Below are 111267 nucleotides of genomic sequence, written 5' to 3'. Positions count from 1 at the left end.
AGAACAACGCGGTCCGCACCGCCGTGGAGAACACGCTGCGCGCCGTGGAGCAGGGCAAGTCGGCCGGCGAGCAGTGGCAGGCGGCCCTGAAGAACGGTGCGGCCGCCGGTAAGTGACCGGTTGAGCCGCCCGCGGGTGGCGTCGGCAGCCCATGCTGCCGGCGCCACCCGCGGTGCCCGCAGAGTCCGGCGTCGCCCGTGTGGCGGGTGACGCCGGCCGAGGAGAAGGACTCCCCATGAGCCTCGACCTGCACGCCGCGGCGCCGCCCGAGCCCGGCGCGCCGCGCTCCGCACGTCACACACGCCGCCGCGCCGCCTCGATGACCCGGCTGGACCTGAAGTACTCGCCCTACCTGTACGTCCTGCCGTTCTTCGTGATCTTCGCCGTGTTCGGCGTGTACCCGATCGCGTACACGGTCTGGATCGCGCTGACCGACCGGTCGCCGCTGAACCCGACGATCTCCTTCGTCGGGATGGACAACTTCGTCGAACTGATCACCGAGGATCCGCAGTTCTGGAACGCGGTGGTCAACACGTTCGGCATGTTCGCGCTCTCCACAGTGCCCCAGTTGCTGCTGGCGCTGATGCTCGCCAACGCGCTGAACCGGAAGCTGCGCGCGCAGACGTTCTTCCGGATGGCCATCGCGATGCCGATCATCACCTCGACCGCCGTGGTCGCGCTGATCTTCTCGATGCTCTACGCCAAGGACTTCGGCCTGGTCAACTGGCTGCTCGACAGCATCGGCCTGGACCCGATCGACTGGCGGGCGAACCGCTTCGCCTCATGGTTCGCCATCTCCACCATGGTCGACTGGCGGTGGGTCGGCTACAACGCGCTGATCTACCTCGCCGCCATGCAGTCGATCAGCAAGGACATGTACGAGGCCGCGGCGTTGGACGGCGCCTCCCGGCGGCGGCAGTTCTGGTCGATCACGGTCCCGCAGCTGCGCCCCACGATCATCTTCACGCTGATCATCTCCACCATCGGCGGCCTTCAGCTGTTCACCGAGCCCCTGCTGTTCACCAGCGGCTCGGGCGGTCTCTCCGGTGGTTCGGAGGGGCAGTTCCAGACCATCACGATGTACCTGCTCGACGTGATGAACCAGCGCTTCCGGTGGGGGTACGCCGGAGCGGTCGCGCTCGTGCTCTTCGTGCTCATCGCGTTGATGTCGGCGATCAACTACCTGCTCGCCCGCCGCATCAGCTCCGACAAGTGAGGTGACGAGATGACGACCACCGCGGTCCGCCCGCCCACCCGGCACAGCGCGCCGGTGAAGACCACCCACCGGGCCGAGCGGCTCTGGAAGGCCAGCCCGCTCACCATGATCGGCCTGATCTTCGGCGTGCTGCTCTCCCTGTTCCCGTTCTACTGGATGATCGTGATCGCCAGCCGGACGAACGACGCGGCCAACTCCTGGCCGCCGCCGTTCCTGCCCGGCGGCAAGCTCGGCGAGAACATCGAGCGGGTGCTCGCCAACAGCGACGCCAACATCCTCAAGGGCCTGATGAACTCGTTCCTGGTCGCCGGGACGATCACCGTCGCGACGGTGTTCTTCGGCTCGCTGGCCGGCTTCGCGTTCGCCAAGCTGCGCTTCCGGGGCAAGAACGCGCTGCTGCTGATCATCCTCACCTCGATGATGGTGCCGATCCAGCTCGGCGTGCTGCCGCTGTACATCCTGATGGCCAAGCTCGACTGGCTGAACACCATGCCGTCGGTGACCGTTCCGTTCCTGATCGGCGGCTTCGGCATCTTCATGATGCGCCAGTACGCCGAGCAGGCGGTACCGAACGAGTTGATCGAGGCGGCCCGGGTGGACGGCTGTTCCACCTGGCGGGTGTACTGGCACGTGGTGGCGCCCGCGCTGCGTCCGGCCGCCGCGGTGCTGGGTCTGCTGACCTTCATGGAGCAGTGGAACCAGTTCTTCTGGCCGTTCGTGGTGCTGGCGGACCCGTCCAACCCGACCGTCCAGATCTCGCTGCGCAGCCTCAACACCGCCTACTTCGCCGACAACTCGCAGATCTTCGCCGGTACGTTGATCGCGACCCTGCCCCTGTTCGTCGTGTTCGTTCTGTTCGGCCGCCAGATCATCGGCGGCATCATGGAAGGCGCCGTCAAGTCGTGAGCAATCCAGCAAGCCCGCCCGCCGTCGGTCTCCTCGACGCCGGTCCGGCCCTGACCTTCCCGCCGGACTTCCTCTGGGGCGCGGCCACCGCCGCGTACCAGATCGAGGGCGCGGCGGCGGAGGGTGGCCGTGCGCCGTCGATCTGGGACACCTTCAGCCACACCGAGGGGCGGACGGTGGCCGGGCACACCGGCGACGTGGCGTGCGACCACTACCACCGGATGCCGGACGACGTGCGGTTGATGGCCGACCTGGGGCTGCGGTCGTACCGCTTCTCGGTGAGCTGGCCGCGGGTGCAGCCGGGCGGCACGGGCGGCGTCAACCAGGAGGGCATGGACTTCTACCGCCGCCTGATCGACGAGCTGCTCGGCCACGGCATCGAGCCCTGGCTGACGCTCTACCACTGGGACCTGCCGCAGCCGCTGGAGGACGCGGGCGGCTGGCCGGCCCGGGACACCGCCGGCCGGTTCGCCGAGTACGCGCATCTGGTCGCCGACGCGCTCGGCGACCGCGTCAAGTACTTCACCACGCTGAACGAGCCGTGGTGCTCGGCGTTCCTCGGCTACGGCTCCGGCGTGCACGCGCCGGGCCGCCGCGACGGCGCGGACGCGCTGCGGGCCGGGCACCACCTGATGCTCGGTCACGGCCTGGCCGTGCAGGCGGTCCGCGCGGTCCGCCCGGACGCGCAGCTCGGGATCACCGTCAACCTGTACCCGGTCACCCCGGCGACCGACTCGGCGGCGGACGCCGACGCGGCTCGCCGGATCGACGCGCTGGCGAACCGGTTCTTCCTCGACCCGGTGCTGCGCGGGGCGTACCCGGCGGACCTGGTCGCCGACGTGCGCCAGATCACCGACATGGGGCACGTGCGCGACGGTGACCTGGCGACCATCGCCACGCCGCTGGACATGGTCGGGATCAACTACTACAGCCGGCACGTGGTCGCCGCGCCGGTCGAGGGCGCGGAGCCGGAGCCCTACTGGCGGGCGCCGTCCTGCTGGCCGGGCAGCGAGGACGTCCGGTTCGTCACCCGGGGTGTCCCGGTGACGGACATGGACTGGGAGATCGACGCCCCGGGCCTGGTGGAGACGCTGGAGCGGGTCCACCGGGAGTACACCGACCTGCCGCTCTACGTCACCGAGAACGGCTCGGCGTTCGTCGACGAGCTGGTCGACGGCCGGGTGGACGACCCGGACCGGCTGGCCTACTTCGCCGCGCACCTGCGGGCGGCGCACGCCGCGATCGAGGCCGGCGTGCCGCTCAAGGGCTACTTCGCCTGGTCGCTGATGGACAACTTCGAGTGGGCCTGGGGCTACACGAAGCGGTTCGGCATGGTCTATGTCGACTACGACAGCCAGGCCCGGATCGCGAAGTCCAGCGCCAGGTGGTACGCCGACGTGATCCGACGCAACGGACTGCCCGCACAATAAGCTGGGCCAGCCAGTAACGGGCGGCCCGGCGCCGACGCCTCAATCGGTGCCGGGCCCGCCCGACCGTCGGAGGAGCAACAGACGATGACAACGCAGCGCACCCGCTCGCTCGGGCGTCCGACCCTCGACGCGGTCGCGGCCCGCGCCGGCGTCGGGCGCGGCACTGTCTCCCGCGTGGTCAACGGCTCGCCGCAGGTCAGCCCGGAGGCCCGGGCCGCCGTCCAGCAGGCCATCGCCGAGCTGGGGTACGTGCCGAACCGCGCCGCCCGTGCGCTGGTCACCCAGCGGACCGACTCGGTGGCCCTGGTCGTCTCCGAGTCGGGGGAGCGGGTCTTCACCGAGCCGTTCTTCGCGGCCATCGTGCGGGGCGTCAGCTCCGGGCTGGTCGAGACGCCGATGCAGCTCTGGCTGGCCATGGTGCAGTCGCCGATCGAGCGGGAACGGGTCGAGCACCACCTGACCAACCAGCACGTCGACGGCGTGCTCCTGCTCTCGCTGCACGACGCCGACCCGCTGCCCACGCTGCTGGAGGAGCGTGGCCTGCCGACTGTGCTCGGCGGCCGCCCGGCGCGGATGCTGCACCCGAACGCCCAGCCGGCGTGGTTCGTCGACATGGACAACGTCGGCGGCGCGCGGCAGGCGGTGGAGCACCTGTTCCGCCAGGGCCGCCGGCGGGTCGCCACCATCGCCGGCCCGCAGGACATGGGCGCCGGTCTGGCCCGGCTCTCCGGCTACCAGGAGGCCGTCCGGGCGTCCGGCGGCCGGATCGACCCGGGCCTGATCGCGTACGGGGACTTCAGCGAGGGCAGCGGCACCGCCGCGATGCGCCGGCTGCTGGACGTCTGCCCGGAACTGGACGCCGTGTTCGTCGCCTCCGACCTGATGGCGTTCGGCGCGTTGCGCGCGCTGCGCGAGGCGGGCCGCCGGGTGCCGGAGGACGTCGCGGTGATCGGCTTCGACGACGCCCCGATCGCGCGTCAGGCCGAGCCGCCGCTGACCACCGTGTTCCAGCCGGTGGAGGAGATGGGCCGGCAGATGGCCCGGCTGCTGGTCTCCCGCATCCGCGGCGAGGAGGTTCCCTCGCCGCACGTGCTGCTGGACACCGAGCTGATCCACCGCGCCTCCGCCTGACCACGCCCGGCGGGAGCCGGTCAGGAATAGCGGCGCAGCTCCCGGCGGGCCAGCGAGGCGCGGTGCACCTCGTCGGGGCCGTCGGCCAGGCGCAGCGTGCGGGCCGCCGCCCACAGCTCGGCCAGTGGGGTGTCCTGGCTGACCCCGGCTCCGCCGTGCGCCTGGATCGCCTTGTCGATCACCCACTCGGCCATCAGCGGCGTGGCGATCTTGATGGCCTGGATCTCGGTGTGCGCGCCCTTGTTGCCGACGGTGTCCATCAGCCACGCGGTCTTGAGCACCAGCAGGCGGGCCTGCTCGATCCGGACCCGCGACTCGGCGATCCACTCGCGTACCACGCCCTGTTCGGCGAGCGGGCGGCCGAACGCGACCCGGTCGAGCACGCGCCGGCAGAGCAGCTCCAGGGCCCGCTCGGCCATGCCGATCAGGCGCATGCAGTGGTGGATCCGGCCGGGGCCGAGCCGGGCCTGGGCGATGGCGAACCCGGTGCCCTCCTCGCCGACCAGGTTCTCGACCGGCACCCGTACGTCGGAGAAGTCGATCTCGGCGTGCCCGCCGTGCGGGGCGTCGCTGTAGCCGAAGACGCGCATGCCGCGGCGTACCGTCACGCCGGGGGTGTCCCGGGGCACCAGGATCATGCTCTGCTGGCGGTGCCGGTCGGCGTCCGGGTCGGTCTTGCCCATCACGATGAAGATCTCGCAGCGCGGGTCCATCGCCCCGGACGACCACCACTTGCGGCCGTTGATCACGTAGTGGTCGCCGTCGCGGGTGATCCGGGTGCCGATGTTCGTCGCGTCGGAGGAGGCCACCTCCGGCTCGGTCATGCAGAACGCGGACCGGATCTCCCCGGCGAGCAGCGGCATGAGCCACTGCTTGCGCTGCTCCTCGGAGCCGAACTCGGCGAGCAGCTCCATGTTGCCGGTGTCCGGCGCGGCGCAGTTGAGCGCCTCCGGGGCCAGGTGCGGGCTGCGGCCGGTCAGCTCGGCCAGGGGCGCGTACTGCAGGTTGGTCAGGCCGGCGCCGTAGCGGGCGTCGGGCAGGAACAGGTTCCACAGCCCGCGCTCGCGCGCCTGCGCCTTCAGCTCCGCCATCACCGGCGGGCGGGCCCACGGGTCGCCGGCCGCGAGCACCTGCTCGTGGTGCACCGGCTCGGCCGGGTACACGCACTCGGTGAGGAACGCCTCCAGCCGTTGCCGCAGCTCGACCGTCCGGTCGTCGTACGCGAACTCCATCTAGCTCTCCCTCACCGCGTGCAGCCCGTGTGCCACGAGCGGCGCCACCATGTCGCCGATCCGGTCGAAGCCTTCGCCCAGGGTCTGGCCGAGCGTGTGCCGGTAGTGGATGCCCTCGCAGATCACCGCGAGCTTGAAACAGCCGAGCGCCACGTGCCAGTGCAGCGGGCCGACGTCGACGTCGCTGCGCCCGGCGTACCGCTCGATCAGCTCGGCCCCGGTGGGGAACCCGGCGCGCGGCCCGATGCCGTCGGCCACCGGGTTGCCCTCGCCGTGGTCGCTGTCGCCGAGCACGTCCCAGTACGTCAGCAGCAGCCCGAGGTCGGCCAGCGGGTCGCCGAGCGTGGCCATCTCCCAGTCGAGCACCGCCCGCACCGCCGGCGGGTCGACGGTGGCGAGCAGATTGTCCAGCCGGTAGTCGCCGTGCACGATCCGGCCCGCGTTCGCGCCCTCGGGCAAGCTGGCGGCCAGCGCGTCGCGCAGCTCGTCGATGCCGGGCAGCGGCCGGCTGCGGGACCGGTCGAGCTGGCCGGCCCAGCGGCGTACCTGCCGGGCCAGGTAGCCCTCCGGACGGCCGAAGTCGGCCAGCCCGACCTCGGCCGGCTCGACCCGGTGCAGCGTGGCGAGCGTGTCCATCATCGCCATGGCGAGGTCGCGCCGCTGGGCGGCGGTGAGCGCGTCGGTCTGCTCGCGCCGCCGGTAGACCTCGCCGTCGACCTTCGCCATCAGGTAGAACGGCGCGCCGATGACGCTCTCGTCGGCGCAGAGCGCCAGCGCCTCCGGCACCGGTACGCCGGTCGGCGCGAGCGCCGAGATCACCCGGTGCTCCCGGGCCATGTCGTGCGCGGTGGCCAGCACGTGCCCCAGCGGTGGCCGACGCAGCACCACCTCGCGGTCACCGGCGCGCAGCAGGTAGGTGAGGTTGGACTTGCCGCCGGCGATCAGCCGCGCCGACAGGGGGCCGGTCAGGTCCGGCCGGTGCGCGGCCAGGTAGGTGGCGAGCCGGTCGAGGTCGAGCCCGCGGGGTGCCGAGCCGGCCGAGAGCCGGGCAGCGGCGGCCGGATCGGTCATCCGATTAGTTGATGGCAGCTCAGCTTTGTTGTCAAGGTCGGGGTTTTCCCGGCGGGACATGCCGCTGCAACAGGGGCGAAATGGTCAACCGGCAGGCTGGGCCCCAGCCTGCCGGCCGCTCGGCCGGCCCGCCGAGCGGAGGGGATCAGACATGCTGCTGAGAGTTCGGGTGACCCTGCCGGACCGTCCGGGCACGCTCGGCCAGGTGGCCCGGACACTCGGCGTCTCCGGCGCCGACATCGTGCAGGTGGTGGTCCTGGAACGGCTCGGCGGCCGGGCGGTGGACGACTTCACTGTGGTGTGGCCGGGCGCGGCGCGGGTGGAGCGGATGCTCGCCGGGCTGGCCGCGATCCCCGGCGTGCGGGTGGACGGCGTGTGGCGGGCGATCGGCGCGCCCACCACCACCGGGCAGGACGCGGAACTGCTCGCCCAGGTGGCCGCCAACCCGGCCGACGGGGTGGCCACGCTCGTCGACGCGGCACCCGGGCTGCTCGCCGCCGACTGGGCGGTGGCCGCCGTCGTACCCCTGGACTGGGCCTCGCGCAGCGGCGAGGCGGGCGTCGCCGCGATCGGGCACGCGAGCTGGCGGGCCCCGGCGCCGCCCCGGCTGCCGGAGGTGACCCCGCTGCGGGCGCGGGCCATGACCAGCCCGGAGGGGCACCACTACGCGGTCGCGCCGTTCGGCCGGGCCGGCCTGGTGCTGGTGGTCGCCCGCGACCACAGCGAGCCACTGGCCGCGGCCGGGTTCCACTCCACCGAGGTGGACCGGCTCGCCCAGATCGTCCGCGCCGGCGCGGTGATCCTCGGCGACCGGCTGGACCTGGTCGGCACGCCACCCGTGACCACCGTCACCTGACCGGACGGGCCGCGTCACCCCGGGGCAACGGGCCCGCAACAGGGGCACGGCATGGTCGGTGCCGAGGAAGGGAGACAACCATGGCGCTGTGGCGGATCCGAGCCACCGTGGACGACCGGCCGGGTTACCTGTCGGTGCTCACGGCGAGCCTCGCGTTGCGCGGGGTCAACATCCTCAGCGTGCAGGTGCACACCACCGAGGCCGGCGCGGTCGACGACTTCCTGGTCGACGCGCCCGAGCAGGTCACCGAGGCGGAGCTGCGGGCCGCCGTGGAGCGCGGCCGGGGCCGGGACTGCTGGGTCGCGCGCAGCGAGGCGCGCGGGCTGGCCGACGAGCCGACCCGGGTGCTCGGGCTCGCCGGACGGCTGGCCCGTGACCCGGAGGCGACCGGCGCGGCGCTGCGCACGCTGCTCGGCGCCGACACCGTGACCTGGCGCCCGACGCCGGCCACCGCGCCGGGCGGGGTGGGCGGCACGACCATGGCGCTCGCGGACCCGGCCGGCGGGGCGTACGAGCTGTGCCGCCGGGAGCCGAGCTTCACCCCGGCCGAGTACGCCCGGGCGCAGGCAGTGGTCGAGCTGGCGGCGATGCTGGCCCGCCGGGACACCGAACGGGTCACGCTGGTGCTGCCCGACGGCGGGGAGGTGTCGGTGCGCGCGGCGACGGCCGAGGACGTGCCCGGCGTACGCGAGCTGCACGCGGCCTGCTCGCCGCGCAGCCGGCAGCGGCGTTACCTGAGCGGGGCGGCCGACCCGGCGCCGGCGCGGCTGCGCCGGCTGCTGGAGCCGGTCCGGGGCGTGACCCTGCTCGCGACGGCGGGCTCCGGCGGGGCGGCGGAGCCGGTCGTGGCGATGGCGAACCTGCTCGGTGAGGGCGACGAGGCCGAGGCGGCGCTGCTGGTGCGCGACGACTGGCAGCGCCGGGGCCTGGGCTCGGCGCTGCTGCGCCGCCTGCTCGGCCACGCCGACCGGGCCGGGTACGCCGCGGTGCTGCTGCACGTGCAGGCCGAGAACACCCCGATGCTGCGGACGCTGCGCCGCCTGGACCGGCCGGTGGCGTTGGAACGCGACGGCGCGGTGCTGACCGCGACGCTTCCGCTGGTTCCCGCGCCGTCGACGGGCGAGCCGGCGTCCGGCGGTGACGCGGTGACCGGCGCACCAGCGGTGACCGGCGCACCGGCGGTGGCCGGTAGCGGCGCGCGTGCCGGCGCGGTCGTGCCGGCGCAGCGGCCGGGATGAGCTGACGGCCGTCCGGCCGGACCACGGAGGTGAGCCGCAACGGCGCGGCACGCCCGAGGGGTCCGGCCGGAGGGCCGCAACCGGCGCGTTCGCGCGCCACCCGGACCGACCTCCGATGCGGGGGACGGTGACACGGCGGGGCCCCCGATGCGGGGGCCCCGTCCGTGTTCGCGGGGATCAGGTGGCGGGGTAGCTGCTGTAGTCGGGGAAGTTGCCGTAGAGCCGGCCGTCTCCGCCCACCGTCACCGCCTGCACCAGCAGGTCGCCGCCGACGAACGCGCCCTTCCAGGAGGCGCCCCGGCCGCCGAACGGCTCGTCCCGGTCGCCCCGGGAGCGGGGCTTGTTGATGCCCACCTTGAACGCCTGCAGGTCCACCGCCAGCTTGCCGGCCAGCTCCTCGTCGTCGCAGGCCAGCGACGCCACGAGCGCGCCGTTGGAGGCGTTCATCGCGGCCAGCAGCTCGTCGGTGGTGTCCACCACCACGATGGTGTCCACCGGGCCGAACGGCTCGGCGTGCATCAGCCGGGACCGGCCGGGCGGGGCCAGCAGCACGGCGGGCGCGACGTACGCGGACGTGTCCTGCCCGTCGAGGAACGGTGCGCCGTCGAGCTTGCCCCGGTGCAGCGGTACGGCGCCGCCGCGTACCGCCTCCTCGACCTTGCGGCGCAGCTCCTCGGCCTTGGCGGCGCTGATCAGCGGACCGAAGTCCAGCTCCGGCAGCGGGTCGCCGGCCCGCCACGTCTCGTCGACCGCGAGCGGGTGGCCGAAGCGGATTGAGCGGACCACGGGCAGGTACGTGTCGAGGAACTCGTCGACGAGGTCGCGCTGGACCACGAACCGGGGGTACGCGGTGCAGCGCTGCTTGCCGTACTCGAAGCCCTTGCGCAGGTGCGCGGCGAGCGAGTCCCACTGGGAGAAGTTCCAGATGCCCCAGGCGTTGAGGCCCTCCTGCTCGATGAAGTGCCGCTTGTCGCAGTCGAGCAGCGCGGCGGCGACCTTGCCGCCGTTGGAGCGCCCGCCGACGAACGCCACCGCGCCGATCTCCGGCGCGCGGACGAGCACCTCGGACAGTTCCTCGCCGCTGCCGGACAGCAGGGTGGCGGGCAGTCCGGCACGGCGCATCAGCGCGTGGGCGACGGTGAGGCAGACCGCGCCGCCCTGGGACGGCGTCTTGGCGATCACCGCGTTGCCGGCCAGCAACTGCACCAGCTCGGCGTGCACCAGCACGCTCATCGGGTAGTTCCAGGAGGCGATGTTGCTGACCGGGCCGGGCAGCGGCTCCCGGCCGTCGGCGAGCATCCGCTCGATCTCGTCCACGTACCAGCGCACGCCGTCCAGCGCCCGGTCCACGTCGGCGCAGGCCAGCCGCCACGGCTTGCCGATCTCCCAGACCAGCAGCAGGGCGAGCAGGTCGCGGTGCCCGGTGAGCGCGTCCAGCGCGTCGGTGACGCGGGCGACGCGCTCGGCCAGCGGGGTCTGCGCCCACTCCCGGTGCGCCGCCGCGGCGTGGGCGACCGCGCCGCGCGCGGCCTCGGCGTCGAGCCGGGCCAGGTGGATGAGGACGGTGTTGTCGACAGGGGTACGGACCGGCGCCGGTGTGCCGAGCGCGCGCCACTGCCCCTGGACGAGATTGTGGAGCGTGGGCACGCCGTCGGAGGTGGTGTCGAAGGCCTCGGGGGTGGCGGCCACCGCCCGGGCGAGCGTGTCGGACCAGGAGGTGCCCTCGGCGAGTCGTAGAGCCATCGCGATCTCCTCAGTGTCGTCCGGGGAGCGGCGGCGTCGATGGCACCGCAGGTGAGGCGTACTGTCGCGCGGTGCCGAGCGGGCGGGCAACCGTACGCTCGTATGCCAGGACGGCGGCGGCCTGGACGGGGTCGTCCGCGGCGCGTTCGTCGTCACCGCGATGCCGCTGAGCTGGGAACGAGTCGGCTCGATATCGAGCTGCATCGATGGTGTGATCCAGCTCCCGTTTGTTACCCGTCGGTACGCCGAGCGGGCCCCGCCGACGGCGGCCTTCCCAACATGTTGCCCGCGCATTACATTGTCGCTTATCCATGGGAGCGCTCCCGAGGCTCCTGCGGTCACCCCACCACCACTGCCTCGCGGCAGCCGGAGCCCCGAGTGCCGTCCCCGCTCCGGCTGCCGCGCGGCGCCAGCCACAGGAGCTCGCCATGCCCCGTCCGATACCGCCGCCCGGAGGCCGGTCGCGGCTGCGCCGGTTGCTCGCCGCCGGCGCCGCGCTGGCCGTCGGCCTGGCCACGGCCGTCGCCGCCGCGCCGCCCGCGTCGGCCGTCGAGGTGCCCGCCGCGCAGGCCGCGGCCACGTTCAACTACGCCGAGGCGTTGCAGAAGTCGCTGTTCTTCTACGAGGCGCAGCAGTCCGGCCCCAAGCCCTCGTGGAACCGCGTCTCCTGGCGCGGCGACTCGGCGCTCACCGACGGCGCCGACGTCGGCGTCGACCTCACCGGCGGCTGGTACGACGCCGGTGACCACGTGAAGTTCGGCTTCCCGATGGCGTTCAGCGCCACCATGCTGGCCTGGGGCGCGGTCGAGTACCGCGACGGCTACGTCGCCTCCGGGCAGCTCACCCACCTGCTGAACAACCTGCGCTTCGTCAACGACTACTTCGTCAAGGCGCACCCCGCGCCGAACGTCCTCTACGGACAGGTCGGCAAGGGCGACGACGACCACAAGTGGTGGGGCCCGGCCGAGGTGATGCCGATGGCGCGGCCCGCGTACAAGATCGACGCGAGCTGCGGCGGCGCGGACCTGGCGGGGGAGACGGCGGCCGCGATGGCCGCCTCGTCCATGGTGTTCCGCCCCACCGACGCGGCCTACGCGGACAAGCTGCTCGGCCACGCCAAGCAGCTCTACACGTTCGCCGACACGGTGCGGAAGAGCTACCACGAGTGCATCACCGACGCGACGAGCTTCTACAAGTCGTGGAGCGGTTACCAGGACGAGCTGGTCTGGGGCGCGATCTGGCTGTACCGGGCCACCGGCGACGCCACCTACCTGGCCAAGGCCGAGAGCGAGTACGACAAGCTCGGCACCGAGCCGCAGTCCACCACCCGCTCCTACAAGTGGACCATCGCCTGGGACAACAAGCAGTTCGGCGCGTACGTGCTGCTGGCCAACCTGACCGGCAAGCAGAAGTACGCCGACGACGCCAACCGGTGGCTGGACTACTGGACGGTGGGCGTCAACGGGCAGCGGGTGCCGTACTCGCCCGGCGGGATGGCGGTGCTCGACTCCTGGGGCGCGCTGCGGTACGCCTCGAACACCGCGTTCGCCGCGCTGGTCTACAGCGACAAGACCACCGACACCACGCGCAAGGCGCGCTACCACGACTTCGCGGTCCGGCAGATCAACTACGCGCTCGGCGACAACCCGCGCAACTCCAGCTACCAGATCGGCTTCGGCACGAACTCGCCGCGCAACCCGCACCACCGCACCGCGCACGGCTCCTGGTGGGACAGCCAGACCGTGCCCACCGAGACCCGGCACGTGCTCTACGGCGCGCTGGTCGGCGGCCCGTCATCGGCAAACGACGCGTACACCGACAGCCGGTCGGACTACGTGATGAACGAGGTGGCCACCGACTACAACGCCGGCTTCACCTCCGCGCTGGCCCGGCTCGCCAACGAGTACGGCGGCAGCCCGCGCGCCGGGTTCCCGTCCGCCGAGACGCCCGACATGGACGAGATGACCGTGGAGACCACAGTCATGCAGGCCGAGCCGCGCGCCACCGGACTGAAGGCGATCATCTACAACAAGTCGGCGTTCCCGGCCCGGGCGCTGACCACCGGTAAGTTCCGGTACTTCTTCCGGCCCGACGGCACCGGACCGGTCACCGTCACCCCCGGCTACACCCAGGGCTGCCCGTCGCCGTCGACGGCGAAGCAGTTCTCCGGCGACATCTGGTACGTCGAAGTCGACTGCACCGGCTACACCATCGCGCCCGCCGGGCAGTCCCAGCACCGGATGGAGGTGCAGTTCAAGATCGGCGTGCCGGAGGGCGGCACCTGGGACCCGACCAACGACCCGTCGTACCAGGCCACCGCCGGGCCCAACCGCAAGGTGCCGCTCTACTCCGGCGGCGTACGGGTCTGGGGCGAGGAGCCCGGGCCGGTCACCCCGGACACCACCGCGCCCTCGGTGCCCGGCACCCCGGTCGCGTCCGCCGTCACGTCGAGCGGGCTCACGCTGACCTGGGCCGCGTCCACCGACACCGGTGGCAGCGGGCTGGCCGGCTACGAGGTGACCCGTACCTCGGCCGGCGCCGACCCGGTCGTCACCGCCTCGACCGGCACCACCCTCACCGTGACCGGGTTGGCACCCGAGCGGACGTACCAGTTCACCGTGCGGGCGCTCGACGGCGCCGGCAACCGATCCGCGTCGTCGGCTGCGGTCAGCGTCACCACGCCGGCCGGCCCGGCGCCCGACACCACCCCGCCGACCGCGCCGGGCACCCCCACCGCCTCCGCGATCGGCCCGACCGGACTGACGCTGACCTGGGGTCCGTCCACCGACGCGGTGGGCGTCACCGGGTACCGCGTCTACCGGGGCGGGAACGTCCTGGTCGGCACCGCCACCGGCACCACGCTGGCGGTGACCGGGCTGACCGCCTCCACCACGTACACCTTCACGGTGGTGGCGGTGGACGCGGCCGGAAACGTCTCACCCGCCTCGCCCGGTGTCACGGTGACCACCACCGCGCCGCCGGCCGGCGGCACCTGCGCGGTGACCTGGACGGCGAACTCCTGGGACACCGGGTTCACCGCGAACATCACCGTCGCCAACACCGGCACCACGGCGATCAACGGCTGGACGCTGGCGTTCACGTTCGGCAACACCGGGCAGAAGGTCGGGCAGGCCTGGTCGGCGAACGTGACCCAGACGGGCGCGGCGGTGACCGCGACGAACCTGTCCTACAACGGGACGCTGGCACCCGGGGCGTCGACGAGCTTCGGCTTCAACGGCACCCACACCGGCTCGAACCCGAGGCCGGCGACCTTCACGCTCAACGGGACCGCCTGCACGGTCGCCTGACCGTCGACGTGGCGTGGCCGGTACCGCACCCCGTGTGACCGGCCACGCCGCACCCGGCCCCGCGCGGCCAAAAACGTTCCGAAACTTTTCCGAAACACCATTGTCCCCACCGATGCGTGGTGGAAGCATCGACAAAGCTAGATACCCCAACCGAAACGTCCAGTCGTCCCGCCCCGACGGCCTGGGTGTTGGCCAGTAAGGAGGCCAAGATGGCAATGAGCCCATCCGCTCATCGCGGCGGGAGTCGGCGACGGCGATCACCAGCCGTCCGAGCGCTGCTCGCCGGCGCGGTCAGCGCCGTGACGGTGGCCGCCGTCGCGGTGATGATGCCGGCGGCGAACGCCGCCGCGAGCACGCTGGGCGCGGCCGCCGCGCAGTCGGGCCGCTACTTCGGCACCGCCATCGCGGCGGGCCGGCTCGGCGACTCGACGTACAGCACGATCGCGGCGCGTGAGTTCAACATGATCACCGCCGAGAACGAGATGAAGCCGGACGCGACGCAGCCCCAGCGCGGCCAGTTCAACTTCAACTCGGGCGACCAGATCTACAACTGGGCCACCCAGCGGGGCCTGAAGGTCCGGGGGCACACCCTCGCGTGGCACGCGCAGCAGCCGGGCTGGATGCAGAGCCTGAACGGCAGCAACCTGCGTCAGGCGATGATCGACCACATCAACGGCGTGATGGCCCACTACCGGGGCAAGCTGGCCGCGTGGGACGTGGTGAACGAGGCGTTCAACGAGGACGGCAGCCGTCGGCAGTCGAACCTGCAGGGCACCGGTAACGACTGGATCGAGGTGGCGTTCCGCACCGCTCGCGCGGCCGACCCGTCGACGAAGCTGTGCTACAACGACTACAACATCGAGAACTGGTCGTACGGCAAGACGCAGGGCGTCTACAACATGATCCGGGACTTCAAGTCCCGGGGTGTGCCGATCGACTGCGTGGGTCTGCAGACCCACTTCACCGGTGGCAGCTCGCTGCCGGGCAACTTCCAGACCACGCTGCAGAACTTCGCCGCGCTGGGTGTGGACGTGGCGCTGACCGAGGTCGACGTCACGAACTCCTCGACCAGCCAGTACGCCGGTCTGACGCAGGCGTGCATCAACGTGCCGCGCTGCATCGGCATCACGGTGTGGGGTGTGCGTGACAGCGACTCGTGGCGCTCGAACGAGAGCCCGCTGCTGTTCGACGGCGGAGGCAACAAGAAGGCCGCGTACAACTCGGTCCTCAACGCGCTCAACGCGGCCGCCCCGACCTCCGGGCCGACCACGACCCCGACCACGACCCCGACCACGGCACCGCCGCCGAGCGGCGGCGCCGGCCGGATCGTCGGCGTGCAGTCGGGCCGGTGCATCGACGTGCCGAACGCCACCCAGACGAACGGCACCCGGGTCCAGCTCTACGACTGCAACGGTCAGTCGAACCAGCAGTGGACGTACACCTCCAGCAAGCAGCTGATGGTCTACGGCACCAAGTGCCTCGACGCGAACGGCGCGGCCACCGCCAACGGCACCGGAATCATCATCTGGGACTGCAACGGCCAGTCCAACCAGCAGTGGAACATCAACTCCAACGGCACCATCAGCGGCGTGCAGTCCGGTCGCTGCCTGGACGTCTGGGGCACCGGCAACGGCCAGCAGGTCCAGTTGTACGACTGCCACGGACAGACCAACCAGCAGTGGCGGACCGACTTCGGTGGCGGCACCTCGCCGTCCCCGACCACGCCGCCGCCGGCCACCACGACGCCCCCGCCGGGCGGCTGCTCGCTCCCGTCGACCTACCGGTGGTCGTCGACCGGCGCGCTGGCCAACCCGCAGAACGGCTGGGTCTCGCTCAAGGACTTCACGAACGTCGTCCACAACGGCAAGCACCTGGTCTACGGGTCGTACGTCAACAGCAGCGGCCAGTACAGCTCGATGAACTTCACCCCGTTCACCAACTGGTCCGACATGGCGTCGACCGGCCAGAACGGGATGAGCCAGGGCACCGTGGCGCCCACGCTGCTGTACTTCGCCCCGAAGAACATCTGGGTGCTGGCGTACCAGTGGGGACCGACCTCGTTCAGCTACAAGACGTCGAGCGACCCGACCAACGCCAACGGCTGGTCCTCGGCGCAGACGCTGTCCACCGCCACCCTGCCGGACGCCCCGTACGGCGTCATCGACCAGACCCTGATCGGTGACGACCAGAACATGTACCTGTTCTTCGCCGGGGACAACGGCAAGATCTACCGGTCGAGCATGCCGCTCGGGAACTTCCCGGGCAGCTTCGGCTCGAGCTACACGACGATCATGTCGGACTCGACGAACAACCTGTTCGAGGGCGTCGAGGTCTACAAGGTGGCGGGCCAGAACCAGTACCTGATGATCGTCGAGGCGATCGGAAGCCAGGGACGCTACTTCCGGTCGTTCACGTCCAACAGCCTGAGCGGCTCGTGGACCCCGCAGGCCGCCACCGAGAGCAACCCGTTCGCCGGCAAGGCCAACAGCGGCGCGACCTGGACCAACGACATCAGCCACGGTGACCTGGTCCGCAACAACCCCGACCAGACCAAGACCATCGACCCCTGCAACCTGCAGTTCCTGTACCAGGGCAAGAACCCCAGTGCGGGCGGCGACTACAACCTGCTGCCGTGGCGGCCGGGTGTGCTGACCCTCCAGCGCTGACACCGTCACACAGTTACCGGAGAGCGTGCCCGGCACCCGCGTGGTGCCGGGCACGCCCGTCCGTCAGCTCAGCCGGCCAGGTCCTCGGCCAGCAGATCCATCAGCAGCGCGTCGTGCCAGCGCCCGTCCGCCCCGCGCTCGTAGCGGCGCATGATGCCCACCGGACGGAACCCCACCTTCGCGTACGCGCGGATCGCCGCCGTGTTCGCCGCCGCCGGGTCGATGGTGAACCGGTGGTGGCCGTACTCGTCGATCAGGTGCCGGACCAGCGTGCGGATCGCGTCGCCGCCCAGCCCGGAGCCGCGTACCGCCGGGTCGAGGAAGACATCCAGGCTGGCGTGGCGGTAGTCCGGGTCGGTCTCGGCGTACCACTGGATCGCCCCGACCAGCCGGCCGTCGTGCTCGACCGCGTAGATCGTCACCGCGTCGTCGGCCAGGTCGGCCCGGACCGACTCGGCCAGATCGTCCCCGCCGCGCCACCAGCGGCGCACCTCAGGGGTGGCCCGGATCGCGGCCAGCGCGGGCACGTCGGCGTCGGTCACCGGCCGCAGCGTCACCGCCCGCCCCCGCAGCACGCCTCAGCCCCGCCGCTCGCCGTGCTCGACGCAGACCGCCGACCAGCCGGCCGGTACGACCTGCACCTTCATCCGCCGCCGGCAGGACGCGCACCAGCGCGGCGGCTCCCACGCCCGCGCCGCCTCGCACGCCGGATGCGGCCCGGCCGCCACCGACTCGCCGCACCTGTCGCACCACAGCGCCACGGGCACGGCCGGGGCGGGGGAAAGATCGGTCACCGCTGCCTCACAGGGTCGCCGAGAGCGCCTTCACCGGCATCTTCAGGTCTTCCAGCAGCTTCAGGTCGGCGTTGGCCGGGCGACCCAGCGTGGTCAGGTAGTTGCCGACGATCACCGCGTTGATGCCGCCCAGCAGACCGTCGCGGGTGCCCAGGTCACCGAGGGTCAGCTCGCGGCCGCCCGCGTACCGCAGGATGGTGCGCGGCATGGCCAGCCGGAACGCGGCGATGGCGCGCAGCGCGTCCTTGCCCTCCACCACCGGACGGTCACCGAGCGGCGTGCCCGGCCGCGGGTTGAGGAAGTTCAGCGGTACCTCGTGCGGGTCCAGCTCGGCGAGCTGCGCGGCGAACTCGGCCCGCTGCTCGACCGTCTCGCCGAGGCCGAGGATGCCGCCGCAGCAGACCTCCATGCCCGACTCCCGGACCATCCGCAGCGTCTCCCAGCGCTCCTCCCACGAGTGCGTGGTGACCACGTTCGGGAAGTAGGAGCGGCAGGTCTCCAGGTTGTGGTTGTAGCGGTGCACGCCCATCTCGACCAGCTCGTCGACCTGCTCCTGGGTGAGCATGCCGAGCGACGCGGCGACCTGGATGTCGACAGCGGCGCGGATGGCCGCGACGCCCTCACGCATCTGCTTCATCAGCCGGGCGTCCGGACCGCGCACGGCGGCCACGATGCAGAACTCGGTCGCCCCGGTCGCGGCGGTCTGCTTCGCGGCCTCGACCAGCGCCGGGATGTCCAGCCAGACCGACCGGACCGGCGAGGTGAACAGGCCGGACTGCGAGCAGAAGTGGCAGTCCTCCGGGCAGCCGCCGGTCTTCAGCGAGACGATGCCCTCGACCTCGACCTCCGGACCGCACCAGCGCATCCGGACCTCGTGCGCGAGCTGGAGGGCGGCGGGCAGGTGTTCGTCGGGAAGGTTCAGCACCGCGAGGACACCGGCCTCGTCGAGGCCGACACCGTTGCCCAGCACCCGCTCCCGGGCCTGGTCGAGGATCTCTGGCATGGCTCGTAACCTAACAGGCCACCGAGGGGCCGGGAAACCGCCGCCAGCAGCCCCGGCGAGCCGGGACCGCGCCACGCCGGAGCCCTCGGGACGGGTGGTAACTTCGCCCCGCGGAAGCGCCCGGCGGGGCGGTGGTCGGCGGGAGGGGACGGCACGGTGGCGGACTGGCTGGCGGCCCTGGACCGCCGCGCCGAGCTGCGGGCCCGGGCGGGACTGACCCGCACGCTGCGTCCCCGGGCCGCCGACGACGCGGTGGTCGACCTGGCCGGCAACGACTACCTCGGCCTGGCCGCCCACCCGCAGGTCACCGCCGCCGCCGCGGAGGCCCTGTCCGCGTACGGGCTGGGCGCCACCGGGTCACGCCTGGTGCGCGGCTCCACCGACGCCCACCACGCGCTGGAGGACGACCTGGCCGACTGGCTCGGCGTCGACCGGGCGCTGGTGTTCTCCTCCGGCTACCTGGCCAACCTCGCCGCCGTCCGGGGACTGACGCAGCCGCGTACGCTGCTCGTCTCCGACGCCCACAACCACGCCTCGCTGATCGACGGCTGCCGGATCTCCGGCGCCGAGACGCTGGTGACGCCGCACGCGGACGTCGCAGCGGTGGCCGCGGCGCTGGCCGCCGCGCCGGGCCGCCCGGCCGTGGTGGTGACCGAGTCGGTCTTCTCCGTCGACGGCGACCTGGCCCCGCTCGCGGAGCTGCACGAGGTGGCCCGCCGCCACGGCGCGCTGCTGCTCGTCGACGACGCGCACGCGCTCGGCGTCACCGGCCCGGCCGGGGCCGGCGGGGTGGCCGCCGCCGGGCTGGCCGGCGCGCCCGACGTGGTGGTCACCGCGACGCTGTCCAAGGCACTCGGCGGGGCCGGCGGCGTGGTCGCCGGGCCGGCCGAGTTCGTCCGCCACCTGGTGGAGACCGGCCGCACGTTCATCTTCGACACCGCGCCGCCGCCCGCCGTGGTGGCCGGGGTACGCGCCGCGGTGCGCCTGGCCCGCGACGGCGACGCGCTGCGCGCCGAGCTGGCCGACCGGGTCGCGACGGCGGTGCGCCGGCTCGGCGAGGCCGGACTGTCCGTGTCCGCCCCCGACGGCGCCGTGATCTCGGTGACCGCGCCCGGACCGGAGGCGGCGACCGCCTGGGCCGCCGCCTGCCGGGAACGCGGCGTGGCGGTCGGCTGCTTCCGTCCGCCGTCCACACCGGACAGCCGCTCCCGGCTGCGCCTCACCGTCAGCGCCGGGGTGGACCGGGCCGACTTCGACCGGGCCCTGGACGTGATCGTGGAGTGTGCGCCATGAGCCTCGGCGACGCCTGGACCGGGCCGGTGCTGGTGACCGGCACCGACACCGAGATCGGCAAGACGGTGGTGACCGCCGCCGTCGCCGCCGCCGCGCAGGCCGCCGGGCTGCGGGTAGCGGTGGTCAAGCCCGGCCAGACCGGTACGGCCACCGGCGAGCCCGGCGACGTCGACTCGGTGACCCGGCTGGCCGCCCCGCTCACCGGCCGGACGCTCGCCAGCTATCCCGACCCGCTCGCGCCGCTGGCCGCGGCCCGGGTCGCCGACCTGCCGCCGCTGGAGCTGTACAACGCCGTCGACGCGATCCGCGAGGAGGCGGACAAGCACGACCTGGTGCTGATCGAGGGCGCGGGCGGGCTGCTCGTACCGATGGGGTTGCGCCCGTCCGGCGAGCCGTGGACGGTGGCCGACCTCGCGGTGTCGCTCGGCGCGCCCGCGGTGGTGGTGGCGCGGGCCGGACTCGGCACGCTCAACCACACCGCGCTGACGCTGGAGGCGCTGGAGCGGCGGGCCGTCCCGGCCGGTGTGGTGATCGGCGCCTGGCCGACCGAACCGGAACTGGTGCACTGGCTCAACCTGTCCGAGCTGCTGCCGAACCTGCTCGGCGCGGTACCGGCCGGCGCGGGCGGGATGGACCCCGGTGTGTTCCGCCGGTCCGCTCCCGGGTGGCTCACCCCCGCCCTGTACGGCGTGCTCGACGACTGGCGCGCCTGGGCCGAGGAGACCTGACTTTCGTCGGTGCCCGGCCCGGCCGGGCGTGGGTAGCGTGACCGCCGTGGAACCCCGCGAACGACAGTGCCGGGCCGGTGACCTGCTGCTCTGGGCAGTGCTGGCGGCGCCGGTGGCGTACGGCCGGCTCACCCCGCCGCAGATCGGCGAGCTTCCGCCGCTGGCCGCCGCGCTGGCGCTGCTCGGCACGGCGGTGTGGATCGGGCGCCGGTGGCCGCTGGTCGCGGTGCTCGCAGTGGTGGCGGGCTCGCTCGTCGACGGCAACGTCGTGTTCGCCATCCCGGTCTTCGGCTACCTCGCCGGGCGGCGCAGCGACCGGGCCGCGCCGGCCGCCGCCGTCTTCGCCGCCATCGCGGTCACCGGCTCGGTGCTCAACCTGGGGCTGCTCGGCACCGAGCCGTCCACCTGGTTCCTGCTCGCCTCGGTGCTGCTGTTCGCCGGGGTGTTCCCCTGGCTGCTGGGCCGGCTGCGGCGGCAGCACCGCGCGCTCGCCGACGCCGGACTGCGGCACGCGCAGGCGCAGCGCCGGGCCGAGATCGAGCGGGTACGCCTGCGCGAGCGGGCCCGCATCGCGCAGGACATGCACGACTCGCTCGGCCACGACCTGAGCCTCATCGCGCTGCGGGCGGGTGCGCTGGAACTGGCGCCGGACCTGTCCGCGGCGCACCGGGCGGCGGCCGGTGAGCTGCGGGCCAGCGTCGCCGCCGCCACCGAACGCCTGCACGACGTGATCGGCGTGCTGCGCGAGGAGCGCACGCTGCGGCCGCCGGGGGAGACGGTCGCCGACGTGGTCGACGGCGCGCGCGACGCCGGGATGACAGTCGACCTGCGCGCCGACGAGGCGGACCTGCCGCCGCTGCCCGCGCACGCGGTGCACCGGGTGGTCCGGGAGGCGCTCACCAACGCCGCCCGCTACGCCCCCGGCGCTCCGGTCACCGTCGTTGTGGCACGCGACGACGACGCGGTGACTGTCGCGGTGGTGAACGCGCCACCGCCGGCCGGTCCGCTGCCCGGGCCGCCGTCGCACGGCTCCGGGTTGCTGGCGCTGCGCGAGCGGGTACGCCTCGCCGGCGGCGCCCTGGACGCCGGCCCGTGCGACGGCGGCTGGGCGGTCACCGCACACATCCCGCTCGCTGATGCGGCCCGTCCCGGCACGCCGCCGCCCGGCCGCGCGGGCGCCGGTTCACCGGTCGCCGACCCGATCCGAGCCTCCGGGACGCCGGCCCTCGCCGACGCCGGTCCGCCGGTCACCGGCCCGGCTGACGGTTCCGGGGCGACCGCCCCGCGATCCGGCGACGACGACCTCGCGGAGATCGACCCGCTCGACGCCGGACGCGTCGGCGTACCCGGCCGGGACGGACACGGGGACGCGGCCCGGCGGCTGCGGGAGGCCCGGCGGCGGGCGCGACGCAGCCTGCTCGTGGCGATCGGCGCGCCCGCCGGGCTGGCGCTGGTGCTGGCGCTCGTCTACTACCCGCTCGCCACTGCGGGCGCGGTGCTGGACCGGTCCGGCTACGAACGGCTGCGGCTGGGTGAGCCGCGCGACGCGCTCGGTCTGCCCCGCCGGCAGGCCGATCCGCCCGCGACCGGCGCCGCGCCGGGCTGCGAGTTCTACACCGACGGCAACTTCCCGTTCGCCCAGGCGACCTGGCGGCTCTGCTTCGCCGACGGGCGGCTGGTCAGCAAGGAGCAGATCGCACCATGAGCGACGACCACGACCGCCCGCTGCGGGTGGTGCTCGCCGACGACGAGGCGCTGGTCCGGGCTGGGGTACGGGCGATCCTGGCCGCCGACCCTGGCATCGAGGTGGTCGGCGAGGCGGGCGACGGCCTCGCCGCGGTCGAGCTGGTCCGCGCGCACCGCCCCCGGGTGGCGCTGCTGGACATCCGGATGCCCCGCGGCGACGGGCTCAGCGCCGCCGCGCAGATCCGCCGGCTGGTGCCGGAGACGGCGGCGGTCATGCTCACCACGTTCGGCGACGACGACCTGATCGCCCGCGCGCTCGGCCACGGCGCCGCCGGGTTCCTGCTCAAGTCCGGTGACCCGCGCGAACTGTTGGCCGGGGTGCGGGCGGTGGCCGAGGGCGGGGCGTACCTGTCGCCACGGGTGGCCCGCCGGGTGATCGAGCTGAGCGGGGGACGGCTGGCCCGCGGCCCGTACGCGCGGGACCGGCTGGCCGGGCTCACCGACCGGGAACGCGACGTGCTGGCGCTGGTCGGCGCGGGACTGTCCAACGCCGAGATCGCCCGCCGGCTGCACCTCGTCGAGGGCACCGTGAAGAGCTACCTGACCAGCATCTTCACCCGGCTGGACGTGCGCAACCGGGTGCAGGCGGCGATCCTCGCGTACGAGGCAGGGCTGGTCCCGCCCACCGGCTGACCAGCCCCGCCCCGTTCAGGCGTCGCGCCGTGCCAGCGCCCACCGGCCCAGCGCCAGCGCGGCGGCGGCCCAGCCGGCGAGTAGCAGCAGCCCGACCACCGCCGGGTACGGCTCGGTGTCCCCGGCCAGGAAGTGGTTGCCCGCCACCCCGGGGAACGCGTCGGCGATCCGGGTGAGCACCGTGATGTCCGGCTCCTGCAACGACAGCGGCACGATCATCAGCAGCGCGAGCAGGACGGTCAGGGCCAGCACCGCGCCGCGCAGCGCCGCCGCCAGGCCGAGTGCCAGCACGCCGATCAGCGCCAGGTACGCCGCGGCGGCCACCACGTCGGCCACCGTCGCGCCCAGCGGGGCGCGGCCCCACTCGCCCAGCACCGGCCGGGCCGTCACCGCGCCAACGGTGCCGAGCAGCAGCCCGACGCCGAACGTCACCGCGCCCACCACCACTGCCTTGGCCGCCAGCACCCGCCCCCGCGACGGGGTGCACCGCAGCGTGGTGCGGATCGTGCCGGTGGTGAACTCGCTGGTGATCGCGAACAGGCCGAGCGCCAGCACCACGTACTGGGTCAGCTCCAGCGACCCGGCCACGATCTCGCCGACGTCCACCACGCCCGGGTTGTTGGCCGGGTCGTCGTCGGTGTTGGCGTTCTGCGCGTAGATGGCGAGCTGGGCGCTGGTGGCTGCCATGGTCAGCACCGCCGCGAGCAGCGTCCACCAGGTGGAGCGGACCGACCAGAGCTTCGTCCACTCGGCGGCCACCGCCCCGGCGAGCGGATTCCCGGTGGGCGCGGGCCGGGCGGACTGACGGGCCGGGTCGAGCGTGGACTGTGCGGTCATCGGGTGCCACCTCCGGTCGAGCCGGCGGCGTACTCCACGCTGTCGGCGGTCAGTTCCAGGAACGCCTCCTCCAGGGAGGGGGCGACAGGGGTCAGCTCGTGCAGGCGTACCCCCATCTCGTGCGCCAGGTCGCCGACCCGGCCGGCGGTGCTGCCCGCGACGGACATCCCGCCCTCGTCGGCGGTGACTGTGGCGCCCTCGGCGGCCAGCCGGTCGCCGAGCGCGGCGAGCGCGGCCGGCTCGGGGCCGCGTACCCGGACCGACGCGGCGGGCCGGGCGGCGATCAGCTCGGCCAGCGGCGCATCCGCGACCAGCCGGCCGCGCCCCAGCACCACCACCCGGTCGGCGGTCTGCTGCATCTCGCTCATCAGGTGACTGGACACGAGGACGGTGCGTCCCTCGTCGGCGAGACGGCGGGTGAACCCGCGGATCCACCGCACCCCGTCCGGGTCGAGCCCGTTCACCGGTTCGTCGAGCAGCAGCACCGGCGGGTCGCCGAGCAGCGCGCCCGCGATGCCGAGCCGCTGACCCATGCCCAGCGACAGCGCCCGGCCCGGCTTGCCGGCGGCGCGGGCGTCCAGGCCGACCAGGTCGAGCACCTGCGTCACCCGCCGAGCCGGTACGCCGTTGCTGCGCGCCATCGCCCGCAGGTGCGCCACACCGGAGCGGGCCGGGTGCACACCGGTGGCGTCGAGCAGCGCGCCCACCTCGTACAGCGGGTGCCGCAGCGTGCGGTAGTCCCGCCCGTTGACAAGCGCCTGCCCGGCGGTGGGCCGGTCCAGGCCGAGCACCATCCGCATGGTGGTGGACTTGCCCGCGCCGTTCGGGCCGAGGAACCCGGTGACCTGGCCGGGGCGGATCTCGACGGTCAGGTCGTCGACGGCTGTCACGTCGCCGAACCGTTTCGTCAACGCACGAAGTGTGATCATGCGATGACGCTATTCAGCCGGGATGTCCCCGCACCGCCGTCGAACGGCAGCCCCCCACCCTCACTTTCGTAAGGAAGGGCCCCCTGTTAACACCCGCAGGGCTCAGGCGCGGCGGACCACGAACGCGTCGGGCATCCGGAACGTGAGGTTGTCCGGGCACCAGGGTGGACGGACCACAGTCACGTCGTCCAGCAGCGCGGTGGCCTCCGCGACCACCACCGCCGCCTCCATCCGGGCCAGCTGCGCGCCGACGCAGCGGTGGGGCCCGGCGCCGAACGCCAGGTGCCGCCGCGAGCCGGGCTGCCCGGGACGGAACTCACCCGGCGCGCCGACCACCGACGGGTCGCGCCCGGCGCGGGCCAGCCAGGCCACCACGCTGGTGCCCGCCGCCACCGGCAGCTCGCCGAGCGTGGTGTCGACCGCCGCCACCCGCCGCCACGTGACGATCGGCGGCTCCAGCCGCAGCCCCTCCTCGACCACGTCGTCCACGGCGACCGTGCCCGCGCGCAGGCCGGCCCGTACCGCCGGTTCGCCGGAGAGCCGGTGCAGCAGCAGAGTGAGGAACTGCGAGGTGGTCTCCTGGCCGGCGACCAGCAGGAAGAACAGCGCCCCGACGACCACGTCGGGGGAGTGCCCCGCCGCGCGCAGCCGCGCGGCGAGCCCGCCCCCGGTCGCGGCGAACTCCCGCAGCACGGTGTGGAACCGGCCCACCTCGGCGGCCAGCGCGAGCTGCCGGGCGGAGTCCAGCGGCGCCCAGAACAGCTCCAGCGCCGCCCGGGCGAAGTCCTTCACCGCGCCGACCGGCGCGTCCGGCAGCTCGACCAGGCGGGCCAGCACCAGCAGCGGCAGGTCGGCGGCGAGACCCGCGTACAGGTCGACCGGGCGGCCCGCGTCCAGCGCCGCCGCCAGCCCCGCCACCCGCTCCCGGACCAGCCCGGTCAGCCACCGGCGCTGGGCGTCCACCCGGTGCGGGTGCAGCGCGTCGGCGACGATGCCGCGGATCTCCGGGTGGCTGGCGCCGCCGTTGTTCGCCAGCGTCGGCGGCAGCCGGAACCGGTGCCCGGCGAGCACCCGCAGCGCGGCCACCGGGATCGGCGTGACCGCGTCGAGCGCGTTGTCCGGCCGGAACGTCACCGGATCGGTGAGCACCTGGCGGACGAGCGCGTGCCGGGTCACCACCAGGTGTGGCACGCCGACGTGGTCGACAACGGTGGCCATGTCCGGCCACTGCCCGTCGACGGACTCCCCCCAGCCCCGGAACAGCACGCGGTAACGCTAGCGGCGGGCGCCCGGCGGGTTCGGGTCCAGCTCCCACACGGTGGTGTGCTTCACCCGTACGCTCTCCAGCGCCTCGGACACCGGCACGTCGTACGCGGCCAGCCCGTGGAAACGCTCGCGGGGCAGGAACGCCCGGCCCGGGTCGCCCACCAGCACCCGGGCGCCGGCGCGGGCGGCCCGGAGCAGGAAGCGCAGCATCCGGCGGGCCATCGCCTCGCTGTAGAAGACGTCCCCGGCCAGCACCACCTCGGCGTCGCCCGCGTCGGCGTCGAGGATGTCGCCGAGTTCGGCGTCGACGCGTACCCCGTTGGCCTCGGCATTGAGCGCGACGGCCGCGACGGCCCGCTCGTCCACCTCGACCGCCCGGACGGCGGCCGCGCCGGCGCGGGCGGCGGCGATGGCGACCAGGCCGGAGCCGGAGGCCAGGTCGAGCACCCGGCGGCCGGCGACCACCTCGGGGTGGTCGGTGACGTAGCGGGCCAGGCCCTGCCCGCCGGCCCAGGCGAACGCCCAGAACGGCGGCGGCTGGGCGCTGCGGAACTCGCCCTCGGTCAGCTCCCACAGGCCGATCGGCTCGTCGGCCTGGTGCAGGCGCACCTCGGGTACGAACGCCACGGGGGCGAGGCGGGCGTGCAGCCGGACGAACGCGGCGGACAGCTCGGACACCGGAGAATTGTGTCCCACCCGCCGGCCGGGCCCGATCCCGGGCGTGTCGCGGCGGGGCCGTGACCGGTTCACCACGTTCGGTGAAATGGCCCCCGTGTTGTGGCGTTGGATGCGAACACGCCCGTCTACCGGCGTGCCCGGCGCGCTCCTAGCGTTGCCTGTGGACACGACCGAGGGTGAGGAGGCGTGGTGAGCGGGTGGCGGCACGCGCTACGGATCGGACTGGTGCTGACCTTCGTGGCCGGGACCGGGTACGGGGGAGCCCTGCCCGCGCGGGCGGCGGCGGCCTTCTCCACCGAGTTGAGCGGTCTGCCGGACGAGTTCACCGCCGGGAACCGGGTGGAGACGCTGTCCGCCGTGGTGTCCCGCTCCGACGGGGGCGGCTGTGTCAAGGTGCGCTGGTCGATGTTGGTGCGGGTGCAGGGCCTGCGGCTGGACCAGCTCAAGGTGGACCGGGTGGAGGACAGCGGGTCGTTCCCGCTGGAGATCCGCACCGAGGGAGACACCGCCCGGCTCACCGACCGGCAACTCGACCCGGGTGTGCTCTGCCCGGGCCGGACCGTGACCGCCCGCTACCGGGTGGCGTTCGCCGAGGACGTCGCGCGCGGCCGGGTGAGTTTCGCCGCCGAGGCGTACGACCCGCAGTTGCGGCTGCTGGCCCGGCGGACCGCCTCGCGTGAGGTGGTGGGGGAGGAGGCTTCGCCGACGCCGGCGCCCACCAGCGCGGAGCCCTCGGAGACGCCGAGCGAGGAGCCACCCACCGACGACCCGGTGACCGACGAGCCGACCGACGCGGCAGTGGTGGAGCCGCCGCCGCCCGGTGGTGTGGCCGGACGCCCGGTCGCGGACAGCGGCGGCTTCGGCCTCGTGCAGGCGGCGTTCCTGCTCGGCGGGCTGCTGCTGTTCCTCGGCGCCGGGTTGCTGCTGCGGATGCGCCGCCTGCTGCGCCCGGCCGCCGTCACCGAACCGGAAACCCTGCCACCGCCCTTCGAGCGCCCCCGCCCGACCTGGCCCTGACCGGCGGACCCGCCTGCGCGGGCCGGGGGCGGGGCCCGGTCAGTCGAGCTGACTGGGTTCGAGGCCCAGTTCGCGGGCGGCGACGAGGCGGATCCACTCGGCGATCTGGCGGCGCGTGATCACCCGCTCGTGCACCGCGAGTTGGACCGCGAGGCCGTCCATCACCGCGCTGATCCGCCAGGCCGCGCCGGCCGGGTCGGGGCAGTCGAACGTGCCCTCGGCGACCCCGTCCGTGATCAGCGCGGCCAGGTCCTGCCGCCACCGCAGGTCCAGCCGCCGGGAGAGCTTCTCCAGTTCCGGGGTACGCAGCGACTCCGCCCAGCCGTCGATGCGCATCGACCAGGAGGTGGCCCGGCCGGCCGGCGCGTACAGGCGCAGCATGCGGCGCAGCTTCGCCAGCGGCGGCGCGGAGGAGCGGAGCACCGCGTCGAGCTTGGCCAGGTCCTGCTCGACGGCGTACGCGAACGCCTGCGCGAGCAGTCGGTCCTTGGTGGCGAAGTGGTAGAACACGAGGGCCTGGCTCACCCCGGCGGCCTCCGCCACGTCGGCGGTGCGGGTGTTGGCGAGCCCTCGCTCCGCGATCACCTCACAGGCCGTACGCAGCAGCGCGTCCAGGCGGATCTCGGCGGCTCGTCTCGTCACGGCGTTACGGTAACCCATCCGCATGACCACGGGGAGTTACCGAAGCGGCTGGTCGGCGGGCGGGCAGTCGGATGCCGGACACTCGACGCGCCGGTCTGCTTCCGCAGGTGGGAGCGCTCGCCGGTGCTCTCGGACGGAAGCCACCCAGGCTCCTAGGAAGCCGAGGGGGAGCGGGGTCCGCCACCACCGGACGCGCCGGAAACGGAACCCGATTTGGCAACCGTTCCCGGGCTCGGCTAAAGTTCTCATCCGTCACCGGATAACACCGGGGGCGTGCGGACGTAGCGCAGCTGGTAGCGCATCACCTTGCCAAGGTGAGGGTCGCGGGTTCGAATCCCGTCGTCCGCTCGGAGATGCCGCCACGCAGTTCGGGGGCAACCTCGGTGGAGTGGCCGAGAGGCGAGGCAACGGCCTGCAAAGCCGTGTACACGGGTTCAAATCCCGTCTCCACCTCGCAGTAGACGAGGGCGATTGGCGCAGTGGGAGCGCGCTTCCTTGACACGGAAGAGGTCACTGGTTCAAACCCAGTATCGCCCACCAGCGGAAAGGCCGTGTCGATCATTCGACACGGCCTTTCTCGTCGCCATCGATCAGTCCAGTGCCGCGCCGCTGGCCATTGCCGCACCCGCGTGCCCCACCCAGACTGGCCCGGTGGACGATCAACAGACCCGAGCCCAGCGGTTCCGCGCCCTGCACCGGCCCGGTGACCCACTGATCCTGGCCAACGCCTGGGACGCGGTCAGCGCCCGGCTCGTCGCCGCGGCCGGCGCCCACGCGATCGCGACCACCAGCGCCGGCGTCGCCTGGAGTCGCGGCGCCCCCGACGGCGACCTGCTCGCCCGCGACACCGCCGTCGACGTCATCTGCCGCGTCGCCGACGCGGTCCGCCTTCCGGTCACCGCCGACATCGAATCCGGGTACGGCGACAACCCCGACCAGGTGGCCGAGACCGTCGCCGCCGTGCTCGCCGCCGGAGCCGTCGGCGTCAACGTCGAGGATGCCCGGCACGACGGCGGCGGTCCGCTGCGCCCGATCCACGAGCAGGTCGCCCGGCTCGCCGCGGTCCGGGCCGCCGCCGACCGCGCCGGCATCCCGCTGTACGTCAACGCCCGCGTCGACACGTACCTGCGGGGCGCCGGGGGCGTACCGGAGACGGTCGAGCGCGCCGAGGCGTACCTGGCCGCCGGCGCGGACGGGATCTTCGTACCCGGAACCGTGGAGCCGGAGACGGTGGCCGCGCTGACGGCGGCGATCCCGGCCCCGCTGAACGTGCTGGCCGGGCCGGGCGCGCCGCCGGTGGCCGAGCTGGCGCGACTCGGGGTGGCCCGGGTGAGCCTCGGCCCGGCGCTGGCCGAGACGGCGTACGCGGTGGTCCGGCGCGCGGCGGCGGAGGTGTTCGGCGCCGGGACGTACGAGGCGCTCGCCGGCGGGCTCGACTTCGGCGAGCTGAACGAGCTGATGCGCGACTGACCGGCCACGGGATCGACCTCGGGCGGGGGACCGGGTTGAATGTGCTGGTGGCCGTTGTCCCGCGTCCGAGCCGGCGGACGGCGATCGGCTGTCCCCGGCGCCCGTCCCGACGGGATCACCACGGATGACGGCGGTCGTCCGCCCGGTGCCCGCGCTGCGGAGCCTGCCCGTCCTCACCGCCGCCACGGCGACCCTCGGCGTCGCGGCGCTCGCCGTCCTGGGCGCGGCCGGGCACGGCGGTTTCGCGAGCGACCCGGTCGGCGCCGTGGCCCTCGCGACGGCAGCCGTGGTCACCGCGCTCGCCGCGCTCCGGCTCAGCCGGTCGGGTCACCGTGCCGCCGGCCGGCTGGCGGCCGGGCTCGCCGCGTCGCTGCTGGCGTATCTGGCGCTCGCCGTCGTCGCGGTGGCCGCCGTCGCGGCCGGACACCCGTGGGCCGGGCCGGCCGTCGCGGCGTGGAACTCGGCGTGGATCCCGCCGCTGGCACTCCTTCAGCTGACCGCCTCGGCCGCCGTCCGCACCGGCGACGCCGTCCCGTGGACGCACCGGCTCGTGGGCCTCACCCTGGGCGTGGCCACGCTCGTCAACGCGCTGCTGACCACGGCGACCCAGCCGTTCGCGGGGGTTCCGACGATCGCCGCGGAGTCCTGGCGTACCGCGCTCGCGCCGGTCGGCGCCGCCGTCACCCTGCTGGCAGCGGCGGCGCTGTTCCTGCTCCCGGTGACGCTCTGGCGGGCCGCTCTCGGGTCGCACCACGCCGTCCGGGCGCGTCTCGGCGTGGCCGCGGCGGCCACCACCGCCGCGCCGCTGACAGTCGTCTTCTGCCTGCTGCTCGCCGTCGCCCGCACGCCCGGCGACGTCGAACCGTCGCTGGGCTCGGTCGCCTTCCTGGTGGCGCTGGCCGGGGCCGCCGTGTTCGCCGCCGCGTGCGCGGTCACCGCCGCCCGCGGCGCCACCGAGCCGCGCCGGGTCGGCGCCGTGGTGCGCGGCGCCGGCCTGGCCGCCGCGGCCCTGCTGGTGGTCGGCGTCGGCACGCTCGTGGCCGCTCCCGGGACGTCCCTCGGCCCGACCTCGGTCGCCCTGGTCGTGTCGGCGCTGACCGTCGCCGTCGTCGGCGGGGCGTGGGCCGGCACCGGCCGGCTGGCGGCGCTGCTCACCGCCGCGCCGACAGCGCCGGTGACGCCGCGAGGCGGCGCAGAGGGTACGACGGGAGGCGGTGCGGCGGAGACGACGAACGTCATCGAGCCGGCGGCCCCGGCCACGGCGGTTGTGGATGCCGCGGGCCCGGTGTCGGTCGGCGGGCTGACGGCGCGTGAACGCGAGGTGCTCGCCGCGCTCGCCGACGGCGCCAGCAACGCGGGGATCGCCGCGCAGCTGGTGGTCTCCGAGCGGACCGTCGACGCCCATCTGCGCGCGATCTTCGTCAAGCTCGACCTGACGCCCGGCGGCGCCACGAACCGTCGGGTGCGGGCCGCGCGGATCTGGCTGGAGCACGCCCGACAGTCGCATTGAGCAGGGATTTTCCGAAGATAGGTGCTGAGGCCGATGCCCGCGCGGGCGGTACCTCGGCACGGTGGGGCGACACCTGAATCGACGGAGGCTCTCACCGTGCCCGTACCGAAGTTGCGCCGTGCCGCGCTCGTCGCCCTTTTCGTCCTGCTCCTGGCGTCCCTGGCCGGACGGACCGTCTTCATGTTGTGGGAGCCGCCGTTCGACGGAGCGATCCACTACGACGACGTACGTGAGCTGGGGTCCGCGTACTGGCCGATGAACCTCTACCTGGGCGGGCCCGCGTACGCGGTGTCCTGGATCGCCGCGGCGGTGTTCATCGTCGGGCTGGCCCGGGGCCGCGCGGGCGTGCTGAACCTGGTGGGTGCCTTCCTGGCCGGCCTCGGCGGCGTGGTGTTCGCGCTGGCGATCACCGCGGAGGTGCTGCCGTTCGCCTACGCCGCCGACCCGGCGGTCGTGCCGGAGGCGCAGGGGCGGGCGCTGTTCGACGTGTTCAACGACCAACTGGACGGGCTGCTCCCGGCCGTCCTCGGCAGCCAGGTGGCGATCGTCCTCGGCATGGTCCTGGCGCTCGTCGGGATCCTGATCGGCCGGACCATGCCGCGTCCGCTGGTCGTCGCCGCGCTCGTCTACGTGGTGGCGTTCGTGCTGGTGCCGCAGGACGCCGCTCGTGCGGTGGTCGTCGCGAGCTACCTGGCGCAGGTGGCGCTGGTGGCCGCGATCGGCTGGTACGGGCTGCGCGCCGCCACCGATGACGGTGCCGCCCCCGACGGCGAGCGGGCATAGCAGACCCGACCGGCCGGATGTTCGATCCGGCCGGTCCGGTCCCGGGACCGATCAGCTCCGTCGGCCCCGTTCACGATCACATGGGCGGTGCGACGTCCCGGCGCTCCTCGACCCGGCGGTACTCCACCGGCTCGTCGGCGGTCGTGGCGACCACCTGACGGCGCCGGCCCCAGACCAGCGTGGTCATGATCAGGCCGAGGACGCCGGCCGCCATGAGGATCCAGCCGACGACGTCGAGGTCGACCCCGCCGACGCTGGCGTTGAGCGCGAACGTGAGGATCGCGCCGACCGCGATCAGGAAAATGCTCGTACCGATACCCACGACAGCCTCCTTCGGGGGGATGGTTGTGCTGTCACCGGCCTCAGTACCCCGGCGGTGAGCGGCGCAACCACACGGCCACCCGGCGCGGCGGGGGTCTGCCGCACGGCGATCTTGGCATCGGGTAGAGTTCACCCCGTCGCCGGCGCGAACCGGCGGCACGCGGACGTAGCGCAGCTGGTAGCGCATCACCTTGCCAAGGTGAGGGTCGCGGGTTCGAATCCCGTCGTCCGCTCGCGATTGCCCGGGCGATTGGCGCAGTGGGAGCGCGCTTCCTTGACACGGAAGAGGTCACTGGTTCAAACCCAGTATCGCCCACCGAGAGTCACCACGCCGCCGGTCGACAGGCGGTCGTCTCCCACCGGACAGCCGGCACCGGCTACATCGGTCTCCCGGGTCCACCGTGCGGATTATTCTGCCGCTGCCATCGCGCGTGTCACTGTGAGGCCCGATGCGCAGGGAGGCGGTCACATGGCAACGATCGAGCGGGGACGGTGGCGGCGGACGGCCGCACGATTAGGGGTGGCGACTGTCGTCGCGGCGGCCGGGGTGACGGTATCGGCCGCGCCCGCGCAGGCCACCGCGACGCGGACGGTGGCGTTCTACAGCATGGACGAGCCGGCGTCGTCGTCGACGGTGCTGACCGACTACAGCGGCAACGGCCGCCACGGCACGATCGGCGGTGAGGTGGTCACCGGCGCGCTCTACGCCGGGGCGACCGGCCACCGCTTCGCCACGCACCTGCCCACCGACAAGGAGTACGTCCCGGGCCACGTCGACCTGGTGCCGCACACCACCGACTTCAACCCGGACGCCGGGGACTTCTCGGTGACCATCCGTTACCGGACCACGTACTCCTTCGGCAACATCCTCCAGAAGGGACAGGGCAACACGGCCGGCGGCTACTGGAAGTTCGAGGCCCCGAACGGCAAGCCGAAGTGCCTGTTCCGGGGCGCGGACGGCGCCTCCCGTACCGGCTACACCGACGTGCCGATCTCCGACGGCCAGTGGCACACGATCACCTGCAACCGCACCTCCGCGTACGTGGAGATGTACGTCGACGGCGTGCGGACCAGCCGCCTCAACGGGCCGACCGGCACCATCGCCAACACCTGGCCGCTGTCCGTCGGCGGCAAGAGCCAGTGCGACGGTACGAAGGTCACCTGCGACTACTTCGCCGGCGACATCGACTACGTGAAGATCCTGAAGGGATCGGGCGGCCCCGCGAACCAGGCGCCGGTGGCCGCGTTGACGCCCACCTGCTCCGGGCTGGTGTGCACGTTCACCGGCGCGGGTTCCACCGACGCCGACGGCGCGATCCAGGACCACAGCTGGAACTTCGGCGACGGCGACACCACCGGCACCGCCTCCGTACCGACCACGTCCCACACGTACGCGGCGGCCGGCACCTACCCGGTCACGCTCACCGTCACCGACGACCGGGGCGCCACCGGCACCGCAACCGTCGAGGTGACTGTCGCGCCCGTACCGGAGCGGATCTCGTTCGTCGGCCAGGCCACCGCGAACGCCAACTGGACCAGCCACACCGTGACCGTCCCGGCGGGCGTGCAGGCCGGTGACATGCTGCTGCTCCTGCTCAGCCAGAACACGCACACCGGCACCGGCGAGCCGGCCGGCGTGACCGGCTGGAGCCGGCTCGACCGCCTCGACGGCGGCTTCGCGACCACCACCGCCTGGTGGAAGACCGCGAGCGCCGGTGACGCGGGCACTGCGGTCCGGGTGACACTGGACGGTCAGGCGAAGGGCAACCTGGTGCTGGCCGCGTACCGGGGGGTGGCGCCCGGGGCGCCGGTCTTCACCCGGGCCACCGATCCGGCGAGCACCGCCACCCGCATCACCCCGTACGCGCCGGTGACCGCGGCGCAGAGCTGGGCCGTGTCGTACTGGCTGCACGGCGACAGCACCTCCACCGCGCTCACCCCGCCGGCCGGCGTGGCGGTGCGCAGCAACACCTCGCAGACCGGCGGCGGCCGGGTGGCCGGCCTGCTCGCCGACTCGGCGAGCAGCGTGCCGACCGGCAGCTACGGCGGGCTCACCGCCACCGGCGCCGCGGCCAGCACGACCACCACCACGTGGACGTTCGTCCTGCCCCCGGCCTGACCCATCGGGTACGCGAAAAGGCCGGCACCCCGTTGGTTCGGGGTGCCGGCCTTCGTATCTCTTACTTGTTCCAGTGCTCGGCGACCAGGTCGGCGGCCTGCTGTTCCCACTGGGCGTAGTGGTCCGGGTAGGCGGAGACCTGGACGGTCTGGGCGGCCTTGGTCAGCGGCATGTCCTGCCAGCCGTCGACCTGCTTCAGACCCTTCAGGAACGCGGTGGTGGAGTATTCGGGGTCGGTGATCTGCTCGACCGTGCCCCAACCGGAGGAGGGGCGCTGCTGGAACAGGCCCTGCGAGTCGTGGTCGTTACGGTCACCGAGGTGGCCGAGGTTTTCCAGCTTCGACTCCTGCAACGCGGTAGCGATCGACACGACCGCGGCACGCTCGTCCATGCCGGCCTTCTTCGTGGCGGCGATGATGGCCTTGACGTTGGCGGTCTGCTCGTCATTGAGGTCGATGCGGGACTGGTCGCCCTGCACGCCGTGCGGGATCAGCTTGTCGGACTGCACCGTGGCGGTGACCGGCTTGACGGCGTGGGTGGTGTCGGCCGCGTGGGCGGCGACCGGGCCGGCGAACACGCCACCGGTGAAAGCCAGACCAGCAATACCCAGAACGCTCTTACGCAGAATCGTGTTCATGATGGGGGCTCCATTCGGGGGTCGACGCACCCGTGGGGGACGGGATACGTGGGCACCGTCAGGCGCTCAAAAGTCTCAGGGGTCTCGGGCTGCTCGCGGAGGGCGGGGGGCCTTCACGCGGCGCCGGAAGGATGTCCAACGACCTGCGACCCGGCATCATTCCCGGGCACCTCACACCACCCGGGCGCGGGTCCACGTCGTCGGAACCAGGCTCAACGACCCGCAGGCCGTGTTCCCTCAGCCGACCGCTCGGGGGCGGTCCTGCTCGGTCGTTCACCCGGTTACAACGCCCCGCACCCGCCCACGATTCCGCCACCAGAGTGCCGCCCACCACCCCCGAACCCGACACCCCGCCCACCACCGACCAGACACACCCACCCCACCCGGCACCTCGCTCTGCACAGGTGATCAAGGAGTTTGCGGCTCTTTCCGGCACCCACGAGCACACAAACTCCTTGATCACCGCGATCTTGGAGTTGTGGCGCCTCACGAACGATGTCAAGCCGGGCATCCTGGGCACCACAACTCCAAGATCGAACAAGCCCTCCCCAGGCACCCCGCCATCGGTTGACCATGAGGTTGGCGGCGACAAACCGGACACCAAGTGCCGTCAACTTCATGATCGACGCCCTTGGGGCGGCTCGCGCGGGGCGGGGCGGGGCCGGATCGGACCGAAAGGCGGCGTAGTACCGCGTCGATCTTGCAGGTGCAGCCCTTCGGGTGTCCCCGTTTGCGCGTTATGCGGGGTACCGAAGTGCAAGATCGCGGAGGACTGGGGCGAAGGCTGTTTGAGAGGGCTGGGGCAAAGACATGCGCCGCCGCCCCGTCCGGGCCGAGCTGCCCTCGGACCGGGTTCTGCCGCTGGCAGATCCGCTCACCGTGAACAAGGGGCGCCATGGCCGGCGGGCGGCGGCAGGCTAAGACGCATGCGACTGCTGATGCTGGGTGGTACGGGCTTTGTCGGTGGTGCCGTGGTGGCCGAGGCGGTACGCCGCGACTGGCAGGTGACAGTGTTCAACCGGGGCGTACACGGGCAGGCGCCGCCCGGCGTACACCGGTTGCGGGGTGACCGGACGGCGCCGGACGGGCTGGCCGCGCTGGCCGGCGGCGAGTGGGATCTGGTGGTGGACACCTGGGACGGCGCGCCCCGGGCGGTCCGGGACGCGGCGTCGGCGCTCGTCGGCGCGGTGCCGCACTACGTCTACGTGTCCAGCGGCTCGGTGTACGCGCCACCCGTCGAGCTCGGCACCGGCGAGGAGGCGCCGACGGTGGCGGCGGACCCGGACGCCGACGACGGCGACTACCCGGAGAACAAGGCGGGCGGGGAACTCGCCGCCACGCGGGTGTTCGGTGACCGGGCGCTGCTCGTGCGCGCCGGGCTGATCCTCGGGCCGGGGGAGGACATCGGGCGGCTGCCGTGGTGGCTGAACCGGATCGCCCGGGGCGGGGACGTGCTGGCGCCCGGGCCGCGTGACCTGCCGATCCAGTACGTGGACGTCCGCGACCTGGCGACCTGGCTGCTGGACCGGGGTGCCGAGGGCGTCGGCGGGGCGTACAACGTGATCGGTCGCACCGGGCACGCGACGATGGGTGAGCTGCTCGACGCGGCGGTGGCGGCGACCGGGTCGGGCGCGACGCTGCGGTGGACGCCGCCGGAGCCGATCCTGGCGGCCGGGGTGGTGCCGTGGAACGACCTGCCGGTCTGGGTGCCGCGGGGGCACGAGTACCGGTGGTTGCAGGAGCGGAACGTCGAGCGGGCGTACGCGGCGGGGCTGGTGTGCCGGCCGGTGACCGAGACGGTCGCCGACACCTGGCGGTGGCTGCGCGAGGTGGGGCAGGTGCCGGCCCGGGCGGGGCGGCCCACACGCGCGCCGGTCGGCCTGGCGCCGGAGCGGGAGGCCACCCTGCTGGCCTCGCTTCCGGCCTGAGCCAGCGCCGGAGCCCGGAGCCGGCACAAGGGCCGTGCGGCCGGCCTGACCCGCGGAGGGGTTCGGGTCAGGCCGGCACGACCGGCAGGTCGAGCACTTCCTCGACCGGGCGACGCGGGGTGGCGCGGCCCGGCTGGCCGTACCCGATCCGCATCACCATCTGCGGGGTGCCGAACCGGCCCAGCGACATCCGCAGCGCCTCCCGGGCGGCCGGCACCTCGATCGGCTGGGACAGCATCGACGCGCTGAGCCCGGCGTCGGTGGCGGTGAGCAGCACCCGCTGCAACGCCTGCCCGGCGAGGATCTGGTCGGCGGAGGTGTTGCCGGCCGAGCCGAGCACCGCGACGAGCGGCTCCGGCTCGAAGTCGCGGCCGGGGGCGCGGTTGCGGCCGCCGAAGCCGCGCTGGGGAAGCAGGTCCTGCGGCTCGCTCTGCGGTCCGCCGGCGCCGGAGGGCACGCCGTCCGGGGCCGGCTCGGAGCGGATCCACTCGGCCCGCTCGGCCACGTACGCGGGGTCGCGTTCCAGCACCCGGTGGGCGCTGCGGGCGACCTCGGCGACCGCGTTCACCGCGCTGGTGCCGATCACCAGCTCCAGCCAGCACTGCTCGGCCCGGGCCGCCTCGCCGAGCCGCCAGCGGGCCTCGGCCGGCACCGGGTCCGGCCAGAACGGCGCGCGGTTGCTGAACCGGCGGCTGATCGCCCCGTACAGGCTCTGCTCGGTCGGGGTGGGGCGGCGCGGCACGTCCGGCACGAGCCGGGCCACGACGTCCGGGTCGGAGGGGTACGGGCGCAGCCGCACCGTGGCCGGGGTGCCCGCCACGGCGAGCGCGAGCCGCAGGTTGAACAGCGCCGCGCCGGCCGCCATGCGCGCGCCCCAGCCGGTCGGGTCGGTGGCGGGCAGGCCGCGCAGCGGGTCGACGGACACCTCGATGCCGCCGTCGACCACCCGGAACCGCCACGGCTGGGTGTTGTGCAGCGACGGCGCCCGGACCGCGTCGGCGACCGCGGCCCGCAGGTCCGCGGTGGTGTATTCGGTCGTCATGGTGGTGCTTCCTCTCGTGCGGCGCCGGCTCCCCCGTCCGGTACACCACTACGGTGCGTCAGCGGGCGGCGCGGTGAGCAGGGCCGGAGGTCCCCACCTGAGCCCGGCCGTCGGTCCCGGCCGGCGCGTGCAGGACGGGACTTTCGACCCGTGCTACTGACGCGGGAAAGCGGGTAGAAAGGACTGATGATCCGGGTGTTCCTGCTCGACGACCACGAGGTCGTCCGTCGTGGCCTTGCCGACCTGCTGCAGAGCAGCGGCGACATCGAGGTGGTCGGCGAGTCCGGCCTGGCCCAGGAGGCGGCGCGCCGCATCCCCGCGCTGCGCCCCGACGTGGCGATCCTCGACGCCCGGCTGCCCGACGGCAACGGCATCGACGTGTGCCGGGACGTCCGCGCCGTGGACTCCTCGATCAAGGGGTTGATCCTCACCTCGTACGAGGACGACGAGGCGCTGTTCGCGGCGATCATGGCGGGCGCCGCCGGGTACGTGCTCAAGCAGATCCGTGGCACCGACCTGGTGGACGCGGTCCGCCGGGTGGCGGCCGGGCAGTCCCTGCTCGACCCGGCGATCACTACCCGCGTGCTGGAGCGCATCCGCAGCGGCGTGGAGCAGCCCCGGGAGCTGAAGTCGCTCACCGAGCAGGAGCGGCGGATCCTGGAGTACGTGGCGGAGGGGCTCACCAACCGGGAGATCGCCGGGAAGATGTTCCTGGCCGAGAAGACGGTGAAGAACTACGTCTCCAGCGTGCTGGCGAAGCTCGGTCTGGAGCGGCGCACCCAGGCGGCGGTGCTGGCGACCCGGTTGCTCGGCAAGAACACCTGACGCCGCCTCAGCCGAGCGGGACGCTCCAGCGCACCTCGGTGCCGCGCGGCTCGGCCCGGCGCAGCGAGAACTCGCCGCCCAGCCGCTCGGCCCGCTCCCGCAGGTTGACCAGACCGCTGCGGGCCGCCTCCGGGTCGCAGCCGATCCCGTCGTCGGTGACGGTGATCTCGACCTGGCCGGAGTCGACGCGTACGCGCACCGACACCCGGTCGGCCTGCGCGTGGCGTACCGCGTTGGACAGCGCCTCGCGCAGCACGGCGGTGAGTTCGCCGCGCAGCTCGTCCGGGACGGCGCTGTCGATCGGGCCGACCAGCTCCAGGTCGGGCCGGTAGCCGAGCGACTCGGCGGCCACTTCGATGGCCTCGCGGATCTCGGTGCGCAGCGCCGCGCTCATCGGGGTGCGCAGCTCGAAGATGGTGCGGCGGATGTCGCGGATGGTGGCGTCCAGGTCGTCGACCGCCTGGTTGATCCGCTTGGCGGCCTCGGGGCGGGCGTTCATCGCGCCGCTCTGCAGTTGCAGGCCGGTGGCGAACAGCCGCTGGATCACCACGTCGTGCAGGTCGCGGGCGATGCGTTCGCGGTCCTCCAGGACCACCAGCAGTTCCCGCTCCTCCTGCCCGCGGGCCCGTTCCATGGCCAGCGCGGCCTGCCCGGCGAAGCTGGCCAGCAGCGCGAGGTCGTCGTCGGCGGCGGGGCCGTGGTCGGGCCGGTAGCCGATCACCAGGACGCCGTGCAGCGTGTCGGCGGCGGCGAGGGGGGAGACCACTGCCGGGCCGGCGACCACGGGCCGGGGCCAGGGCGCCGCGGCGGCGAGGTTCTCCACCTGGTCGTGCCGGCCCGACGTGGCGGACGCGGCGAAACTGGTCTCGGCGGCCGGCAGCACCGCGCCGACCAGTTCCCGGGTGACCGGGTCGGCGCCGTCGACCACCTCGACGGTGAACTGCGCCTCGTCCTCGTCGTAGAGCAGCACCAGGGCCAGCTCGGCCTCGGCGACCTCGCGGGCGCGGCGGGCCACCAGGGTCAGCGCGTCGGTACGGCGTACCTCGCCGAGCAGCACCGAGGTGATCTCGGCGGCGGCGGCGAGCCAGCGTTCGCGCCGGTGCGCCAGCGCGTAGAGGCGGGCGTTCTCGATCGCCACGCCGGCCGCGGCGGCCAGCGCCACCACGATCTCCTCGTCGTCCTCGGTGAACTCGGCGGCGCCCTGCTTCTCGGCCAGGTAGAGATTGCCCCAGACGTGGTCACGGATGCGCACCGGCACGCCGAGGAAGCTGTGCATCGGCGGGTGGTGCGGCGGGAAGCCGTACGAGTTGGGGTGCTTGGTGATGTCCGGCATGCGTACCGGCTTCGGCTCGTCGATGAGCAGGCCCAGCACGCCGCGGCCGTGCGGCAGCTCGCCGATCTTCGCGTGCAGCTCGGGGCTGATGCCGTGGACGATGAAGTCGTGCAGCATCCGGTCGGGGCCGATCACGCCCAGCGCGCCGTAGCGGGCGCCGGCCAGCTCGCACGCCGACTGCACGATCCGCTGCAGCGTGCTGCGCAGGTCGAGGTCGGAACCGATGCCGACGACGGCGTCCAGCAGCGCCCGGAGCCGCTCCCGGCTGGTCACCACCTCGCCGACGCGGTCGAGCATCTCCTGGAGCAGTTCGTCCAGGCGGACGCGGGACAGCGGGGTCAGCCCGAGCGACGGCGCGACGTGCTCGTGCTGGGGCTGGGGTGCGGCGGCCACCGGGCGATGGTATCGCCCGGCGGCCGCCCTGATCGAGACCGGTCAGGTGAGCCGGTCGCGGACCGCCGAGGTGTCGACGGTCTGGGTGACGTCCAGCCGGGGGGTGTGCGGCGGGCCGGCGTGGTTCGGGTCGGCCACACCCAGCCGCATGCTGATGTACGGGAACCCCAGGCCGGCGAGCATCTGGCGTAGCACCTCGCGGGTGCCCTCGACCTCCACCACGCCGGACAGCGGCACCAGCGACACCCCGTGCCGGGTGGCGGTGAGCCAGGCGGCGGAAAGCGCCTCACCGGCGCGCAGCCAGCTCATCAGCTCGTCGTCGGCGCCCCAGAGGATCCCGTACACGGCGGTCTTGTCGTGGCCGGGGCCGATCGGCAGCGATCCGGCGCGGCCGAAGTCGCGGGCCGGAACGGTCGTCTGGGGGGCCTGCTCGGGCAGCACCTCCGGCGGCAGCCCGGTGCCGGTGCCGGCCCGGCTGGTCCAGTACGCCAGTTCCTCGCGCAGTTCCGGGCTGTCCGCCTCGACGGCGGCGGCCTGCTGGGCGGCGGCGGCGAGCTGGATCTTCTGGGTGTCGTCGAGCAGTTGCAGGTTCACGCCTTCGCGGGTGGCGGCCCGGTCGATGTCACCGAGCGCGGCGGTCGGGATCGGCTCGTCGCTGACCGGCCGCCGGTCGGTGTGCCGGACCTGCATGCACTGCACGACGCGCATGGCGTCGGGGTCGGCGCCGGTGTGCTTCAGGCTGGTGATCCGGGCCAGCAGGTCGGGTTCGGCCGGGTCGGGCAGCCGCTCCACCACCGGGGTCCAGCCCTCGGCGGCCAGCGCCACCCGGGCGTGGTGCAGCGCGGCGCCGCAGCTCACCACCAGCAGGTGACCCTCCGGGTCCATGGCGCTGAGGTGCCGTTCGCGTACCACCCGCAGCTCCAGCGCGTCGGGCAGGACAGTCCAGTGCCACGGCTGCGTGTTGTGCACCGAGGGAGCGTGGCCGGCCATTCCGGCGGCCTCCGCGAGCGCGGTGGTCAACGGGCGATCGCCGGCCGGCGTCTCGTGGCTCATCGTCACGACCTTTCCTGTTTTCCCCATCGTGCCCCACGCCCGGGTGGGGACGCCGTTCCATCCCCCGGATTACCCGTGTCGGCCCGCCCGCCCCACGTCCGGCTGAGACGATCCACACGTGGGAAGCGAACCACGCGAGTGCGTACCCGAGCAGCCGGCCCGTGCCCGGCGGTGGGCGTGGGCCGAGTGGGCGCCGCTGGTGCTGCTCACCGCGGCCGTGCTGGCCGGGGCGGCGCTGTGGTTCGCGGGCGCGCACGACGCCGCCCGGCTGGTCTGGGCGGCGGTCACGGTGGTCGCGCTCGTCCCGGCCGCCTGGACCACGCTGCGCCAGCTCTGGCTGCGGCAGTTCGGCGTGGACGTCATCGCGGTGCTGGCGCTGCTCGGCGCGCTGCTGGTGCGGGAGTTCCTGGCCGGCGCCGTGATCGCGGTGATGGTCGCGACCGGGCGGGCGCTGGAGGAGTACGCCCAGCGCCGCGCCACCCGTGACCTGCGGGCGCTGCTGGAACGCGCGCCCCGGCAGGCGCGGCGGCGGACCCCGGACGGCGGGATCGAGGTGGTGCCGCTGGACCGCGTCGAGGTGGGGGACCGCCTCGTGGTCGGGCCGGGCGACGTGGTGCCTGTCGACGGCGTGGTCGAGGAGGCGGCCATGCTCGACGAGTCGGTGGTCACCGGCGAGTCGCAGCTGGTCACCCGCGCGGCGGGCGACGAGGTCGCCAGCGGGGTGGTCAACGCGGGCGCCGGGTTCGGGCTGCGGGCCCGCCGCAACGCGGCGGAGAGCACCTACGCCGGCATCGTCCGCCTGGCCGGCGAGGCCACCGCCCGCAAGGCGCCGATGGTACGGCTCGCCGACCGGTACGCCGCCGCGTTCGTGCCGTTCACGCTGGTGCTGGCGGGGCTGGCATGGCTGCTGTCCGGCGAGTTCACCAGGGCGGTGGCGGTGCTCGTGGTGGCCACCCCGTGCCCGCTGCTGCTGGCGACCCCGATCGCCGTGGTGTCCGGCCTGTCCCGGGTGGCCCGGCGCGGCGTGCTGGTGCGTGACGGTGGCTCGCTGGAGCAGCTCGGCCGCGCTCGTACGCTGCTGCTGGACAAGACCGGGACGCTCACCGCCGGGCGGCCCCGCGCGGCCGAGGTGGTGGTGGCGCCGGGCGGCGACCGGGACGAGGTGCTGCGGCTGGCCGCCTCGGTCGAGCAGCTCTCCCCGCACGTGCTGGCCGCCGCGCTGGTCCGGCAGGCCCGCGAGCGCGGGCTGCCGCTGGCCGAGCCGACCGATGTCACCGAGGAGCCGGGGCACGGCGTGAGCGGGCGCGTCGACGGGCGGATGGTGCACGTCGGGCAGTTCGCAGGTGAGCCGCCGGAGTGGGCGGGCCGGCTCGGTGAGCGCGCCGAACGGGCCGGGCGTTCCGCGGTCTGGGTCAGCGACGACCACGGGCCGCTGGGCGCGATCCTGCTGGAGGACCCGGTGCGCCCGGACGCCCGGCGGACCGTGCGGCGGCTGCGCGAGGCGGGCCTGACCCGGCTGGTGATGGTGACCGGCGACCGTCCGGGCACGGCCCGCCAGGTGGCGCAGATCGTGGGCGTGGACGACGTGATCGCGCGCTGCTCGCCGCAGGAGAAGGCCGAGCGGGTACGCGAGGAGTCGGCGCACGCGGTGACAGTGATGGTCGGCGACGGCGTGAACGACGCACCCGCGCTGGCCGAGGCGCACGTCGGGGTGGCGATGGGCGCGACCGGGGCGACCGCCTCGGCCGACGTGGCGGACGCGGTGCTCACCGTGGACCGCCTGGACCGGCTCGCGGACGCGGTCGAGATCGCCCGGTACGCCCGCCGCATCGCGGTGCAGAGCGCCACCGTCGGGATGGGCCTGGCGGTGCTGGCGATGCTGGTGGCGGCCGCGGGCCGGCTGCCCCCGGTGGCCGGCGCGTTCCTGCAGGAGGGCATCGACGTCCTGGTGATCCTCAATGCGCTGCGCGCGCTCGGCGGTGGCCTGCGGCGGCGGGACCTGCCCCCGCACACGGCGGAGCTGATCGACAGGTACGCGGGCGAGCACGGTGGCATCCGGGACGTGCTGGCCCGGCTGCGGGACACCGCCGACATGGTGGCGACCCGACCGGACGACCCGGCGTGCCTGCCGGCGCTGCGGGAGGTGCACCGGCGTCTGGTCGACGAGGTGCTGCCGCACGAGGCGGCCGAGGACCGGCAGCTGTACCCGGCGCTGGCCGGGCCGCTCGGCAGCGACGAGGCGACCTCCACGATGAGCCGGGCGCACGTGGAGATCGTGCGGCTGGTGGAGCGGATCGGCGGGCATCTCACGGCGCAGCCGGACGGGCGGCTGCGCCGTGACGAGGTGCCGGATCTGCTCGCCGCGCTCTACGGCCTGGACGCGGTGCTGCGCCTGCACCTGGCGCAGGAGGAGGAGGACTACTTCTCGCTCAACCCGGAGGAGGGCTCCACCGCGTCCGGCCGCTGAGGGTGGTCAGCGCTCGCGTACCACGGCGACCGGGCAGTGCGAGTGCTGGATGAGCTGCTGGCTGACCGAGCCGAGCAGCATGCCGCGCAACCCGCCCCGGCCCCGGCTGCCGACCACCACGAGCTGCGCCGACCGGCTCGCCTCCACCAGCAGCGCCGACGGGCTGCCGGGAACGGCCTCGACCTCCACCGGCACGTCGGGGAAGCTCTCCCGCCAGGTGGCCAGCTCCGCCTCGGCAGCGGCCCGCTCGGCGGCGGCGGTCTCCTCCGGGTCGAAGCCCGGCGGCACCCACCTGTCGCCGGGCGGCTCCCAGGCCCGCAGCACCCGCAGCGGCACGTCCCGCTGGGCGGCCCGCTCGACCGCGAAGCCGAGCGCCCGCAGCGCCGTCTCCGAGCCGTCCGAGCCGACCACCACCGGCCCGGACGTGGCGGCCTGACCGTCGCGGACCACCACCACCGGGCAGTGGGCGTGCGCTGTCACCGAGACCGCGGTGGAGCCGGCGAGCAGCCCGCCGAAGCCGCCGTGGCCGCGGCTGCCGAGCACCAGCATCCCGGCCTCGGCGGACCGTTCCTGCAGCACCAGCGCGGGCGGGCCGTCGAACACCTCGCCGTGCACGGTCAGGCCGGGCCGGTCGGCGGCGGCGTCCGCCGCCGCCTTGCGGACCAGTTCCTCGACCTGCCGGCGGGCGGCCTCGTCCGGCCACACCCCCGGGGCCACCCCGGGACCGATCCAGCCGGTCACCGTCAACCACTCGAAGACGTACGCCAGCCGCACCGGCCGGCCCGAGCGGCCCGCCTCGTCCAGCGCCCAGTTCAGGGCGACAACCGCGTCAGGGGAGCCGTCGTACCCGACGAGGATCTCCTCGTTCATTCGCCACTCCTTACCGCCGGATCGTTCTCGCGGACCCAGCGCCACTCGGCGACGCGGGGGTCGTCCTCGCCGTAGCGCCGGGTGTAGTCGCGGCAGGACTGGCGGGCGTCCACCATGTCCTGACGCAGGTGCGCGGCCCGCGACCGCAGCCCCGGTACCCGGTCGATCACGTCGATGACCAGGTGGAAGCGGTCCAGGTCGTTGAGCATCACCATGTCGAACGGCGTCGTGGTGGTGCCCTCCTCCTTGTAGCCGCGTACGTGCAGGTTCTCGTGGTTGGTCCGGCGGTAGGTGAGCCGGTGGATCAGCCACGGGTAGCCGTGGTAGGCGAAGATCACCGGCCTGTCGCGGGTGAAGATGGTGTCGAACTCGTTGTCCGGCAGACCGTGCGGGTGCTCCGACGGCGGTTGCAGGCGCATCAGGTCGACCACGTTGACCACCCGCACCTTCAGGTCCGGCAGGTGCCGGCGCAGCAGGTCGACAGCGGCGAGCGTCTCCAGCGTCGGCACGTCGCCGGCGCAGGCGAGCACCACGTCCGGCTCGACGCCGTCGTCGGTGCTGGCCCAGTCCCAGATGCCCAGGCCGCGGCGGCAGTGCTGGATCGCCTCGTCCATGGTCAGCCAGTTCGGCGCGGGCTGCTTGCCGGCCACCACCACGTTGATGTACTGCCGGCTGCGCAGACAGTGGTCCATGGTGGACAGCAGCGTGTTGCCGTCCGGCGGCAGGTAGACGCGGACCACCTCGGCCTTCTTGTTCATCACGTGGTCGATGAAGCCCGGGTCCTGGTGCGAGAAGCCGTTGTGGTCCTGCCGCCACACGTGGCTGGACAGCAGGTAGTTCAGCGAGGCCACCGGCTCCCGCCACGGGATGTTCCGGGTCACCTTCAGCCACTTGGCGTGCTGGTTGACCATCGAGTCGACGATGTGGATGAACGCCTCGTAGCTGGTGAAGATGCCGTGCCGGCCGGTCAGCAGGTAGCCCTCCAGCCAGCCCTGGCACAGGTGCTCGGAGAGCACCTCCATCACCCGGCCGTCGGGGGAGAGATGGTCGTCACCGGGCACCTCCGCGCCGATGAACGCGCGGCCGGTCACCTCGAAGGCCGCGCCGAGCCGGTTCGAGGCGACCTCGTCCGGGCCGAACAGGCGGAACGTCTCCGGGTTACGCGCGATCACGTCGCGGACCCAGGGGCCGAGCACACCGGTCGCGCCGGCCATCGGCTCGCCCGGCGTCGGCACGTCGACCGCGTAGTCGCGGAAGTCGGGCAGCTCCAGGTCGCGCAGCAGCCGGCCGCCATTGGCCACCGGGTTCGCGCTCATCCGGCGGTCACCGTTCGGCGGCAGGTCGGCCACCTCGGCGACCGGGCCGCCGGTGGCGTCGAACAGCTCCTCCGGACGGTAGCTGCGCAGCCAGCGCTCCAGCTCGGCCAGGTGCTCCGGGTTGTCCCGGACGCCGGAGATCGGCACCTGGTGGGCGCGGAACGTGCCCTCGACCTGCTTGCCGTCGACCCGAGACGGCCCGGTCCAGCCCTTCGGCGTACGCAGGACGATCATCGGCCAGCGTGGGCGTTCCACGCGCTCACCGGAGCGGGCGCGGCGCTGGATCTCGCCGATCTCGTCGACCGCCCGGTCCAGCGTGGCGGCGAGCGACTGGTGCACTGCCGCCGGGTCGTCGCCCTCCACCACGTACGGCTGGTAGCCGAAGCCGCGCATCATGTCGCGCAGATCCGCACGGGGGATCCGGTCCAGCACGGTCGGGTTGGCGATCTTGTAGCCGTTGAGGTGCAGGATCGGCAGCACCGCGCCGTCGCGGGCCGGGTTGAGGAACAAGTTCGACAGCCAGCTCCCGGCCAGCGGGCCGGTCTCCGCCTCGCCGTCGCCGATCACGCAGGCCACCAGCAGGTCCGGGTTGTCGAACGCGGCGCCGTACGCGTGGCTCAGCGCGTACCCCAGCTCGCCGCCCTCGTGGATCGAACCCGGCACCTCCGGCGCCACGTGGCTCGGGATCCCGCCCGGGAAGGAGAACTGGCGGAACAGCCGCTGCATGCCGGTCTCGTCGCGGGGGATGTGGTGGTACAGCTCGCTGTAGGTGCCCTCCAGCCAGGTGTTCGCGACCAGCGCCGGGCCGCCGTGGCCGGGACCGGTGACGAAGATGGCGGACAGGTCCCGGTCGACGATGACCCGGTTGAGGTGCGTGTAGAGCAGGTTGAGCCCGGGGCTGGTGCCCCAGTGGCCCAGCAGGCGCGGCTTGACGTGCTCGGGTCTGAGCGGTTCGCGCAGCAGCGGATTGTCGAGCAGGTAGATCTGGCCGACGGTCAGGTAGTTCGCCGCCCGCCAGTAGGCGTCCAGCCGGCGCAACTCGTCCTCGGTCAGGGGGCTGTGCAGGTTCACCGCGGTGTCCATGCTGCCTTAGCCTCTCGTGGCTCGGGATCTGCTGCCACTCGGGGACCACGTCTTCTTCCCCGGCGGGTTCAGCTTCGCCCCGGTCCGGGGCCGCCGGTCAGGGCCGTAGGTCCCGCCTCGGGTGGGCGTCACGATCCGTCCCCGGCGCCCGTGTCGAGTCCCCGTACGACGATCAGCGGGGCCGGCGAATGGTAGAGCAGGGACTGGCTGACCGCGCCCAGAGTCGACCGTACCGGCCCGTCGCCCCGGGCGGCGACGACTGCGAGCTGCGCCGCGCGGGACCGGTCGAGCAGGACGGATGTCGGCTCACCGTGGACGGTGAGGCAGTCGGTGGTGACCCGGGGGTGCCGGACGGCGTGCCGGTTCACCGCCTCCTCCAGCAGCCCGTCGTCGCCGTCGCCGCACCCGGGCTCGATCACCCGGACGGCGAGCAGGCGGGCGCCGCGGCTCTCCGCGCAGTCGAAGGCGTACCCGAGTGCGGCGCGGGAGCTGGCCGACCCGTCGAAGCCGACGACCAACGGTCCGGGTGGGGCCGGCTCGGCGCGGCCGACCAGCACCGGGCAGCCCGCCCGGGCGGCCACCTCCACGGCCGGCGTGTCGGTGGGTACCGAGTGCGGGCGGGTCGACATGCCGCCGTCACCGAGCGCGATCAGGAACGCGGTGTCGGCGGCCCGCAACAACGCCTCGACCGGTGAGCCCTCGACGATCTCGCCGCTGAGCGGCACCTCCGGCGCGCACTCGGCGGCTGCCTGCCCGGCGGCCTCCAGCAGGTTCTCCGCGTCCGTGCGGCTGCCGCCCGCCGGGGCGGGCCCGGGCGTCGCGGCCCAGTTGAACGCGTGCAGCAGATGCAGCGGCCGGTGGTGGGCGGCGGCCTCGGCGGCAGCGGTGCGGACCACCGCCAGATCCTCCGCCGACCGGCCCACGCCGACGACCACCGAACCGTGGCTGGGTGCGGCCACCCCGGCTCACCTCCCGACCCCGCTTTTCACTCACCGTAGTCGCGGGACCGGGTGCGCCGGACCGGGTCGGCGGAAACCGGCGGTCAGCGCGGGGCGGGCAGGGCGGGGTGGACGCGCAGCACGACGGCTGTGGCGTTGTCCTCGCCGCCCTCGTTGAGGCTGGCGGCGAGCAGGGCCTCGGCGGTGCGCGCCGGGTCGCGCCGGGCGGCGAGCAGGTCGCGCAGCCGGTGGTAGCCGAGCTGGTCGCTGACCCCGTCGGTGCACAGCAGCCAGGTGTCGCCCCGGCGCAGCGGCACGGCGAGCAGGTCCGGCTCGGGCCGGTCGGGGTGGCCGACGTAGCGCAGCAACTGGTAGCGGGCCCGGGCCGCCTCCGGCGAGTCCGGCGGCCACCAGCCGTGCAGCAGACCCAGCCAGGCCATGGTGTGGTCGACCGTCACCAGCTCCAGCAGCCCGTCGCGCAGCCGGTACGCCCGCGAGTCGCCGAGCTGGACCAGCCAGCCCTGGTCGCCGTCGGGCTGGACGACGAGCGCGGTGAGCGTGCATCCGGTCAGGCCGGGCTGCGCCGCTCCGGCCTGGCGTACCCGCCGTTGGGTTTCGGCGACGGCGGCGCGCAGCCCGGCGGGGCCGACGGCGGGCCAGTCGGCGCGGACCCGCGCCACGAACGTCTCGGCCGCGGTCGTGCCGGCGATCCGGCTGCCCTCGCCGTCGCCCATGCCGTCGCAGACCACCGCCAGCGGCAGCTCCGGGTCGACGTGCAGCACGTCGTAGTTCTCCGGGTAGCGGTGCCCGACCACGCTGCCCCCGGCGATCTCCAGGGTGAGGCGGCCGGCGGTGAGCCGGCGCGCGGGCTCGACCGGCCGGTCCAGCGGACGGCGGCGGAACACCAGCGGACCGTAGCACCGCCGCGGGCCGCGGGTGGCAGGCCACGACGGGTGTCAACCAGGGTTGACACCCGTCGTGCTGTCAACCTACATTGACAGCATGAGTCAGGCGACGGAACTCGCGGCGGCGGCCGGCAGCACCGACCCCAAGGTCGGCCTGCGTGCCGTGCTCGCCCTGCGCCGGCTGCTGGAGCGGCTGGAGGTGATCCAGGTGGACAACGCCCGGCGACAGGGCTGGTCCTGGCAGGAGATCGCCGACGCCCTCGAGGTCAGCCGGCAGGCGGTCCACAAGAAGCACGCCGGGCGACCGGCGGTACGCGACAGCTGGGAGGCGTGATGTTCGAACGATTCACCGACCGGGCCCGTGCCGTGGTGCACCACGCGCTCGACGAGGCCCGCACCGAGGGACGGCGGCCGGTCGGCACCGAGCACCTGCTGCTGGGCGTGCTCGCCGACCGCGACAACCTGGCGGTACGGCTGCTCGCGGCCGGTGGCGTCGAGGCCGACGCCCTGCGCGCCGCGGTGGCCCGCCACACCGCGCAGGGCGTGGACGGGCTCGGCGCGGCGGACGCCGCGGCACTGCGCGAGATCGGCATCGACCTCGCCGCGATAGTGGCCCGGATCGAGGAGTCCTTCGGCCCGGACGCGCTGCGTGAGGCGACCCCGCGCCCGCGCCGGTGGTGGCGTCGCGGGACGCACCACGGCACGTTCTCGCCCCGCGCCAAGAAGGTGCTGGAGCTGTCGCTGCGCGAGGCGCTGCGGCTGCGCCACCGGCACATCGGCACCGAACACATCCTGCTCGGCCTGCTGCGCGAGGGCGACGGCCTGGCCGCCGCGGTGCTCACCGAGGCCGGGGTGGACATCGACGACCTGCGACGCCGCATCGACACGGCGCTGCGCGAGGCCGCCTGACACGTACCCGGTTTTCAAACCTGTTTGCGGTCATCGCAACGTCCCGCTGCGCCGGGTCGCCGTCACGCCCCGTGTCCTGCACACTGACGCCGTGGACGGTGCAGACGACAAGCGCCCGGTGAACGCGGAGAACCGCACCCCGCGCTCGGCAGTGGTGGTCAACCCGGTGAAGGTGGCCGACCTGGACGAGTTCCGCCGGACCGTGGAGGGCGCGCTCGCCGCCGCCGGCTGGCCGGCCCCGACCTGGTACGAGACGACAGTCGAGGACCCGGGCCGCGGGCAGACGGAACAGGCGGTGAAGGCGGGCGCGGAGGTCGTCTTCGCCTGCGGCGGCGACGGCACGGTGATGGCGTGCGTGACCGCGCTGGCCGGCACCGACGTGGCGCTGGCGGTGCTGCCCCAGGGCACCGGAAACCTCCTCGCCGCCAACCTCGGCCTCTCGAACGACCTGGCCGCGGGGCTCCAGGTCGCCGTCGAACGCGGGATGCGCCGCCTCGACGTCGGCGTGGTCGGCGACCAGTGCTTCGCGGTGATGGCCGGGATGGGCTTCGACGCCCAGATGCTCGACTCCACCTCCGAGACCACCAAGAAGCGGATCGGCTGGCCGGCGTACCTGATGGGCGCCGCCCGCCACCTGCGCGACCGGCCGATGCGGGTCTCGGTGCGCATCGACGGCCGCCCGCCGCTGCGCCGCCGGGCCCGGTCGGTCCTGGTCGCCAACGTCGGGCGCCTGCAGGGCGGGGTACGCCTGCTCACCGACGCCGAGCCGGACGACGGCTGGCTCGACGTGGCGGTGCTGACACCGCGCGCGCTGCGTCACTGGCTCGCCATGGGCTGGGCGGTGCTGCGCCGCCGCGACAGCGTGCCCCGGATGGAGGTGTTCCGGGCCCGCTCGGTCGAGATCACCAGCACCCGGGCGCAGCCCCGGCAGCTCGACGGCGACCTGATCGAGCCGGGCCGCTCGCTGAAGGTCACCATCCGCCCCGAGTCGCTCTGGCTCTGCGTACCGCGCCCCGAGGAGCACCCCGACCTGGCGGTGGACGCCGACGCGGTCGGCGAGCGCGGCGAGCACCTGGTCGAGGAGGCCCGCCGTGAGTAGCACCAAGCTGGTCCCCGAGACCCGGTTGATGACCGAGAACGAGCTGTCCGCCGACGACGCCTGGCACACGCTGCGCCGGCACGGCGGCTGGTGCCTGCTGCGGGACGCGTTCGTCCGGTTCCGCTACGGCGACGGATTCAGCCACTCCCGGGCGCTGGGGTTGCAGCTCTGCCTGGCGGTGGTGCCGTTCCTGATCGCGCTCACCGGCCTGATCACCGACCTGGGGGTGGACGAGGGCGGCAAGGTCGTCGCGGACACCGTACTGGCCATCACGCCCGGCCAGAGCGAGGCGATGGTGCAGGACCTGCTGACCGACAGCGAGCGCAGCGAGGACGCCGGCGAGCTGGCGCTGACCCTCGGCCTGCTCACCGGGCTGGTCGCGCTGACCACCACGATGGCGCAGATCGAGCGGGGCGCGAACCGGATCTACGGCGTCGAGCGGGACCGCCCGGCGCTGGCCAAGTACCTGCGCGCCACGGTCCTCGCGGTGGTCGCCGGCGTACCCGCGCTGGCCGGCTTCCTCATCCTGGTCGGCGGCCGGGCGATGGGCGAGTCGGTACGGCGGCACTACGAGTGGGGCGACGCCGCGATGGCCGGATGGGACGTGATCCGCTGGCCGCTGAGCCTCGGCCTGACGGTGATCGCCGTCGCGGTGCTGTTCCGGCACGCGCCGCGACGCCGGCAGCCCGGCCTGTCCTGGCTCGTCTTCGGCGCGGCCATCGCCATCGCGATCTGGTGGCTGGCCAGCCTGCTGCTGGCCGCCTACGTGAAGTACAGCGGCGGATTCGGCCAGACCTACGGCGCGTTGACCGGCATGATGGCGCTGTTGCTCTGGGCCAACCTCACCGGCATGGCGCTCTTCGGCGGGCTGGCCTTCGCCGCCCAGCTGGAGGCGATGCGCATCGGCGTGGAGGAGCCGGCCCAGCCGGATCTGTGGCAGCCGGAGGCGCACCGCGAGGACCTGTTCGACACCGGTGAGATGACCTCGCTCTGACGCCGCGCCGGTCCGGCGTGTACGGGACACGCCGATCGGGTACAGCGCGCCTCGCAGAGGAACGAGGGAGGTGCGGTGTGACCGCGGTCAAGGAAGCCGGGCGCCGGCCGCTGGGCCATTTCGCCGAGCGGAGTCTGGCGGGCCTGCTCGCCGTGGCCGGTGCGGGAGTCGGGTTCGGGCTGCTCCTGATGCTCGTCCGGTTCCGCTGGAGCCCGCTGCGCGACGCCGATCATGCGGCGGCCGAGTGGTTCAACGGCCTGGTGGCGCCGCACGGCCCGCTGGTCACGGTGCTCCAGGCGATCACCGACCTGGGCGGCCGGCCGGTGCTGATCTGGCTGGTCACCATCGCGGTGGTGGGTCTGCTGATCCGCCGCCAGTCCCGGCTGGCGGTCTACCTGATCGTCACCGGCGTGGGCGGGCTGATCCTCGACCCGTCGCTCAAGGCGCTCGTCGGCCGGCTGCGCCCGGTGGTGGACGTGCCGATCGCCGACGCCCCCGGCAACAGCTTCCCCAGCGGGCACGCGCTCGGCTCGTTCGTCGCGTACGGGGCGCTGCTGCTGGTGTTCCTGCCGGCCATGTCGCCGCGCTGGCGCAAGCCCGCCATCGCCGTCGCCGCCGTGCTGGTCTTCCTGGTCGGGCTGACCCGGATCGCGCTGGGCGTGCACTTCGTCTCCGACGTGATCGGCGGCTGGCTGCTCGGCGCGGCCTGGCTGGGCGTCACCGCGTACGCCTTCCGGTTGTGGCGGCGCGAGCGCGGCCGGCCGGTGCCGCCGCTGCGCGAGGGCCTGGAACCGGAGGCGGGCGAGGAGCTGGCGCTCGCGCCGGACGAGGAGAAGGTGCTGGAGCACCCCCGCTCCGCGGTGGCCGAGCTGCTGGTCGGCTGGGTGCTCGTCTTCGGCGCGCTCTACGCGTTCGGCATGTTCGTCAGCTACCACGCCAAGGGCACGTTCTTCGACACGCTCGACACGAAGGTGCCGCGCTGGTTCGCCGAGCGGCACACCGACGCGCTCACCGACCTGAGCTGGTGGTGGAGCAAGTTCGGCGACACGCACGCCATCCTGCTGGTGTCGCTGGTGTTCTGCCCGATCGTGCTGGCCGTGTGGCGGCGCTGGCGGCCGGTGCTGTACGTGGTGCTGGCGATGTTCGGCGAGCTGAGCCTGTTCCTGGCCAGCGCCCGGGTGGTGGACCGGCCCCGGCCGCCGGTGGAGAACCTGGACGGGCAGATGCCCACCTCGTCGTTCCCCTCGGGGCACATCGCGGCCACCATCTGCCTCTGGGCGGCCATGGCGGTCATCGTGTTCCCGCGTACCGACAGGTGGTGGCGGTGGCTGTTCGTGGGCATGGCCGTGCTGATGCCGGTCGGCGTGGCCACCTCCCGGATGTACCGGGGCATGCACCACCCGACCGACTTCATGGGCGCGATCCTGCTCGGCGCGCTCTGGCTGTCGCTGCTGTACTGGGTGATCAAGCCGAACGCCGACGTGGACGAGGGCAACCAGCCGGCGATCGAGTCCGAACAGGTGGACGAGCTGGACGACGAGCTGGCCAAGGCCGCGCGGCCGGACTGAGCCGATGCTGCGGGTGATGACCTGGAACATCCGGACCGGCGGGCGGGACGCGGGCGGCGCCGACCGCCGGGACCGGATCGTCTCGGTCGTCACCGCGCAGCGCCCCGACGTGCTGGCGTTGCAGGAGCTGCGCGGCATGGACGCCACGCTGGGCGGGCTGGCCGAGCGGCTCGGGATGGCGGCGTACCTGGCCCGGTCCTGTCTCGGCCAGCCGGTGGCGGTGCTGGTCCGCCCGCCGCTGCGGGTGCTGCGCGCCGGCCGGGTCCGCCGCCCGTTCCACCACGCCGCCGCCCGGGTGCAGGTCGCCACCGGCGCGGGACCGCTGACCGTGCTGAGCACGCACCTGTACCCCTACTCGGGTGGGCGGCGGCGGATGGAGGCGGACTGGCTCGCCGCCGCGCTGCGGCGGACCGGGGGAGAGCTGGCGCTGCTGGCCGGGGACCTGAACACGCTGGAGCCCACCGTCGACCACACCGCCCGGCTGGCCGGGCTGGCCACTCCGTACCGGCGGCGGCACCTGCGCCGCGACGGCCGTACCGTGGACACCCGCGCGGTGGCCCGGCTGCTCGACGCCGGGCTGGTGGACCTGTGGCCGCGTTCCGGCGGCGACGAGCCCGGCGGCCGGACCGTGCCGACCCGGCACGGCGGCGCCGAGTTCGCCGGGATGCGGCTGGACTATCTGCTCGCCACCCCGGCGCTGGCCGACCGGGTACGCGCGGTGCGGGTGGTCCGCGACGGTGACGCCGACTCGGCGTCGGACCACTATCCGGTGCTGGCCGAGGTGGACCTCACGGCCGGCTGAACGACGCGCCAGCCCAGACCGAAGGCGTACGTGGGCCGGGGGCGCAGCCACCCCGTTCTGGTGCCGCCGCCGAGCGCGCCGGGCCGGGTGCTACAGGACCAGGTTGAGCAGCACGGTGAGCACCACCGAGGCGACGATCGAGAAGAGGATCATCAGCAGGCAGCCGAGCCCGCCCCCGGCGGGCCGGATCTCGGTGTTCCCGATACGCATGGCGTCAACTCCTCAGCGGTCACAGCTCCCGCAGCCGGGGCAGCAGCTCCTCCTGGGCCCAGTCGAGGAACATCGGCTGGGTGTCGCCGCCCACCTGGACCAGCGCGACGTGGGTGAAGCCCGCCTCGACGAACTTCTTGAACGCCTCGACGTGCCGGTCGGTGTCCGGGCCGCAGGAGATGCCCTCGGCCACGTCCTCCTCCCGGACGAACCGGGTGGCCGCCTCGAACGACTCCGGGCCGGGCAGGTCGGCGTTGACCTTCCAGCCCAGGCCGAACCAGCGGAACTGGTCGTGCACGATCTTGCGGCACTCGTCCTCGTCCGGGCCGTAGCAGATGGCCACCTGCCCGTAGCGGGGGCGGCCCGCGCCACCGGCCTCCTCGTACATGTCGATCAGGTGCGACAGCGGGTCGGTGGCGATCATCGCGTCGGCGTACTCGGCGGCGAGCGTGGCCGACTGTCGCCCGGACGCGGCCACCGCCATCGGCACCGGCCGGTCCGGGCGGTCCCAGACGTACGCGTCGGGCACGTCGAAGTGGTTGCCGGAGAACGTCAGCGTCTCGCCGTTGAGCAGCGGCCGGATGATCTGCAACGCCTCCTCGAACATCTCGTGCCGCTGCTGCACGTGCGGCCATCCGCCCACCACGTGCTCGTTGAGGTTCTCCCCGGCGCCGAGGCCCAGCGTGAAGCGGCCGTCCGAGAGCACCCCGATGGTGCTGGCCTTCTGCGCCACCACGGCCGGGTGGTACCGCCGGATCGGGCAGGTCACGAACGACATCAGCTCCGCCCGGCTGGTGGCGTGCGCGACCGCGCCGAGCACCGACCAGGCGTACGGGGAGTGGCCCTGGGACTCCAGCCAGGGGTAGTAGTGGTCGGACATGACCAGGTGGTCGAAGCCGGCGGCCTCGGCGCGTACGGCGTGGTCGACGAGTTCCTTCGGGCCGGCCTGCTCGCACATGAGGGTGTAACCGACGTTGACCATGGCACGTCTCCTTCCCGGGCGGATCGTCCCCGGATACCCCGCCCGGCGCGGGTCAACCCTGCTGTCCGCTTTCGCATTCGTCTCTTAACCGGTTCAGTTCATGCGGCGCGCCAAGCGGTGTCGCCTCCCGGCCGATCCTGCTTAACCGGTTGCCTCACGCCTTCCATCGTCCTACGCTGATGCCTGCGTCCGTTCGGGAACCGGGCGGCGGCTACCGGGCTCAGTCGCCACCACCCTCTCACCGTCACCGCACCCCCGCTCGGGCACGGGGGATCCTTCCCCTGAGGACAGCCATGAAGAAACTGCTCTCCGTCGCGGGCGCCGCCCTGCTGACGGCCCTCGCCGCCGTCTTCGCCCTCGGGCAGCCGGCCCAGGCGGCCACCGGCTTCTCCGTCTCCAACGGGCGTCTCTACGACGCCAACGGTGTCGAGTTCGTCATGCGTGGCGTCAACCACGCGCACACCTGGTACCCGCAGCAGACCAGCTCGTTCGCCAACATCAAGGCGCTCGGCGCGAACACCGTCCGGGTGGTGCTGTCCAGCGGCGACCGCTGGACGAAGAACAGCGCCGCCGACGTGGCCAACGTGATCTCCCTGTGCAAGGGCAACCGGATGATCTGCGTGCTGGAGGTGCACGACACCACCGGGTACGGCGAGGACGGCGCCGCCACCACGCTGGCCAAGGCCACCGACTACTGGCTGAGCATCGCCGACGTGCTCAAGGGCCAGGAGAGGTACGTCATCGTCAACATCGGCAACGAGCCGTTCGGCAACCAGGGCTACAGCGCCTGGATTACCGACACGTCGAACGCGATCAAGCGGCTGCGCGCCGCCGGCCTGACCCACACGATCATGGTGGACGCGCCGAACTGGGGCCAGGACTGGTCGTTCACCATGCGCGACAACGCCGGCACCGTGTTCGCCGCCGATCCGCAGCGCAACACCGTCTTCTCCATCCACATGTACGGCGTGTTCGACACCGCCGCCGAGATCAGCGACTACCTGGGCCGCTTCCGTACCGCCGGGCTGCCCATCGTGGTCGGCGAGTTCGGGTTCAACCACTCCGACGGCAACCCGGACGAGGACGCCATCATGGCGTACGCCCAGGCCAACGGCATCGGCTACCTCGGCTGGTCGTGGAGCGGCAACGGCGGCGGCGTGGAGTACCTGGACATGACCACGTCGTTCAACCCGGCCCAGCTCACCAGCTGGGGGCAGCGCATCTTCAACGGCGCCAACGGCATCGCCGCCACCTCCCGTGAGGCGTCGGTGTACGCGAGCACCACCCCGACCGCCAGCCCGACGGTCAGCCCCACCGCGAGCCCGACGACCAGCCCGACCGTCAGCCCGACCCCGCCGCCGCCCACCACGCCCCCGCCGTCCAGTGGCTGCACCGCCACCTACACCGTCGCGAACTCGTGGCAGGGCGGCTTCCAGGGCGAGGTCAAGGTGACCGCCGGAGCGGCCGCGATCACCGGCTGGACGGTGCGCTGGACGTACGCCAACGGCCAGTCCGTCACCCAGGCGTGGAACGCGAGCGTCAGCAACAGCGGGTCGGCGTACACCGCCCGCAACGTCGACTACAACGGCCGCCTCGGCGCGGGCGCGAGCACCACCTTCGGCTTCATTGGCAGCTGGCAGGGCACGAATTCCACCCCCGCGGTGACCTGCACCCCCGCCTGACCCTCTCGTGCGTGATCAAGGAGTTTGTGTCCCGTTCGGACGCCTGCGGTGACACAAACTCCTTGATCACCGGGGTGGGGCGCGGGGTCAGGCCGCGACCACCTCCAGCAGGAGGGCCTGTTCGGGGTGCAGAGCCGGCAGTTGCAGGCCGACCGAGGTCAGCACCGAACCGGTCACCGTGATGCCGTCGCCCGGCCAGGCCAGCCAGCCTGGCGGGGACAGCTCCAGCATCGCCGGCTCGGGCGCCTCGGCGGGCGGACGGACCCGGTAGCGCCGGGCCGGGTCCAGCCCGGGCAGCCGCACCGCGCCCGGCACCTGCGCCGCCGAGGTGGCGACCCGGCTGACCGCGTACACCGCGTGGTCGCGGTCGTGGGCGACCACGCCGTGGGCCTGCACGGCCGGGTCCGGGTGGTCGACTCGGACCACCCGGCCGCCGTGCAGCAGCGGGCGCAGCCGCTTGTGCAGCGCCACCCAGGCGGCGAGCTCGGCCCGCTCGGTCGCGTCGATCGCGGTGATGTCCCACTCGATGCCGTGGTGGCCGAACAGCGCGGTGACCGCCCGGAAACCCAGGTCGTGCACGCGGTGCGTGGTGTGCGAGCGCTGCGGCCCGATGTGGGTGCCGATCAGCTCCGGCGGCAGCAGCAGGCCGGTCCAGCGCTGGATGGACAGCCGTTCCAGCGCGTCGTTGCAGTCGCTGGCCCACACCCGGTCGGTGCGGCGCAGGATCTCCAGGTCGACCCGGGCGCCGCCGGACGAGCAGCTCTCGATCTCGACGCCCGGGTGCCGGGCGCGCAGCTCGTCCAGCAGCCGGTAGACCGCCCGGGTCTGCGCGTGCACGCCGGGCCGCCCGGCGTGCCCGGCCTCGGTGAGGTCGCGGTTGTGGTCCCACTTCAGGTACGCGATCCCGTCGTGCTCGCTCAGCACCGCGTCGAGCCGTTCGAGCAGGTACGCGTACGCGTCCGGGTTGGCCAGGTCGAGCACCTGCTGGTGCCGCCACGGTGGCGGCAGTCGGTCCGGCGCCTGGAGCACCCAGTCCGGGTGGGCGCGGAACAGGTCGGAGTCGGGGTTGACCATCTCCGGCTCCACCCAGAGCCCGAACTGCATGCCGTGCCCGCGTACGTGGTCGATCAGCGGCTGCAACCCGTCCGGCCAGACCTCGCCGTCGACCCACCAGTCCCCGAGCCCGGCCTGGTCGTGCCGCCGGCCCCGGAACCAGCCGTCGTCGAGTACGAAGCGTTCCACGCCGACCTCGGCGGCCGCGTCGGCGAGCGCCCGCAGCCGGTCCAGGTCGTGGTCGAAGTAGACCGCCTCCCACACGTTCAGCGTCACCGGCCGCGGTGTGCGCGGGTGCGACGGGCGGGCCCGCAGGTGCGTGTGCAGCGCCTCGCTGAGCCCGTCCAGCCCGTCGGTGGAGTGGGCCGAGTAGAGCAGGGGAGTGGCGTACTCCTCGCCCGGCCCGAGCACCACCTCGCCGGGCGCCAGCAGCTCACCGCCGCCGAGCGTGGACTCACCTGTCGGGCGGCGCTCGGCGGCGGTGACGTGGTCGCCGCTCCACGCGGTGTGCACCGCCCACACCTCGCCGTGCCGGAAGCCGAACCCGGCGGTGCCCGCGACCAGCAGCAGCGTGGCGTCGTGGCCGGTGCGGCCGTGCCGCCCCTCGCGCACCCACGCGCCCATCGGCCACGGGTGCCGCTGCGGCGCGCGTTCCCGGCACCACCGTCCGGTCAGGTCGAGCAGTTCGGTGGCGACCGCCGGCACCGGCAGCACCGGCGTCAGTTCCCGCAGCTCGTACCGGCCGTCGCCGTCGTTGCGCAGCCGGTGCCGCAGCGTGAGCACGCCCGCCGGGTCCAACGTGATCTCGACGGTCAGGCTCAGCCCGGCATCCGGGTCCGCCGCCCGCACCACCACCCGCCCGGAGGAAAGGAAGGGCCCCTTGTTAACGCCTGGTGCATGTAAAGGGGCCCCTCCTAACCGCGCGGGCCCGCCGGCGGCGGCACCATCGGGCGGCGCTGCGGGCTCGTCGTGCACGTCGAGGCCGGTGAGGCGGAACGCCGTCGACCAGTCCCGGCCGTCGCGGTGACCGGCGAGACCGGGCCGCCCGCTCCACCCGGCGCTCGCCTCGGGCAGCAGCGACAGCACAGTGGGCGCGTCGAAGCTGCTCGGCACCACCGGCGGCACCGTCGCGTCGGCGAGCGCGGGCAGGTCCTCGTCGGGCAGCGGGCCGAGGTCGGCGCCCCAGTGCACGACCCGGGGCAGCCCCGGGCCGCGTGCGTCGAGCACCAGGCTGGTCCGCGCGCGGCGCAGGTGGACGATCGTCATCCCTTGGAGGCTCCCAGCGTGAGACCCCGGACGAACTGCTTCTGCAGCAGGAAGAAGATCACCAGGGTGGGGATCGCGACCAGCACCGAACCGGCCGAGACCAGGTTGTTGTCGGTGAAGAACTCGCCGCGCAGGTTGTTCAGCGAGCTGGTGACCGGGAACTTGTCGCCGGTACGCATGAGCACAGTGGCCCAGAAGAACTCGTTGTAGATCCAGGTGACCTCCAGCGTGGCGAGCGCGGCGAGCGCCGGCCGGCACAGCGGCATCGTCACCTGCCAGTACTGCCGCCACACGTTCGCCCCGTCGACCATCGCTGCCTCGTACAGCTCGTGCGGCAGCGCCTTCATGTAGTTGCTGAGCACGAACACGCAGAAGCCGCACTGGAACGCGACGTTGACCAGGATCAGCCCCCAGTAGCTGTCGTACAGCAGCTCCGAGTCGCTCATCCAGGCCGGCAGCGGGATCTCGGTGAACATCCGGAACAGCGGGATGAGCAGCGCCTGCTGCGGCAGCAGGTTCGCCGCGGTGAACAGGCCGAGCAGCGCGATGTTGAGTTTCCAGCTGAACCGGGCGATCACGAACGCCACGCACGAGGCGAGGAAGAGCGTGAGCAGCACCGCCGGGACCGTGATGTACGCCGAGTTGAGGAAGTGCTTGCCGAACTCGGCGGTGCGCCAGGCGGTGACGTAGTTGTCGACGGTCCAGCCGCCGAGCGACACGTAGCCGTTGGCGGCGGTGTACTCGTAGGAGCGGAACGAGGTGAGCACCGCCCACAGGATCGGGAACAGCCAGCCCACTGCGACCGTACCCAGGAAGAGGTGCAGGACGACCCGGGCGGGCCGCACGGGTCGGCGGCGGCCGGCGGAGACGGCGGTCATCGCTTGTCCTCCCGCATCACGGTCCAGAGGTAGATGGTGATGAAGACGAGCGAGACGGCCAGCATGATCGTCGCCAGCGCGGAGCCGAAGCCGATCCGGCTGGCCTCGCCGACCACGTTCTGGGTGACCAGCGCGGAGATCAGCTCCAGCCCGTTGCGGCCCTTGTTGATGACCCAGACCAGGTCGAACGCGCGCAGCGACTCGATCACCGTCACCACCAGCACGATGATGTTGATGGGGCGCATCACCGGGAAGACGACCCGGAAGAACGTGCTGGTCTCCGAGGAGCCGTCGACCGCGGCGGCCTCCCGCAGGGACGGGTCGACGCCCTTGAGGCCGGCCAGGTAGAGCAGCATGATGTAGCCGACGTGCCGCCAGCCGGCCGCGACCAGCACGGCCCAGATGTTGACGTTCGGGTCGCCGTACCAGTCGGTCTCGCCGCCGAACACGCCGTTGAGCAGCCCCTGGTCGCGGCTGTAGATGAGCTGCCAGACGAAGCCGATGAGCGCCAGCGACAGCACCACCGGCAGGTAGAGCGCGGTCTGGTAGAAGCGGCTGCCGCGAATCTCCTTGTCCAGCAGCACGGCGAGGAACATGCCGAACGGGGTGGCCACCACGAACAGCGCGGCCAGCCAGAGCAGGTTGTTCTGCACCGCGGGGACGAACGGCGGGTAGATGTTCACCACGTCGTCGTAGTTCTTGAGGCCGACCCACTCGATCTCGGAGACCGGGCCGATGCCGTCCCAGTTCGTGCCGGAGAGCAGCACCGTCGCCACCGCGGGCAGCCAGACCAGGCCGGCGACGAGCAGCAGGGGTACCAGCACCATGAGCGTGATGACCACGCGGTCGGTGCGGGACAGGAGCCGTAGCCGGCGACCGCGACCACCGTTGCTGGTGGTCGCGGCCGGCGGCGGCACGGCGCGATCCGCTTGGATCAGGGGCAGGTCGGACATGATGTCCTTCCCCCTTCCGCCGTCAGCTGGTGAAGATCGACTTCTTCTGGTTCTCGATGCTGGTGAGCAGCCCGCCGATGTCCTTCGGGTCCTTGATGAACTGCTGCAACGCCGGGATCATCACGGTGGAGGCGAAGTCCGGCCGGGTGTCGCGGTCGAGGAACTGGGCGATCTCGGTGGCGGAGCCGACCAGCTCGGCGGCCTTCTTCTGCAGCGCGGTGTAGGCACCGGTGTCCGCGCCGCTGTTGGCGACGAGCGTGCTCGGGTCGTTCTTCACCGTGATGTCCGCGGCTTCCTTCGAGCCCAGGTACGTCAGCAGCTTCTCCGCCGCGTCCTTGGACTTCGGCTTGCGGGCCATCATGTAGCCGTCGATCGGGGCGTCCAGGGCCTTCGCGCCGATGGTGGAGTCGATCTCGGGGAACGTGAAGAAGTCCAGGTCCTCCAGGTCGGCGCCGCTGAACTGCTGGCCGACGAACAGGCCGAGCAGGTACATGCCGCTCTTCTTCTGCTGCAGCGACTGCGCGGCCTCCTGCCAGGTGCGGCCGAGCGAGTCCGGCTGGTGCAGGGGGAGCAGCCCGGCCCAGGTGTCGAAGACCTTCTTCACCTTGTCGGAGGTCCACGCCTCCTTGCCGGCCATCAGGTCGATGTGGAACTGGTAGCCGTTGATCCGCAGGTTGAGGATGTCGAACGTGCCCATCGCCGGCCAGCCGTCCTTGTCGGCGAACGCGATCGGGTTCAGCCCGTCCTTCTTCATCTGCGCGCCGAGCGTATTCAGGTCGTCCAGCGTCTTCGGCACCTCGTAGCCGCGCTGCTGCCACACCGACTTGCGGTAGAAGACGGCCCACGGGTAGTACGACGCGGGCACGAAGTACTGCTTGCCGTCGTCGCCGGTGGACGCCTTCTTGAACGCGTCGGAGTAGCCGTCGAGCTTGCCCCACACGTCGCTGAGGTCACCGGCCAGGCCCTTTGCCGCGAAGAACCGCATCCGGTAGCCGGCGAACCAGGTGAACACGTCGTCCGGCTTGCCCTGCAGGTAGTTGTTGATGTTCTCCTGGAACGTGTTGTGGTCGACCGTGTTGATGTTGACCGTCACCCCGGAGGACGTCTTGAAGCCGTCCATCACCTTCGCGACGACGTCCTTGGGCTTCGGGTCCGACTGGTTCGAGCCGACCGAGACGCTCTTGGCGTCACCGCCGGATCCGGAGTCGGAGTCGCCGCAGCCGGCGAGCAGGCCGGTGCCGAGCAGCGCTCCCGCGCCGGCCGCGCCGGCGAGCAGCGAGCGCCGGTTCAGGCCGGCGACGGACGGGGGTACGAGCCGGGCGAGGTATTCGGCTTGCGAGCGGGGACGGGACATGGTGCCTCCTGCGTGGAAGAGGTGCGCTGCGCTCATGGACCGTGATCGTTGGCGGTGAGCGGTGTCGTGTCGGTCGCGGTAGATCCACCGAGAATCCACACGTCCGAACACAAACAGCCGGTGGCGCTTGAAGCTACCCCTTGGCGCGGCGCTGTCAAGGGGGCAAAAAGGCGACGCCGTCGGCGGTTAGGCGGGGCAAAGAGCCGGTAAACGTTGGAACTTCAGTCGATGTTGGAAAGTGTTGACTTGGGTGCTGTTCGGGGGCAACCTCTGCTGTCATGCGGAACTGGCACGGCGAGGGCATCTGGTACGGCGCCGACTACAACCCGGAGCAGTGGCCCGAGCAGACGTGGACCGAGGACGTCGAACTCATGCGACGGGCCGGCGTCAATCTGGTCTCGGTCGGCATCTTCTCCTGGGCCCTGCTGGAGCCCACCCCCGGTCGGTACGTCTTCGACTGGCTGGACCGGGCGATCGACCTGCTGCACGACGGCGGCATCAGCGTCGACCTGGCCACCGCCACCGCCAGCCCGCCACCGTGGCTGGCGCACCGGCACCCGGAGACGCTGCCCCGCCGCGCCGACGGCACGGTGCTCTGGCCCGGCGGCCGGCAGGCGTACTGCCCCAGCTCGCCGGTGTTCCGGGACCACTCGCTCGCCCTGGTCGAGGCGGTCGCCCGGCGGTACGCGCGCCACCCCGCCGTCGTGCTCTGGCACGTCTCCAACGAACTCGGCTGCCACAACGTGCACTGCTACTGCGACGTCAGCGCCGAGGCGTTCCGCGGCTGGCTGCGCGAGCGCTACGGCGACCTGGACTCGCTCAACGCCGCCTGGGGCACCGCGTTCTGGAGCCAGCGCTACCACGACTGGGCCGAGATCAACCCGCCGCGTACCGCGCCGACGTTCGCCAACCCCACCCAGCAGTTGGACTTCCTGCGGTTCTCCTCCGACGAGCAGCGCGCCCAGCTGCGCGCCGAGCGGGAACTGCTGAACCGGCTCGTCCCGCAGCCGGTCACCACGAACTTCATGATCGGCACCGGCATCAAGTACCTGGACTACCACTCCTGGGCCGCCGACGTGGACGTGGTCGCCAACGACCACTACCTCACCGCCGCCGACCCGCAGCCGCAGGTCAACCTGGCGCTCGCGGCCGACCACACCCGGGGCGTGGCGGGCGGCGCGCCCTGGCTGCTGATGGAGCACTCCACCAGCGCCGTCAACTGGCAGCCCCGCAACGTGGCCAAGACACCCGGTCAGATGCGCCGCAACAGCCTCGCCCACGTCGCGCGCGGCGCCGACGGCGTGCTGTTCTTCCAGTGGCGGGCCTCCCGGGCCGGCGCGGAGAAGTTCCACTCCGCGCTGGTGCCGCACGCCGGCCCGGACACCAAGGTGTTCCGCGAGGTCTGCCGGCTCGGCGCCGACCTGCGCGCGCTCGCCGAGGTACGCGGCAGCCGCGTCGACGCCGACGTGGCCATCCTCTTCGACTACGAGGCGTGGTGGGGCGCCGAACTCGACTCCCACCCGAGCGTCGACGTCACCTACACCGACCGGTTGTCCGCGCTTCACTCCGCGCTCTGGCGGGCCGGGATCACCGCCGACGTGGTGCACCCCTCGGCCGACCTGTCCCGCTACCGGCTCGTCGTGGTTCCCACGCTCTACCTCGTCCGCGACGCCGACGCCGACGCGCTGCGCCGGTTCGTGGAGGCCGGCGGCACCGCTGTGGTCACCTACTTCAGCGGCATCGTCGACGAGCACGACCACATCCGGCTCGGCGGCTACCCCGGCGCGTACCGCGACCTGCTCGGCGTACACGTCGAGGAGTTCTTCCCGCTGCGGGCCGGCGAGACGGTACGCCTCGACGACGGCGCCCGCGCCGACGTGTGGACCGAGTGGCTGCACGCCGACGGCGCGGAGGTGCTGGCCGAGTACGCCGACGGGCCCCTGCCCGGCGTGCCGGCGCTGACCCGCAACGCCGTCGGCGCGGGCTCGGCCTGGTACGTCGGCACCCGGCTCGACGACGAGGCCACCGACCGGCTGGTGGCCCGGTTGCTGGCCGAGGCCGGCGTCCGGCCGCGGGTGAGCGCGCCGACCGGGGTGGAGGTGGTCCGCCGCCGCGCGGCGGACCGGAGCTGGCTGTTCCTGATCAACCACACCACCGAGCCGGTACGGTTGCCGGTCACCGGCGTCGAGCTGCTCGGCGGCGCCCGCTGCGACGGCGAGCTGGAGGTGCCGGCGGGGGAGGTGGCGGTGGTCCGCGAGGAGCCCGCGCCGGCGCCCGTGAGCGCCTGACCGCAACCCTGCCGTTCGCGCCGATGGAGGTCCACATGCTCGCCCAGCAACGGCAGAGCGCCATCCTGGAGTTGATCCGCCAGAGTGGCGGCGTCCGGGTCAGTCACCTGGTCAGCCGCTTCGGGGTGTCCGACATGACGATCCGCCGCGACCTGGAGGTGCTGGCCGAACGCGGCCTGATCGACAAGGTCCACGGCGGCGCGACGCTCGCCGGTCCCGGCTCCACCGAGGAGCCCGGCTTCGCCGCCAAGTCGGTCCGGCAGCAGGCCGAGAAACGGGCCATCGTGGAGCGGGCCGCCGGCCTGGTCGAACCGGGGATGGCGGTGGCGCTGTCCGCCGGCACCACCACCGCCGCGCTGGCCGCGCGGCTGGCCGAGGTACGCGGGATCACTGTGGTCACCAACTCGATCCCGGTGGCCGACGCGCTCTACCAGAACCCCCGCGCCGATCAGACAGTCGTGCTGACCGGCGGCATCCGTACCCCGTCGGACGCGCTGACCGGCCCGGTCGCCGAGGCGGCGATAGCCGCGCTCAACGTCGACCTGCTCTTCCTCGGCGTGCACGGGATGAGCCCGCGTACCGGGTTCACCACGCCGAACCTGCTGGAGGCGGCGGTGAACCGGCGGCTGATCGGTTCCGCCCGGCGGCTGGTCGTGCTCGCCGACCACACCAAGTGGGAGACGATCGGCATCGCCACCATCGCGCCGCTGGAGGAGGCCGACATGCTGATCACCGACAGCGGCCTGTTGCCGGAGGCCCGACGCCAACTCGGCGATCAGGTCGGCGAACTGGTGGTGGTCCGGGCGGACTGACAGCCGGCCCGCCGTCGGCTACCCTCTGCCCTCGCCATGACCGACGGGGGAGACAACATGGACGGTGATCGTCAGTACGCCGAGGCGCCAGCCCAGCCGGCAGGCCCGCAGCAGGCGAGACCCGGCAGGCGGAAGATCCTGCTCGGCGTGCTCGCCGCGCTGCTCGTCTGCGGCGGTCTCTGCGGCGTCGGTCAGCTCATCACCAACGTGGTCAACCAGGACGACTGGGAGGGCCTCGGCCGCCCGGTGACGTCACCGGCGGTGCCCGAGTCGCCGAAACCGACCTGGCCCAAGCCCAACCTCCTCTACGGCCGACCCGATCCGGGCATCCGGCACACGCTGGAGCAGAACGTGCTCGACTCCGCCGGTGTGCTGAAGCCGATGACGAGCTCCTGCGACAACAAGGGATTCACCGGCGAACACGCGGCGACGTTCGACTGCACGGTCACGTACGCCGGACTCGACGTGGTCTACACGGTCGTCGCCACACCGTCGGGCTCCCAGCTCTTCAAGTGGACGGCGACCGCCGAGCGGACGGTGGTCACCCGGGACGGGCTGCTCGCCCTGTTCCACCGCCAGTACACGAGCGACAACCGCTGGAGCGACCTGCGGTGCGACGAGTTCCCGGAGGTCGCGCTGGTGCCGGTCGGCAAACCCCTGCCGCAGTTCTGCTACGCGAAACTCGACGACCGGATCAAGACCAGCCGGATCCGTATCACCCCCGACGCCGACAGCCCGCCGACGCTGGAGACCGAGCACCAGGAGGAGGGCCTGTGATCCGGTGCGCCTCACAGCCACTTCTCAGTCGCGGCATTTAGGGTGCCCTGACGAAGCGTCCGACGGTCCATGTCGGAATGCAGTTCAGCGGGAGTGACCGATGGTCTTCAAGAAGATGTTGAGCGCGTTCGGCGTGGGCGGTCCGAGCGTCGACACGGTGCTCACCAACCCGAACACCCGGCCCGGGCTGACCCTGGACGGTCACGTCAACCTGGTCGGTGGCGACAGCCCGGCGCGGATCGAGCAGATCAACCTCGGCCTGGTCACCCGCGTCGAGATCGAGAGCGGCAACCACGAGTACGCGGGCGTCATGGAGTTCCACCGGCTGCCCGTCAGCGGCGCGTTCGATCTGGCGCCGAAGCAGCAGCTGTCGATCCCGTTCCAGATGCCGGTGCCGTGGGAGACCCCGATCACCGACGTCTACGGCCAGCGGCTGCACGGCATGACCATGGGCCTGCGTACCGAGCTGGCGGTGGCCCGCGCCGTCGACAAGTCCGACCTGGACCAGGTGTCCGTGCACCCGCTGCCGGTCCACGAGCGCATCCTGGAGGCGTTCCAGGCGCTCGGTTTCCGGTTCAAGCACGCCGACCTGGAGCGGGGCCACATCTACGGCGTGCCGCAGACGCTGCCGTTCTACCAGGAGATCGAGTTCTTCGCCGCGCCGCAGTACGCGCAGACGGTCAACGAGGTCGAGCTGACGTTCGTGACCAGCCCGCAGGGCGTCGAGGTGATCCTGGAGTGCGACAAGCGGGGCGGCTTCCTCAGCCCCGGGCACGACGTGATCGGCCGCTACTCGGTCCCGCACACCGACGCCGCCCGTACCGACTGGGTGCAGGTCGTCGACGGCTGGCTGCGGGAGACCACCGGCCGCTACGGCAGCATGCGCGCCCAGGGCTTCGGCATGCCGCACCACGGCGGCCACGGCTACCCGGGTCACCACGGCTACGCCGGCCACGGGCGGCGCGGCCCGGGCATGGGCGGCGTCATCGCGGGCGCCGCGCTCGGCGTCGCCGGCGGCATGATCGCCGGCGAGATGCTCGACGACGCCTTCGACGGCGGCGGTGACGACTTCGGGGACTTCGGCGAGGAGTGAGCAGACGCGACGACGCCCCCGGGACGGATCCCGGGGGCGTCGCCGTTCGCGCGGCGTCGGATCAACGTCCGCGGCGCTCCTTGCCGGAGCGGCGCGCGCTGCCCGCCTTCGACAGGCCACGGCTGACCAGGTACGCGCCGGTCAGCGCGGTCAGGTACCACCAGGCCTGGTTCGGGTTGTTGATGTTCAGGCCGTTGGCGGTGGTGCCCTTCCAGAACGCGGCGATCACCACGAGCGCGACCGCTGCGGCGTACACCCAGAACTCGGTGGTCAGGAACGCCTGCTTCGTCTCCGTACCCGGGGACGGCATGTTCTCCCGGTGACCGTCGTGCATCGACGGCATGTGCCGGGTCGACGTGTCCTGCATGCTCGACCGGTTCTGGACGTCGGACATCGGCCGGTTCATCGGCCTGGTGGATGCAGCCTGCGTGCTCATCTGGTCCTCCTCAGGATTTGATGAGTCGTTAACCTGCACACCCTCGCCCCGCTACCGCAGGTCGGCCACGGCGCGGTTCGCGCTCTGTGGCGGGGGCACCCTGGGTCTACCCGAGGCCGGAGACAAGGTAACCGCCGGTCGCCGTCGAATGGCCACCACGCTCGGCCTTGCAGCCGGAACCGGACACGAGGGCGCACACCGGTCCTCCCGCCGCCGGTTCCGGTTTCAGCCACCCACCCTCGGGCACGCAACACCGATACCCCGAGAGCTGCGAGGTGGTTGACGTGCGTGAGGACGACATGCGGCAGGACGCCGCCCGGCGGGCCGAGCAGCGGGTCGCCGGCGGCGTGTACGGCGACGGCGCGCTGGACGAGATCACCGTGCCGCAGACCGACGTGGAACGGATGCGGCAGGAACTCGACCCGGACGACCCGGCGGACGTACCCGTCGACCCGACGGTGCTGCGCGACGGCGGACCGACCCGGGGTCAGGGCGCGGTGACCACGACCGGTGGCACGGCCGGCCCGGCCAGTGTGCGCCGGTTGGCCCGGCAGCCCGAGAAGCACCCGGGCAAGGTGGCCCCGACGACGACCGGGGACGCGGGTACGGGTGGCCTGAGCACCCCGGCCGGTGGCTCCACGAGCGACAATTCGGCCACCGGCGCGCAGGTGGGCAACTTCACCAACAATCGCCCTAATCCGGGCTGACCGAGGCAGTGCGCGAGGGCGGGGGTGGCCTCCGGCCACCCCCGCCCTCGCGCACCCGCGTCTTGACTGCGCCACTTCGCCGAAGTGGCGTGGTCAGCGCGGCCATGATGTAGCAACTTCCCCGTTCTGGTGCGAGGGTCGCCAGTTCGGCGGGGTGGTGTGGTCGGGGCGGGTGTGATGCAGCAACTTCCCCGATCTGGTGCGCGTGACCGCCACTCCGGCGAACTGGCGCGAACAGGCCACCCGGACACACGCCCCCGTCCGCCGCCCCCAAGCCCGCACTCGCCGATCTTGCACTTCCGACCCGAAAAATGTCCGTTTGATGGCGTTTTTCGGGGCCGCAACTCCATGATCGCCGAGCGGGGCGAGGGGCGAGAGTGGGCACGGCGGGACATGGGGCAGCACGTGCTCGGCCCGGCCGATCATGAAGTTGGCGGCCGACTTGGAGATCGACAAGGCTGCCAACTTCATGATCAACAGGGCGGAGGCGGAGGCAGAGGCCGGGGGAGAGGGTCAGGGGGTGCGGAGGATGCCCAGGCGCTGGGTGGCTCTTGTCAGGGCCACGTAGAGGTCACTGTGGCCCCTCGGGGACTCGGACACGATGCGGGCCGGGTCGACCACCAGCACCGAGTCGAACTCCAGGCCCTTGGCCTGCTCGGTGGTCAGCACCACCACCCGGTTCGCCAGCTCGGGCTGCTCACCCACTGTCGCCTCCGGCAGCGCCGCCACCACCGCGCCGCCCAGCTCGTCCACCCGCCCGGTCGGCACCAGCACGCCGAGCCGCCCGTCGCCGAGCGACGCGGCCTCCCGGGCGGTCGCCTCGACCAGTTCGGTCACGAGGCGGTCCGCCGGCACGGTCCGGTCCCACGGCGGTACGCCGGTGGCGCGTACCGAGCGGGGTGGCCGCAGCGCCCTGTCGATCTCGGCGAGCACGTCGGCGGCGACCGCCATGATCTCGGCCGGGGTGCGGTAGCTGACCGTGAGCTCCTCCAGCCGCCACCGGTCCGCCACGTACGGCGCCAGCGCCTCGCCCCACGACGGCGTGCCGGCGAGCGCGCCGGTCTGCGCCACGTCGCCGACGATCGTCATGGACCGGCTGGGGCAGCGGCGCATCAGCAGCCGCCACGCCATCGGCGACAGCTCCTGCGCCTCGTCCACGATGACGTGCCCGAACGCCCACGTCCGGTCGGCGGCGGCGCGCTGGGCGGTGGTGAGCCGGTCGGACTCCTCCTGCCGTTCGGAGAGCCGGTCGGCGTCGATCAGGTCGGTGACGCCGAGGATCTCGCCGCCGTCTGCCTCGTCCTCGACGTCGATGGAGCGGGAGCCGCGCCAGATCTCCAGCACGCCCTCGGCGTACTCGCGTTCCAGCGCCCGGATCCGCTCCCGCCGGGCGACGGCGGCGCGTTCGTCCTCGCCGAGCAGTTCGGCGGCCTCGTCCAGCAGCGGTACGTCGGCGGGTGTCCAGCCGCCCGGCTCGCGGTGCAGCGCGGCCCGTTCGGCGTCGGTGAGCATCGGCGCGGCGGTGGCGATCCGCTCCGGCGAGGCGTACAGGTCGGCGAGCAGGCGTTGCGGGGTGAGCACCGGCCACAGCTCGTCCAGCGCGGCCCGGATCTCCGGCTCCTCGCGCAGTTCGCGGCGGATCTCGGCGCGGTCTGCCTCGGAGAGCAGGTTCTCCCCGCCGAGCGGGTCGGCGCCGATCCGCTCGGCCACCTGGTCGGCGAGCGCGTGGACGATCTCCACGTCGAACAGGGCGCGGGCCAGGTTGTGCGGGCGGCCGGTGCGGCGTACCCGGTCGCGGGCCTGCCGCACGGTGTCCGGGTCGAGCGTCAGCACCTCCCGTTGCGGCAGTTCGATGGTGACCGGCTCGTCGGGCACCCACTGCCGGTCGCGGACGGCCGCGGCGAGCACGTCGGCCAGCACCGCGCGGCCCTTGAGCGCCGCGGTGGTGGCGGGTTCCGCGCGGCGCGCGTGCACGCCGGGGAACAGGTCTGCCTGGGTACGCAGCAGCACGCCGGTCTCGGCCAGCGTGGGCAGCACCTGGGAGATGTAGCGCAGGAACGTGGCGTTCGGGCCGACCAGCAGCACGCCTCGGGTGGAGAGCTGCTGGCGGTGGGTGTAGAGCAGGTACGCGGCGCGGTGCAGCGCCACCGCGGTCTTGCCGGTGCCGGGGCCGCCCTGCACCACCATCACGCCGGGCAGGTCGGCGCGGATGATCCGGTCCTGCTCGGCCTGGATGGTCTCGACGATGTCGCGCATCCGGCCGGTGCGCCCGGCGTTGAGCGCGGCGAGCAGTGACGCCTCGCCGGTCAGTTCCTCGTGCGCGGTGGGGGAGGCGGCGGTGATGTCCAGCACCTCGTCGTTGAGCCCGGTCACCTTGCGGTCGCGGGTACGCAGGTGCCGGCGGCGGCGTACGCCCTGCGGGTTGGCGGCGGTGGCCAGGTAGAACGGGCGGGCGGCGGGGGCGCGCCAGTCCATCAGCAGCGGGTCGTAGTCGCCGGAGGAGTCGAAGATCCCGATCCGGCCGATGTAGCGGACCGCGCCGTCGTCGCCGTCGAGGCGGCCGAAGCACAGGCCGCTCTCCACCGCGGAGAACTGCTCGACCTGGTCGGCGTACATCGCCACGGTCGAGTCGCGCTGGGAGCGGGCCTGCTGCGTGCCGCCGGTGTGACGCAACTCCTCGTCGAGCCGCCGGGCGGCCTGTTCCCGCATGCCGTCCAGCCGGTCGTACAGCATCGAGACGTATTCCTGCTCGCGGCCGATCTCGTCGTCCTGGCGCAGGTCAGCCGACACGTCGGAGTGCGTTGACAATCCGGCTCCTCATTGACTAAAATTGCCGCAGGAATGGCATTCAGAAGCCATTCCTTTTTGTGCCTGAACTGAGAAAGATAGCGCGTCGGCCGCCACCCGACCAAGCCCGGACACGACTCGGGGCCCGGTCGACGTCAGCCGACCGGGCCCCGGGCACGGCGATTCTCAGCCCTTGGCCGCCTGGTAGAGCCGCTCCGGCGTGACCAGACCGGCGATCACCCGGCCGTCGTCGGTCAGCAGCACGCTGAACAGCTTGCCGCTGAGCAGCCGGCCGCTGCCCCAGTCGCCGCTGACCTTCGGCAGGTCACCGAGCACCTGGGCGAGCATCTGGGCGTCCGGCGCGTCCGCGCCGGGCTTCGCGCCGTCGCCGGTCGCCGCATCGCCGATCTTGGCGACCACCACGGTGGTCCAGCCGGTGCCGACGGTACGCACGTCCGGCTTCTCGGCGTCCTTGCGATCGAACCGCTTGCCCGCCGGTCCGGGCCGCTCGCCCTCGGTCGCCTCGGTGACCTTCACGCCGGGCGGCGGGTTGAACCGGAACTGGTCGGCCTCGGGCGTGCGGAAGTCGACCTGGGTGAACGCCACCTGGAACGCGGGCTCGTCCTGCCCGTCGGCGAGCACCTGCAGGCGCAGCGGCACGTGCTCCTTCGCGTCCAGCGCGATCCGGACCTGGTGGACCAGGGACGCCTTGTCGCGCGGCGTGAGCACCAGCTCGTACGCGTCCCGCCCGGCCACTGTGGCGGTGCGGCCGACGGTGACCGCGGTGGTCGGGTCGATCGCCTCCAGCGCCCGGTCCGCGGCGTCGGCCGGGGTGGCCGGCACGGTGGCCCGGTCCGGCGCGTCGGCCGGCAGCAGCCGGTGCGTGGCGGTGTTCTCCCGGCTGTTCCAGGTCCACACGTCGCGGCCGTTGCGCAGGATGTCCTGCTCGCCGAGCGTGTCGACCAGCGCGAGCCGCTGCCGGTCCTCGCCGCCGTACCAGACGCGCAGCGTGTGCGTACCGGAGACCAGGCCGGCCAGGTCGTTGCCGGTGGCCCGGCCGGCGAGCGCGGCGATCGGCGGCAGGCCGAGGTCGGCGCGCTGCACCACGGTGCCGGAGAGCCCGTCCAGGCGGGACGTGCGCAGGTCTTCCAGGAGCTGGGCGGCGCTGCGCGGCGGCAGCGCGGGGTCGGCGCCGGCGGCGAACGTGCTGACGGCGGCGCCACCGCCGATCACGGCGACCCCCGCGGTCACCGGGACCAGCCAGCGCAGCACGGCGCGGTTCTTCATCACGGACATAGTGTGCACCTCCTGCGCACCATGCTGCGCGAGCGTCGCTGTGACCACGCTGAGGAGATCCCCTACGGGTGACCCCATGGTGGCACGCTGGACCGGTGCGGTTGCTGGTGGTGGAGGACGAGACGCGGCTCGCGGCGGCGCTGCGCCGGGGTCTGTCGGCGGAGGGTTTCGCGGTGGACGTGGCGGCGACCGGCCCGGCCGGGCTGGACGCGGCGCGGCACGGCGAGTACGACGCGATGATCCTCGACGTGATGCTGCCCGGCCTGTCCGGCTACGAGGTGGTGCGCCGGCTGCGCGCCGAGCAGCGCTGGCTGCCGGTGCTGATGCTGTCGGCCAAGGACGGCGAGTACGACCAGGCCGACGGCCTGGACTGCGGCGCCGACGACTACCTGACCAAGCCCTTCTCGTACGTGGTGCTGCTGGCCCGGCTGCGGGCGCTGCTGCGCCGCGGCGCGCCCCGCCGGCCGACCGTGCTCACCGTCGGCGACCTGCGCCTCGATCCGGCCCGCCGCCGGGTCACCCGGGCCGACGCCGAGGTGGTGCTGACCAGTCGCGAGTACGCGCTGCTGGACTATCTGATGCGCCGCCCCGGCGAGGTGGTCTCCAAGACCGAGCTGCTGGACCACGTCTGGGACGCCTCGGTCGACACCGCCCCGAACGCGGTGGAGGTCTACGTCGGCTACCTGCGCCGCAAGATCGGCCGGGAACGGCTGGAGACGGTACGCGGCGCGGGCTACCGGCTGGCCACGTGAGCCGCTGGGTACGCGGGCCGCTGCCGCGCCTCGGCCTGCGGGCCCGGCTGCTCGCGCTCGGTGTGCTGGGGCTGGCGGTCGGGTTCGCGTTCGGCGGGACGCTGCTGGTCGGCGCGCTGGGCTGGACGCTGCAGCGCTCGGTGGACGAGGAGGCGCTGCGTACCGCCGACGCGGTGGCGCTGCTCACCGCCGAGGACGCGCTGCCGGACCCGCTGCCGGACCCGCTGCCGGTGGCCGGCGGGCAGTTGCGGGTGCAGGTGGTCGACGTCCAGGGCCGGATCCGGGCCGCCTCGATCGACGCGGACCGCCTGGTGCCGATGCTCGGCCCGGACGAGCTGCGGCCCGGGCAGCGGCAGCGGCTGGTGGTGGACGGGCGGCGCGCCGGCATGCCCGGCCCGGTGCGGGTGGTCACGGTGCCGGCCGGCACGCCGCAGGAGCCGCGTACGGTGCTGGTCGCCAAGTCGCTCACCGACGTGCGGCACAGCCTGCGCGTGGTCCGCAACCTGCTGCTGGTGGGCTTCCCGCTGCTGGTTGCCGGGCTGGGCGTGGTGGCTTGGCGGGTGGTGGGCGCGACGCTGCGACCGGTCGAGCAGTTGCGCAGCGGCGCGGCCGAGATCACCGGGCGGGCCGGGGCGGAGCGGCTGCCCGTACCGGCCGGGCAGGACGAGATCCACCGGCTCGCGGTCACGCTCAACGACATGCTGGACCGGCTGGCCGCGTCCCGGGACCGGCAGCGGGCGTTCGTCGCCGACGCCGCGCACGAGCTGCGCAGCCCGCTGACGAACATGCGTACCGAGCTGGAGGTGGCCCGGCGTCTCGGCGACGACACCGACTGGCCGGCGGTCGCCGACGACCTGCTCGCCGACACCGAGCGGCTCAGCCGCCTGGTGGACGACCTGCTGCTGCTGGCCCGGCTGGACGAGCAGGACGCCCGGCCGGCGCCGGTGGGCCCGGTGGAGCTGGGCGAGCTGGTGCGCGCGGTGGCGGCCCGCTACCCGTCGCCGCCGCTGCGGCTGACGCTCCCGGACGGGCCGCTGTGGGTCGAGGGGGACGCGGGGGAGTTGCGCCGGGTGCTGGTGAACCTGGTGGACAACGCGCTGCGGCACGCGCGTACCGGCGTGGAGCTGGCCGTGAGCGGGCCGGACGGGGCGTACCACCTGGTCACGGTGACCGACGACGGGCCGGGCGTCCCGGCGGCGGACCGGGAGCGGGTGTTCGCCCGGTTCACCCGGCTGGACGACGCGCGGGCCCGCGACGCGGGCGGCGCGGGCCTGGGCCTGGCGATCGTGCGTGAGCTGGTGCGCCGGGCCGGCGGCGCGGTGGAGCTGGCCGACGCGACGCCCGGCGCCGCCGCGCCGGGGCTGCGGGCGACGGTACGGCTGCCCGCGCTGGCCGAGCCGGACCCGGAGTGAGCGGTCAGCGGCGGCGCTTGGTGCAGACCGGGCCGGTGCGGGCGACGGTGTCGGTGGACCAGACGAGCGCGACGGTGAAGCAGTAGTCGGTGGTGCGGTCGAGCCCGTAGGCGATGTAGTCGGCGGAGCCGGCGGGCAGCGTGGCGAACGTGCCCTGCGGCTGCCCGGCACGGCCGCCGGCGACCACCACCGGTCCTTCCGCGCCGGCCGGGTACGTCCAGCTCAGCACGATGCTGTCGCGGCGGTCGGTGAGCGTGAAGCTGCCCGGCGGGGTGCCGGGCTTGGCGGCGGCGGGAGTGGACGGCGCGGGACCGGCGGAGGTGGGCGGCGGCGCGCTGGACGCCGGTGCGCCGGTGGCCGGTGGCGGGGTGTCGCGGCGGTCGTCCACCCGGGACACTCCGGCGATCACCGCGATGGTGCCGAGCAGCAGCGCCACCACCACGCCGAGCACCACGAGCGGCAGCCAGGGCAGTGTGCGCCGCTCGGCGGCCGGTGGCCGGGGTACGTGCACCGGCAGGTAGCGCGACGGCGGCTCGGGCGGGGCCGGTGGCACCCGGCGTACGCCGTCCGGCTCGTCGCCGGTGAGCCCGACCACGGTGGGCGGCAGCGGGTCTGCGCCGGGGCGCCACAGCTGGTCGGCCGGCTCGTCGGGCGGCCACGGGTAGTCGTCGAGCGCGTCGGCGTCGGCGTCGGGCGCGGTACGCGGCGTCGGCACGTGCGCGGTCTCGGCGGCCCGGCCGGGCGGGTGGTAGAGCGGCGTCTCGACCGGCTCGTCCAGCGCGGGCGGGCTGTACGGCGGCAGGTCGTGCGGCCCTTCGTCCTGTGGGGGGACCCGCGCGGCGGGCACCACCGGCGTGGTGCGGGCGGGCGGCGGCTCGGGAGCGGGCGCGGGCGGGGGCGCGGGGCAGACGTGGTCCGGGTCGGCGGCGGCGCGGGCCAGCCCGGCCACCTGGGCGGCGAGCGGGTCGTCGGGGTCCAGGTGCTGGCGGCACAGCTCCTCGGCGAGCGTCAGGTGCTCGTGCGCCTCGGCGTACCGGCCGCAGTCGCGTTCCATCGCGCCGAGCTTCGCCAGCATCTTGATGCCGCTGGGGTGGCCGTCGCCGTAGACCTCCCGGTGCAGCTCCCAGGCGTCCTGCAACCGGTCGCGGGCCACCTCGCACTGGCCGCGCGCGTACTCCACGGTGGCCAGGTCGGCGTGCGCGGCGAGCACCCGCTGCGATTCCGGGCCGTCGCGGGCGGTCAGCTCGATGATGACGTCGGAGTAGAGCCGGGCGGCCCGGGCGTCGCTGCCGACCCGGTGCAGCACCGCGGCGAGCGTCGCGGCGGCGGTGACTGTGCGCTCGTCGGAGCGGCCGAACAGCCGGGTGGCGGCCGCGTACGCGAACGCGGCCCAGCCGCGGGCGGAGTGCGGCTCGCCGAGCGCGACGAGCACCCGGGCCTGGAGTCCGGCCGCCTCGGCCAGCTCGGGGGAGGCGTTGTCGGGGCGGGGATCGGCGTCGCTGAGCGCGTCGGCGAGCAGCCGCTCCGCGCCGGTGAGGTCGCCTTCGGACACCAGTTGGTGCGCCTGGACGGTCAGGTCAGCGAAGCCGGAGGACACGCCCCATCGTGCTCGTCCGGCGACGGTATGTACAAGACCCGGAGTGGATCAGTTTGGTCCCGAATCCGTCAAGTGGTCGGCGAGCGTCTCGCTGATCCGGCGTAGCTGGTCGACCTGGGCCGGGCTGAGCGCGTCGAACAGGTGCCGGCGTACCCCCTCGACGTGGCCGGGCGCGGCGGCGGCCAGGGTGGCGAAGCCGGTGTCGGTGAGCACGGCGATCTGCCCGCGCCGGTCGGTGGGGCAGTCCTCGCGGCGGATCCACCCGGACGCCTCCAGCCGGGCGGCGGCGTGCGAGAGCCGGCTGCGCGAGGAGCCGGTGAGCTCGGCCAGTTCGCTCATCCGCAGCCGCCGGTCCGGGGCCTCGGAGAGGCGGACCAGGATCTCGTAGTACGCGTGCGGCATGCCCGCGTCGCGTTGCAGCTCGCGGTCGAGCGCGTCCATCAGTGCCCGGGAGGCGGTCAGGAAGGCGCGCCAGGTCCGCTGCTCGTCGGGGTCCAGCCACCGGGTCATGGCGCCCATCATAGCGCCGATAGTTGAACGCTCAACAAAACCGGGGTACGGTCGGTGGCATGGGCATCCACCGACTCAACCACGCCGTCCTCTACGTCAGTGACCTGGAGCGCAGCGTCGCCTTCTACCGCGACGTGCTGGGCTTCCGGCGGGTCCCGATGACGCCCGAGGGCTTCCGCGGCGCCGCGTTCCTCCAGGCGCCCGACTCCACCAACGACCACGACCTCGGGCTGTTCGAGATCGGCGCGGCGGCCGGGGCGTCCCAGGCCGGCCGGGCCACCGTCGGCCTCTACCACCTGGCCTGGGAGCTGGACACGCTCGACGAGCTGGGCGCCACCGCCGAGCGGCTGGCCGCCGCCGGGGCGCTGGTCGGCGCGTCCGACCACGGCACCACCAAGAGCCTCTACGGCCGCGACCCGGACGGGCTGGAGTTCGAGATCGTCTGGATCGTCCCGGCCGAGCTGCTCGACGACGCAGCGCTGGCCGCGCGTACCCGCATCGGGCGGCTCGACCTGGACCGCGAGCGGCAGCGCTACGGCGGGCAGACCCGCGGCGGCGTGGGCATCTCCGTCCCGGTCTGAGCGGGGTTCACGGCCGGTCCCGCCGCGCCGTGCGGTAGAAACGGCACCATGTCGACCGACGCCGTCCTGCGCGAGCTGCTCGTCCGCCAGCTCGACCACTGGCTCCCCGCCGCGCTGCACCGGGCGCGGCGGGCCACGCTCGCGCTCGCGTACGCCGGGGGTGACGCCACCGGCGCGGAGGAGGCGTTGCGGGTGGTGGCCGAGTTCGCCGACCGGCTGCGTGGGCGGCGGCTGACCGTGCTGGTGGTGGCCGACGACGGCACCGACCTGGCGACGCGGCTCGGCGCCGCCGAGGCCGCACTGCCGGCCGACGTCGCCGTGCACCTGGTGCCCGGCGGACCGGACCGGCTGCCGGTGGCGCTCAAGGCCGCGGGCGCGGCCGGCGCGCCGCTGCTCACCGTGGCCGACGGCGCCGACCCGGACCCGGCCCTGCTCGCCGCCGCCGCGTCCGGCCGCCCGGCCGAGCTGCTGCTGGTCACCGTGCCCGGCCGGTCGCTGCGCCCGGCGCTGAGCGCCGCCGGGTTCCCGCTCGCCACCGAGGTCGAGCTGGTGCCCGACGGGGACGCCCCGGCGCGGCTGCTCGGCTATGCCACCGGCTCCGACAAGGGGCTGGAGACGGTCAAGGAGGCGCTCTGGGCGGTCGACGAGTACGCCGGGGTGCGCTACCGCGACCCGGCCGACCCGCAGGGGCGGCTGCTCGACATCTCGCTCGAACCCGAGCCCGGCCCGCTGCGCCGGGAACTGCTGGCCGAGCTGGCCCGCTCCGGTCCGCGTACGGTCACCGAGCTGCGCCGCTTCGCCACCACGGCGACCGTCTACCGGGCCGCCGACGCCAACCGGGCGCTGGCCTCGCTGCTCGCCTCCGGCGCGGTGACCCGCGATCCCGAGCACGGCCGGCTCGGCGGGGACGTGCTGATCAGCGCCGCCCCGAACGCTGGGTCATCTGCTTGACCACTATCGAGGCTCCGGTGGCGACCACACCGATGCTGAACACCATCTGCGCGCACACCGCGATCCGGGCGATCTGGCCCTGGGCGTGCACGTCGCCGTAGCCGACGGTGGTGAGGGTGGCCAGCGCGAAGTAGAGCGCGTCGACCCGGGTGCGCAGGCCGACGAACTCGCCGGGCCGGGTGTTCGCCACCACGTAGTCGCCGAGCGCGAAGACCAGCAGTCCGGCGATCAGCGCGACCGCGAGCCGGGTGAGCGCCCGGTCCTCGTCCCGGCCGGTCGGCTGGTCCTTGACGAGCTGGCGGCGGACCTGACCGGTGACCAGGAACGCGATCACGGCCACCAGGACCGCCGTGCCGATCGAGCGCAGGGCCAGCCGCAGGCCGTTCGGGTCGGCCTCGACCGGCACGAGGAAGTAGCCGACCAGCATGAGCGCGCAGGCCGCCACGGCCCGCCGTCGTATCCGCCGCAGGGACAGGTCCGTCATGCGGCGATTCTCCGGTCACGGGGACGCCGTGGCGGGCGGAACCGCGAACCCGGCCCGCAGACGACGGGCGGGGTGCCGGCACGTCGCCGGCACCCCGCTCGTCGCCTGGGAAGGTCAGGCCTTGTCCTGCTTCCAGGACAGTGGCCCCGGAAGGTCCACGCGGTGGGCGCGGGTGTTCGAGTTCCAGGACCAGCGGCCGATCTTGATGCTCCACGACGAGAAGCCGTTCTGGGTGAAGTGGAGGATCAGCGGCCCGTACTTCTTACGCTTGCGGAACTGGACGCCCATCGGGGGTGCCTCCTTCGTCTCCCTGCCTCTGCAGTCGTCTGCGTGCCTTCGCGGCATCGAACATGCCCGGATCGACGATTCGCGAAACCCTGCCCGGTCCGCTCTGGACGGTGGGACTGCCGCCCGGCAAAATCTCTATCCAACGGGTAGGTGTTAAGGAGTCGTAAATGCTGGTGGGGGTGGGTCGTAACAAAGCCAGCGATGAAAGTCTCACTGTCTGGAAGGGCATTGACCGGCGTGGAGAACGGTCGGCAGCATGAGGGCATGTCGCAGCGGAACGAGCTTCTCCTCACCGCTCGCGTGCACGTCGACCTGGTCCGGCACGCGAGCGCGCTCTGTTGAGCCGAGCGCTCGTCGTTCCCTCTCCGCCCGTCCGTTCCCGCAGCCGGCGCACCGTGGCCCGGCGCGGCACGGCGTGCTCCCCGGCCCCGCGCGGGCCCCCTCCACCGCATCGTGGACAGATCAGGAGACTCCGCCATGCCCTCGACCCGATCACCGCGGCGTGCCCTCACCGCCGCCGTCGCCCTGCTCGCCCTCACCACCGCCACCGCGTGCGGCGCCGACGCCGCCGCCGGCGCACAGACCAAGGAACTGCGCTACCAGGGTTCGGTGGGCCAGGTGACCCTCCCCGAACTCGCCGCCGACCTCGGCTACCTCGGTGACGTCACGCTCGACTGGATCGGCAACGTCACCGGCGGCCCGGCCGACATCCAGGCCACCGCCACCGGCCAGAGCGACTTCGGCGGCGCGTTCAACGGCGCGATCGTCAAGCTCCAGGCCGCCAACGCCCCGATCACCGCGGTGGTCAGCTACTACGGCTCCGACGCACAGACGTTCCAGGGCTACTACGTGCTCGACGGCAGCCCGATCCGCGGCCCGCGCGACCTGATCGGCAAGCGGGTCGGCATGAACACGCTCGGCGCGCACGCCGAGGCCGTCCTGCGCACCTGGCTGGCCCGCGGCGGCCTCACCGCCGCCGAGATCGCCACTGTCGAGCTGGTCGCGCTGCCGCCGGTGAACACCGAACAGTCGCTGCGCGCCCGGCAGATCGACATCGCCGTGCTCGGCGGCGTGATCCGCGACAAGGCGGTCGCCAACGGCGGCATCCGCACCGTCTTCACCGACTACGAACTCCTCGGCGCGTTCAGCGCCGGCAGCTACGTCTTCCGCGACGACTTCCTCACCCGTAACCCGGACACCGTCCGGACGTTCGTCACCGCGGTGGGCAAGGCGATCGAGTGGGCGCGCACCCAGCCGCGCGAGACGGTGGTGGCCCGGCTCAAGGCGATCATCGCCAAGCGCGGACGCAACGAGGACACCACGCTCGTCGAGTACTGGAAGTCCAGCGGCGTCGCCGAACCCGGCGGCCTCATCGCCGACCGGGAGTTCGCCACCTGGATCGACTGGCTGGCCGACACCGGCGAACTCAAGGGCGAGCGGCCGAAACCGTCCGACCTCTACACCAACCGGTTCAACGCCGCTGCGACCCCCGGTGGTGGCGCGTGAGCACCGACAAGATCCTCTTCGACCGGGTGCGCAAGGTCTTCCCGGGCCGGCGCGGCAGCGGCGGCGCGGTCACCGCGCTCGACGACCTCACCCTCGGGGTACGCCCCGGCGAGTTCCTCGTCGTCGTCGGCCCCAGCGGCTGCGGCAAGTCCACCCTGCTCGACCTGCTCGGCGGGCTGGCCACCCCGACCGCCGGGCAGGTGCTCGTGGACGGCCGCCCGGTCACCGGGCCGGGCCTGGACCGGGGCATCGTCTTCCAGCAGTACGCGCTGCTGCCCTGGCGCACCGCCGCCGGCAATGTCGCGTTCGGACTGGAGGCCAAGGGCCTGCCCCGCGCCGAGCGCGCCGAGCGGGTCTCGTACCACCTCGACCTGGTCGGGCTGACCGGCTTCGCCGACCGCTACCCGCACGAGCTGTCCGGCGGCATGAAGCAGCGCGTCGCCATCGCCCGCAGCCTCGCGTACGACCCGGACGTGCTGCTCATGGACGAGCCGTTCGCCGCGCTCGACGCGCAGACCCGCGACTCGCTGCAGGACGAGCTGGTGCGGATCTGGCAGGCCACCGGCAAGACGATCGTGTTCATCACGCACGGCATCGACGAGGCGGTGCACCTCGGTCAGCGGGTCGCCGTGATGACGTCCCGGCCCGGCCGGATCAAGCAGGTCATCGACATCGAGCTGGGCGACCGGGAGGCCGAGGAGGACGTCCGCTCCACCGGCGCGTTCCGCCACCACCGGCACCAGATCTGGACGCTGCTGCGCGACGAGGTACGCGCCGCGCAGTCCGCCGTACGCGAGGAGGCCCGCGTTGGTTGACGTCGCCGCACCACCGGCCCGGCCGGTGGCCGCCCCACCCGCCCCGGCCGTCGCGCCCCGCCGGCCCGGACGCCTGCTCGGCCTCGGCGGCCGGGCGCTGCACCGCAGCGCCGCGCTGCTGGCGCTGGCCGCGATCTGGGAGACGGCGCCCCGCGCCGGGCTGGTCGACCGGGTCTTCCTGCCGCCGCTGTCCGAGGTGCTCGCCGCCTGGTGGGAGCTGCTGCGCACCGGCCAGCTCGCCGACCACGTCGGCGCGAGCCTCACCCGCTCGCTGACCGGCTTGGCGCTCGCGGTGGTCACCGCCATCCCGCTCGGCCTGCTGATCGGCTGGTACCGGCCGCTCGCGGACCTGCTCAGCCCGCTGCTGGAGGTGTTCCGCAACACCGCCGCGCTGGCGCTGCTGCCGGTCTTCGTGCTCATCCTCGGGCTCGGCGAGACGTCGAAGATCGCCCTGGTGGTCTACGCCTGCTCCTGGCCGATCCTGCTCAACACCGTCGCCGGCGTGAAGGGCGTCGACCCGCTGCTGATCCGCTCGGCCCGCTCGATGGGGCTCAACCACCTGCGGCTGTTCCAGAAGGTGATCCTGCCGGCGGCCGTGCCGACCGTGTTCACCGGCGTCCGGCTCGCCGGGGCGTACTCGATCCTGGTGCTCGTCGCCGCCGAGATGGTCGGCGCCAAGGCCGGGCTCGGCTACCTCGTGAACTACGCGCAGTACAACTTCGCGATCCCCGACATGTACGCCGGGATCATCACCATCTCCGCCATCGGGCTGGTGGTCAACCAGCTCCTCGTCGCCGGGGAACGCCGCTTCTCCACCTGGCGCGTCGACGTCACCACCGCCTGAGAGGAACCGCCATGTCCCGGACCCTGCACCTCAACGCCTTCCTGATGGGTGTCGGCCACCACGAGGCGGCCTGGCGGCACCCCCGCGCCGACCCGAGCCGCCTCGCCGACGTCCGCCACTTCCAGAACCTGGCCCGCATCGCCGAGCGGGGCACGCTCGACTCGGTGTTCCTCGCCGACGGGCTCGCCGTCGGACCGGCCGTCCGGCACAACATCCAGGCCGTCTTCGAGCCGCTCACGCTGCTCGCCGCGATCGCCACCGCGACCGAGCACATCGGCCTGATCGCCACCGCCTCCACCACGTACACCGAGCCGTTCAACCTGGCCCGCGCGTTCGCGTCGCTGGACCACCTCAGCGGCGGCCGGGCCGGCTGGAACATCGTCACCTCCGCCCAGGCCCGGGAGGCCCGCAACTTCAACCTCGACGACCACCCGGCGCACGCCGACCGCTACCGGCGGGCCGCCGAGTACGTCGACGTGGCGATCAAGCTCTGGGACAGCTGGGAGGACGACGCGCTGGTCCTGGACACCGCCGCGGGCGTCTTCGCCGACACCACCCGGGTGCACGAGATCGACCACGCCGGGGAGCGGTTCCGGGTCCGCGGACCGCTGAACACGCCCCGTCCGCCGCAGGGCCGGCCGCTGCTGGTGCAGGCCGGCTCGTCCGCCGACGGGATCGCGTTCGCCGCCCGGTTCGCCGAGGCCGTGTTCACCGCGCAGCAGACGCTCGCCGACGGCCAGGCGTTCTACGCCGCGCTGAAACGGGCCACCGCCGACGCCGGCCGTGATCCCGAACTGGTCAAGGTGCTGCCCGGTATCGCGCCGGTCCTCGGGGGTACCGAGAAGGAGGCCCGCGACCTCGCCGACGAACTGGAGGCCCTGATCGTGCCCGAGCACGCGCTCGCCCAGCTCTCCGGCATGACCGGGCTCGACCTGACCGGGCTGCCGCTGGACGGCCCGCTGCCCGACCTGCCCGACGCCGGCACGGTGCAGTCGCACCAGAGCCGCTACCAGCTCGTCGTCGAGCTGGCCCGCCGGGAACGGCTCACCCTGCGGCAGCTCATCGGCCGCCTCGGCGGCGGACGCGGGCACCGCGTCGTGGTCGGCACCCCGGAACAGATCGCCGACCAGATCGAGCTCTGGTTCACCCAGGGCGCCGCCGACGGCTTCAACGTCATGCCACCGCTGCTCCCCGACGGACTGGAGGACTTCGTGGACCACGTCGTACCACTGCTGCGCCGGCGCGGGCTGTTCCGGTCCGCGTACACCGGGCGCACGCTGCGCGAGCACTACGGGCTGCCCCGGCCGGCCAGCGTCTACGCGACCCGTGAGCTGGTGGCGTCGTGACCACCGTGGACCGGCCCGGTGCCGGAACGGTCGAGCTGCGCCCGGTCGACGTCGACTCGTTCCGCGGCCTGCTGCGCCGCCAGGCGTCCACCGTCACCGTGGTCACCACCCCCGGCCTGCGAGGCAACCGGATGCGGCCGGACCTGCCGCCGGCCGGCTTCACCGCCACCTCGTTCACGTCGGTCTCGCTCGACCCGCCGCTGGTCTCGGTCTGCCTGGGCCGCGCCTCGTCGAGCTGGCCCACCGTCGAGCAGGCCGAGCACGTCGCCGTGCACCTGCTCGCCTCCGGCCAGCAGGAGATCGCGCAGATCTTCGCCACCAGCGGCATCGACCGGTTCAGCGCCCACCCTGGCTGGACCACCGGGCCGTTCGGCGTGCCGCTGATCGGCGACGCGCTCGCCGTGCTGCTGTGCCGGGTCGTGCGCCGGATCGAGGCCGGCGACCACACCATCCTGCTCGGCGAGCCGCTCGCGCTCGGCGCGGGCGAGGACGGCGACCCGCTGCTGCACCACCGTGGCAGCTACACCACCACGCTCGGCGACTGGCCCGAGGCGTGGTGACCACCGCCGCCGACGAGCTGATCGCGCTCGACCGGGCCGCCCAGGACCTGCTGTTCCGGGCGGCCCGCACGGCCAACGCGTTCACCGACGAGCCGGTCGGCGACGAGCAGGTACGCGCCATCCACGACCTGGTCCGGTACGGCCCGACCGCGATGAACGCCCAGCCGCTGCGGGTGCTGCTGCTGCGCTCGGCGGCGGCCCGGGCGCGGCTGCTGCCGTACGTCAGCGCCGGCAACCGGGACAAGACGGCGACCGCGCCGCTGACCGCCGTGCTCGCCGCCGACGTGGACTGGCACGACCGGCTGCCCGAGCTGTTCCCGCACCGACCCGGCGCCCGCGACTGGTTCACCGGCGACCCGGCCGGCCGGGAGGCCCAGGCCCGGTTCAACGCCGCGCTCCAGATCGGCTACCTGCTGGTCGGGGTACGCGCCGCCGGGCTGGCCGCCGGACCGATGGCCGGATTCGACACGGCCGCTGTGGAGCGGGAGTTCTTCCCCGGCGGGCGGCACCGGGTGCTGCTGCTGATGAACATCGGCCGCCCGGCCCCGGACGCCTGGCGGGAACGGCTGCCGCGCCTGCCCTACGAGGAGGTGGTCAGCACGCTGTGAGTCAGCGCGGCTCCCACGCGTCCGGCTGCGCGGTCAACTTGCGCACGTGCGCCGGCAGCCGGCCGCTGACCAGCTCGTCCAGGCTCACCTCGTCGACCACCCGGCGCACCGAGGCGCGTACCGCCACCCAGAGGCGGGGCAGGTTCTCCGCCGCCCCCTCGTACCGCGTCTCCTCGGGGCGCAGCCCGCGTACCCCGGCGAGCGGGCCGTCGACGGCGCGCAACACGTGCCCGATGGTGATCTCGCGCGGCGGCCGGGCCAGCGTGTAGCCGCCCTCGGCGCCGCGCTGGGCCCGGACGACCCCGGCCCGGCGCAGGTCGGCCAGGACCGCCTCGAGGAACTTGCGCGGCATGTCCTGCTCCGCCGCGATGGCCTGGGTGGACAGCAGGGTGGGGTACGCGGTGGCCAGGCTCAGGGCTGCCCGGACCGCGTAGTCGCCGCGCGCGGAGATCTGCACAGTGCCATCATGCCTGGCCGGTGGGTGCGGGGGAGTCGGCGGGCGGCCGGGGTCGCACCAGACGGACTGGCAGCGGCCGCTCCCGGTTGGCCCGGAACGTGCCCGGGCTCACCCCGACCTCCCGGGTGAAGAAGCGGCCGAAGTTCGTCGGCTCGGGAAAACCCAGGTCCCGGCCGATCCGGGCGATCGACTCGTCGGTGGCGGCCAGCAGCCGGCACGCCTGCAACGCGACCCGCTCATCGATGACCTGCTTGGCGCTGCGGCCGGTCACCGCCAGGCAGGCCCGGGTCAGCGTACGCACCGAGCAGCCCAGCTGGGCGGCGTAGTCCTCGACCCGGCGGGTGTGCCGGTAGCCGCGTTCCACCTCGCGGCACAGCCGCCGGAACGTGTCGGTCTCGGCCCGCGGCGCGGCACCGTTCTCCGGATGCGGCAGCAGGCTCAGCCGCAGCAGCAGCACCGCGAGCTGGTGACGCAAAAGCGCCGCGGCGGGCGGCACCATCGCGTGCCGTTCGGCGTCCACCGCGAGCTGACTCACCTCGCTGATCACCGCGTCCTCGTCCTCGCCGGCGAGCTGACGGTGGGCGGGCACCGCCTCCGGATCGACGTCGAGGCCGGCCAGCGCGTCCGGCCGCCAGCTCACCACTGTCGCGTCGAGCTGCGCGCCGACGCACCGCAACACCTGACCGGGGTACGCGCGCAGCAGCGTGCCGGGCCGGCAGGGCACCGGCCGGAAGTCCAGCTCGGCGGTGCCGTGACCGTGGGTGACCAGGATCAGCACGTCGCGGTCGAGCAGGACCGGCCGGGGCCAGCCGGGCTCGGCGGCGAGGTCGTCGAGCGCACCGGTGAGGATCTCGTCGGCGCCGGGGCGCGACTCCGGCGGGCCGGTGCGGGTGGCCGGGGAGGGCTGACCGGTAGTGACCATCTCCCCGACGGTAACCGGCCCGGCCGCACGTTGCATCTCGACGGTTTCGCCCGCCCGGACCGGTCTTGTCGGCACGCACGGCCGACGGTTAGGTTACCGATCGGTAAGCCCCGGGTCGGCCGACCGGCCCCCGGCCGGGCGACGGCGATGGGATGAGCATGACGGAACTGTTCTCGGTCGACGGCAAGACGGTGCTGGTCACCGGCGGTTCGCGGGGGATCGGGCTGATGATCGCGCGGGGCTTCGTACGGGCCGGCGCAAAGGTGATCATCTCCTCGCGCAAGGCCGACGTGTGCGAGTCGGTCGCCAAGGAACTCTCCGCCGAAGGGCACTGCGAGGCGATCCCGGCCGACCTCGGCAGCGACGCGGGCGCGCTGGCGCTCGCCGAAGCCGTGCGGGAACGCCACGACCGGCTGCACGTACTGGTGAACAACGCGGGCGCCACCTGGGGCGCGCCGCTGGAGGAGTACCCGGAGGGCGCCTTCGACAAGCTCTGGGCGGTCAACGTCAAGGCCGTCTTCCGGCTCACCACCGCGCTGCTGCCGCAACTGCGCGCCGCAGCCGGCGCCGACGACCCCGCCCGCGTGATCAACATCGGCTCTGTCGACGGCATCCGGGTGCCGTGGATGGAGGTGTACGCGTACTCGGCCACCAAGGCCGCCGTGCACATGCTCACCCGCAGCCTCGCCCACCAGCTCGCCGGCGAGCGGATCACCGTCAACGCGATCGCGCCCGGCCCGTTCGAGAGCAAGATGATGGCGTTCGCGCTCGACGACCCGGAGTCGCGCTCGGCGATCGAGCAGCAGGTGCCGCTGGGCCGGATCGGACGGCCCGAGGACATGGCGGGTACGGCGATCTACCTGGCGTCGCGCGCCGGCGCGTACCTGACAGGCGCGGTCATCCCGGTCGACGGCGGAATCACCACGCGCGGCTGAGGCGTACCCCGGTGAAGACGGCCCGGGGCCGCGCGGACTCGGCAGATCCGCGCGGCCCCGGGTGTTGCTGTGTCAGCGACCGGCGAGCAGCCGGTTCACCGCGGTGTCGACGTCCAGGTGCTCGGCCTCACGGCCGCGCGGGACGACGACGTAGGTCCGGCGCAGGAAGCGCACCAGCACGCTGCGCGGAACCTCGAACAGGGCGTTGCCGTCCGGGGACGACAGCGCGAGCGCGACGAAGTCGCCGCGCGGTGTGGCCCACGGCCAGACCCGCACATCACCGATGCCGGCCGGCTCGTCGAGCCCGGTGACCAGCAGTTCGCGTGCGAACGACCAGCTCACCGCCTCGCCGCCGGCGGACTCGGCGTGGAACAGGACATGGACCGCATACGGGTCAGCAGGGTCGTAACGCAGACTGGCACGCACCGGCAAGGCGGTGGCGTCAGGCGCGACGAGCCTTAGCGACGTCTCGACCTCTACGGTCGTCGGTCGGATGACACTCATGGACGTTCTCCCCCCGGCACCGCTGCGGAACGCGCGTGTCCCGCTTTTCCCATACTCAGGTGCTGCTCCTGGCTACGCTCCGCCATACGCTGACTTCACCCAGTGGTGGGAAGGGGTTCGGAAAGCCCCCGGGAACCACTCGGCCCCGCGTAGAATTTCCGGTTCCGCCCACTCCGTCGTCCCGCCCGGCAACGGGTGGTTCAGTCGTCGACTTACTCCGGTAACGTCCAGTCGTCAGCAGGGGTGACGGTCCCGCGCGACACTGGGGGTGGAAATGGTCACGGGGGGCGGGTCGGTGACGTCGCGGACCACGGCCGAATCGCCGAAAGGTGCGGCCCGAGCAGCCGAAAGTCGGGGGTACGAGGTGCCTGTGGAAGGGCGGTCGCGAGGCACTCTCACGGAGCAGCGCCGGCGCCGACGTGGCTGGCGGCTGCGCCTGCACACCACCCTCGAACTCATCCGCGCCAACCCCACCGGCCGCGTCGCCCTGAAGATCTTCATCGGCATCCTCGGCGCGATCGTGGTCACCGTCGGCATCGCGCTGATCCCGCTGCCCGGGCCCGGCTGGCTGCTGGTCATCGCCGGCCTCGGCGTCTGGGCCGTCGAGTTCCACTGGGCGCGACGGCTGCTCGCGTTCACCCGCCGGCACGTCAACTCCTGGACGCAATGGGTGAAGCGACAGTCACTGGGAGTGCGGTTCGTGTTGGGCGCGGTCGGGCTCGTGTTCGTGTCCGTCGTGGTGTGGCTGTCACTCAAGTACAGCCTCGGCATCGACGTCGTGGCGCAGGCGCTGCACTACCTCGCGACGCACTGAGGGCCGGTTTTTGGTCCGGGCGGGTGATCGGGTAGAGTCATGCGCGCTGAGGGCGATTAGCTCAGCGGGAGAGCGCTTCGTTCACACCGAAGAGGTCACTGGTTCGATCCCAGTATCGCCCACGCAGGTCAAAGGCCACTTCCCGGCTTCGGGAGGTGGCCTTTCTGCTTGCGTACAGCAGCTTTGTACAGCAGTTCTCGTCAGCGGCTCAGGGAGTCGCCGAGGCGCTTGAGTGCTTCTCTCGTCTTTGTCGATGAGACCTGCGTATAGATCTCCATCGTCACCGAGAAGCGGGCGTGCCTCAGCACCTGCATGGCGACTCTGGGGTGGACGTCGAGGTCGGCCAAGAGCGTGGCGCAGGTGCGCCTGGCGTCGTGCACGGTGATCGGCGTGACGTTCGCCTTGTCGCATCGCGTCTGCCAGGAGCGCTGGAAGTTGCGCGGCTCGATCGGGGTGCCGTAGCGGGTGGTGAAGACGAGTCCGGTTTCGTGCCATGCCTTGGCGGCGGCTGCTCTCGCCTCGTCGCGTTGTTCGCTTCGAAGTTTCAGGGCCGTGAGGCAGATGTCGGGCAGGGGGAGCGTGGCGTCGGACGCCTGGGTCTTGGTGTCGCGGTGCAGGAGCTGGCCGCGTACGCGTTGGAGCTGGCGGCCGATGGTCAGCTCTCCGGCGTCGAGGTCGACGTCCTCCCAGGTGAGTCCCAGCGCTTCGCCCTTGCGGAGTCCGGTGACGAGGACCAGGGCGTAGGCGGCGTAGAGCGGGTCGTCGTCGGCTCTCGCGGACTCCAGGAACTTCCGGGCCTCGTCGCTCGACCATGACTTGCCCCGGCGGCGGCGGACGGTGGCGAGGGTGACCGGCACGGCCGGGTTCTTGGCGATGAGGTCTTCGGCCTGGGCGTGGGTGAGGGCGGCCCGCAGCGCGGCCCGGATGTCGCTGACCGTCCGCGTCGACGGGACGGCCTGGCAGCAGCGGCCGACCGCGCAGCAGCGGCGCTTGTGCTTCGGCCGGGCGGCATCCTTGCCCTGGGCGCAGCACTGGCAGGTCCGGGCGACCCGGTTGATCCAGGTCTGCACGTCCCGCGACTGGAGCCGGTCGAGCCGCTTCGCGCCGAGGCCGGGGGAGATGTAGAGGCGGACGAACGTCTCGTAGGTGGCGTAGGTCAGAGGTGCCCGGTTCGGCTGGATGATCTCGGCTAGCCAGTAGGTCAGGAAGCTGCCCACCGTGGGGACACTGGTCGCCACCGGCCCCTGCTTTGCCTGCTGGTGCAGCTTGATCCACTTGTCGTGGACGGCGTCGCGGGTCTTGCCGTAGGCGTACTTGCGGGTGCGCTGGCCGTCGGGCTTGGTGACCCAGACGTAGGCGGCGAAGCCGTTGCGGTAGGGGAAGATGGAGCCTTCGCCGTTGGCTCGGGTGCGTGCGGGCATCAGGCGGCCTCCTGGCGTTCGACCTGGTCGCGGATGTAGTCGTCGACCCATTCGGGGAGGATGCGGCGGTACTTGCCGTCCTTGATGGAGCGCAGTTCGCCGGTGGCGATCTTCATCTTGACCTTGGAGATGCCGAAGCCGAGCAGGACGGCGACTTCTGCGGGGGAGTACCAGCGCGGGGTGAGGTCACGGCTCATGCGGCCACCCAGGTTTCGTGGGCGAGTTCTTCCCGGCCGATGCGTCTGCTCTCGCGCCGCTGGCGGGCGGCGGTGTTGGCGAGCAGGGCGTCTCCCTCGGAAAGCCAGCCGGAGCCGATGTAGGTGAGGGTGGCGACGGTGAGGGTGTCGTCGGGTTCGTTGTCTTCTTCGTGGCGGTAGGTGGTGCGGGTCTCGCGGAGCTGGCCGAAGGTGACGGAGTAGCGGCGGGCCTTGGTGAGGAAGTGGCCGCCGAAGCCGAGCATGTGCGCCCAGCGGCGCAGCCCGGCGTAGACGTTGGGTTTGGCGTCAAGGATGCCTTGACGGTCGTCGGCGGTTGCGGCGCCGCCGGTTGTGTCGGTGGGGGTGGGGCGGCCGAGGTGCCAGCAGGCATCGATGAGGCGGGCGACGTGGTCACCTCCGGGGTCGGCGTAGTCGTCAACCGTGGAGGGGGTGAGTCGGGTGGAGCTGTGGCCGGTGGCTTCGGTGGCCTTGGTGGCGTACTTGGCGAGGTAGGCGGCCACCTTGCCGTCAGTCAGCTCGCCGCCAACGGTGTTGATGCGTCGGACGTCGACCTGCTCGCCCCAGGTGACCAGCCAGCCTTGCGGCTGGTCGTGGTGCGGGGGTGTGGTGACGGTGATCTGCCGGGCGGCGGCGTGGATCGCGTCTTCCAGGTCGTCGACGGTGATGCCGTCCGGTGGCGGTACGAGGGCGTCCGGGTCGTCGGGGTCAACGCCGTCCAGGCGCAACAGGACGTGGAAGTGCACCGCTCCCCGACGCTGCATCTCGGCGACCTTGCCGTGGGACACCCGCACGGGCGGCACCCAGCGGACCTTGCCGGAGGCGGTGACGATGCCGACCTTCGGAATGCCGCGTCGACGGCAGCGCCCGGCGACGTGGCGTTCGGCGGCCTGCTTGGTACGTCGCCACAGTTCGCCGGAGAAGTGGTTCCAGACGACCTGGTGGGCGTGGTCGTAGCAGTCGAGGCACAACGGCTGGCCCAGCCGCGGATCGTCGGCGTCGTGGCGGGCGAAGCACGCTATGGGCTGTCCGTGCTTGCAGGTGCCGGCGTTGCTGCGGGCGCGGCAGGGTGCGGGTCGGCAGTCGCAGCGTTGCCGGGTGCGGCAGGTGTGGTTTGGGACGTGGCGGTGGTGGACCGGGCCGAAGGACGGGGCGGTGAAGGTGGCGAAGACGACCGGGTGCCGGCCGACCGAGGCGGGGATGCCTTTGCCGCCGGTCAGTCCGCGACAGACGACTTGGTAGGCGTCGCCCTGGTAGACCCAGGCGCAGTCCGGGCACGCCGATTCGCGGCGGTTACCGCACGCCTTGTAGAGCGTGCGGTCGGGCAGCTCGTCGGTGTGCTGCTCGCTCAGGACTCGGCCGGTGTTCCGGTCAACGGCGGCGATCGTGCCGCTGAGACGGACCGGGCGAGCACAGCCACCGGCGGGGCGGGTGTGCTCCAGCCAGCCGGAGAACTCCGGCGTAGCGGCGCGGTGCAGGACCTGGGCGTCACGACCGGCGGCGAGGCCGGGGCGGTAGGTGGTGAAGATGGCTGGCTCCTCTTGCGGGGTGTCAGGGACGGAGACGAAGCACCACCAGCCGTGGACGCCTGTCCGCTGGTGGTGTTCGTCGTGTCTCCTGGCACCGCCGAGAGGGCGGCTGACGCCGGAGGGCGGAATCGTGGTGGTGCCACTTCCCGCCGATGGGGTCATGTCCTTTCACGCTCGTGGTTTTGGCATCGAGGCCGGCACGGGTGGGGAGCCTGGGATGTCGGCATCCGGCGGGTTGCCGCAGGCTGCCCCCACCCGTGGAGACGTGCGAATCCGGGCCATCGTGGACGGCAGGCGAAAGCCGTTCTGGGCCGCTCAGCGGATTCGGGGGACCGGCATAGCGGCCGGTGCGATCGAGAGCCGGCGGGGCGTGGCCCGCATCAGCGGCAGGACGGCCGCTCGGCATCTTCGGCGTCGAGTCCAGCGGTCCGGCAGGAAGGCCGCGCTGGCGTGCTCGACGAGGGCCAGAGTAGCACCGGGTACCGACACGTCAACCTGAAGTAATGCCGGAGTGTGGGAGGCCATCCGGCCACCCAAGGACGCGGTCCGTGATTACGCCTCGGAGGGTGGCCCCGTCCCACCGAGCCCCGGTTACGTCTGTGCGTCCGTACTCCGGATCGTGTGTTCTGACGTAGGTGAACTGTGCGTAGGAAAGATCGGCATCGCGCAGGTCAGCATCCCGCAGATCGCAGCCAGCGAAGTGAGCACCTCGGAGAGAGGCGCCCCGAAGGTCGGCGCCCCGGAAATCGCAGAACTTGAAGGAGTGCCTGTCCAGGGTGCGATGCCGAAGATTGCGACCCGCAAACGACTGTCTCGTCGCCCCGGGCAGGATGCTCATCCGCGAACCGTAGCCCGACCGCCCGTTGCCGAACCACCGGCTTTCTACGCGCTCACATGCGACCCATCAAGCGGCGCAGGAGCCGGCCGCCGGCCCTGTGATCCGACAGCTGGCCGCCGGCCCCCGTCTGGGAGGACTTTCTGTACGTCTATCAAGGCGGCCCGCAACGGGCCGCACGCGCCGCCGCCTGGGCGCGTGCCTGGCCGCGTCGCTGTCGCTCTGCGGCCGTCACGCCTTATGCCCGGCCGCTGGCGCGGAGAGTGGGGAGCCCGGGGCCGCCGCAGACGGGATAGCGGTGAGAGTAGTGGAGGTTCGTCGCCGGCAACCGGCCGCGCCGCGCCTGAGCAGCGCAGCGCAGGGGAGGGCGCGCCGGGGTCCGCGCGGCAAGCCCCAAGCATGGGGACGGTGTCCGCCGAGGGCGTTGCAGGTCATCCAGGAGCCCGCTCCGCAGCCGCTCAGGGTCAGATCAACCGCTCACCTGGGAGGGGGGAGCGGTGGCCGTCGGTGGCCAGATCCGGCCCCGGGAGCAGGGTCCGTGCCGGGCGAGGTCAAGTCAACTGCGCCACTGTGGCGGTGTCCGCCGGGGGCACGGTCCGTGACACGAGAGCCGACTCACTCCGTTCCGGCAGCGTCCGTACATGCGACTGGGTCACGTGGGCGTGTGTGGGCGAACCGGCTAAGCAACATCCTCTGGCGTTTGTTGCTTCGGTACGTCAGATACAACCCTGACGAGCTTGCCATCGTTCAACTCGTATCCCTCTGGCCAGGTCGGGGCGGACTCGAAGTGGACGTCCTTAAAGGAGGCAGACGCGGGGAATTTTGCATTCGAAAAGTCGGCCGCCCCCTCAAATCTAGCCTCATCAAAGAAGGTCACCTTGTCTAAGAATTGACCGTGGCAGAAGGCTGCTTCGGAAAGAAACCGAGCGCCCCTGAAGGTGACTTGATCGTGAAACTCTGAGTACCCGAACCACACTCTGTCGTGAAATGTTGCACGCTCAAAATACGTGCGCCAGCCAAATCGCATAAGGCTGAAAAGCGCAACACCATAGAAATGCGCATCGGAAAAGATGGCCTTATCTAAAACGGTCCTAGCGAATGCTGCATTGATTAAATAGGCACCGCTCAGGTCGACATCCGCACCCTTCCAGAAGTGAGGATGCGAAGGGCGCAAGCGTTCCTCTAAGAGTTTTAAGGCGGTGGCCCTCACGTTGCGCTCGGCAAGGTCCGAGTCTGGGGCTGTCGGGTCGAAAGGCATTCGCAGGTACGCACATATCACCTTCATGCATGTTTCGCGGTCGCGCTCTGAATCGTCCGCGATCCGCGCAAGCGCATACATGCCGGCCAGTCGTACGGCCGCAGCGTCGTGGCCAAGCTGCTCGGAAGCCTTTGTGAAGCGATCAGTGAATAGTCGGTCATGTTCTCGAGTGCTATTCGCTTCGTCATTCCTCTGCTTGCGATAGCTCACATAAATGGCGGCAGCTGCACCAGTTCCTGCAACAACGGTCAAGGATGTTTTGAGTGCGTCCAGGCTATTGCTTCTTGCTCCTGGAACCCAATTAACTAGGGCGAGGTAGGTGACGAATGCGCCAGCAGTACCCAGTAGGAGTAAGAGCAAATAGATGACTAAGAAGGGTTTAGGTTGATAGCTCTTGGATCGGGCGTTTTTCCACCTCCTTGCGATTGCCCGCGCCATTGTGCTGATTCCCCGAATTGGCCTACCGGTCCGCCCACTAGCCATAGCCGCATCCTAGTACGAACTCCTTGCCTTTATCGACTGCACCGCCTCCGCACAAATTCCAAGGAGGTTATGTCGAAGATCTGACAGTGGCTCGTGGGCGACTAGCGGTACAGCGACCGTCTGGGGGCACGGCTGGGGCACAAGACGTCGTCAAACGTTGGCAAGCAGCTGGCAGCATTGTGAGGTGCCAAAGCCGCCTGACCTGCGCCGCAAGCACGTCGGTGCAGTTCAACGGCAGGTCGACCTAAGCTCGCTTCAACGTCTGAAGTCGGCCCACCGCCGGAGCGGGGGCGAGGAGGGTGGGTGCCCTGAGGCCGAGGCGACGGGCCTGTCGGTCGCAGTCCCTACTCTCGCCCGAGGATACGGATCATGCCTTACGGCACCGGGACGGCGACCCAGTCGGGATGTTCATCCCAGCGGACCCAGAGTTCGTTCGGTTTGGGAGCCCCCCAAGCCGGGATGAGGAGCAGGCCGAGCGACGCCTGCGGCGGCAACTCCTCGACCTCGGTTGCCCCCCTGAAAGGGCATTCGATACGGGACTTGTCAATCTCGACGTTACGCGCGGTGTCTGTTCCGATGTTGCGCAACACGTAGTTGTTCTTGGACCTCTGCTCGATCCACCAAGCAACGTAGGGCGGGGTGGGTCCTACCAACACCTCCTGGGCGGGGCGTGTGTCCACGGCCGCGGCCGGCTCTGCAGCCTTCTCCTCGGCAGCCTTGAACGCAGCTTCGGCCAGTTCAACTTGACGCTCGGCGGCCGCAGCTTGCCTGACCGCAGCTTGGGCTGAGATCACGGATGCGCCGGCAGAGTCCTTCGAGTGCTTGAGAGCGCGTAGTGCGATGACGCTGGCACCTAGGGAGATGGCGAATCCAGCCCAGGCGGGGGCGTCACCCCAGTCGACGGTCACAGTGCAAGTATGGAGGTTGGTCGGCGGCCGTGATGCCTGGGCGACCCCCTGCCTGCCGGACTTTGCCCGCTCGCCTGAGTCGGCAACGGCCGAACCTCCTCGCATCGGGTCGAGGTTCAGGCCGTCGCCAGGCCGTGAAACGTCGACCAAAGGTGCCTAACGGTGACGGTCGATGCCCGGAGTTCGAGCAGCTCAGGCGAGGGGTGAACCACCTTTACCCGGCTCGCCTGCCATCGGGCGACAGTTCAACGCCAAGTGACGCCGTCACCCTTCCTGAGCTGGGCAAACAGGGCCGGGGCGCCCTGCTACAGGGGCCTGCCCGGTATGCGCGCGCCGCATCCCCACCACGGCCTCGTCGCGACGGCCGCGTTGGTCGACGTCCGAACATCCGTCGTCAAGGCGCACTTGAGGTGAAGGCCTTTTATTTATTTAGTCGGACGTTGCTTGTGAGATTTAGAACGTCGACCAGGGGCATTCTCACTGCCTTTGGAAGCATCTCCGCGGGGCCTTTGCCGAGGAGTCGGCAGATTGGAAGAGCTTTTCGTCTTGCTCTCAATGCGGTCCCCGCCTCCGAATGCCTGCAAGTAAGGAAGCGCCATGAGGAGATACGTGTCGGCAGGCTTCTGAGCGACCGTTTCCCATAATGCGTCAGAATGCTGATCCTCGGTCAATGCGAAGCCGAAGAACCCTGCGCACGCGACGATCGCCAATAATGTGGATACCCACACGTAAGGAGCTACCGGCACCGTAATGTTGACCCAAAAAATATTCAAAGTCTCAAAGGTGACCTCTGCCTTCGACCAGTCGGCTGCTAGCGAGACAGGCATTGAGGCCCAAGCTAGAGAATATATTAACGCCCATATAATAACGGACACCCCGAGAGCGAGAGAGCCTAGGCGGCGAGCCGCCCTTAGGCGCGTTGAAGTTCTGGCGGCTTCGAGGATTCGTGCCGCCGCTTCCTCGGGTTGATCCGTCTCCATAGCGGAACGGATTTCGCGTCTCATTGACGCCTCGTCAAGTTCCTGATCACGGCTATGGCGCATCTTCTTGATCTCCCGGAGGGCAACTGCATCACGATCCGAAAGCGCCGAAAGGCGATCCGCTGCCGTGTGAAGAACGTTCGCTGATTGGGTGCGCATGATGCGCCAAGCCAAAAGCATCATCGGTGGTAGAAGGGCGAGAGCGGCAAACCACCCAAGTCGATCTCGTGCTGCCGCTGCCAGCCTCCATGGATCCTCCGTTAGCAATGGTAGGAGAACGATAATCAGCGATACAGGAATGAAGAGCGGAAGCTGAGTCGCGATCGTGGCGGCGCTTCCGACTCCCCGAAGGGTTGGAACAATGACCAGCGGAAGCACATGGGTTGGTAGAACCGCGTCGAATCCATCAACGATAATTAGGTGGGCGAACGATGCGCCCCACAGTCCAAGGAAGAAGAGATAAAAGGCCTTGGCCGACAGTTTGGCGTAGCCTATCAATGCGCCGCCCACGAAGAGGGACATGGTAATTGCTGTGAGAGCCCACCATGCATTCCAATCTAGATGAGTGATGGAGTATATCCAGAGCCCCAACAGGATGCTAAACATCAAGTAGATGCTCATCCGGTTGCCCATCAATGAATAGTCTGGCGGCTCGCTCTTACATAATTTGCCATAGCCATTACGACGAAGCCAGCGGACCAGTAGAATCCGCAATAAGCTGCGCTGATCAGACTCGACACTCAACGGATCACTGCACCATTTCTATCGTTGTTCCTGACGGCAAGTGGCGATCGTAGCCGCGCAGCGCTGGGTATGGCAGGTGGCGCGCCGTACGAACAGCACTGCCGGCGGCTCGTTGCGGGGCCTGCGTAAGCGGCACGTCCAACCGGCTTCGGCAGGTGTGTGTCACTCGATGACGTCTGACCCAGAGGTGCTTTCAGATGGCCCTGGGCCGTCTCGGCACCCGACACTATGGCCTTAGGGTTGTAAGGCGGCTCGGGATGTGGGGCACACAGGGGGCACAAGACACCGTCAAACGTCGTCGACCAGCAACCAACGTCGGCAGCCCGAGACGCCGTCTGAGCAGGCACCGGCTAGCGTCTCTGCTGGTAGCGGGACAGCGGCTCTCAGTTCCGCTTCAACGTCTGACGGTTCGCGCGACGAGAACCGGGGGCATGCGTGTCAGACGGAGACCCAGCAGTACAGGCGTTCGTGACGTGCTGTCGCTAGACGTGCCAAGGCTGCCAGCTCGATCAGAATCTCTGCCAGATGTGAGGGCTCTCCCTGCCCCCAGAACTCCTCGATCTGCGACCACGGCAACGCCACTCCACGCAGCTCGGCTTCCGACGCGGTAGCCAGCGCCGCCTGGACCTCATCCGTTAGCGAGACGACAAGTAGCTCGCCGTCATGACGAACAGCGACGGCGTGACCCCACCTCAGGTTCTCTGTTACCGAGTCGTAGTCGAGGCCGGTCAGCAACTCCTCCAGCTTCCCCAGCACCACGAAGGGCTCAATACCCTTCAGCTCGACAACCTCCGATCCGGGATCGGAGGCGGCACGCGGACCGCCAAGGACATCGATCACGGCGGCGGCTGCATCATCAGAGGCGGCCGAGAAGTAATCGCAGAGAAGTCCCACGGCATGATCATGGCAGTCGCGCCCCTCCGGTGCAGTCCCTGCTACGCCCGATGCGTTTAGGGCTCATCTGTCGACAGCAGCGGTGACAGCAACTGGCGCGAACGGAGCCACGCTCTCCCAAGCACGGCTGGACAGGTGCCCGAGGCCAGGGACGCGGACGGGCCCCGCCGGTCGACGCGCCCAGAACTTACAAGCGAGGGGTCCAGGCGGCTGGCTGACCTTGGGCGATTATTCGGCGACGAAGACGCCCACACCGGGCAGCGTCTCGGTCATCCCCTTGATCCGTAGCACCTGCATGGCGCGGTCGATTACCGGCTCGGTAACGCCGTAGTGCTCGATCAACTCTCGTCGGCTGGGCAGCTTGGAGCCCGGCGGGAACTCGCCAGACTTGATGCGTTCGGCGAGGTCGTCGGCGATCTGCTCGTAGCGGTAACGCGGTGGCACGGTGTTCCCCTCGGTTGGCAACACGAGTACACCACCTACGTCAGCCCTTGACTACCCAACGGTACCTATGGGAGGTTGCCGAGGAGGTCGATTCCCTCGGTTGGCGCTGTGGGCCGTCCTCACCGGCGTGGGTGCCCGGCGCATCCCCCGTGATCGGGCATCCACGCCCCCGGACACCTGCGGCACGAGGAGGCGGCAGTGCTCCCTTCCAATCCACTGACGCGGCGAAGAGTCGCCACAACGGCTCCGGCGACCCGATGAAGCGCGTCTCGTACGACGAGTACGTCCTGGCGGTGGCGCTTACCCTCGCCCGCCGGCATCGGCCCGTCTGGTCATGGCGGCACTGGCGGCACGTCTGCCGCTGCGGAAGCAACCTGCCCTGCCGAAGCCGCCACCGCATCCCGATCAATCGCGGCCACTGGCCCAGCCAGGACGGCCCGCGATGACCACCCACCACCCGATCAAACCTGCCTGGACCTGCGGCGGCTGTGCGGGAGACTGGCCTTGCCAGACTCGGCGACGCGAACTGCGAGCCGAATACGATCGCGCCCCTGTGTCGCTGGCCCTCTACCTGGCTGCCCAGCTCGTCGACGCCGCCCAGGACCTGGCCCACGTTCCTGCCGGCCACCTGCACCACCGCTTCCTCGGCTGGACCCGATGAGCATCCTTCGAGCCGGCGACGAGAAGTTCCACTACAGCGACGGCTCACACAAGTGGACCCCGCCGGACCCGGACTACGACCAGGAGGCCTGGGAGGAGCAGGTCCGCCAGCACAAGCAAGGCCACCTCAGAAACGAGCGCCCGAAGGTCCGCATCCAACGTCTGATCTGATGCCAGCAGTACAGCAGCGAAGTACAGCAACCGTGCCAGCCGAACCAGACCGAGCAGTACACCAACAGGTTGTCCGACCTCGCATCGAGCCTGATCCGACCGGCTCGCCGACAGTTCACACCGAAGAGGTCACTGGTTCGATCCCAGTTATCGCCCACGCAGGTCAAAGGCCCCTTCTGGCTGGCCGGAAGTCAGGACCCTTCGTCGTGATCTTTTGGGATATCGTGCGCCCGTAGACGTGAGACGAGGGAGTGACGCATGCGTGCAGGGCATACCAACGCCGGGCCGCGCCGAGCGAGTGTCGCGCTAGCCCTCGCGGGCCTGCTAGTGGCGAGCGGCTGCTCACAACCCGCCGACAACGTGGAGCGAAAGACGGAAGCGCGGTCGGCGTCGCCCTTACCGACCGCGGCCATGCGTCTCGAAAAACCGGAGAAGTTGCTGAGCAGTTGGCCCGAATCGAAGAGCCAGAAGTTGCGCGAACAAGCCCAGCAGAACATGGGCGGTCTCAAAGAACTCCTCGACGGTGAGCCAACTAGCGCGGTCGCAGCGGCCTACACCACTGCGGATGAGCAGTACAGCGCCCTAGTCGGCGGAGTGTCCGGAAAGATAACAGATCCGAAGGCGACCCTCGACAGACTCTTCGCGACCCTGCCGAGGCTGTCCGGTGTCAAGCCGACCCGGCCGGGGCCAATGGGCGGCGATGCCCGCTGCGGCAAGGGTGAAACCCAGGGCGTCAACGTCGAAGTCTGTGCGTGGGCTGACCACCACAGCGTCGGCATGGTGGCCTTCCTCGACTTGCCTTCTACCGGTAGCGCGGCCAGCATGTTCGTGCGGGCGCGTTCCCAGCTGGAGCGTCCGGCCACCTGAGGACCCGGCCCGTTGAACGCAGGACTCCCGAGGCCGTCAACCGCAGCAGACGGCGATCATCGGCATTCCGCGATAGTTGTAATCGACGTTCACACCGAAGTGCTCACCGCATTCGGCCTTGAACCGTTCGCATTAGCCCTACTCCTGATCTGGAGGTCGGAGCCAGCGCGGGGCGCCGGACAGCATGCCGGTGTGTTCGGGGTTATGCGGTCGCAAGCAGGTCGGTAGCGTTGGTGCCACGGCGGCTCAGTTGGCCGTTGGCGGCATCCCGCGCTATGAGGAGGTCCGGGATGGAATCCTTGCCGGAGTTGACCTTCGGGCAGCGGCTGAAGGTCTACAGGGAGCGGTCCGGGAAGACTCGCGCGGTGCTGGGTGGGCTGGTCGGTCGCAGCGCTGAGTGGGTCAAGGCGGTGGAGACCGATCGGATCCTGCCTCCGCGCATTCACATGCTGGACCGCATCGCGCGTGCGCTCAAGGTCGACGTGTCTGCCCTGGCCGGCGAGCTGAGCGACCGTTCCGCTGTCGTGAACGGGCCTGAGCATCCGGCGCTGGCGTCGGTGCGGGACGCCGTGAACCGCGTCGTGCTCGTCGACGACGTTGAGCCGGAGTCGTTGGCCGGTTTGCATGAGCGGCTTGCGGTGGCGTGGCGGGCGCGTCATCAGGCGTCCGATCACCGGACGGTGCTGGGTGGGCTGCTGCCGAGACTTCTGCACGACGTGCAGCGGGCCGCGCTGGTGTACGAGGGCGTCGAGCGTCGGCGGGCGCAGTCGCTGTTGGCGGAGACGTTTGGTTTGACGCAGATGTTTCTTGCGTACCAGCCGGCTGCCGAGTTGTTGTGGCGGGTCGCGGACCGGGCGATGGTGGCGGCGCAGGATTCGGGTGACCCGGAGGCGGTGGCCCTCGCGGCATGGTTCCTGTGTCAAGTGCATCGGGACGCCGGGGACTGGGACACCGCCATGGCGGTAACGCACGATGTCCTGTCGGCTCTGGAGCCGAGGGCGGCCGACGCGGGCACGAATCTGCTGGCGTTGTGGGGTGCCCTCAACTTCGAGGCCGCGTACACCGCCGCTCGTGCCGGCGAGGAAGGCCGGGCTTGGCGGTACTGGGATCGTGCAAACCTGGTGGCACAGCGTCTGCCGGAAGGTTTTTATCAGCCGCAGACGTCGTTCTCCCGGGTCATCATGGGCGCCCACGCGGTGACAGTGGCCGTGGAGTTGCAGAAGTCCGGTGAGGCGGTACGGCAGGCGCGCCGCCACGACTCGGCGGCTATCCCGTCGAGACCGCGCGGGGCACGCCATCTCATCGAGGTCGCGCGGGCGCACTACGGCAAGGACGACAAGGAAGCGGCCGTGAAGACCCTGCGGCACGCGTACGAGTCGGCCCCGGAGACGATTCGCTTCAACGGGTACGCCCGCCAGATCACCTTGGACCTGCTCGACGGCCCGCGCTCTACCCGTGACGACGCCCGTGACCTCGCGGTCAAGGTCGGGCTGCTCTCGTGATCCAGGGGTAGGAACCCTACCCATTCCGCCTCGCGACCGACCGTAGCGTCCTGCTCACGGGATGCGGCGGACGGTGCGGGTATCGCCTGGTCGCCGCGTCCCCCTCAGATTCGGGGGCAGGAGGCCGCCCTCGTTCGTGAGCGAGGGAGGGTCCGTGCGGCGTGTCTCGTATGACGAATACCTTTCTGCCACCGCGCTGACTCTTGCTCGCAGGCACCGGCCGGTGTGGTCGTGGCGGCTCTGGCGGTGCATCTGCCGCTGTGGGTCCGACCTTCCCTGCCGCGCCCGGCACCGGATACCGATCAATCGGGGCCACTGGCCGTCGGAGGGTGAGCAGTGACCAGCGAGCAGGAACAGGCGATCGTCGCGGTTCACGTACGCGGACTCGACGGCATGTGTGCCGGGTGCCGAGCGTGGTGGGCGCGACTGACTCCGTACCCGTGCTGGCAGGTGGAATGGGCGACGAGTCGGCAGGCGCGGGCGATCACCGCGCGGTTCCTGGAGGGTGCGCGGTGACCACCCACGGCCCGGTCATGCCGGTCTGGAGCTGCGGTGGCTGCGACCTGCCCTGGCCCTGCCCGACCCGGAAGCGGGAGCTGCGGGCGGAGTTCATGGATGCGCCGGTGTCGCTGGCCCTCTACCTTGGTGCCTACCTCGTCCAGGCCACCGAGGACATGCCGTGGACGCCGGCCGGCGTGCTGCACCGCCGCTTCCTCGGCTGGACCAGGGAAACCGGCCACCTCATGCCGGTAGTGCAGCAGCGAGCTGCAGCAACCGTGCCAGCCGAGCCCGGTGGAGACGATTCCCACCAGGCCCTCTGACTTTGCAACGAGCCTGATCCGACCGGCTCGCCGACAGTTCACACCGGGCCGGCGACTGCGCCGAGGCCGTACGAAGCTGTGCGGACACGATGTCACGGCAGGACCGGCAGCCGTCGCTGCATCAGTTGCTCGCCGACAGCGTCATCCCACGCGAGGTCCACGACGCGGCGCTGAAGCAACCGGTGGTACCCGACCGAGGGCGGCCCCTGCCCGCCGGGCTCAGGCGGGAAAAGGCCCTGCCCGCAGCAGCGCGCCCGGGAGCTGCTTGCCGAGTCTGTGTTCCAGCCAGGAGGCGGCCGAGGTGAGTTCCTCCAGGTCCAGGCCGGTGGGCTGCCCCATCCGGTCGAGGAGGTAGACGAGGTCCTCGGTGGCGACGTTTCCGGTCGCCGTCGGCGCGAAAGGGCACCCGCCTGCTCCGCCGATGCTGGCGTCGAGGATGGTGACGCCCGCCTGGACCGCCGCGACCGCATTGGCCACGCCGGTGTGTCGGGTGTCGTGCAGGTGCAACCGCAGTGGTGTCCGCGAGTCCGTGACCTCCCGGGCGAGCATCAGCCGCTCGGTGACATCGGACGGTACGGCAACCCCGATGGTGTCGGCGAGAGCCAACTCATCGGGGCGCGCGTCCCACACCCGGGTGAGCACCTCCCGCAACCGGCCCATCGGGACCTCACCTTCGAACGGACATCCGAACGAGGCGCCGACAGTCACCGTCGTGAACACCCCCGACGTACGGGCGGCCTGCACCAGCTCGGCCGCGGTGTCGCAGGCTTGGGCCGTGGTCATGCCCTGGTTGCGGCCACAGAAGGTGTCCGTGGCGACGACGACGACGTTGATCTCGTCGACGTTCGCGGCCAGAGCCCGGTCCAGGCCGCGGCGGTTCATCACCAGGCCCGCGTACCGGACGCCCTCATGGCGGGGGAGCGCGGCCATCAGCTCGTCGGCGTCCGCCATCTGCGGAACCCGGGCGGGGTTGACGAAGCTGGTCACCTCCACCCGCCGGGCTCCCGCTCGTACCGCCCGGTCGACGAGCTCGACCTTGTCGTCGGTGGTCAGTAGCGTCGCCTCGTTCTGCAGGCCGTCACGGGGCGACACCTCCACGATGTCGATCCTGGCTTTCATCGTTCCTCCGACAGGTACGCGACGGCGCCGGCCTCGCTGATCACCTCGGCATACTTGGCCTGCAGGTCGAACAGGCTCGCCTCGTGCGGACCCGTGGAGCGGTCCGCCACGGCTTCCCGGACCACCAGCGGGACGAAACCGTGCTGTATCGCGTCCACCGCCGTGGCGCGGACACAACCGCTCGTGCTCACGCCGACCAGCACAACGGTATCGATGCGCTGCGTCCGCAACGTAGAGGCCAGGGAGGTGCCGAAGAAGGCGCTGGCGTACTGCTTGACCAGTACCAGTTCGTCGTCGGCGGGGGAGACCTGCGGCATCGGTTCCCCCATCGCGCCACCGCCGTCGAAGAGCTGCCGAAGAGCGGAGACCTTCCGGACGAACAGACCCCCGTCGACACCGGCGGGTCCGTAGGCGACGCGGGTGTGCAGCACGGGAATCCGGTGGTCGCGGGCCGCGGCGACGACTCGGCCGGCCGACCGCAGGCAGTCGGTGGGCGGCAGGCACAGAGGGCTGGCCGGGTCGAAGTAGGCCCGCATCAGATCGACGACGAGCACGGCGGGACGGGCACCCGGCAGGAGCGAACCCCCGAATCCGTCGTCGCTGCCGGCCGGCGTGGAGCTCATCGGGCGACCGGCGGTCGGGGAGCAGGAAGGCCGGTCTCCTCGAGGCACCGCTCCAGGACCGTTGCGATCGGCGGCCCCATGTCGAAGGTGGGCAGTGGGTCCGGACGTCCGCGGCGCAGCTCGGCCCGTACCTTCTCGGTGGCGGCGACGTCGACGGCGCCGCCGTCGTCGCAGACCACGCCGTAGCGGCGGGCCCCCGCCTGGGTGACCAGGCCGCGGCGGACCTCGAGGCCGACGAGTTCCGGGTCGCGGCCCAGCGGGTCGCCCCATCCGCCGCCGCCCCAGGTGACGAAGTGCAGCACGTCGCCGGGGGTCACCGGCACGTCGTGCACCTTGCTGCCCAGGATCTCGGTGCTGCCGTCGGCGCGTTCGAGCCACTTGCGGCCGCGCGCACCCGGCTCGCCACCGTTGACTCCCCACGGGTAGGTCAGCCAGCGGTCGTCGTGGATGGCGATCGTGCCGGCCTCCAGGAACCGGTAGGCCACGTCGACGCCGTTTCCGCCGCGGTGCAGCCCGGCGCCGCCGGTGTCGGCGATGGTCTCCCAGCGTTCGATCCGCAGCGGGTAGTAGGACTCCAGGTACTCGCACGGAATGTTGACGAACGACGGCCACAGCGAGTGGCCGTCCGGGCCGTCGCCCACCGGCCGGCCGGGGATACCGCCGAACCCGATCGAGTACAGCTGGAACCACTCGCCCTTGCGTTCGCCTGCCCCATAGGTGCCCGAGTACATGAAGTGCGGCGACGAGGAGAAGCCCGCGGCGTTGAGCAGCCCGGGATTGGTCTGACCGAGCAGGCCGCCGAACAGGTCGAAGACGCGGCCGATGCCGTGGTTGCGCGCGTTGAGCGCGGCCGGGTACTTCGGCTTCCAGAACGAGTCGTCAGGGATCGTGACGTCGACCAGCGGGTAGAAGCCGTCGTTCCAGAGGATCTGCGGGTCGGCGACCGTGATCATGTAGATGCCGAAGAACATCCGGACGAGGTTCTCGTTGATGTAGTAGTTGATCGGGCCCTGCGCCTGCGGGCTGCTGCCGGTGAAGTCCAGCAGCACCTTCTCGCCGGTCCGGGTCAGGCTGAGCTTCAGCTCGTAGGGGCCGTAGCCGAGACCGTCGTCGCAGATGTAGTCGGTGAACGACAGCGTCTCGCCCTCCTTGAAGACCGCCTCCAGCAGGACCTTCATGGCCCGGTAGTTGCGGTCCAGGAGTTGCTCGAGCGCGGAGTCGTAGGTGTCCACGCCGAACCGGGCGCACATCTCCTGCACGCGACGGGAAGCGGTCCGGCAGGCCGCGACGATCCCGTTGAGGTCCGCGCGGTTCCAGTCGGGCTTGCGCACCTGGTTGAGGATGATCCGCAGGGCGTCCTCGGCGAGCACACCCTTCCGGTACAGCTTGAAGGGCGGGATGACCACGCCCTCCTCGAAGATGGTGCGGGCGTCGGTCGGCATCGACGCCGGGGTCTTGCCGCCGACGTCGGACATGTGCCCGAACATCGCCGACCAGCCCACGATCCGGCCCTCGAAGAAGATGGGCAGCACCACCAGCCAGTCGTTGGCGTGGCTGATCGCCGCGCCGCAGGAGTACGGATCCGACGTCAGCAGGACGTCGCCCTCCTCGATGTCACCGTCGAAGTTCTCCAGGAAGTCGGGGATGGACAGCCCGAACTGTCCCACCATCATCTTCCCGTCGCGGTTGGCGATCAGCGGGAACTCGTCGTGCTGTTCGCGGATGCCCGGGGACAGGGCGGTCCGGAAGAGCACCTCGTCCATCTCGTAGCGGGCGTTGCGCAGCCCGTTCTCGATCAGGTCGAGGGTGACCACGTCGACGTCCACGCGGCGAAGTGGTCCGGTAGCGGTCTCGATGAGGCGTGCCATGGTCAGCTCTCCGTGGTGGTGTCGACGGGACGGATCAGGAGGCTGCCGCTGGGGTGCACGGTCGCCGTGTGCCCAGGCAGCACGAGGGTGGTGGAGTCCATCTCGGTGACGATCGCCGGACCGGGCACGACGTTGCCCGCTCGCAGCAGGGCCCGGTCGTAGCCGCCGGCGTCGACCTCGGCGCCGTCGACCCAGATGCGGTGGCGGGCCCGCAACGCGGGGCTCGGGTCCGTGTCACCGCGCTCCAGCTCGGGCGCGGCGACCTGCGGCCGGGGGCCGTGCGCGGTGGCCCGGACGGTCACCAACTCGTGTTCGGCGTCGAGGACGAAGGAGAACAGGCGCTGGTGATCGGCGTCGAACGCCGACCGCAGGGCCGCGAGACCCCCGCCGGTCCCGTCGAACGCGTCCATGTCGACGGCCACCGGGATCTCGAAACCCTGTCCGTGGTAGCGGAGGTCCGCGGACCAGACAACCTTCTGGTCCTCCTCGGGGACGCCCTGCTCGCTGAGCGTCGCGCACGCCTTGCCGGCGAGTTCCGTGAGCACCGCCCGCAGGCTCTCGTCGGTGAGCTCGCTGAAGCGGCGCACCAGCGTCCGCACCGACTCGTCGCGCAGGTTGGTCGTCGCGTCGCCGTAGGCGCACAACACCCCGGGCGACGGAGGGATGATCACCGGCCAGGCCCCGGTCAGCTTGCCCAGGGCATTGGCGTGCAACGGACCGGCGCCACCGAAGGCCACCAGCGCGTAGTCGCGCGGGTCGAAGCCCTGCTGCACCGACACCAGCCGCAGCGCGCCGAACATGTTCTCGTTGACGATGTCGATGATGCCCGCGGCGGCAGCCTCCACCGACTCCAGCCCGGTGGCGTCGGCGATCGACTTCACCGCCGCCCGCGCCGCCGCCCGGTCCAGCCTGATCTCACCGCCGGCCAGGTCGGTGGGCAGATAGCCGAGCACCACGTTCGCGTCCGTCACCGTCGGCTGGTCACCGCCCGCCGCGTACGCCGCCGGCCCGGGTGCGGCGCCGGCCGACTGCGGCCCCACCCGCAGCGCCTGGGTCAGCGGCGGCACGTGGGCGATGGAACCGCCGCCGGCGCCCACCGTGCGTACGTCGACGGAGGTGGCGCGGACCTTCAGGTCCCCGACGGTGGTCTCCCGGCCCACCCGCGGCGACAGCCCCTGGACCAGGGCGACGTCGGTGGAGGTGCCACCCATGTCGAAGGTCAGGAAATCCGAGTAGCCCGCCTGCTCGGCCACCCAGGTCGCGCCGGTCACCCCGCCGGCAGGGCCCGACAGCAGCAGGTTCACCGGGTTGTCCGCGGCGACGGCCGCGGAGACCAGGCCACCGTCGCTGCGCAGGATGCACAGCCGGCCGTCCACCCCGGACTCGCGCAGCTGCGCCTCCAGGTTCGCCACGTAGCGCGCCACCTGCGGCTGCACGGCGGCGTTCGCGACCGTGGTTATGGTCCGCTCGTACTCGCGGAGCTCCGGCAGCACCGAGGACGACAACGACACCGGTACGCCCGGAAGCTCCTCGGCGGCCAGCTCGGCCACGCGGCGCTCGTGCTCCGGATTGGCGTAGGAGTTGATCAGGCTGACACTCAACGCCTCGATGTCCTGGGCGCGCAGCTTGCGCAGCTTCGCGCGGACGTCCGCCTCGTCGAGTGCGGTCACCACCCCGCCGTCGGCGCCGATCCGGCCGACGACCTCCACGGTGTCCTCCAGGGCGGCCAGCGGCTCCGGCTTCGGCCAGATGATCCAGCCCGCGAGGCCGCCCGGCACGAAGGACCGGGCGATCTGGAGTACCTGCCGGAAGCCGTCGGTGGTGACCAGCCCGACCCGGGCGCCCTTGCCCTCAAGGATCGCGTTCGTGGCGACCGTGGTGCCGTGGAACACCTCGGCGATCTCCGACATGGGCACACCGGCAGCGGCGCAGGCCCGCTCGATTCCCCGCAGCACCCCGATCGACTGGTCCTCTGGCGTGGAGGAGGTCTTGGCCCGGTAGGTGTCTCCCGTCGCTTCGTCGATCAGCAGAATGTCGGTGAACGTTCCCCCCACGTCCACGCCGAGCCGGTAGGTCATGGTTCCTCCTCAGATGACGCCCGCGGAACGCAGCGACGCCATCGCGTCGTCGTCGAGTCCCAGCAGGCCGCGGTAGATGTCTTCGTTGTGCTCGCCGAGCTCGGGGCCGACGTGCCGGACCCGGCCCGGGCTGTCGGAGAGCTTGGGTACGACGTTGTGCATGGCGAACTCGCCCAGGTCCGGATGGGTCAGCCGGACGATCGCCTCGCGCGACGCGAAGTGCGGGTCCGCGAGCATGTCCTTGGCCCGGAAGATGCGGCCCGCCGGAACGCCGTGCTTGTGCAGCCGCTCGAGCAGCTCGTCGGACGCGAAAGTGGAACTCCACTCGGCGATCAGGCCGTCCAGCCGCTCCATCCACCGCCCTCGGGCGCTGTGCGTGGCGTACTTCTCGTCGGTGGCCAACTCCGCTCGCCCCATCGCCTCGGCGAGCCGGCGGAACACCGTGTCCTGGTTCGCCGCGATCAGCACCATCTCGCCGTCAGCGGTCGGGTAGACGTTGCTCGGAGACACGTTCGGCAGGGTCGTCCCGGTCCGCTCCCGCTGGTAGCCGGCAATCTGGTACTCGGGGACGAGCGACTCCATCATCGCCAGCACGGCCTCGTAGATGGCCGAGTCCACCACCTGGCCCCGACCGGTGCGTCCGCGCTGGTGCAACGCCACCAGGGTGCCCAGGCAGGCGAACGTCGCCGCCAGCGAGTCGCCCAGTGAGACGCCGGCTCGGGCCGGGGGGCGATCAGGGTCGCCAGTTACGTACCGAATCCCGCCCATCGCCTCACCGATCGAGCCGTATCCGGCGCGGGAGGAGTAGGGGCCCGTCTGCCCGAAGCCGGTCACCCGGGTGACGACCAGGCCGGGGTTGATCTCCCACAGGCGCTCCGGGGCCAGGCCCCAGCGCTCCAGCGTGCCGGGCCGGAAGTTCTCGATCAACACATCCGCCCGCGCGACGAGCCGGCGTACGAGGTCCTGGCCCTCCCCGGTCCGCAGGTTCGCGGTCACAGACTTCTTGTTCCGCGCCACCACCGGCCACCAGAGCGACTTCCCGTACGGCTTCTCGCGTCCCCACTGCCGCATGGGGTCGCCCTGACCCGGGTCCTCGACTTTGATCACCTCGGCGCCGAAGTCACCCAGGAGCTGGCCGCAGAACGGCCCCGCCAGCAGCTGGCCGAGCTCGATCACCCGGACGTCGTCAAGCGGCAGTGCAGTGCTCATGTATCCCTCAATCAGCGTCTTTTGCATGCAATCAGCCGGGCCTGTGATCGTCGCCACATCAGGCTGTGCGGGAAAACTAGGCTCATGCTGCCGACGGTGTCAATGCCCGACGGGCGTATTGCATACAACTTTCTGCGTTGTTACCGTGCGGAGCATCATGAGTGACCGCACCCCGCTGCGGGAGGCCGACAACGGCCACGCCGCCGACCAGGCATACCGGCTGATCCGGGAACAGATCCTGGCCGGGCAGCGGGCGGCTGGCGAGTGGCTCCGTGAGGGGGAGCTAGCCGAGTCGATCGGCGTGAGCCGCACGCCGGTCCGGGAGGCGCTCCGGCGGCTCACCGCCGAGGGGCTGGTCCGTCACGAGCGCAACCGCGGCGTGCAGGTCCAGGCCTGGAGCATCCACGATCTCGACGAAATCTTCAGCCTGCGGTCGGTGCTCGAGCCCTGGGGCTGCCGACTCGCGGCCACCACGGGCGCCGTCGACCTGGACGCGCTCGACGCGCTGGCCCACCGGATGGACGAGCTCGCGCCGGGCGGACGACCGACCGACGTGGACGAGCTCACCGAGCTGAACAACCAGTTCCACCGGATGATCCTCAATGCGTCCGACAACAGCCGCCTGGCCGGCGTCGTCTCGTCGGTGATCCAGATGCCCCTCGTCTGGCGGACCTTCTCCCGCTACAGCCCCGAATCCCTGCGCCGTAGCCTGGCTCACCACCACGAAGTGGTGGCAGCCCTCACCGCGGCCGACCCGGACTGGGCGGAGTCGGTCATGCGCAGCCACATACGCGCGGCATGGCACTCGATCCGACCGGGTCACGACCTGTGACAAGCGAAGTGCGGCGCTAGGTCCGCCATGGCGGAGCGCCAGTACCCGTGGTCGAGTCCGCAGGCCGCAGATCGGCGGCGGCCCGGTCTCAAGAGGACGCGGGCCGAGGGCGTACGTGATGGCAAGGAATGGGGGCCAGGGGCAGCGGCGTGACGGCGTGGTCTGATACCCGCCAGACCGGTTGCCCGATCGGCGGTTTGCTTAAGGCCATGACCCACTCGCACCACGAACAAGCCCTGCACTTCCGCTCCCTGCACCGCCCCGGTCAACCGCTGGTGCTGCCCAACGCCTGGGACGCCGCGAGCGCGCGGCTGATCGAGGAGGCCGGAGCAGCCGCCATCGCAACTACCAGCGCCGGGGCGGCCTGGAGCATAGGCACGGGCGATGGCGAGGCGATGGGCCGTGACCGCGCACTCGACCTGATCGCCCGCGTAGCGTCCACGGTCAGCCTGCCGGTCAGCGCCGACATCGAAGGCGGGTACGCGGACGACCCCGACGGGATCGCCGAGACGATCCGTAGGGTGCTTCACGCCGGAGCGGTAGGTGTCAACCTGGAAGACGGTCCGCAACCGGCCGCCGAACATGTCGAACGGATCGCGGCTGCGCGGAAGGCCGCCG

General features: G+C 72.1%; 101 protein-coding genes and 6 tRNA genes (1 of these 107 cut by a window edge). 58 read left to right on the top strand and 49 right to left on the bottom strand.

The window, feature by feature from the left end; translation table 11 throughout:
• Nucleotides 1–235: 235 nt before the first annotated feature.
• The 4 genes from DQE82_RS19360 to DQE82_RS19345 all read left to right on the top strand — a co-directional run bounded on the left by DQE82_RS19360 (nt 236) and on the right by DQE82_RS19345 (nt 4683).
• A complete protein-coding gene (locus DQE82_RS19360; RefSeq protein WP_043325606.1) occupies nt 236–1216 on the top strand; it encodes a carbohydrate ABC transporter permease in 981 nt (326 codons plus the stop codon).
• A 105-nt stretch (nt 1217–1321) separates the two neighbouring features.
• Nucleotides 1322–2122: a carbohydrate ABC transporter permease gene (locus tag DQE82_RS19355; protein WP_197494916.1), complete on the top strand. Its 801-nt coding sequence runs from the start codon at nt 1322–1324 to the stop codon at nt 2120–2122.
• Nucleotides 2119–3552, top strand: coding sequence for a GH1 family beta-glucosidase (locus DQE82_RS19350; protein ID WP_043325603.1), 1434 nt, complete (start codon nt 2119–2121; stop codon nt 3550–3552). Before DQE82_RS19355 ends, DQE82_RS19350 begins: the two co-directional genes overlap by 4 nt.
• A gap of 84 nt (nt 3553–3636) precedes the next feature.
• Nucleotides 3637–4683: a LacI family DNA-binding transcriptional regulator gene (locus DQE82_RS19345; RefSeq protein WP_043325601.1), complete on the top strand. Its 1047-nt coding sequence runs from the start codon at nt 3637–3639 to the stop codon at nt 4681–4683.
• A 20-nt stretch (nt 4684–4703) separates the two neighbouring features.
• Here DQE82_RS19345 and DQE82_RS19340 read toward each other — a convergent pair whose 3' ends face one another.
• Together DQE82_RS19340 and DQE82_RS19335 are read right to left on the bottom strand one after the other, a co-directional pair.
• Nucleotides 4704–5915, bottom strand: coding sequence for an acyl-CoA dehydrogenase family protein (locus tag DQE82_RS19340; RefSeq protein WP_113973401.1), 1212 nt, complete (start codon nt 5913–5915; stop codon nt 4704–4706).
• Nucleotides 5916–6986 (bottom strand): phosphotransferase family protein, encoded by a 1071-nt coding sequence (locus tag DQE82_RS19335; protein ID WP_113973400.1) that lies wholly within the window; start codon nt 6984–6986, stop codon nt 5916–5918.
• A 151-nt stretch (nt 6987–7137) separates the two neighbouring features.
• Here DQE82_RS19335 and DQE82_RS19330 point away from each other — a divergent pair, with 151 nt between their 5' ends.
• On the top strand, nt 7138–7842 hold the full coding sequence (locus DQE82_RS19330; RefSeq protein ID WP_069089404.1) for an amino acid-binding protein: 705 nt from the start codon (nt 7138–7140) through the stop codon (nt 7840–7842).
• 80 nt (nt 7843–7922) lie between these two features.
• On the top strand, nt 7923–9080 hold the full coding sequence (locus tag DQE82_RS19325) for a GNAT family N-acetyltransferase (RefSeq protein WP_233514718.1): 1158 nt from the start codon (nt 7923–7925) through the stop codon (nt 9078–9080).
• Between the two features lie 177 nt (nt 9081–9257).
• On the opposite strand, the gene DQE82_RS19320 is transcribed toward DQE82_RS19325, so the two are convergent.
• On the bottom strand, nt 9258–10823 hold the full coding sequence (locus tag DQE82_RS19320) for an aldehyde dehydrogenase family protein (RefSeq protein ID WP_113973399.1): 1566 nt from the start codon (nt 10821–10823) through the stop codon (nt 9258–9260).
• A gap of 428 nt (nt 10824–11251) precedes the next feature.
• Between DQE82_RS19320 and DQE82_RS19315 the strand changes: the two genes are divergently transcribed.
• Nucleotides 11252–14131 (top strand): glycoside hydrolase family 9 protein, encoded by a 2880-nt coding sequence (locus DQE82_RS19315; RefSeq protein WP_113973398.1) that lies wholly within the window; start codon nt 11252–11254, stop codon nt 14129–14131.
• Between the two features lie 209 nt (nt 14132–14340).
• Nucleotides 14341–16797: a non-reducing end alpha-L-arabinofuranosidase family hydrolase gene (locus tag DQE82_RS19310; RefSeq protein ID WP_113973397.1), complete on the top strand. Its 2457-nt coding sequence runs from the start codon at nt 14341–14343 to the stop codon at nt 16795–16797.
• A 68-nt stretch (nt 16798–16865) separates the two neighbouring features.
• Here DQE82_RS19310 and DQE82_RS19305 read toward each other — a convergent pair whose 3' ends face one another.
• From DQE82_RS19305 to bioB, 3 genes are read right to left on the bottom strand one after another with little or no spacing between them, the layout of a single operon-like run.
• Nucleotides 16866–17372: a GNAT family N-acetyltransferase gene (locus DQE82_RS19305; RefSeq protein ID WP_043325589.1), complete on the bottom strand. Its 507-nt coding sequence runs from the start codon at nt 17370–17372 to the stop codon at nt 16866–16868.
• 3 nt (nt 17373–17375) lie between these two features.
• Nucleotides 17376–17591 carry a hypothetical protein gene (locus DQE82_RS19300; RefSeq protein ID WP_113973396.1) on the bottom strand — a complete coding sequence of 72 codons (216 nt, stop codon included), beginning with the start codon at nt 17589–17591 and terminating at the stop codon, nt 17376–17378.
• 7 nt (nt 17592–17598) lie between these two features.
• A complete protein-coding gene (bioB, locus tag DQE82_RS19295; RefSeq protein WP_064447187.1) occupies nt 17599–18594 on the bottom strand; it encodes a biotin synthase BioB in 996 nt (331 codons plus the stop codon).
• Nucleotides 18595–18750: 156 nt separating this feature from the next.
• Between bioB and DQE82_RS19290 the strand changes: the two genes are divergently transcribed.
• From DQE82_RS19290 to DQE82_RS19275, 4 genes are read left to right on the top strand one after another with little or no spacing between them, the layout of a single operon-like run.
• Nucleotides 18751–19887: an 8-amino-7-oxononanoate synthase gene (locus tag DQE82_RS19290; RefSeq protein ID WP_113973395.1), complete on the top strand. Its 1137-nt coding sequence runs from the start codon at nt 18751–18753 to the stop codon at nt 19885–19887.
• Nucleotides 19884–20615, top strand: coding sequence for a dethiobiotin synthase (gene bioD / locus DQE82_RS19285; RefSeq protein WP_064447189.1), 732 nt, complete (start codon nt 19884–19886; stop codon nt 20613–20615). Before DQE82_RS19290 ends, bioD begins: the two co-directional genes overlap by 4 nt.
• Before the next feature lie 46 nt (nt 20616–20661).
• Nucleotides 20662–22320: a sensor histidine kinase gene (locus DQE82_RS19280; RefSeq protein WP_231915535.1), complete on the top strand. Its 1659-nt coding sequence runs from the start codon at nt 20662–20664 to the stop codon at nt 22318–22320.
• A complete protein-coding gene (locus DQE82_RS19275) occupies nt 22317–22994 on the top strand; it encodes a response regulator transcription factor (protein WP_064447190.1) in 678 nt (225 codons plus the stop codon). Before DQE82_RS19280 ends, DQE82_RS19275 begins: the two co-directional genes overlap by 4 nt.
• A gap of 15 nt (nt 22995–23009) precedes the next feature.
• Here DQE82_RS19275 and DQE82_RS19270 read toward each other — a convergent pair whose 3' ends face one another.
• The 4 genes from DQE82_RS19270 to DQE82_RS19255 all read right to left on the bottom strand — a co-directional run bounded on the left by DQE82_RS19270 (nt 23010) and on the right by DQE82_RS19255 (nt 26704).
• Nucleotides 23010–23831 (bottom strand): hypothetical protein, encoded by an 822-nt coding sequence (locus tag DQE82_RS19270; RefSeq protein WP_064447191.1) that lies wholly within the window; start codon nt 23829–23831, stop codon nt 23010–23012.
• Entirely contained in the window at nt 23828–24760 is a 933-nt protein-coding gene (locus tag DQE82_RS19265) for an ABC transporter ATP-binding protein (protein WP_064447192.1), read from the bottom strand. Before DQE82_RS19265 ends, DQE82_RS19270 begins: the two co-directional genes overlap by 4 nt.
• Before the next feature lie 102 nt (nt 24761–24862).
• Nucleotides 24863–25978 carry a cytochrome P450 gene (locus DQE82_RS19260; RefSeq protein ID WP_231915544.1) on the bottom strand — a complete coding sequence of 372 codons (1116 nt, stop codon included), beginning with the start codon at nt 25976–25978 and terminating at the stop codon, nt 24863–24865.
• A gap of 57 nt (nt 25979–26035) precedes the next feature.
• Nucleotides 26036–26704, bottom strand: a complete 669-nt coding sequence (locus tag DQE82_RS19255) for a methyltransferase (RefSeq protein ID WP_113973394.1) — start codon at nt 26702–26704, stop codon at nt 26036–26038.
• Between the two features lie 189 nt (nt 26705–26893).
• Here DQE82_RS19255 and DQE82_RS19250 point away from each other — a divergent pair, with 189 nt between their 5' ends.
• Complete coding sequence (locus DQE82_RS19250; RefSeq protein ID WP_064447271.1) at nt 26894–27721, top strand: hypothetical protein; 828 nt, start codon at nt 26894–26896, stop codon at nt 27719–27721.
• A gap of 39 nt (nt 27722–27760) precedes the next feature.
• Here DQE82_RS19250 and DQE82_RS19245 read toward each other — a convergent pair whose 3' ends face one another.
• On the bottom strand, nt 27761–28363 hold the full coding sequence (locus DQE82_RS19245) for a TetR/AcrR family transcriptional regulator (RefSeq protein ID WP_043330511.1): 603 nt from the start codon (nt 28361–28363) through the stop codon (nt 27761–27763).
• 275 nt (nt 28364–28638) lie between these two features.
• Between DQE82_RS19245 and DQE82_RS19240 the strand changes: the two genes are divergently transcribed.
• The 6 genes from DQE82_RS19240 to DQE82_RS19215 all read left to right on the top strand — a co-directional run bounded on the left by DQE82_RS19240 (nt 28639) and on the right by DQE82_RS19215 (nt 32126).
• A tRNA-Gly gene (locus DQE82_RS19240) sits at nt 28639–28711 on the top strand.
• Between the two features lie 34 nt (nt 28712–28745).
• Nucleotides 28746–28816 (top strand) — tRNA-Cys (locus tag DQE82_RS19235).
• Between the two features lie 12 nt (nt 28817–28828).
• Nucleotides 28829–28903, top strand: a tRNA-Val gene (locus DQE82_RS19230).
• 111 nt (nt 28904–29014) lie between these two features.
• The gene (locus DQE82_RS19225; RefSeq protein ID WP_113973393.1) at nt 29015–29833 is read left to right on the top strand and encodes an isocitrate lyase/phosphoenolpyruvate mutase family protein; all 819 of its coding nucleotides are present in this window, start codon (nt 29015–29017) and stop codon (nt 29831–29833) included.
• 124 nt (nt 29834–29957) lie between these two features.
• The gene (locus tag DQE82_RS30835) at nt 29958–31343 is read left to right on the top strand and encodes a response regulator transcription factor (RefSeq protein WP_199496037.1); all 1386 of its coding nucleotides are present in this window, start codon (nt 29958–29960) and stop codon (nt 31341–31343) included.
• Nucleotides 31344–31439: 96 nt separating this feature from the next.
• Nucleotides 31440–32126: a hypothetical protein gene (locus DQE82_RS19215; protein WP_113973392.1), complete on the top strand. Its 687-nt coding sequence runs from the start codon at nt 31440–31442 to the stop codon at nt 32124–32126.
• Nucleotides 32127–32202: 76 nt separating this feature from the next.
• Here the strand turns inward: DQE82_RS19215 and DQE82_RS30665 are convergent, their stop codons facing one another.
• Nucleotides 32203–32448, bottom strand: a complete 246-nt coding sequence (locus DQE82_RS30665) for a DUF6458 family protein (RefSeq protein WP_158559994.1) — start codon at nt 32446–32448, stop codon at nt 32203–32205.
• A gap of 159 nt (nt 32449–32607) precedes the next feature.
• Here DQE82_RS30665 and DQE82_RS19205 point away from each other — a divergent pair.
• From DQE82_RS19205 to DQE82_RS19195, 3 genes are all read left to right on the top strand, one after another.
• Nucleotides 32608–32680: transfer RNA gene (locus DQE82_RS19205), tRNA-Gly, on the top strand.
• An 11-nt stretch (nt 32681–32691) separates the two neighbouring features.
• Nucleotides 32692–32763, top strand: a tRNA-Val gene (locus tag DQE82_RS19200).
• Between the two features lie 153 nt (nt 32764–32916).
• Complete coding sequence (locus DQE82_RS19195; RefSeq protein WP_113973390.1) at nt 32917–34566, top strand: PKD domain-containing protein; 1650 nt, start codon at nt 32917–32919, stop codon at nt 34564–34566.
• A 61-nt stretch (nt 34567–34627) separates the two neighbouring features.
• Here DQE82_RS19195 and DQE82_RS19190 read toward each other — a convergent pair whose 3' ends face one another.
• Nucleotides 34628–35203, bottom strand: a complete 576-nt coding sequence (locus DQE82_RS19190; RefSeq protein ID WP_113973389.1) for a hypothetical protein — start codon at nt 35201–35203, stop codon at nt 34628–34630.
• Between the two features lie 926 nt (nt 35204–36129).
• Here DQE82_RS19190 and DQE82_RS19185 point away from each other — a divergent pair.
• Nucleotides 36130–37131: an NAD-dependent epimerase/dehydratase family protein gene (locus tag DQE82_RS19185; RefSeq protein ID WP_064447201.1), complete on the top strand. Its 1002-nt coding sequence runs from the start codon at nt 36130–36132 to the stop codon at nt 37129–37131.
• A gap of 67 nt (nt 37132–37198) precedes the next feature.
• Here DQE82_RS19185 and DQE82_RS19180 read toward each other — a convergent pair whose 3' ends face one another.
• Complete coding sequence (locus DQE82_RS19180; protein WP_030501785.1) at nt 37199–38173, bottom strand: nitroreductase; 975 nt, start codon at nt 38171–38173, stop codon at nt 37199–37201.
• A 186-nt stretch (nt 38174–38359) separates the two neighbouring features.
• Here DQE82_RS19180 and DQE82_RS19175 point away from each other — a divergent pair, with 186 nt between their 5' ends.
• On the top strand, nt 38360–38998 hold the full coding sequence (locus DQE82_RS19175) for a response regulator transcription factor (RefSeq protein ID WP_013284884.1): 639 nt from the start codon (nt 38360–38362) through the stop codon (nt 38996–38998).
• Nucleotides 38999–39005: 7 nt separating this feature from the next.
• On the opposite strand, the gene DQE82_RS19170 is transcribed toward DQE82_RS19175, so the two are convergent.
• Complete coding sequence (locus DQE82_RS19170; RefSeq protein WP_199496047.1) at nt 39006–40673, bottom strand: GAF domain-containing sensor histidine kinase; 1668 nt, start codon at nt 40671–40673, stop codon at nt 39006–39008.
• A 93-nt stretch (nt 40674–40766) separates the two neighbouring features.
• Nucleotides 40767–41804 carry a nitroreductase gene (locus tag DQE82_RS19165; protein ID WP_233514717.1) on the bottom strand — a complete coding sequence of 346 codons (1038 nt, stop codon included), beginning with the start codon at nt 41802–41804 and terminating at the stop codon, nt 40767–40769.
• A 91-nt stretch (nt 41805–41895) separates the two neighbouring features.
• Here DQE82_RS19165 and DQE82_RS19160 point away from each other — a divergent pair, with 91 nt between their 5' ends.
• Nucleotides 41896–44244, top strand: a complete 2349-nt coding sequence (locus DQE82_RS19160; protein ID WP_113973387.1) for a heavy metal translocating P-type ATPase — start codon at nt 41896–41898, stop codon at nt 44242–44244.
• 6 nt (nt 44245–44250) lie between these two features.
• Here the strand turns inward: DQE82_RS19160 and DQE82_RS19155 are convergent, their stop codons facing one another.
• From DQE82_RS19155 to DQE82_RS19140, 4 genes are all read right to left on the bottom strand, one after another.
• A complete protein-coding gene (locus DQE82_RS19155; protein WP_113973386.1) occupies nt 44251–45114 on the bottom strand; it encodes a universal stress protein in 864 nt (287 codons plus the stop codon).
• A complete protein-coding gene (locus DQE82_RS19150; RefSeq protein WP_113973385.1) occupies nt 45111–47513 on the bottom strand; it encodes a phosphoketolase in 2403 nt (800 codons plus the stop codon). Before DQE82_RS19150 ends, DQE82_RS19155 begins: the two co-directional genes overlap by 4 nt.
• Nucleotides 47514–47641: 128 nt before the next feature.
• Nucleotides 47642–48472 carry a universal stress protein gene (locus DQE82_RS19145; protein ID WP_113973384.1) on the bottom strand — a complete coding sequence of 277 codons (831 nt, stop codon included), beginning with the start codon at nt 48470–48472 and terminating at the stop codon, nt 47642–47644.
• A gap of 83 nt (nt 48473–48555) precedes the next feature.
• Nucleotides 48556–49356 carry a PP2C family serine/threonine-protein phosphatase gene (locus DQE82_RS19140; protein ID WP_113973383.1) on the bottom strand — a complete coding sequence of 267 codons (801 nt, stop codon included), beginning with the start codon at nt 49354–49356 and terminating at the stop codon, nt 48556–48558.
• Nucleotides 49357–49453: 97 nt separating this feature from the next.
• Here DQE82_RS19140 and DQE82_RS19135 point away from each other — a divergent pair, with 97 nt between their 5' ends.
• The 6 genes from DQE82_RS19135 to DQE82_RS19110 all read left to right on the top strand — a co-directional run bounded on the left by DQE82_RS19135 (nt 49454) and on the right by DQE82_RS19110 (nt 54728).
• Nucleotides 49454–49690, top strand: coding sequence for an HTH domain-containing protein (locus tag DQE82_RS19135; RefSeq protein ID WP_043325563.1), 237 nt, complete (start codon nt 49454–49456; stop codon nt 49688–49690).
• Nucleotides 49690–50265, top strand: coding sequence for a Clp protease N-terminal domain-containing protein (locus DQE82_RS19130; RefSeq protein ID WP_064447209.1), 576 nt, complete (start codon nt 49690–49692; stop codon nt 50263–50265). The genes DQE82_RS19135 and DQE82_RS19130 overlap by 1 nt, the downstream gene beginning before the upstream one ends.
• A gap of 91 nt (nt 50266–50356) precedes the next feature.
• Nucleotides 50357–51364: a diacylglycerol kinase family protein gene (locus DQE82_RS19125; RefSeq protein WP_113973382.1), complete on the top strand. Its 1008-nt coding sequence runs from the start codon at nt 50357–50359 to the stop codon at nt 51362–51364.
• Nucleotides 51357–52358 carry a YihY/virulence factor BrkB family protein gene (locus DQE82_RS19120; protein WP_043325557.1) on the top strand — a complete coding sequence of 334 codons (1002 nt, stop codon included), beginning with the start codon at nt 51357–51359 and terminating at the stop codon, nt 52356–52358. The genes DQE82_RS19125 and DQE82_RS19120 overlap by 8 nt, the downstream gene beginning before the upstream one ends.
• Nucleotides 52359–52435: 77 nt before the next feature.
• On the top strand, nt 52436–53926 hold the full coding sequence (locus tag DQE82_RS19115) for a phosphatase PAP2 family protein (RefSeq protein WP_113973381.1): 1491 nt from the start codon (nt 52436–52438) through the stop codon (nt 53924–53926).
• Between the two features lie 4 nt (nt 53927–53930).
• Complete coding sequence (locus tag DQE82_RS19110) at nt 53931–54728, top strand: endonuclease/exonuclease/phosphatase family protein (protein ID WP_064447211.1); 798 nt, start codon at nt 53931–53933, stop codon at nt 54726–54728.
• A 229-nt stretch (nt 54729–54957) separates the two neighbouring features.
• Here the strand turns inward: DQE82_RS19110 and DQE82_RS19105 are convergent, their stop codons facing one another.
• The gene (locus tag DQE82_RS19105; protein ID WP_043325553.1) at nt 54958–55920 is read right to left on the bottom strand and encodes a TIGR03557 family F420-dependent LLM class oxidoreductase; all 963 of its coding nucleotides are present in this window, start codon (nt 55918–55920) and stop codon (nt 54958–54960) included.
• A gap of 293 nt (nt 55921–56213) precedes the next feature.
• Here DQE82_RS19105 and DQE82_RS19100 point away from each other — a divergent pair, with 293 nt between their 5' ends.
• Nucleotides 56214–57602 carry a cellulase family glycosylhydrolase gene (locus tag DQE82_RS19100; RefSeq protein ID WP_113973380.1) on the top strand — a complete coding sequence of 463 codons (1389 nt, stop codon included), beginning with the start codon at nt 56214–56216 and terminating at the stop codon, nt 57600–57602.
• Between the two features lie 87 nt (nt 57603–57689).
• Here DQE82_RS19100 and DQE82_RS19095 read toward each other — a convergent pair whose 3' ends face one another.
• From DQE82_RS19095 to DQE82_RS19080, 4 genes are read right to left on the bottom strand one after another with little or no spacing between them, the layout of a single operon-like run.
• A complete protein-coding gene (locus DQE82_RS19095; RefSeq protein ID WP_113973379.1) occupies nt 57690–59921 on the bottom strand; it encodes an alpha-galactosidase in 2232 nt (743 codons plus the stop codon).
• A complete protein-coding gene (locus DQE82_RS19090; protein WP_013284905.1) occupies nt 59918–60799 on the bottom strand; it encodes a carbohydrate ABC transporter permease in 882 nt (293 codons plus the stop codon). Before DQE82_RS19090 ends, DQE82_RS19095 begins: the two co-directional genes overlap by 4 nt.
• The gene (locus DQE82_RS19085) at nt 60796–61752 is read right to left on the bottom strand and encodes a carbohydrate ABC transporter permease (protein WP_064447215.1); all 957 of its coding nucleotides are present in this window, start codon (nt 61750–61752) and stop codon (nt 60796–60798) included. The genes DQE82_RS19090 and DQE82_RS19085 overlap by 4 nt, the downstream gene beginning before the upstream one ends.
• 22 nt (nt 61753–61774) lie before the next feature.
• The gene (locus tag DQE82_RS19080) at nt 61775–63106 is read right to left on the bottom strand and encodes an ABC transporter substrate-binding protein (protein WP_113973378.1); all 1332 of its coding nucleotides are present in this window, start codon (nt 63104–63106) and stop codon (nt 61775–61777) included.
• Between the two features lie 278 nt (nt 63107–63384).
• Between DQE82_RS19080 and DQE82_RS19075 the strand changes: the two genes are divergently transcribed.
• From DQE82_RS19075 to DQE82_RS19060, 4 genes are all read left to right on the top strand, one after another.
• Nucleotides 63385–65394 (top strand): beta-galactosidase, encoded by a 2010-nt coding sequence (locus tag DQE82_RS19075; RefSeq protein WP_113973377.1) that lies wholly within the window; start codon nt 63385–63387, stop codon nt 65392–65394.
• A 35-nt stretch (nt 65395–65429) separates the two neighbouring features.
• Nucleotides 65430–66206 (top strand): DeoR/GlpR family DNA-binding transcription regulator, encoded by a 777-nt coding sequence (locus DQE82_RS19070; RefSeq protein WP_113973436.1) that lies wholly within the window; start codon nt 65430–65432, stop codon nt 66204–66206.
• Nucleotides 66207–66263: 57 nt separating this feature from the next.
• Nucleotides 66264–66983: a hypothetical protein gene (locus DQE82_RS19065; protein WP_104114909.1), complete on the top strand. Its 720-nt coding sequence runs from the start codon at nt 66264–66266 to the stop codon at nt 66981–66983.
• A 100-nt stretch (nt 66984–67083) separates the two neighbouring features.
• Nucleotides 67084–68076 (top strand): sporulation protein, encoded by a 993-nt coding sequence (locus tag DQE82_RS19060; protein WP_064447217.1) that lies wholly within the window; start codon nt 67084–67086, stop codon nt 68074–68076.
• Between the two features lie 61 nt (nt 68077–68137).
• On the opposite strand, the gene DQE82_RS19055 is transcribed toward DQE82_RS19060, so the two are convergent.
• Nucleotides 68138–68512: a hypothetical protein gene (locus DQE82_RS19055; protein WP_043325541.1), complete on the bottom strand. Its 375-nt coding sequence runs from the start codon at nt 68510–68512 to the stop codon at nt 68138–68140.
• Between the two features lie 284 nt (nt 68513–68796).
• On the opposite strand from DQE82_RS19055, the gene DQE82_RS19045 reads away from it, so the two are divergent.
• Nucleotides 68797–69219: a hypothetical protein gene (locus tag DQE82_RS19045; protein ID WP_043325539.1), complete on the top strand. Its 423-nt coding sequence runs from the start codon at nt 68797–68799 to the stop codon at nt 69217–69219.
• Nucleotides 69220–69732: 513 nt separating this feature from the next.
• Here the strand turns inward: DQE82_RS19045 and DQE82_RS19040 are convergent.
• Both DQE82_RS19040 and DQE82_RS19035 read right to left on the bottom strand, forming a co-directional pair.
• Nucleotides 69733–71952 (bottom strand): AAA family ATPase, encoded by a 2220-nt coding sequence (locus tag DQE82_RS19040; protein ID WP_233514720.1) that lies wholly within the window; start codon nt 71950–71952, stop codon nt 69733–69735.
• Between the two features lie 240 nt (nt 71953–72192).
• On the bottom strand, nt 72193–73302 hold the full coding sequence (locus DQE82_RS19035) for a sigma-E factor regulatory protein RseB domain-containing protein (RefSeq protein WP_113973375.1): 1110 nt from the start codon (nt 73300–73302) through the stop codon (nt 72193–72195).
• Between the two features lie 95 nt (nt 73303–73397).
• Here DQE82_RS19035 and DQE82_RS19030 point away from each other — a divergent pair, with 95 nt between their 5' ends.
• Nucleotides 73398–74054, top strand: a complete 657-nt coding sequence (locus DQE82_RS19030) for a response regulator transcription factor (RefSeq protein ID WP_043325535.1) — start codon at nt 73398–73400, stop codon at nt 74052–74054.
• On the top strand, nt 74051–75466 hold the full coding sequence (locus DQE82_RS19025) for a HAMP domain-containing sensor histidine kinase (protein WP_113973374.1): 1416 nt from the start codon (nt 74051–74053) through the stop codon (nt 75464–75466). The genes DQE82_RS19030 and DQE82_RS19025 overlap by 4 nt, the downstream gene beginning before the upstream one ends.
• A gap of 4 nt (nt 75467–75470) precedes the next feature.
• On the opposite strand, the gene DQE82_RS19020 is transcribed toward DQE82_RS19025, so the two are convergent.
• Nucleotides 75471–77063: a tetratricopeptide repeat protein gene (locus DQE82_RS19020; RefSeq protein WP_113973373.1), complete on the bottom strand. Its 1593-nt coding sequence runs from the start codon at nt 77061–77063 to the stop codon at nt 75471–75473.
• A gap of 48 nt (nt 77064–77111) precedes the next feature.
• Nucleotides 77112–77582: a MarR family winged helix-turn-helix transcriptional regulator gene (locus DQE82_RS19015; protein WP_113973435.1), complete on the bottom strand. Its 471-nt coding sequence runs from the start codon at nt 77580–77582 to the stop codon at nt 77112–77114.
• Between the two features lie 50 nt (nt 77583–77632).
• On the opposite strand from DQE82_RS19015, the gene DQE82_RS19010 reads away from it, so the two are divergent.
• Together DQE82_RS19010 and DQE82_RS19005 are read left to right on the top strand one after the other, a co-directional pair.
• A complete protein-coding gene (locus DQE82_RS19010; protein WP_043325531.1) occupies nt 77633–78154 on the top strand; it encodes a VOC family protein in 522 nt (173 codons plus the stop codon).
• Between the two features lie 48 nt (nt 78155–78202).
• Nucleotides 78203–79105, top strand: coding sequence for a hypothetical protein (locus tag DQE82_RS19005; RefSeq protein ID WP_113973372.1), 903 nt, complete (start codon nt 78203–78205; stop codon nt 79103–79105).
• On the opposite strand, the gene DQE82_RS19000 is transcribed toward DQE82_RS19005, so the two are convergent.
• A complete protein-coding gene (locus DQE82_RS19000; protein WP_113973371.1) occupies nt 79071–79589 on the bottom strand; it encodes a potassium channel family protein in 519 nt (172 codons plus the stop codon). The genes DQE82_RS19005 and DQE82_RS19000 overlap by 35 nt on opposite strands.
• Before the next feature lie 114 nt (nt 79590–79703).
• Nucleotides 79704–79877 (bottom strand): DUF4236 domain-containing protein, encoded by a 174-nt coding sequence (locus DQE82_RS18995; RefSeq protein WP_064498970.1) that lies wholly within the window; start codon nt 79875–79877, stop codon nt 79704–79706.
• 201 nt (nt 79878–80078) lie between these two features.
• Between DQE82_RS18995 and DQE82_RS31480 the strand changes: the two genes are divergently transcribed.
• The 7 genes from DQE82_RS31480 (at nt 80079) to DQE82_RS18965 (ending at nt 85556) form a co-directional block, all read left to right on the top strand.
• Nucleotides 80079–80219: a putative leader peptide gene (locus DQE82_RS31480; RefSeq protein WP_157560780.1), complete on the top strand. Its 141-nt coding sequence runs from the start codon at nt 80079–80081 to the stop codon at nt 80217–80219.
• Nucleotides 80220–80354: 135 nt separating this feature from the next.
• Nucleotides 80355–81383: an ABC transporter substrate-binding protein gene (locus DQE82_RS18990; RefSeq protein ID WP_113973370.1), complete on the top strand. Its 1029-nt coding sequence runs from the start codon at nt 80355–80357 to the stop codon at nt 81381–81383.
• Complete coding sequence (locus tag DQE82_RS18985) at nt 81380–82198, top strand: ABC transporter ATP-binding protein (RefSeq protein WP_113973369.1); 819 nt, start codon at nt 81380–81382, stop codon at nt 82196–82198. The genes DQE82_RS18990 and DQE82_RS18985 overlap by 4 nt, the downstream gene beginning before the upstream one ends.
• Complete coding sequence (locus DQE82_RS18980; protein ID WP_199496035.1) at nt 82191–83042, top strand: ABC transporter permease; 852 nt, start codon at nt 82191–82193, stop codon at nt 83040–83042. Before DQE82_RS18985 ends, DQE82_RS18980 begins: the two co-directional genes overlap by 8 nt.
• An 11-nt stretch (nt 83043–83053) precedes the next feature.
• Nucleotides 83054–84388 (top strand): LLM class flavin-dependent oxidoreductase, encoded by a 1335-nt coding sequence (locus DQE82_RS18975; protein WP_113973367.1) that lies wholly within the window; start codon nt 83054–83056, stop codon nt 84386–84388.
• Nucleotides 84385–84948 carry a flavin reductase family protein gene (locus tag DQE82_RS18970; protein ID WP_113973366.1) on the top strand — a complete coding sequence of 188 codons (564 nt, stop codon included), beginning with the start codon at nt 84385–84387 and terminating at the stop codon, nt 84946–84948. Before DQE82_RS18975 ends, DQE82_RS18970 begins: the two co-directional genes overlap by 4 nt.
• Nucleotides 84945–85556: a malonic semialdehyde reductase gene (locus DQE82_RS18965; RefSeq protein ID WP_113973365.1), complete on the top strand. Its 612-nt coding sequence runs from the start codon at nt 84945–84947 to the stop codon at nt 85554–85556. Before DQE82_RS18970 ends, DQE82_RS18965 begins: the two co-directional genes overlap by 4 nt.
• Nucleotide 85557: 1 nt before the next feature.
• Here DQE82_RS18965 and DQE82_RS18960 read toward each other — a convergent pair whose 3' ends face one another.
• A complete protein-coding gene (locus tag DQE82_RS18960; protein WP_013284925.1) occupies nt 85558–86013 on the bottom strand; it encodes an Rrf2 family transcriptional regulator in 456 nt (151 codons plus the stop codon).
• Nucleotides 86014–86020: 7 nt separating this feature from the next.
• Nucleotides 86021–86935 (bottom strand): AraC family transcriptional regulator, encoded by a 915-nt coding sequence (locus DQE82_RS18955; RefSeq protein ID WP_113973364.1) that lies wholly within the window; start codon nt 86933–86935, stop codon nt 86021–86023.
• A gap of 158 nt (nt 86936–87093) precedes the next feature.
• Here DQE82_RS18955 and DQE82_RS18950 point away from each other — a divergent pair, with 158 nt between their 5' ends.
• Complete coding sequence (locus DQE82_RS18950) at nt 87094–87870, top strand: glucose 1-dehydrogenase (RefSeq protein ID WP_043325516.1); 777 nt, start codon at nt 87094–87096, stop codon at nt 87868–87870.
• Between the two features lie 72 nt (nt 87871–87942).
• Here the strand turns inward: DQE82_RS18950 and DQE82_RS18945 are convergent, their stop codons facing one another.
• Nucleotides 87943–88374, bottom strand: coding sequence for an SsgA family sporulation/cell division regulator (locus tag DQE82_RS18945; protein WP_007457244.1), 432 nt, complete (start codon nt 88372–88374; stop codon nt 87943–87945).
• Between the two features lie 274 nt (nt 88375–88648).
• Here DQE82_RS18945 and DQE82_RS18940 point away from each other — a divergent pair, with 274 nt between their 5' ends.
• Nucleotides 88649–89188 (top strand): TIGR02611 family protein, encoded by a 540-nt coding sequence (locus DQE82_RS18940; protein ID WP_176722870.1) that lies wholly within the window; start codon nt 88649–88651, stop codon nt 89186–89188.
• A gap of 50 nt (nt 89189–89238) precedes the next feature.
• A tRNA-Val gene (locus DQE82_RS18935) sits at nt 89239–89310 on the top strand.
• Between the two features lie 78 nt (nt 89311–89388).
• On the opposite strand, the gene DQE82_RS18930 is transcribed toward DQE82_RS18935, so the two are convergent.
• The 9 genes from DQE82_RS18930 to DQE82_RS18895 all read right to left on the bottom strand — a co-directional run bounded on the left by DQE82_RS18930 (nt 89389) and on the right by DQE82_RS18895 (nt 98923).
• Nucleotides 89389–90609, bottom strand: coding sequence for a site-specific integrase (locus DQE82_RS18930; protein WP_113973363.1), 1221 nt, complete (start codon nt 90607–90609; stop codon nt 89389–89391).
• Complete coding sequence (locus tag DQE82_RS18925) at nt 90609–90806, bottom strand: excisionase family DNA-binding protein (RefSeq protein WP_113973362.1); 198 nt, start codon at nt 90804–90806, stop codon at nt 90609–90611. Before DQE82_RS18925 ends, DQE82_RS18930 begins: the two co-directional genes overlap by 1 nt.
• Entirely contained in the window at nt 90803–92515 is a 1713-nt protein-coding gene (locus DQE82_RS18920; protein WP_233514716.1) for a replication initiator, read from the bottom strand. The genes DQE82_RS18925 and DQE82_RS18920 overlap by 4 nt, the downstream gene beginning before the upstream one ends.
• 328 nt (nt 92516–92843) lie before the next feature.
• Nucleotides 92844–93191: a pentapeptide repeat-containing protein gene (locus DQE82_RS31475; protein ID WP_113973361.1), complete on the bottom strand. Its 348-nt coding sequence runs from the start codon at nt 93189–93191 to the stop codon at nt 92844–92846.
• A 676-nt stretch (nt 93192–93867) separates the two neighbouring features.
• Complete coding sequence (locus DQE82_RS18910) at nt 93868–94884, bottom strand: pentapeptide repeat-containing protein (protein ID WP_158559993.1); 1017 nt, start codon at nt 94882–94884, stop codon at nt 93868–93870.
• 419 nt (nt 94885–95303) lie between these two features.
• The gene (locus tag DQE82_RS18905) at nt 95304–95837 is read right to left on the bottom strand and encodes a hypothetical protein (protein ID WP_147265150.1); all 534 of its coding nucleotides are present in this window, start codon (nt 95835–95837) and stop codon (nt 95304–95306) included.
• 425 nt (nt 95838–96262) lie between these two features.
• Nucleotides 96263–97561 (bottom strand): hypothetical protein, encoded by a 1299-nt coding sequence (locus tag DQE82_RS30545; RefSeq protein ID WP_158559992.1) that lies wholly within the window; start codon nt 97559–97561, stop codon nt 96263–96265.
• 438 nt (nt 97562–97999) lie between these two features.
• Nucleotides 98000–98455: a hypothetical protein gene (locus DQE82_RS18900; protein ID WP_013476971.1), complete on the bottom strand. Its 456-nt coding sequence runs from the start codon at nt 98453–98455 to the stop codon at nt 98000–98002.
• Between the two features lie 228 nt (nt 98456–98683).
• Nucleotides 98684–98923 carry a GntR family transcriptional regulator gene (locus DQE82_RS18895; protein ID WP_113973358.1) on the bottom strand — a complete coding sequence of 80 codons (240 nt, stop codon included), beginning with the start codon at nt 98921–98923 and terminating at the stop codon, nt 98684–98686.
• Nucleotides 98924–99556: 633 nt separating this feature from the next.
• On the opposite strand from DQE82_RS18895, the gene DQE82_RS30830 reads away from it, so the two are divergent.
• From DQE82_RS30830 to DQE82_RS18860, 5 genes are all read left to right on the top strand, one after another.
• The gene (locus DQE82_RS30830; protein WP_199496033.1) at nt 99557–99730 is read left to right on the top strand and encodes a hypothetical protein; all 174 of its coding nucleotides are present in this window, start codon (nt 99557–99559) and stop codon (nt 99728–99730) included.
• A gap of 411 nt (nt 99731–100141) precedes the next feature.
• Nucleotides 100142–100597 carry a hypothetical protein gene (locus tag DQE82_RS18880; RefSeq protein ID WP_113973356.1) on the top strand — a complete coding sequence of 152 codons (456 nt, stop codon included), beginning with the start codon at nt 100142–100144 and terminating at the stop codon, nt 100595–100597.
• Nucleotides 100598–100887: 290 nt separating this feature from the next.
• Complete coding sequence (locus DQE82_RS18875) at nt 100888–102099, top strand: helix-turn-helix transcriptional regulator (RefSeq protein ID WP_113973355.1); 1212 nt, start codon at nt 100888–100890, stop codon at nt 102097–102099.
• Nucleotides 102100–102435: 336 nt separating this feature from the next.
• Nucleotides 102436–102615 (top strand): hypothetical protein, encoded by a 180-nt coding sequence (locus tag DQE82_RS31170; RefSeq protein ID WP_113973354.1) that lies wholly within the window; start codon nt 102436–102438, stop codon nt 102613–102615.
• Nucleotides 102612–102920, top strand: coding sequence for a hypothetical protein (locus DQE82_RS18860; protein ID WP_113973353.1), 309 nt, complete (start codon nt 102612–102614; stop codon nt 102918–102920). The genes DQE82_RS31170 and DQE82_RS18860 overlap by 4 nt, the downstream gene beginning before the upstream one ends.
• Nucleotides 102921–103139: 219 nt before the next feature.
• Here the strand turns inward: DQE82_RS18860 and DQE82_RS18855 are convergent, their stop codons facing one another.
• The 5 genes from DQE82_RS18855 to DQE82_RS18835 are packed head-to-tail and all read right to left on the bottom strand — an operon-like array spanning nt 103140 to nt 109817.
• Entirely contained in the window at nt 103140–104039 is a 900-nt protein-coding gene (locus tag DQE82_RS18855; RefSeq protein ID WP_113973352.1) for a hydroxymethylglutaryl-CoA lyase, read from the bottom strand.
• Nucleotides 104036–104662 (bottom strand): isochorismatase family protein, encoded by a 627-nt coding sequence (locus tag DQE82_RS18850; RefSeq protein ID WP_113973351.1) that lies wholly within the window; start codon nt 104660–104662, stop codon nt 104036–104038. Before DQE82_RS18850 ends, DQE82_RS18855 begins: the two co-directional genes overlap by 4 nt.
• Nucleotides 104659–106530 carry a hydantoinase B/oxoprolinase family protein gene (locus tag DQE82_RS18845; protein ID WP_113973350.1) on the bottom strand — a complete coding sequence of 624 codons (1872 nt, stop codon included), beginning with the start codon at nt 106528–106530 and terminating at the stop codon, nt 104659–104661. Before DQE82_RS18845 ends, DQE82_RS18850 begins: the two co-directional genes overlap by 4 nt.
• Nucleotides 106531–106532: 2 nt before the next feature.
• Nucleotides 106533–108608: a hydantoinase/oxoprolinase family protein gene (locus DQE82_RS18840; RefSeq protein ID WP_113973349.1), complete on the bottom strand. Its 2076-nt coding sequence runs from the start codon at nt 108606–108608 to the stop codon at nt 106533–106535.
• Nucleotides 108609–108617: 9 nt separating this feature from the next.
• Nucleotides 108618–109817: a CaiB/BaiF CoA-transferase family protein gene (locus tag DQE82_RS18835; RefSeq protein ID WP_113973348.1), complete on the bottom strand. Its 1200-nt coding sequence runs from the start codon at nt 109815–109817 to the stop codon at nt 108618–108620.
• Between the two features lie 157 nt (nt 109818–109974).
• On the opposite strand from DQE82_RS18835, the gene DQE82_RS18830 reads away from it, so the two are divergent.
• Together DQE82_RS18830 and DQE82_RS18825 are read left to right on the top strand one after the other, a co-directional pair.
• Nucleotides 109975–110649, top strand: coding sequence for a GntR family transcriptional regulator (locus DQE82_RS18830; protein ID WP_113973347.1), 675 nt, complete (start codon nt 109975–109977; stop codon nt 110647–110649).
• 209 nt (nt 110650–110858) lie between these two features.
• A protein-coding gene (locus DQE82_RS18825) for an isocitrate lyase/phosphoenolpyruvate mutase family protein (RefSeq protein ID WP_233514715.1) crosses the window boundary here: on the top strand, nt 110859–111267 show its 5' portion. It continues 401 nt past the right edge of the window; only the first 409 of its 810 coding nucleotides appear in the window; its start codon is at nt 110859–110861; the stop codon falls past the right edge of the window.

The organism is Micromonospora sp. LHW51205, from assembly GCF_003315815.1.
Lineage (GTDB): Bacteria > Actinomycetota > Actinomycetes > Mycobacteriales > Micromonosporaceae > Micromonospora > Micromonospora chalcea.
The sequence above is the reverse complement of the archived record's forward strand: the minus strand, read 5'-3'. Positions and strand labels throughout refer to the sequence as shown.

Bases quoted from the DNA above. Each gene is read 5' to 3' on its own strand.
- DQE82_RS19090 (WP_013284905.1), bottom strand. From the start codon at position 60,799: ATGACCGCCGTCTCCGCCGGCCGCCGCCGACCCGTGCGGCCCGCCCGG.
- DQE82_RS18945 (WP_007457244.1), bottom strand. From the start codon at position 88,374: ATGAGTGTCATCCGACCGACGACCGTAGAGGTCGAGACGTCGCTAAGG.
- DQE82_RS19155 (WP_113973386.1), bottom strand. From the start codon at position 45,114: ATGAACGAGGAGATCCTCGTCGGGTACGACGGCTCCCCTGACGCGGTT.
- DQE82_RS19335 (WP_113973400.1), bottom strand. From the start codon at position 6,986: ATGACCGATCCGGCCGCCGCTGCCCGGCTCTCGGCCGGCTCGGCACCC.
- DQE82_RS19195 (WP_113973390.1), top strand. From the start codon at position 32,917: ATGGCAACGATCGAGCGGGGACGGTGGCGGCGGACGGCCGCACGATTA.
- DQE82_RS19360 (WP_043325606.1), top strand. From the start codon at position 236: ATGAGCCTCGACCTGCACGCCGCGGCGCCGCCCGAGCCCGGCGCGCCG.
- DQE82_RS30835 (WP_199496037.1), top strand. From the start codon at position 29,958: ATGACGGCGGTCGTCCGCCCGGTGCCCGCGCTGCGGAGCCTGCCCGTC.
- DQE82_RS18835 (WP_113973348.1), bottom strand. From the start codon at position 109,817: ATGAGCACTGCACTGCCGCTTGACGACGTCCGGGTGATCGAGCTCGGC.
- DQE82_RS19355 (WP_197494916.1), top strand. From the start codon at position 1,322: ATGATCGGCCTGATCTTCGGCGTGCTGCTCTCCCTGTTCCCGTTCTAC.
- DQE82_RS18830 (WP_113973347.1), top strand. From the start codon at position 109,975: ATGAGTGACCGCACCCCGCTGCGGGAGGCCGACAACGGCCACGCCGCC.
- DQE82_RS31480 (WP_157560780.1), top strand. From the start codon at position 80,079: ATGAAAGTCTCACTGTCTGGAAGGGCATTGACCGGCGTGGAGAACGGT.
- DQE82_RS19330 (WP_069089404.1), top strand. From the start codon at position 7,138: ATGCTGCTGAGAGTTCGGGTGACCCTGCCGGACCGTCCGGGCACGCTC.
- DQE82_RS19065 (WP_104114909.1), top strand. From the start codon at position 66,264: ATGGACGGTGATCGTCAGTACGCCGAGGCGCCAGCCCAGCCGGCAGGC.
- DQE82_RS19185 (WP_064447201.1), top strand. From the start codon at position 36,130: ATGCGACTGCTGATGCTGGGTGGTACGGGCTTTGTCGGTGGTGCCGTG.
- DQE82_RS19035 (WP_113973375.1), bottom strand. From the start codon at position 73,302: ATGTCCGTGATGAAGAACCGCGCCGTGCTGCGCTGGCTGGTCCCGGTG.
- DQE82_RS19270 (WP_064447191.1), bottom strand. From the start codon at position 23,831: ATGACCGCACAGTCCACGCTCGACCCGGCCCGTCAGTCCGCCCGGCCC.
- DQE82_RS19320 (WP_113973399.1), bottom strand. From the start codon at position 10,823: ATGGCTCTACGACTCGCCGAGGGCACCTCCTGGTCCGACACGCTCGCC.
- DQE82_RS19055 (WP_043325541.1), bottom strand. From the start codon at position 68,512: ATGAGCACGCAGGCTGCATCCACCAGGCCGATGAACCGGCCGATGTCC.
- DQE82_RS18845 (WP_113973350.1), bottom strand. From the start codon at position 106,530: ATGGCACGCCTCATCGAGACCGCTACCGGACCACTTCGCCGCGTGGAC.
- DQE82_RS19275 (WP_064447190.1), top strand. From the start codon at position 22,317: ATGAGCGACGACCACGACCGCCCGCTGCGGGTGGTGCTCGCCGACGAC.
- DQE82_RS19075 (WP_113973377.1), top strand. From the start codon at position 63,385: ATGCGGAACTGGCACGGCGAGGGCATCTGGTACGGCGCCGACTACAAC.
- DQE82_RS18880 (WP_113973356.1), top strand. From the start codon at position 100,142: ATGCGTCTCGAAAAACCGGAGAAGTTGCTGAGCAGTTGGCCCGAATCG.
- DQE82_RS18995 (WP_064498970.1), bottom strand. From the start codon at position 79,877: ATGGGCGTCCAGTTCCGCAAGCGTAAGAAGTACGGGCCGCTGATCCTC.
- DQE82_RS19310 (WP_113973397.1), top strand. From the start codon at position 14,341: ATGGCAATGAGCCCATCCGCTCATCGCGGCGGGAGTCGGCGACGGCGA.
- DQE82_RS19000 (WP_113973371.1), bottom strand. From the start codon at position 79,589: ATGACGGACCTGTCCCTGCGGCGGATACGACGGCGGGCCGTGGCGGCC.
- DQE82_RS19340 (WP_113973401.1), bottom strand. From the start codon at position 5,915: ATGGAGTTCGCGTACGACGACCGGACGGTCGAGCTGCGGCAACGGCTG.
- DQE82_RS18910 (WP_158559993.1), bottom strand. From the start codon at position 94,884: ATGGCGCGGGCAATCGCAAGGAGGTGGAAAAACGCCCGATCCAAGAGC.
- DQE82_RS18855 (WP_113973352.1), bottom strand. From the start codon at position 104,039: ATGAAAGCCAGGATCGACATCGTGGAGGTGTCGCCCCGTGACGGCCTG.
- DQE82_RS19130 (WP_064447209.1), top strand. From the start codon at position 49,690: ATGTTCGAACGATTCACCGACCGGGCCCGTGCCGTGGTGCACCACGCG.
- DQE82_RS19190 (WP_113973389.1), bottom strand. From the start codon at position 35,203: ATGAACACGATTCTGCGTAAGAGCGTTCTGGGTATTGCTGGTCTGGCT.
- DQE82_RS18990 (WP_113973370.1), top strand. From the start codon at position 80,355: ATGCCCTCGACCCGATCACCGCGGCGTGCCCTCACCGCCGCCGTCGCC.
- DQE82_RS18850 (WP_113973351.1), bottom strand. From the start codon at position 104,662: ATGAGCTCCACGCCGGCCGGCAGCGACGACGGATTCGGGGGTTCGCTC.
- bioB (WP_064447187.1), bottom strand. From the start codon at position 18,594: ATGCCAGAGATCCTCGACCAGGCCCGGGAGCGGGTGCTGGGCAACGGT.
- DQE82_RS19100 (WP_113973380.1), top strand. From the start codon at position 56,214: ATGAAGAAACTGCTCTCCGTCGCGGGCGCCGCCCTGCTGACGGCCCTC.
- DQE82_RS19040 (WP_233514720.1), bottom strand. From the start codon at position 71,952: ATGCTGTACGACCGGCTGGACGGCATGCGGGAACAGGCCGCCCGGCGG.
- DQE82_RS18840 (WP_113973349.1), bottom strand. From the start codon at position 108,608: ATGACCTACCGGCTCGGCGTGGACGTGGGGGGAACGTTCACCGACATT.
- DQE82_RS19105 (WP_043325553.1), bottom strand. From the start codon at position 55,920: ATGGTCAACGTCGGTTACACCCTCATGTGCGAGCAGGCCGGCCCGAAG.
- DQE82_RS18955 (WP_113973364.1), bottom strand. From the start codon at position 86,935: ATGGTCACTACCGGTCAGCCCTCCCCGGCCACCCGCACCGGCCCGCCG.
- DQE82_RS19060 (WP_064447217.1), top strand. From the start codon at position 67,084: ATGGTCTTCAAGAAGATGTTGAGCGCGTTCGGCGTGGGCGGTCCGAGC.
- bioD (WP_064447189.1), top strand. From the start codon at position 19,884: ATGAGCCTCGGCGACGCCTGGACCGGGCCGGTGCTGGTGACCGGCACC.
- DQE82_RS19265 (WP_064447192.1), bottom strand. From the start codon at position 24,760: ATGATCACACTTCGTGCGTTGACGAAACGGTTCGGCGACGTGACAGCC.
- DQE82_RS19345 (WP_043325601.1), top strand. From the start codon at position 3,637: ATGACAACGCAGCGCACCCGCTCGCTCGGGCGTCCGACCCTCGACGCG.
- DQE82_RS19315 (WP_113973398.1), top strand. From the start codon at position 11,252: ATGCCCCGTCCGATACCGCCGCCCGGAGGCCGGTCGCGGCTGCGCCGG.
- DQE82_RS19080 (WP_113973378.1), bottom strand. From the start codon at position 63,106: ATGTCCCGTCCCCGCTCGCAAGCCGAATACCTCGCCCGGCTCGTACCC.
- DQE82_RS19165 (WP_233514717.1), bottom strand. From the start codon at position 41,804: ATGGGGAAAACAGGAAAGGTCGTGACGATGAGCCACGAGACGCCGGCC.
- DQE82_RS19110 (WP_064447211.1), top strand. From the start codon at position 53,931: ATGCTGCGGGTGATGACCTGGAACATCCGGACCGGCGGGCGGGACGCG.
- DQE82_RS19325 (WP_233514718.1), top strand. From the start codon at position 7,923: ATGGCGCTGTGGCGGATCCGAGCCACCGTGGACGACCGGCCGGGTTAC.
- DQE82_RS18940 (WP_176722870.1), top strand. From the start codon at position 88,649: ATGGTCACGGGGGGCGGGTCGGTGACGTCGCGGACCACGGCCGAATCG.
- DQE82_RS19150 (WP_113973385.1), bottom strand. From the start codon at position 47,513: ATGGACACCGCGGTGAACCTGCACAGCCCCCTGACCGAGGACGAGTTG.
- DQE82_RS18975 (WP_113973367.1), top strand. From the start codon at position 83,054: ATGTCCCGGACCCTGCACCTCAACGCCTTCCTGATGGGTGTCGGCCAC.
- DQE82_RS18920 (WP_233514716.1), bottom strand. From the start codon at position 92,515: ATGACCCCATCGGCGGGAAGTGGCACCACCACGATTCCGCCCTCCGGC.
- DQE82_RS19135 (WP_043325563.1), top strand. From the start codon at position 49,454: ATGAGTCAGGCGACGGAACTCGCGGCGGCGGCCGGCAGCACCGACCCC.
- DQE82_RS18950 (WP_043325516.1), top strand. From the start codon at position 87,094: ATGACGGAACTGTTCTCGGTCGACGGCAAGACGGTGCTGGTCACCGGC.
- DQE82_RS19175 (WP_013284884.1), top strand. From the start codon at position 38,360: ATGATCCGGGTGTTCCTGCTCGACGACCACGAGGTCGTCCGTCGTGGC.
- DQE82_RS19260 (WP_231915544.1), bottom strand. From the start codon at position 25,978: ATGGCCACCGTTGTCGACCACGTCGGCGTGCCACACCTGGTGGTGACC.
- DQE82_RS18930 (WP_113973363.1), bottom strand. From the start codon at position 90,609: ATGCCCGCACGCACCCGAGCCAACGGCGAAGGCTCCATCTTCCCCTAC.
- DQE82_RS18925 (WP_113973362.1), bottom strand. From the start codon at position 90,806: ATGAGCCGTGACCTCACCCCGCGCTGGTACTCCCCCGCAGAAGTCGCC.
- DQE82_RS31475 (WP_113973361.1), bottom strand. From the start codon at position 93,191: ATGAGCATCCTGCCCGGGGCGACGAGACAGTCGTTTGCGGGTCGCAAT.
- DQE82_RS19085 (WP_064447215.1), bottom strand. From the start codon at position 61,752: ATGTCCGACCTGCCCCTGATCCAAGCGGATCGCGCCGTGCCGCCGCCG.
- DQE82_RS19095 (WP_113973379.1), bottom strand. From the start codon at position 59,921: ATGACGATCGTCCACCTGCGCCGCGCGCGGACCAGCCTGGTGCTCGAC.
- DQE82_RS19010 (WP_043325531.1), top strand. From the start codon at position 77,633: ATGGGCATCCACCGACTCAACCACGCCGTCCTCTACGTCAGTGACCTG.
- DQE82_RS19180 (WP_030501785.1), bottom strand. From the start codon at position 38,173: ATGACGACCGAATACACCACCGCGGACCTGCGGGCCGCGGTCGCCGAC.
- DQE82_RS19005 (WP_113973372.1), top strand. From the start codon at position 78,203: ATGTCGACCGACGCCGTCCTGCGCGAGCTGCTCGTCCGCCAGCTCGAC.
- DQE82_RS30830 (WP_199496033.1), top strand. From the start codon at position 99,557: ATGAGCATCCTTCGAGCCGGCGACGAGAAGTTCCACTACAGCGACGGC.
- DQE82_RS19070 (WP_113973436.1), top strand. From the start codon at position 65,430: ATGCTCGCCCAGCAACGGCAGAGCGCCATCCTGGAGTTGATCCGCCAG.
- DQE82_RS19015 (WP_113973435.1), bottom strand. From the start codon at position 77,582: ATGGGCGCCATGACCCGGTGGCTGGACCCCGACGAGCAGCGGACCTGG.
- DQE82_RS18875 (WP_113973355.1), top strand. From the start codon at position 100,888: ATGGAATCCTTGCCGGAGTTGACCTTCGGGCAGCGGCTGAAGGTCTAC.